This window comes from Arthrobacter sp. TE12232 (assembly GCF_054062615.1).
Genome location: NZ_JBSSFK010000001.1, coordinates 745661 through 861003, shown reverse-complemented (window position 1 = coordinate 861003; position 115343 = coordinate 745661). Strand labels below are relative to the sequence as shown.

Annotated in this window: 90 protein-coding genes (2 of these 90 running past the window's edge); 54 read left to right on the top strand and 36 right to left on the bottom strand. The window is 67.4% G+C overall.

Annotated features, from left to right (window positions below):
- Positions 1 to 139, top strand: partial view of a MerR family transcriptional regulator gene (locus ACVWZ7_RS03810; RefSeq protein ID WP_018772320.1) — the final stretch only. It extends 458 nt beyond the left edge of the window; 139 of the gene's 597 nt are visible here — the last part of the coding sequence; its start codon lies off the left edge, out of view; the stop codon is at positions 137 to 139.
- A gap of 99 nt (positions 140 to 238) precedes the next feature.
- On the opposite strand, the gene ACVWZ7_RS03805 is transcribed toward ACVWZ7_RS03810, so the two are convergent.
- Positions 239 to 1117, bottom strand: a complete 879-nt coding sequence (locus ACVWZ7_RS03805) for a ParA family protein (protein ID WP_456507033.1) — start codon at positions 1115 to 1117, stop codon at positions 239 to 241.
- A gap of 321 nt (positions 1118 to 1438) precedes the next feature.
- Here ACVWZ7_RS03805 and ACVWZ7_RS03800 point away from each other — a divergent pair, with 321 nt between their 5' ends.
- On the top strand, positions 1439 to 4834 hold the full coding sequence (locus ACVWZ7_RS03800; protein ID WP_456507032.1) for a pyruvate carboxylase: 3396 nt from the start codon (positions 1439 to 1441) through the stop codon (positions 4832 to 4834).
- 68 nt (positions 4835 to 4902) lie between these two features.
- Here ACVWZ7_RS03800 and ACVWZ7_RS03795 read toward each other — a convergent pair whose 3' ends face one another.
- Positions 4903 to 6723, bottom strand: a complete 1821-nt coding sequence (locus tag ACVWZ7_RS03795) for an AMP-dependent synthetase/ligase (RefSeq protein WP_456507031.1) — start codon at positions 6721 to 6723, stop codon at positions 4903 to 4905.
- Between the two features lie 210 nt (positions 6724 to 6933).
- Here ACVWZ7_RS03795 and ACVWZ7_RS03790 point away from each other — a divergent pair, with 210 nt between their 5' ends.
- Complete coding sequence (locus ACVWZ7_RS03790) at positions 6934 to 8025, top strand: ROK family glucokinase (RefSeq protein WP_344362235.1); 1092 nt, start codon at positions 6934 to 6936, stop codon at positions 8023 to 8025.
- Between the two features lie 81 nt (positions 8026 to 8106).
- Here ACVWZ7_RS03790 and ACVWZ7_RS03785 read toward each other — a convergent pair whose 3' ends face one another.
- Genes ACVWZ7_RS03785 through ACVWZ7_RS03775 form a run of 3 tightly spaced genes read right to left on the bottom strand, consistent with a single transcriptional unit; the run spans position 8107 to position 10506 of the window.
- Positions 8107 to 8913 carry a hypothetical protein gene (locus tag ACVWZ7_RS03785; RefSeq protein WP_456507030.1) on the bottom strand — a complete coding sequence of 269 codons (807 nt, stop codon included), beginning with the start codon at positions 8911 to 8913 and terminating at the stop codon, positions 8107 to 8109.
- Positions 8906 to 9709: an alpha/beta hydrolase gene (locus ACVWZ7_RS03780; RefSeq protein ID WP_344362230.1), complete on the bottom strand. Its 804-nt coding sequence runs from the start codon at positions 9707 to 9709 to the stop codon at positions 8906 to 8908. Before ACVWZ7_RS03780 ends, ACVWZ7_RS03785 begins: the two co-directional genes overlap by 8 nt.
- Positions 9706 to 10506: an alpha/beta hydrolase gene (locus ACVWZ7_RS03775; RefSeq protein ID WP_456507029.1), complete on the bottom strand. Its 801-nt coding sequence runs from the start codon at positions 10504 to 10506 to the stop codon at positions 9706 to 9708. The genes ACVWZ7_RS03780 and ACVWZ7_RS03775 overlap by 4 nt, the downstream gene beginning before the upstream one ends.
- A gap of 113 nt (positions 10507 to 10619) precedes the next feature.
- Here ACVWZ7_RS03775 and ACVWZ7_RS03770 point away from each other — a divergent pair, with 113 nt between their 5' ends.
- The gene (locus ACVWZ7_RS03770; RefSeq protein WP_456507028.1) at positions 10620 to 11438 is read left to right on the top strand and encodes a lysophospholipid acyltransferase family protein; all 819 of its coding nucleotides are present in this window, start codon (positions 10620 to 10622) and stop codon (positions 11436 to 11438) included.
- An 84-nt stretch (positions 11439 to 11522) separates the two neighbouring features.
- Positions 11523 to 12917, top strand: a complete 1395-nt coding sequence (locus tag ACVWZ7_RS03765; RefSeq protein WP_344362334.1) for a class II 3-deoxy-7-phosphoheptulonate synthase — start codon at positions 11523 to 11525, stop codon at positions 12915 to 12917.
- A gap of 118 nt (positions 12918 to 13035) precedes the next feature.
- Here the strand turns inward: ACVWZ7_RS03765 and ACVWZ7_RS03760 are convergent, their stop codons facing one another.
- Together ACVWZ7_RS03760 and ACVWZ7_RS03755 are read right to left on the bottom strand one after the other, a co-directional pair.
- A complete protein-coding gene (locus ACVWZ7_RS03760; protein ID WP_456507027.1) occupies positions 13036 to 15204 on the bottom strand; it encodes a protein kinase domain-containing protein in 2169 nt (722 codons plus the stop codon).
- Positions 15205 to 15309: 105 nt separating this feature from the next.
- Positions 15310 to 16713 (bottom strand): LysM peptidoglycan-binding domain-containing protein, encoded by a 1404-nt coding sequence (locus ACVWZ7_RS03755; RefSeq protein ID WP_456507026.1) that lies wholly within the window; start codon positions 16711 to 16713, stop codon positions 15310 to 15312.
- Positions 16714 to 17134: 421 nt separating this feature from the next.
- Here ACVWZ7_RS03755 and ACVWZ7_RS03750 point away from each other — a divergent pair, with 421 nt between their 5' ends.
- Entirely contained in the window at positions 17135 to 17488 is a 354-nt protein-coding gene (locus tag ACVWZ7_RS03750) for an Rv2175c family DNA-binding protein (RefSeq protein ID WP_091255100.1), read from the top strand.
- Between the two features lie 213 nt (positions 17489 to 17701).
- Here ACVWZ7_RS03750 and ACVWZ7_RS03745 read toward each other — a convergent pair whose 3' ends face one another.
- A complete protein-coding gene (locus ACVWZ7_RS03745) occupies positions 17702 to 18796 on the bottom strand; it encodes a polyprenyl synthetase family protein (RefSeq protein ID WP_344362218.1) in 1095 nt (364 codons plus the stop codon).
- Positions 18793 to 19326: a hypothetical protein gene (locus tag ACVWZ7_RS03740; protein ID WP_344362215.1), complete on the bottom strand. Its 534-nt coding sequence runs from the start codon at positions 19324 to 19326 to the stop codon at positions 18793 to 18795. The genes ACVWZ7_RS03745 and ACVWZ7_RS03740 overlap by 4 nt, the downstream gene beginning before the upstream one ends.
- A gap of 139 nt (positions 19327 to 19465) precedes the next feature.
- Between ACVWZ7_RS03740 and dinB the strand changes: the two genes are divergently transcribed.
- The 23 genes from dinB (at position 19466) to dnaE (ending at position 47549) form a co-directional block, all read left to right on the top strand.
- A complete protein-coding gene (dinB, locus tag ACVWZ7_RS03735; protein WP_344362213.1) occupies positions 19466 to 20686 on the top strand; it encodes a DNA polymerase IV in 1221 nt (406 codons plus the stop codon).
- A 292-nt stretch (positions 20687 to 20978) separates the two neighbouring features.
- Complete coding sequence (locus ACVWZ7_RS03730) at positions 20979 to 21344, top strand: DUF3040 domain-containing protein (protein WP_344362208.1); 366 nt, start codon at positions 20979 to 20981, stop codon at positions 21342 to 21344.
- A gap of 402 nt (positions 21345 to 21746) precedes the next feature.
- A complete protein-coding gene (gene mraZ / locus ACVWZ7_RS03725; RefSeq protein WP_116767521.1) occupies positions 21747 to 22175 on the top strand; it encodes a division/cell wall cluster transcriptional repressor MraZ in 429 nt (142 codons plus the stop codon).
- 209 nt (positions 22176 to 22384) lie between these two features.
- Positions 22385 to 23383, top strand: coding sequence for a 16S rRNA (cytosine(1402)-N(4))-methyltransferase RsmH (gene rsmH / locus ACVWZ7_RS03720; RefSeq protein ID WP_344362203.1), 999 nt, complete (start codon positions 22385 to 22387; stop codon positions 23381 to 23383).
- Entirely contained in the window at positions 23380 to 24090 is a 711-nt protein-coding gene (locus tag ACVWZ7_RS03715) for a hypothetical protein (RefSeq protein ID WP_116767518.1), read from the top strand. Before rsmH ends, ACVWZ7_RS03715 begins: the two co-directional genes overlap by 4 nt.
- 41 nt (positions 24091 to 24131) lie before the next feature.
- A complete protein-coding gene (locus ACVWZ7_RS03710; protein WP_116767516.1) occupies positions 24132 to 25934 on the top strand; it encodes a peptidoglycan D,D-transpeptidase FtsI family protein in 1803 nt (600 codons plus the stop codon).
- Positions 25935 to 26066: 132 nt separating this feature from the next.
- On the top strand, positions 26067 to 27752 hold the full coding sequence (locus tag ACVWZ7_RS03705; RefSeq protein ID WP_456507025.1) for a UDP-N-acetylmuramoyl-L-alanyl-D-glutamate--2,6-diaminopimelate ligase: 1686 nt from the start codon (positions 26067 to 26069) through the stop codon (positions 27750 to 27752).
- 6 nt (positions 27753 to 27758) lie between these two features.
- Positions 27759 to 29369, top strand: coding sequence for a UDP-N-acetylmuramoyl-tripeptide--D-alanyl-D-alanine ligase (locus ACVWZ7_RS03700; RefSeq protein WP_456507024.1), 1611 nt, complete (start codon positions 27759 to 27761; stop codon positions 29367 to 29369).
- The gene (gene mraY / locus ACVWZ7_RS03695) at positions 29366 to 30475 is read left to right on the top strand and encodes a phospho-N-acetylmuramoyl-pentapeptide-transferase (protein WP_116767513.1); all 1110 of its coding nucleotides are present in this window, start codon (positions 29366 to 29368) and stop codon (positions 30473 to 30475) included. Before ACVWZ7_RS03700 ends, mraY begins: the two co-directional genes overlap by 4 nt.
- The gene (murD, locus tag ACVWZ7_RS03690) at positions 30457 to 32058 is read left to right on the top strand and encodes a UDP-N-acetylmuramoyl-L-alanine--D-glutamate ligase (protein WP_116767512.1); all 1602 of its coding nucleotides are present in this window, start codon (positions 30457 to 30459) and stop codon (positions 32056 to 32058) included. The genes mraY and murD overlap by 19 nt, the downstream gene beginning before the upstream one ends.
- 2 nt (positions 32059 to 32060) lie before the next feature.
- Entirely contained in the window at positions 32061 to 33605 is a 1545-nt protein-coding gene (gene ftsW, locus ACVWZ7_RS03685; RefSeq protein WP_456507023.1) for a putative lipid II flippase FtsW, read from the top strand.
- A gap of 9 nt (positions 33606 to 33614) precedes the next feature.
- Positions 33615 to 34769: an undecaprenyldiphospho-muramoylpentapeptide beta-N-acetylglucosaminyltransferase gene (gene murG, locus ACVWZ7_RS03680; protein ID WP_456507022.1), complete on the top strand. Its 1155-nt coding sequence runs from the start codon at positions 33615 to 33617 to the stop codon at positions 34767 to 34769.
- Positions 34770 to 34773: 4 nt separating this feature from the next.
- Positions 34774 to 36174: a UDP-N-acetylmuramate--L-alanine ligase gene (gene murC / locus ACVWZ7_RS03675; RefSeq protein WP_456507021.1), complete on the top strand. Its 1401-nt coding sequence runs from the start codon at positions 34774 to 34776 to the stop codon at positions 36172 to 36174.
- Entirely contained in the window at positions 36167 to 37129 is a 963-nt protein-coding gene (locus tag ACVWZ7_RS03670; RefSeq protein ID WP_456507020.1) for a cell division protein FtsQ/DivIB, read from the top strand. Before murC ends, ACVWZ7_RS03670 begins: the two co-directional genes overlap by 8 nt.
- A gap of 222 nt (positions 37130 to 37351) precedes the next feature.
- A complete protein-coding gene (ftsZ, locus tag ACVWZ7_RS03665) occupies positions 37352 to 38569 on the top strand; it encodes a cell division protein FtsZ (RefSeq protein WP_091255129.1) in 1218 nt (405 codons plus the stop codon).
- Between the two features lie 114 nt (positions 38570 to 38683).
- Positions 38684 to 39466, top strand: a complete 783-nt coding sequence (locus tag ACVWZ7_RS03660) for a polyphenol oxidase family protein (protein ID WP_456507019.1) — start codon at positions 38684 to 38686, stop codon at positions 39464 to 39466.
- The gene (locus tag ACVWZ7_RS03655) at positions 39459 to 40259 is read left to right on the top strand and encodes a YggS family pyridoxal phosphate-dependent enzyme (protein ID WP_344362175.1); all 801 of its coding nucleotides are present in this window, start codon (positions 39459 to 39461) and stop codon (positions 40257 to 40259) included. Before ACVWZ7_RS03660 ends, ACVWZ7_RS03655 begins: the two co-directional genes overlap by 8 nt.
- 87 nt (positions 40260 to 40346) lie before the next feature.
- Complete coding sequence (locus ACVWZ7_RS03650) at positions 40347 to 40877, top strand: cell division protein SepF (RefSeq protein WP_456507018.1); 531 nt, start codon at positions 40347 to 40349, stop codon at positions 40875 to 40877.
- Between the two features lie 137 nt (positions 40878 to 41014).
- Positions 41015 to 41302 carry a YggT family protein gene (locus ACVWZ7_RS03645; protein ID WP_116767505.1) on the top strand — a complete coding sequence of 96 codons (288 nt, stop codon included), beginning with the start codon at positions 41015 to 41017 and terminating at the stop codon, positions 41300 to 41302.
- Between the two features lie 187 nt (positions 41303 to 41489).
- Entirely contained in the window at positions 41490 to 42194 is a 705-nt protein-coding gene (locus ACVWZ7_RS03640; protein WP_456507017.1) for a DivIVA domain-containing protein, read from the top strand.
- 182 nt (positions 42195 to 42376) lie between these two features.
- Entirely contained in the window at positions 42377 to 42955 is a 579-nt protein-coding gene (gene lspA, locus ACVWZ7_RS03635; RefSeq protein WP_456507016.1) for a signal peptidase II, read from the top strand.
- A gap of 7 nt (positions 42956 to 42962) precedes the next feature.
- The gene (locus tag ACVWZ7_RS03630; protein ID WP_272914151.1) at positions 42963 to 43937 is read left to right on the top strand and encodes an RluA family pseudouridine synthase; all 975 of its coding nucleotides are present in this window, start codon (positions 42963 to 42965) and stop codon (positions 43935 to 43937) included.
- Between the two features lie 54 nt (positions 43938 to 43991).
- Entirely contained in the window at positions 43992 to 47549 is a 3558-nt protein-coding gene (gene dnaE / locus ACVWZ7_RS03625; protein ID WP_116767502.1) for a DNA polymerase III subunit alpha, read from the top strand.
- Positions 47550 to 47643: 94 nt separating this feature from the next.
- Here the strand turns inward: dnaE and ACVWZ7_RS03620 are convergent, their stop codons facing one another.
- The 4 genes from ACVWZ7_RS03620 to ACVWZ7_RS03605 form a co-directional block, all read right to left on the bottom strand.
- The gene (locus tag ACVWZ7_RS03620; RefSeq protein ID WP_456507015.1) at positions 47644 to 48486 is read right to left on the bottom strand and encodes an anti-sigma factor; all 843 of its coding nucleotides are present in this window, start codon (positions 48484 to 48486) and stop codon (positions 47644 to 47646) included.
- Positions 48473 to 49045, bottom strand: coding sequence for an RNA polymerase sigma factor (locus ACVWZ7_RS03615; protein WP_456507014.1), 573 nt, complete (start codon positions 49043 to 49045; stop codon positions 48473 to 48475). The genes ACVWZ7_RS03620 and ACVWZ7_RS03615 overlap by 14 nt, the downstream gene beginning before the upstream one ends.
- 183 nt (positions 49046 to 49228) lie before the next feature.
- Positions 49229 to 49945, bottom strand: coding sequence for a DUF4397 domain-containing protein (locus ACVWZ7_RS03610; RefSeq protein ID WP_456507013.1), 717 nt, complete (start codon positions 49943 to 49945; stop codon positions 49229 to 49231).
- 126 nt (positions 49946 to 50071) lie between these two features.
- On the bottom strand, positions 50072 to 50530 hold the full coding sequence (locus ACVWZ7_RS03605; RefSeq protein ID WP_456509059.1) for a flavin reductase family protein: 459 nt from the start codon (positions 50528 to 50530) through the stop codon (positions 50072 to 50074).
- Between the two features lie 196 nt (positions 50531 to 50726).
- On the opposite strand from ACVWZ7_RS03605, the gene ACVWZ7_RS03600 reads away from it, so the two are divergent.
- The 3 genes from ACVWZ7_RS03600 to nrdR all read left to right on the top strand — a co-directional run bounded on the left by ACVWZ7_RS03600 (position 50727) and on the right by nrdR (position 53445).
- On the top strand, positions 50727 to 51308 hold the full coding sequence (locus ACVWZ7_RS03600) for a hypothetical protein (RefSeq protein WP_456507012.1): 582 nt from the start codon (positions 50727 to 50729) through the stop codon (positions 51306 to 51308).
- A 121-nt stretch (positions 51309 to 51429) separates the two neighbouring features.
- Positions 51430 to 52815, top strand: coding sequence for a histidinol dehydrogenase (hisD, locus tag ACVWZ7_RS03595; protein WP_456507011.1), 1386 nt, complete (start codon positions 51430 to 51432; stop codon positions 52813 to 52815).
- Between the two features lie 126 nt (positions 52816 to 52941).
- Positions 52942 to 53445, top strand: coding sequence for a transcriptional regulator NrdR (gene nrdR, locus ACVWZ7_RS03590; RefSeq protein WP_456507010.1), 504 nt, complete (start codon positions 52942 to 52944; stop codon positions 53443 to 53445).
- A 199-nt stretch (positions 53446 to 53644) separates the two neighbouring features.
- Here nrdR and ppgK read toward each other — a convergent pair whose 3' ends face one another.
- A complete protein-coding gene (ppgK, locus tag ACVWZ7_RS03585) occupies positions 53645 to 54448 on the bottom strand; it encodes a polyphosphate--glucose phosphotransferase (protein ID WP_116767496.1) in 804 nt (267 codons plus the stop codon).
- A 94-nt stretch (positions 54449 to 54542) separates the two neighbouring features.
- Positions 54543 to 55421, bottom strand: a complete 879-nt coding sequence (gene map, locus ACVWZ7_RS03580) for a type I methionyl aminopeptidase (protein ID WP_456507009.1) — start codon at positions 55419 to 55421, stop codon at positions 54543 to 54545.
- A 118-nt stretch (positions 55422 to 55539) separates the two neighbouring features.
- Here map and ACVWZ7_RS03575 point away from each other — a divergent pair, with 118 nt between their 5' ends.
- Together ACVWZ7_RS03575 and ACVWZ7_RS03570 are read left to right on the top strand one after the other, a co-directional pair.
- Positions 55540 to 55704 carry an SPOR domain-containing protein gene (locus ACVWZ7_RS03575; protein WP_116767494.1) on the top strand — a complete coding sequence of 55 codons (165 nt, stop codon included), beginning with the start codon at positions 55540 to 55542 and terminating at the stop codon, positions 55702 to 55704.
- A 190-nt stretch (positions 55705 to 55894) separates the two neighbouring features.
- Positions 55895 to 57928: an alkaline phosphatase family protein gene (locus ACVWZ7_RS03570; RefSeq protein WP_456507008.1), complete on the top strand. Its 2034-nt coding sequence runs from the start codon at positions 55895 to 55897 to the stop codon at positions 57926 to 57928.
- Between the two features lie 36 nt (positions 57929 to 57964).
- Here the strand turns inward: ACVWZ7_RS03570 and ACVWZ7_RS03565 are convergent, their stop codons facing one another.
- From ACVWZ7_RS03565 to panB, 3 genes are all read right to left on the bottom strand, one after another.
- Positions 57965 to 58723, bottom strand: a complete 759-nt coding sequence (locus ACVWZ7_RS03565) for an MBL fold metallo-hydrolase (RefSeq protein ID WP_456507007.1) — start codon at positions 58721 to 58723, stop codon at positions 57965 to 57967.
- A 58-nt stretch (positions 58724 to 58781) separates the two neighbouring features.
- Complete coding sequence (locus tag ACVWZ7_RS03560) at positions 58782 to 59171, bottom strand: PLDc N-terminal domain-containing protein (protein WP_456507006.1); 390 nt, start codon at positions 59169 to 59171, stop codon at positions 58782 to 58784.
- A 190-nt stretch (positions 59172 to 59361) separates the two neighbouring features.
- Positions 59362 to 60288, bottom strand: a complete 927-nt coding sequence (gene panB / locus ACVWZ7_RS03555; RefSeq protein WP_456507005.1) for a 3-methyl-2-oxobutanoate hydroxymethyltransferase — start codon at positions 60286 to 60288, stop codon at positions 59362 to 59364.
- A 263-nt stretch (positions 60289 to 60551) separates the two neighbouring features.
- Here panB and glnA (ACVWZ7_RS03550) point away from each other — a divergent pair, with 263 nt between their 5' ends.
- The 4 genes from glnA (ACVWZ7_RS03550) to ACVWZ7_RS03535 all read left to right on the top strand — a co-directional run bounded on the left by glnA (ACVWZ7_RS03550) (position 60552) and on the right by ACVWZ7_RS03535 (position 65982).
- Positions 60552 to 61892 carry a type I glutamate--ammonia ligase gene (gene glnA / locus ACVWZ7_RS03550; protein WP_018772372.1) on the top strand — a complete coding sequence of 447 codons (1341 nt, stop codon included), beginning with the start codon at positions 60552 to 60554 and terminating at the stop codon, positions 61890 to 61892.
- 9 nt (positions 61893 to 61901) lie between these two features.
- Entirely contained in the window at positions 61902 to 64913 is a 3012-nt protein-coding gene (locus tag ACVWZ7_RS03545; protein ID WP_456507004.1) for a bifunctional [glutamine synthetase] adenylyltransferase/[glutamine synthetase]-adenylyl-L-tyrosine phosphorylase, read from the top strand.
- Positions 64914 to 64988: 75 nt separating this feature from the next.
- Complete coding sequence (locus ACVWZ7_RS03540; protein ID WP_456507003.1) at positions 64989 to 65405, top strand: VOC family protein; 417 nt, start codon at positions 64989 to 64991, stop codon at positions 65403 to 65405.
- 61 nt (positions 65406 to 65466) lie between these two features.
- Positions 65467 to 65982, top strand: a complete 516-nt coding sequence (locus ACVWZ7_RS03535) for a GNAT family N-acetyltransferase (RefSeq protein WP_456507002.1) — start codon at positions 65467 to 65469, stop codon at positions 65980 to 65982.
- Positions 65983 to 66064: 82 nt separating this feature from the next.
- Here the strand turns inward: ACVWZ7_RS03535 and ACVWZ7_RS03530 are convergent, their stop codons facing one another.
- Together ACVWZ7_RS03530 and glnA (ACVWZ7_RS03525) are read right to left on the bottom strand one after the other, a co-directional pair.
- Entirely contained in the window at positions 66065 to 67105 is a 1041-nt protein-coding gene (locus tag ACVWZ7_RS03530) for a sialate O-acetylesterase (protein WP_456507001.1), read from the bottom strand.
- 345 nt (positions 67106 to 67450) lie between these two features.
- Positions 67451 to 68875 carry a type I glutamate--ammonia ligase gene (gene glnA, locus ACVWZ7_RS03525; protein ID WP_091255168.1) on the bottom strand — a complete coding sequence of 475 codons (1425 nt, stop codon included), beginning with the start codon at positions 68873 to 68875 and terminating at the stop codon, positions 67451 to 67453.
- A 283-nt stretch (positions 68876 to 69158) separates the two neighbouring features.
- Here glnA (ACVWZ7_RS03525) and ACVWZ7_RS03520 point away from each other — a divergent pair, with 283 nt between their 5' ends.
- Positions 69159 to 69596, top strand: coding sequence for an RDD family protein (locus ACVWZ7_RS03520; protein WP_456507000.1), 438 nt, complete (start codon positions 69159 to 69161; stop codon positions 69594 to 69596).
- 202 nt (positions 69597 to 69798) lie between these two features.
- On the opposite strand, the gene ACVWZ7_RS03515 is transcribed toward ACVWZ7_RS03520, so the two are convergent.
- From ACVWZ7_RS03515 to lipB, 4 genes are all read right to left on the bottom strand, one after another.
- The gene (locus ACVWZ7_RS03515; protein ID WP_456506999.1) at positions 69799 to 70161 is read right to left on the bottom strand and encodes a DUF3817 domain-containing protein; all 363 of its coding nucleotides are present in this window, start codon (positions 70159 to 70161) and stop codon (positions 69799 to 69801) included.
- Positions 70162 to 70335: 174 nt separating this feature from the next.
- Positions 70336 to 71085 carry a DUF4191 domain-containing protein gene (locus ACVWZ7_RS03510; protein ID WP_344362124.1) on the bottom strand — a complete coding sequence of 250 codons (750 nt, stop codon included), beginning with the start codon at positions 71083 to 71085 and terminating at the stop codon, positions 70336 to 70338.
- A gap of 91 nt (positions 71086 to 71176) precedes the next feature.
- The gene (gene lipA / locus ACVWZ7_RS03505; RefSeq protein WP_456506998.1) at positions 71177 to 72184 is read right to left on the bottom strand and encodes a lipoyl synthase; all 1008 of its coding nucleotides are present in this window, start codon (positions 72182 to 72184) and stop codon (positions 71177 to 71179) included.
- Complete coding sequence (lipB, locus tag ACVWZ7_RS03500) at positions 72181 to 72849, bottom strand: lipoyl(octanoyl) transferase LipB (protein ID WP_456506997.1); 669 nt, start codon at positions 72847 to 72849, stop codon at positions 72181 to 72183. The genes lipA and lipB overlap by 4 nt, the downstream gene beginning before the upstream one ends.
- Positions 72850 to 73055: 206 nt before the next feature.
- On the opposite strand from lipB, the gene ACVWZ7_RS03495 reads away from it, so the two are divergent.
- Entirely contained in the window at positions 73056 to 74771 is a 1716-nt protein-coding gene (locus tag ACVWZ7_RS03495) for a serine/threonine-protein kinase (protein ID WP_456506996.1), read from the top strand.
- Positions 74772 to 74838: 67 nt separating this feature from the next.
- On the opposite strand, the gene ACVWZ7_RS03490 is transcribed toward ACVWZ7_RS03495, so the two are convergent.
- A complete protein-coding gene (locus ACVWZ7_RS03490; protein ID WP_456506995.1) occupies positions 74839 to 75732 on the bottom strand; it encodes a TIGR01777 family oxidoreductase in 894 nt (297 codons plus the stop codon).
- 74 nt (positions 75733 to 75806) lie between these two features.
- Here ACVWZ7_RS03490 and ACVWZ7_RS03485 point away from each other — a divergent pair, with 74 nt between their 5' ends.
- Positions 75807 to 79340: a S41 family peptidase gene (locus ACVWZ7_RS03485; RefSeq protein WP_456506994.1), complete on the top strand. Its 3534-nt coding sequence runs from the start codon at positions 75807 to 75809 to the stop codon at positions 79338 to 79340.
- A 137-nt stretch (positions 79341 to 79477) separates the two neighbouring features.
- Here ACVWZ7_RS03485 and ACVWZ7_RS03480 read toward each other — a convergent pair whose 3' ends face one another.
- From ACVWZ7_RS03480 to ACVWZ7_RS03460, 5 genes are all read right to left on the bottom strand, one after another.
- Positions 79478 to 79906 carry an OsmC family protein gene (locus ACVWZ7_RS03480; RefSeq protein WP_116768210.1) on the bottom strand — a complete coding sequence of 143 codons (429 nt, stop codon included), beginning with the start codon at positions 79904 to 79906 and terminating at the stop codon, positions 79478 to 79480.
- A gap of 207 nt (positions 79907 to 80113) precedes the next feature.
- Positions 80114 to 80464, bottom strand: a complete 351-nt coding sequence (locus ACVWZ7_RS03475) for a hypothetical protein (protein WP_091256485.1) — start codon at positions 80462 to 80464, stop codon at positions 80114 to 80116.
- 99 nt (positions 80465 to 80563) lie between these two features.
- Positions 80564 to 82324 carry a 2-oxoglutarate dehydrogenase, E2 component, dihydrolipoamide succinyltransferase gene (sucB, locus tag ACVWZ7_RS03470; RefSeq protein ID WP_456506993.1) on the bottom strand — a complete coding sequence of 587 codons (1761 nt, stop codon included), beginning with the start codon at positions 82322 to 82324 and terminating at the stop codon, positions 80564 to 80566.
- 127 nt (positions 82325 to 82451) lie between these two features.
- Positions 82452 to 83837 (bottom strand): dihydrolipoyl dehydrogenase, encoded by a 1386-nt coding sequence (gene lpdA / locus ACVWZ7_RS03465; RefSeq protein WP_116768207.1) that lies wholly within the window; start codon positions 83835 to 83837, stop codon positions 82452 to 82454.
- A 293-nt stretch (positions 83838 to 84130) separates the two neighbouring features.
- Positions 84131 to 85672 carry a leucyl aminopeptidase gene (locus tag ACVWZ7_RS03460; RefSeq protein WP_344363392.1) on the bottom strand — a complete coding sequence of 514 codons (1542 nt, stop codon included), beginning with the start codon at positions 85670 to 85672 and terminating at the stop codon, positions 84131 to 84133.
- 392 nt (positions 85673 to 86064) lie between these two features.
- Between ACVWZ7_RS03460 and ACVWZ7_RS03455 the strand changes: the two genes are divergently transcribed.
- The 4 genes from ACVWZ7_RS03455 to ACVWZ7_RS03440 all read left to right on the top strand — a co-directional run bounded on the left by ACVWZ7_RS03455 (position 86065) and on the right by ACVWZ7_RS03440 (position 91462).
- Complete coding sequence (locus ACVWZ7_RS03455) at positions 86065 to 87003, top strand: proteasome assembly chaperone family protein (RefSeq protein WP_456506992.1); 939 nt, start codon at positions 86065 to 86067, stop codon at positions 87001 to 87003.
- A gap of 35 nt (positions 87004 to 87038) precedes the next feature.
- The gene (locus ACVWZ7_RS03450; protein ID WP_456506991.1) at positions 87039 to 88370 is read left to right on the top strand and encodes an MFS transporter; all 1332 of its coding nucleotides are present in this window, start codon (positions 87039 to 87041) and stop codon (positions 88368 to 88370) included.
- A gap of 103 nt (positions 88371 to 88473) precedes the next feature.
- Positions 88474 to 89853, top strand: coding sequence for a DUF4192 family protein (locus tag ACVWZ7_RS03445; RefSeq protein ID WP_456506990.1), 1380 nt, complete (start codon positions 88474 to 88476; stop codon positions 89851 to 89853).
- Positions 89854 to 90118: 265 nt separating this feature from the next.
- A complete protein-coding gene (locus tag ACVWZ7_RS03440; protein WP_116768202.1) occupies positions 90119 to 91462 on the top strand; it encodes an RNA polymerase sigma factor in 1344 nt (447 codons plus the stop codon).
- 273 nt (positions 91463 to 91735) lie between these two features.
- Here the strand turns inward: ACVWZ7_RS03440 and ACVWZ7_RS03435 are convergent, their stop codons facing one another.
- Positions 91736 to 91957, bottom strand: a complete 222-nt coding sequence (locus ACVWZ7_RS03435; protein WP_026266251.1) for a DUF7455 domain-containing protein — start codon at positions 91955 to 91957, stop codon at positions 91736 to 91738.
- Positions 91958 to 92208: 251 nt separating this feature from the next.
- Between ACVWZ7_RS03435 and ACVWZ7_RS03430 the strand changes: the two genes are divergently transcribed.
- A complete protein-coding gene (locus ACVWZ7_RS03430; protein ID WP_116768201.1) occupies positions 92209 to 94317 on the top strand; it encodes a DNA gyrase/topoisomerase IV subunit B in 2109 nt (702 codons plus the stop codon).
- Between the two features lie 14 nt (positions 94318 to 94331).
- Here the strand turns inward: ACVWZ7_RS03430 and rox are convergent, their stop codons facing one another.
- From rox to ACVWZ7_RS03415, 3 genes are all read right to left on the bottom strand, one after another.
- Positions 94332 to 95822: a rifampin monooxygenase gene (gene rox, locus ACVWZ7_RS03425; protein ID WP_456506989.1), complete on the bottom strand. Its 1491-nt coding sequence runs from the start codon at positions 95820 to 95822 to the stop codon at positions 94332 to 94334.
- 286 nt (positions 95823 to 96108) lie between these two features.
- On the bottom strand, positions 96109 to 97098 hold the full coding sequence (locus ACVWZ7_RS03420) for a M56 family metallopeptidase (RefSeq protein WP_456506988.1): 990 nt from the start codon (positions 97096 to 97098) through the stop codon (positions 96109 to 96111).
- A 6-nt stretch (positions 97099 to 97104) separates the two neighbouring features.
- Entirely contained in the window at positions 97105 to 97491 is a 387-nt protein-coding gene (locus ACVWZ7_RS03415) for a BlaI/MecI/CopY family transcriptional regulator (RefSeq protein WP_091256503.1), read from the bottom strand.
- Positions 97492 to 97903: 412 nt separating this feature from the next.
- On the opposite strand from ACVWZ7_RS03415, the gene ACVWZ7_RS03410 reads away from it, so the two are divergent.
- The 4 genes from ACVWZ7_RS03410 (at position 97904) to ACVWZ7_RS03395 (ending at position 105518) form a co-directional block, all read left to right on the top strand.
- Positions 97904 to 99505, top strand: coding sequence for a cytochrome ubiquinol oxidase subunit I (locus ACVWZ7_RS03410; RefSeq protein ID WP_344363411.1), 1602 nt, complete (start codon positions 97904 to 97906; stop codon positions 99503 to 99505).
- Between the two features lie 63 nt (positions 99506 to 99568).
- Positions 99569 to 100618 carry a cytochrome d ubiquinol oxidase subunit II gene (gene cydB, locus ACVWZ7_RS03405; protein ID WP_091256506.1) on the top strand — a complete coding sequence of 350 codons (1050 nt, stop codon included), beginning with the start codon at positions 99569 to 99571 and terminating at the stop codon, positions 100616 to 100618.
- A gap of 7 nt (positions 100619 to 100625) precedes the next feature.
- The gene (cydD, locus tag ACVWZ7_RS03400; protein ID WP_456506987.1) at positions 100626 to 104474 is read left to right on the top strand and encodes a thiol reductant ABC exporter subunit CydD; all 3849 of its coding nucleotides are present in this window, start codon (positions 100626 to 100628) and stop codon (positions 104472 to 104474) included.
- Between the two features lie 21 nt (positions 104475 to 104495).
- Complete coding sequence (locus tag ACVWZ7_RS03395) at positions 104496 to 105518, top strand: GNAT family N-acetyltransferase (protein ID WP_456506986.1); 1023 nt, start codon at positions 104496 to 104498, stop codon at positions 105516 to 105518.
- A 147-nt stretch (positions 105519 to 105665) separates the two neighbouring features.
- Here ACVWZ7_RS03395 and ACVWZ7_RS03390 read toward each other — a convergent pair whose 3' ends face one another.
- Positions 105666 to 106184, bottom strand: coding sequence for a DinB family protein (locus ACVWZ7_RS03390; protein WP_456506985.1), 519 nt, complete (start codon positions 106182 to 106184; stop codon positions 105666 to 105668).
- A 164-nt stretch (positions 106185 to 106348) separates the two neighbouring features.
- On the opposite strand from ACVWZ7_RS03390, the gene ACVWZ7_RS03385 reads away from it, so the two are divergent.
- Together ACVWZ7_RS03385 and ACVWZ7_RS03380 are read left to right on the top strand one after the other, a co-directional pair.
- Positions 106349 to 108373 (top strand): DUF222 domain-containing protein, encoded by a 2025-nt coding sequence (locus tag ACVWZ7_RS03385; RefSeq protein WP_456506984.1) that lies wholly within the window; start codon positions 106349 to 106351, stop codon positions 108371 to 108373.
- Between the two features lie 371 nt (positions 108374 to 108744).
- Positions 108745 to 109128, top strand: a complete 384-nt coding sequence (locus ACVWZ7_RS03380) for a VOC family protein (protein ID WP_116768194.1) — start codon at positions 108745 to 108747, stop codon at positions 109126 to 109128.
- A gap of 287 nt (positions 109129 to 109415) precedes the next feature.
- Here ACVWZ7_RS03380 and ACVWZ7_RS03375 read toward each other — a convergent pair whose 3' ends face one another.
- Positions 109416 to 111992 carry a DNA gyrase/topoisomerase IV subunit A gene (locus tag ACVWZ7_RS03375; RefSeq protein ID WP_456506983.1) on the bottom strand — a complete coding sequence of 859 codons (2577 nt, stop codon included), beginning with the start codon at positions 111990 to 111992 and terminating at the stop codon, positions 109416 to 109418.
- A 68-nt stretch (positions 111993 to 112060) separates the two neighbouring features.
- Here ACVWZ7_RS03375 and ACVWZ7_RS03370 point away from each other — a divergent pair, with 68 nt between their 5' ends.
- Entirely contained in the window at positions 112061 to 114772 is a 2712-nt protein-coding gene (locus ACVWZ7_RS03370; RefSeq protein WP_456506982.1) for a bifunctional acetate--CoA ligase family protein/GNAT family N-acetyltransferase, read from the top strand.
- Positions 114773 to 114852: 80 nt separating this feature from the next.
- Positions 114853 to 115343 carry the 5' portion of a DUF5998 family protein gene (locus ACVWZ7_RS03365; RefSeq protein ID WP_091255674.1) on the top strand. 253 nt of this gene lie beyond the right edge of the window, so only the first 491 of its 744 coding nucleotides appear in the window; the start codon lies at positions 114853 to 114855; the stop codon falls past the right edge of the window.

Below are 115343 nucleotides of genomic sequence, written 5' to 3'. Positions count from 1 at the left end.
GGTGTTCGGCATCGCCGTCGGCCGTGTTTGGCGCGAGGTTGAAGGCAGCCTCGCTGCCCTTCCCAGCGAACACGCCGCGGACCAATCCTTTCCCGACGACGAACTGAGCAAGCGCCGCGCGGCGCGTAAGATCGGCTAGCGAACTCTTACAGAACAGTCTGAGGCCGCCTTCCCTTGTGGGAAGGCGGCCTCAGTTCTGTCTGCTGTGGTTCTTTGTTCGGGAGCGTCGTCGCCGTGTTCAGCGCTGGCTGCGGTCGCGGACGGAGCCGGCGGTGGCCAGGCCATTGGGGTGCAGGAGGTTCTGCAACAGGGTATCGAAGAGTCCCGCCGCGTTCTTGGCCGAGTCCCCGGGCCAGTGGTGGATCGAGTGGGCGGCGCCCTGGATCTGCTGCCAGTTGGCCTGCTCCGGGATGTGCGGAGTCAGCAGCAGCTCGCCGAACATGGACTCCATCTCCGATAGCCGGAAGGCGTGCTCGGCCGAGCCGCTGCGCACCCGGTTGGCCACGATGCCGGCGGGGGACAGCTTGGGAGCGAATTCCTGCCGGAACAGTTGGATGGCGCGCATAGTGCGCTCCGTGCCGGCCACAGAAAAGAGCCCGGGTTCGGCCACCAGGGTCACCTTGTCGCTCGCTGACCACGCCATCCGGGTGAGGCCGTTCAGCGACGGCGGGCAGTCCACCAGGATGAGCTCATAGTTCTCGGCGCCGGCCAGGACAGCGGAGAGCCTGCGGAGGTCGCGGCGGCCGAGGTCGGGCCGGTCGTATATACCGGTGTAGGCCGAGCCCACGGCGACATCCAGAACGGAGGGTGAGGAGGCGGACCGTGCAGCGCCGGCCTGCAGGGCGCCGGCGGAACTGCCGTTGATTCTGGCATGTTCCACCCAGCCGCTGGGAACCACGTTGTCCGCCAGGCGCGCGCGCCGCGGAGAGCGCAGCATCCTGCCGATATCGAGCTGATCGTCCGGGCTGACGCCCAAGGCCGTGCTGGCGTCAGCGTGTGGGTCAAGGTCGACGACGAGGGTCGGGATGCCTGCGGCCAATGCCGCCGACGCCAGTCCGGTGGTCACGGATGTCTTGCCGACACCGCCTTTGAGGCTGCTGATGCTCACTACTTGCACTTGAAAAACCAATACCTAACGCCGGTTGCCGAGACGGGGTGGTGCCGGCTCCCGCGTTCTCCGGAGCCGGGGCGTGCATGCGCCACGCACCCACTCATCATATGTTGATGCTCCGACGAAACCCGTTTCATCTGGCGACGAGGACGCAGAACCCCGCAAACCGGCCGGGGTGGGAGACAAGCCAAAAGCCGCAGGCCCTGCCCAACGCCGCGTCCGTGACGGATAATGCTGTGACGGTGGCCACAATGATTTGTGTTTGCCCGCACGGGTCTTAGACACTGTGAGCACTTACCGATACGCCCGCGATGAAGCAGGAGAAGTATGTTTTCTAAGATTCTGGTGGCCAACCGCGGGGAAATCGCGATTCGCGCTTTCCGCGCGGGCTACGAGCTGGGTGCCAAGACTGTCGCCGTGTTTCCCAACGAGGACCGTAACTCGATTCACCGCCAGAAGGCCGACGAGGCGTATCTGATCGGCGAGGAGGGGCACCCGGTCCGGGCGTACCTTGACGTTGACGAGGTGGTGCGCGTAGCCAAGGAGTCCGGTGCGGACGCCATTTACCCCGGCTACGGCTTCCTCTCCGAGAACCCGCGCCTGGCCCGGGCCGCCAAGGAGGCCGGCATCACGTTCGTCGGGCCGCCGGCGGAAGTCCTGGAACTTGCAGGCAACAAGGTGGCCGCCCTCGAGGCCGCCCGCAAGGCCGGTGTCCCCGTGCTCAAGTCGAGCCAGCCCTCGAAAGACCTGGACGAACTGATCGCCGCCGCGGATGAAATCGGCTTCCCGATCTTCGCCAAGGCCGTCGCCGGCGGTGGCGGGCGCGGCATGCGCCGCGTCGACACCCGCGACGCTCTCCCGGAGGCCCTGCAGGCCGCCATGCGCGAAGCCGATGCCGCGTTCGGCGACCCCACCATGTTTCTCGAGCAGGCCGTCCTGCGCCCCCGCCACATCGAGGTCCAGATCCTGGCCGATGCCGAGGGCAACATCATGCACCTCTTCGAGCGCGACTGTTCCATCCAGCGCCGCCACCAGAAGGTGGTTGAGATCGCGCCGGCCCCGAACCTCGACGAAGGGATCCGGCAGGCGCTGTACCGCGACGCCGTGAAGTTCGCGAAGGCACTGAACTACGTCAACGCCGGCACGGTCGAATTCCTCGTCGACACCGTCGGGGAGCGCGCCGGCCAGCACGTGTTCATCGAAATGAACCCGCGCATCCAGGTCGAGCACACGGTCACGGAGGAGGTCACCGACGTCGACCTCGTTCAGGCACAGCTGCGCATCGCCGCCGGCGAGACCCTCGCGGACCTGGGCCTCTCACAGGACACCGTCCAGCTCAAGGGCGCGGCACTGCAGTGCCGCATCACCACCGAGGACCCGGCCAACGGTTTCCGGCCTGACGTCGGCAAGATCACCGGCTACCGTTCTGCCGGCGGTGCCGGTGTCCGGCTCGACGGCGGCACCGTCTACTCGGGCGCCGAGATCAGCCCGCACTTCGACTCCATGCTGGTCAAGCTGACCTGCCGTGGCCGCGACTACCCTGCCGCCGTCGCCCGCGCCCGCCGCGCCCTTGCCGAATTCCGCATCCGCGGCGTGTCCACCAACATCTCCTTCCTGCAGGCCGTCCTGGACGATCCCGACTTCGTCGCCGGGGATGTGGCCACCTCGTTCATCGACGAAAGGCCCCAGCTGCTGAAGGCGCGGGTCTCCGCAGACCGCGGCACCAAGCTGCTGACCTGGCTCGCGGACGTCACGGTCAACAAGCCCAACGGCGAACTGACGGTCCACACGAATCCGGCGGACAAGCTTCCGGCCCTCGGTGACGCCGCAGCCCGACCGGGGTCTCGCCAGCGGCTCCTGGAGCTGGGCCCGGAAGGCTTCGCCAGGTCCCTGCGCGCCCAGGACGCCGTTGCCGTCACGGACACCACCTTCCGCGACGCGCACCAGTCCCTGCTCGCCACCCGGGTGCGCACCCGCGACCTCGTCGCGGCCGGACCGGCCGTGTCCAAGCTGCTCCCGGAGCTGTTGTCGGTCGAGGCCTGGGGCGGTGCGACCTACGACGTCGCCCTGCGCTTCCTCGGCGAAGACCCGTGGGACCGGCTCGCCGCCCTGCGCAAGGCACTGCCGAACCTCTGCCTGCAGATGCTGCTCCGCGGTCGCAACACCGTGGGCTACACGCCCTACCCGGAGGAGGTCACGGTGGCGTTCGTCAACGAGGCCGCCGCCACGGGCATCGACATCTTCCGGATCTTCGACGCCCTCAACGACGTCAACCAGATGGCCCCGGCAATCCGCGCCGTCCGCGCGACCGGCACCGCCGTCGCCGAGGTCGCCCTCTGCTACACCGCGGACATGCTGGACCCGGAGGAGACCCTCTACACCCTGGACTACTACCTGGAGCTGGCGCAGAAAATCGTCGACGCCGGGGCACACATCCTCGCGATCAAGGACATGGCCGGGCTTCTGCGCCCTGCCGCCGCGGCGCGCCTTGTGACGGCCTTGCGGGAACGGTTCGACCTCCCGGTCCACCTGCACACCCACGACACCGCAGGCGGCCAGCTGGCCACGCTGCTCGCGGCCGTGGACGCCGGCGTCGACGCCGTGGACGTGGCATCGGCCTCGCTTGCCGGCACCACCAGCCAGCCCTCGGCCTCCGCCCTCGTCGCCGCACTGGCCCACACGCCGCGCGACACCGGCCTGAGCCTGGCGAACGTGTGCGCCCTGGAGCCGTACTGGGAAGCCGTCCGCCGGGTCTACGCACCGTTCGAATCCGGCCTGCCGGGCCCCACCGGCCGGGTCTACCAGCACGAGATCCCCGGCGGGCAGTTGTCCAACCTGCGCCAGCAGGCGATGGCACTGGGCCTTGGCGAGCGTTTCGAGGCGATCGAGGACATGTACACCGCGGCGGACCGCATCCTGGGCCGCCTGGTCAAGGTGACGCCGTCCTCCAAGGTGGTGGGCGACCTCGCCCTGCACCTCGTGGGCCTCAACGCCGATCCCGCGGACTTCAACGAGAACCCGCAGAAGTACGATGTCCCGGATTCCGTGATCGGCTTCCTCTCCGGCGAACTCGGCGACCCGCCCGGCGGCTGGCCGGAGCCCTTCCGCACGAAGGCCCTGCAGGGGCGCACCGTGAAGGTCCGCGACGTCGAGCTCAGCGCCGAGGATAGCGCTGCGCTGCAGGGCGACTCCAAGACCCGACAGCGCACGCTCAACCGCCTGCTCTTCGCCGGTCCCACCAAGGACTACCTGAAGAGTGTTGAGTCCTACGGCAACCTTTCGGTGCTGGATACCCGCGACTACCTCTTCGGGCTGCAGCGCGGTGCGGAACACGAAATCGAGCTCGAGAAGGGCGTCCGGCTGATCGCCTCCCTTGAGGCCGTCTCCGAGCCCGACGAAAAGGGCATGCGCACCGTCATGTGCACGCTCAACGGCCAGTCCCGGCCCGTCGTGGTCCGCGACCGTTCCGTGGTGAGCAACGTCAAGGCCGCCGAACGCGCCGACACCACGCAGCCTGGCCAGGTGGCTGCGCCGTTCGCCGGCGCCGTCACGCTGACCGTCAAGGCCGGCGACACTGTGAAAGCCGGCGACACCGTTGCCACCATCGAGGCCATGAAGATGGAAGCCTCCATCACGACGCCGGTGGGCGGCACCGTCTCGCGCCTCGCCGTCGGCGCGGTGGAGCAGGTCCAGGGCGGAGATCTGCTGCTCGTCGTCGAATAGCGGTAACAACGAAGGGTCCTTCCGGCAGGAGCTGGAAGGACCCTTCGTTTTTGTGGCGCGGGAGCTGCCTAGGCGAGGGTGGGGCGCTTGGCGTTGTACATTTCCTCGATCACGGTCTCGAAGTCCTTGAGCACCTGGGCCCGCTTGACCTTCATGGAGGGGGTCAGATGGCCGGAGGCTTCGGTGAAGTCGGCCGGCACGATCCGGAAGGACTTGATCGCCTCGGCCTGGGACACCGACTGGTTGGCGTGGTTGATGAGCTCCTGGACCGCGGCCTTGACGGCCGGGTTCTCGGCCGCGTCAGCGAGCGAGGTCGACGCCGGGAGCCCGTGGCGCCCCAGCCAGCCGGGGAGGGCTTCCTCATCGAGCGTGACCAAGGCGCCGATGAACGGGCGGTTGTCGCCCACCACCAGCACCTGGGAGACCAGGGCGTCTGCCCGGATCTGGTCCTCCAGCAGGGCCGGGACCACGTTCTTGCCGCCGGCCGTGACGATGATTTCCTTCTTGCGCCCCGTGATGGTCAGGAACCCCTGCTCATCCAACTGGCCGATGTCCCCGGTGCGGAACCAGCCGTCGTGGAAAGCGTCGGCGGACAGGTCATCGCGCTTGTAGTAGCCGCGCATGACGCACACGCCCTTGGCGAGGATCTCGCCGTCGTCCGCGATCCTGACGGCGTTCCCCGGAATAGGAGCACCCACGGTGCCGATCTTGATCAGGTCCGGGGTGTTCACGGTGACCGGCGCGGTGGTTTCGGTCAGCCCGTAGCCTTCCAGGATCTGCAGGCCGATGCCCTGGAAGAAGTGGCCCAGGCGTTCGCCGAGCGGGCCGCCGCCGGACACCGCATGCGAGACCTGGCCGCCCATGGCGTTCCGGAGCTTGGCATACACGAGCTTGTCGAACAAGGAGTGCTTGAGCTTGAGGACAAGGCCCACCTTGCCGGCCTGCCGGGCCCGGGAGTATTCGATCGCGGTGTCCGCGGCGCGGTGGAAGATGGCGCCCTTGCCGCCGTCCTCGGCCTTGGTCAGGGCTGAGTTGTAGACCTTTTCGAAGACGCGCGGGACGGCGAGGATGAAGGTCGGCTTGTAGCTCTGCAGGTCCGGCAGCAGGTTCTTGATGTCCGGTGTGTGCGCCACCGTGACGCCCGCGGCAACCGCGAGCACGGAGATGAAGCGGGCGAAGACGTGGGCCAGTGGCAGGAACATGATGGTCCTGGCCTGCTCGTGGACGATCGTGCCCAGCGACGTGGCCAGGGCGTTCTCGGACAGTTCCACGAAGTTGCCGTGGGTCAGCTCGCAGCCTTTGGGCCGGCCCGTGGTGCCGGAGGTGTAGATGATCGTGGCGACGTCGTTCAGGGACGCCTGGCGGCGCCGCTCCTCGAGCTCGGCGTCGCTGATCCCGGTACCGGCGGCACGGACCTCGTCCAGGCCGTCGCCCTCGAGCTGCCAGACGTGCTGCAGGGAGGCAAGGCCTTCGGAGGTGGCCGCCTGCCGGATGATGTCTTCGTGGTGCGCGGATTCGCCGAAAGCGGCCACGGCACCGGAGTCGCCGAGGTTCCAGGCCACCTGTGAGGGGGAAGAGGTCTCGTAGATCGGGACGGAGACGGCGCCGGCGAACCAGATGGCGAAGTCGATCAGGGCCCATTCGTAGCGGGTGCGGGACATGATGCCCACCCGGTCGCCGGCAGCCACGCCGCTGGCCATGAGGCCCTTGGCGAGGGCTGAGACGTCGGCCAGGAAATCCGTGGCGCGGACATCGCGCCACTGGCCCGCTGCGTCGAGCCGCGAGAACAGCGCAGGGTTCGAGGCCTTGGCCGCCTGGCGTACCACGAGTTCGGTGACGTTGGTGTCCGGATCGACGTTCACCAGGGGCGGGACAATGATTTCTCGCACGACAGCTCCTTTGGTATCCATAGGCCCGCAACGGGTAGGCCTAAGCCTAGTATGCGGTCCCGCGAAGGTGTGTTCTGCGACACCTACTGGCGAGTAACTTTACGGTCGGGCCCGTCATTCCGCCAGTCAGGAGCGTCGGGGAGACCGGAGCCGGGGTGGGGCGCCCGGCCTCCGAGGCTGCGCCGGCGCCGGCGAATAGAATGGGGAATCATGCAGACACCAACACCCGGCCGGCAGCCCGGCCTGCGCCGCCGGACCGCCTCCTGGCGCAGCAAGGCCCTGGCCGGAGCGGCGGCCACTGCGGCCACCCACGACTTCCGTTCGCAGCTGCGGCTGGGCCGCAAGGGCCTGGCAATCGGCGTCGACATCGGAGGCACCAAGGTTGCTGCCGGCGTCGTCGATGCCGAGGGCCGGATCCTCAGCCAGGCGAAACGCTCCACCCCGGGCAACGACCCGCGCGCGGTGGAACAGGTCATTGTCGAACTTGTCGAAGAACTCGGCGCCGGGCACCGGATCTGGTCGGTCGGAATCGGCGCCGCCGGCTGGATGGACCTCGACGGCGCGACGGTTCTCTTCAGTCCGCACCTGGCCTGGCGCAACGAACCACTGCGAGACAACCTGCAGCGGCTGCTGCGGCGTCCCGTCCTGCTGACCAACGACGCCGACGCCGCCGCCTGGGCGGAATGGCGCTTCGGCGCCGGTCAGGGGCAGAACCGGCTGGTCTGCATCACCCTGGGCACCGGGATCGGCGGTGCCATGGTGATGGACGGGCGGCTCGAACGCGGCCGGTTCGGTGTGGCGGGGGAGTTCGGCCACCAGATCATCATGCCGGGCGGCCACCGCTGCGAGTGCGGCAACCGGGGCTGCTGGGAGCAATACGCCTCAGGCAATGCGCTGGGCCGCGAGGCACGGGAGCTGGCCGCCGCGAATTCACCGGTTGCCCAGGAGTTGCTCAAGGCCGTGGACGGGGACGTCTCACGCATCACGGGCGCGATCGTCACGGAGCTGGCCAAGGCCGGCGATCCGACGTCGCGCGAACTCATCGAGGACGTCGGGGAGTGGCTGGGCCTGGGCCTGGCAAACCTTGCCGCGGCCCTGGATCCCGGAAAATTCGTGATCGGCGGAGGACTGTGCGACGCCGGTGAGCTCCTCGTCGGCCCAGCCCGGAAGGCCTTCGCACGGAACCTCACGGGCCGCGGTTTCCGACCCGCCGCGGAGATCGACCTCGCGGCCCTCGGACCCAACGCCGGCCTCATCGGCGCCGCGGACCTCTCCAGGGTCAGCAGCCGGATGCACACCTAACGCAGTGAAGGCAGCGGCAGTGAAGGCAGCGGCAGTGAAAGCATCGGCAGTGAAGGCACCGGCGATAACTGACCGCGCAGGCTAGACGCGCGCCCCGTCGTCGTGTTCGTCCTTTTCGCCCGGCAGCTTCATGATCAGGAACACCACCGAGGCCGCGAATGCGACCACCATGCCAAGGATCGCCAGCATCGGGGCCGAACGCCAGAACATCGCCGAGAGCACGAGCGCAATCGGGCCGCCCACGGCGCCAAGCCACGCCAGGACCGTCATCGGATCAGACCCGGCCAGGCTGGGCGGCTCCTCGGGGACAAACGCGCCGTCGTCGTCCTCGGGCTCATAGTCGCGGGGGCCGGACGCGGCCTCCGGCACCTCGATGCCGCCCGTCGGCTGGCCGGGGGCAGGCGCGAGCCGTTCCGCGGCGGAGAGCTCGATCGGCGCGGTGCCGGCGAGGCCCAGCGGGTCAAAATCACGGAAGGTCCTGGCCCCGGTGCCGGGGCTGCCGCCGGTGCCGTCCGTTCCGCCGGAGGACGGTCCGCCGCCGTCATGCGTGTCGCCTCCGAGGCTCTCGGGCCCGCCTTCCCCGACCCCTTCAAGCCGGGCGACGAGGTCCAGCCACACGGCGTCGTCGTCGGCGGACAGTGCGCCTGCGGCGGGGGAGCCCGGCGACTCTGGGGGCTGGGACACATGGGCATCGGACCCGTGCGGCGGCAGGGGACCGGCGGAATGGGCGCCCGCGGGGTCACGTTCGCCCGCTGCACCACTTGAACCCGATACACCGCCTTCCTTCGAAGCTCGACCGCCGGGGGAACCGGGGTCTGCAGGGTCCGGAGCAGGGGTCTCGGGGTCTGGGGTCTCCGGGTCCGGCATACCGGGGTCCGGTTTAGTCATTGGCCGTGTCCTTCCGGCTGGCGCGGGCGGCGTCCGGACCGGCCGGGGGTGTCACGGACCGGACGAACTCGGCCGTGCCACGGAAGATCTCGGGCGCGTCGTTGTCCATGGTGGCCACGTGGTAGCTGTTTTCCAGCCGGATAACCTCAAGCTGGGCGTTGGTCAGTCCATGGCGCAGGGCGGCCATGCTGGATTCGGACACCACATGGTCCACCGTGGAACGGTAAACCCGGACGGGAGCGGTGATGCGCGGCAGCAGTCGCACGGTGTCCTTGAACATCTTGTTGAGCTCGTGCGCGGCGGCCACCGGCGTCCGCGGGTACGCGCCTTCATCGGTGTCCGGTTTGAGGATGTCGTTGGCGATTGCCGGGGTGCTCTTGAGGACGTATTTCAAGACGCCGGCCAGCGGGGCTCGCGGGTCATCGATGACCAGGCCGGGATTGACTGCTACAACTCCTGCCACGGGGCGTGTGGCGGCAATCCGCAGCGCCAGCGCGCCACCCATGGACAGTCCCGCCACGACCACGACGTCGCATTCCTCCGCCAGCTCGAGGTAGGCGGCGTCCAGGGCCGCGTGCCAGTCCTGCCAACGGGTCCGGGCCAGCTCCTGCCAGCTCGTTCCGTGCCCCGGCAGCAGCGGCATCCGGACTGCGAATCCGGCACCTGCCAAAGACAGCGCCCACTCCCGCACGCTGTGCGGGCTGCCGGTGAAGCCGTGGGACACCACGACGCCGGTCCGGGGGCCGGCTCCAGTGAACGGGCTGCTGAACGGCGAGTGGTCCGGGAGGATGCTCATGGGGTCTCCGAGGGGGCGGTGGGCGGCGTGGTGGAACGGGCGTGCAGAAGAAAGAATCGGACTGATTCTTCAAAGATTAGCGGCGCATCGGCGTCCAGGGTCGCAACATGCCCGCTGTGCGGGAGGCGGACGACCCTGAGGTCCCGGGACCCCAGGCGCCTGCGCAGCAGTTCCAAGGACGACGGCGGGACGACGGCGTCGGTGTCGGACTTGAAGACCAAGGTCGGTGCCTGGACGGACGGCAAGTCCCGGAACGTCGCGGAGAAAAGCCGGCGGAGTTGGTGGACCGCCGCCAGCGGCGTCAGGGAGTAGTCGCCGTCGTCGGTGGTGGATGCCGTGGGATTCTCCTCCTGGATCGGCGTCGTGGTCCGCTGGAAGTACTTGAGCAGTCCGACAATCCTGACCCTGCGGTCGTAGAAGCTCAGGCCGGGGTTGACCGCCGCCACACCGGCGACGCTGTGGCGGGCCGCCGTGCGCAGGGCGATGGTGCCGCCCATGGACAGCCCGGCGACGTAGCAGTCACCGGTTCGGGCGGCCAGGTCCAGGTAGGCGGTTTCGAAGCTCGTGTACCAGTCCTGCCAGCCCTTCCGGGCGAGGTCCCGCCAGTGGGTGCCGTGGCCAGGCAGCAGCGGGACCGAGACCGCGAACCCCTGGGCGGCGAGGTGCCGGGCCCAAGGCAAGACGCTGAGGGGGCTTCCGGTGAACCCATGGCAGATGGCCACGCCGATCCGGGCGTTGGGGCCGTGGCCGGGGTAGCTGAAAGCGGCTGGCGCCGTGGACGTGCTGCTTTCGCTCATGAGCCCATCGTGTCACCCTTGGCGACAAAACTCACTAGAGTAAGGTGTCCATTGAAGTCCTGGCCGAACCGGATTCGGGAGGCCCGCCAGACGCCTTCCGGAGAGGTTACCGAGTGTTTTATTGGTTCATGAAGACGTTTGTCCTGGGACCGGTGTTGAAGCTGCTGTTCCGGCCCTGGGTCAAGGGCCTCGACAACGTCCCGGCCGAGGGCGCCGCGATCCTGGCCTCGAACCACCTCTCGTTCTCCGACTCCATCTTCATGCCGGTCATGGTGCCGCGGCCGGTAGTGTTCCTCGCGAAATCCGAATACTTCACCGGCACCGGGATCAAGGGCAGGCTCACCGCGGCCTTCTTCCGGCTCACCAACCAGCTCCCTATGGACCGGTCCGGGGGCGTCGCATCCGCGCAGTCCCTGGATGCCGGCATGGACGTGCTCAAGAACGGCTCGCTCCTGGGCATCTATCCCGAGGGGACGCGGAGCCCCGACGCGCGGCTGTACCGCGGCAAAGTGGGCGTTGCCCGCCTCGCGCTGCAAGCCCGGGTCCCGGTAATTCCGGTGGCGATGATCGGAACAGACAAAGTCCAGCCGATCGGCAAGCGCGTGCCCAACATCCGCCGTATCGGCATGATCTTCGGCGAACCGCTCGACTTCAGCCGCTACTACGGGATGGAAGATGACCGGCTGATCCAGCGCTCGGTGACCGACGAGATCATGTATGAACTCATGCGGCTGTCCGGCCAGGAATACGTGGACGAGTACGCCGCCGTCGTGAAACTCCGTATGGCGGGCAAAGCGCACGACGTGGTCCCGGACCCAGCGCCAGGCAAGGGCCAGGCGGCAGCCTCAGAATCAGTGCAGGAATCATCCCCTGACGACGTCGAGCCGACGGTGGCAGGCGAGGACGGTCCGGAGGTTCCCGGGGGTTCCTGAATCCCCTCCGGTTGCCATATGACGGAAACCGGGCTGTCAATGACAGGCGGGACCGCCGAACAGCCACGGGACAACTATCCTTAGATAGTGACCGAGCTATCTGAGAAACCAGTTTCCCCGCTGACCAGCACCGCCCAGAGCGGAGCCGCCAACTATCCCGGACTGGACAACTGGCGGGAACTCCCGGCCTCGCAACAGCCCACGTGGTCGGACCCGGCTGTCTTCGAAGCGTCCGTCAAGGAACTTTCCGTCCTCCCGCCCCTCGTGTTCGCGGGCGAAGTGGACATCCTTCGCGAACGCCTCGCTGCCGCCGCGCAGGGCAAGGCGTTCCTGCTCCAGGGCGGCGACTGCGCCGAGACCTTCGAAGCGGCGACGGCGGACAAGATCAGTGCCCGCGTCCGGACCATCCTCCAGATGGCCGTTGTCCTCACGTACGGTGCGGCCATGCCGGTCATCAAGATGGGCCGCATGGCGGGCCAGTTCGCCAAGCCCCGCTCCTCCAACGACGAAACACGCGACGGCGTCACCCTGCCGGCCTACCGTGGCGACATCGTCAACGGCTACGACTTCACCCCTGAGTCCCGCGCGCATGATGCCAGCCGGATGCTCAAGGCGTACCACACCTCCGCCTCCACCCTGAACCTGATCCGTGCGTTCACGCAGGGCGGCTTCGCGGACCTGCGCCTGGTGCACCAGTGGAACAAGGGCTTCACCGAAAATCCGGCGCACGCCCGTTACGAGTCGCTGGCCCGGGACATCGACCGTGCCATCAAGTTCATGGCCTCCTGCGGCGCCGACTTCGAGGCACTCAAGCGCGTGGAGTTCTACGCGAGCCACGAGGCCCTCCTGCTGGACTACGAGCGCGCCCTGACCCGCATCGATTCGCGTACCGGGCTGCCCTACGACACCTCGGCGCACTTCCTGTGGATCGGGGAGCGCACCCGCGAACTGGACCACGCGCACGTCGACTTCCTCTCCCGCGTCCGCAACCCCATCGGTGTGAAGCTCGGCCCGTCGACCACCGGCGACGATGCCCTGCGCCTGATCGACAAGCTGGACCCGGAGCGGGAGCCTGGCCGGCTCACCTTCATCACCCGCATGGGCGCCGGCAACATCCGCGAGAAACTGCCGCCGATCGTCGAGCGCGTCACCGCGTCCGGCGCACAGGTCCTGTGGGTCACCGACCCCATGCACGGCAACACGGTCACCTCGCCCAACGGCTACAAGACCCGCAATTTCGACGACGTCATCGACGAAGTCCGCGGATTCTTCGAGGTCCACCACGCGCTCGGCACCGTTCCCGGCGGCCTGCACGTGGAGATGACGGGCGACGACGTCGCCGAATGCCTTGGCGGGGCCGACCCGATCGACCAGGAAGCCTTCCTGGACCGCTACGAATCGGTCTGCGATCCGCGCCTGAACCACATGCAGTCGCTCGAAATGGCGTTCCTCGTGGCCGGTGCGCTCTCCAAGCGCTGACCCGCTGCACTGTCTGAAGTCCTGACAAAGAACTGAAGTCCTGTCACAAAAGCTCCGCCCGGCTGGTCCAGCCGGGCGGAGCTTTTTTGTGTGTGGGGCGGCGCTAGTCTCCGCCGAGCTAAGTTACGGTGATCGTGATGAGTGAGCCTTCTGGCTGCTGGCCGGTCTTGTCCTGGCCCGCGACCAGCCCCAGTACCGATGCGCCGAAGGCGTACGTGACTTTCACGTCGAATCCCGCATCCTTGAGAGCTTGGACTGCCTCGGCTTCAGGCTTGCGGAAGACACTCGGTACCTGGACGAGCTTCGGTCCCTTGGAAATCGTCAGCGTCACGGATCCGCCCTTGGTCAGGTTGCCGGAGGCAGGGTCCTGGGCCACCACCGCCCCCTTCGGGACGGTCCGGTCATTGACCGGATCCGGGGCCACGACGGCCTTCAGCCCGGCGGCTTCGAGGGCCTTCACAGCGGCACCCTGCTCCTGGCCGCGGACATCCGGAACCGGAATGGGCTGCGGTCCCTTGGAGACCGTCAGGCCCACCTGAGTCCCGTGCCTGACGGGATTGCCGCTGCGCGGCGCCTGGGCCAGGACAGTCCCGGCCGGCGCCGTCTCATCGAACGTCTCGGTGATCGGACCCAAGGCCATTTCGGCGCCGTTGAGGGCGGTCTTGGCGTCGTCCAGGGTCTTCCCCGTGAGGTCCGGCAGCGGGAACAGCTCCGGGCCCTTGGACACGGCAAGTGACACTGGCTGGAATTTCCGGATGACCTCGCCTGCCTTCGGCTCGGAGCCGACCACCAGGCCCGGCGAGACGTTGTCGTCGAACACGTCCTTGACGGTGGATTGGAACCCGGCCGTGCGGAGCAGGTCCTGGGCCTCCGCCACAGTCTTGTTGGCCACCGGGGGAATCGTTCCGGGCGATCCGGGGCCCATGCCGAAGAACCAGCCGGCGACGGCGGCGAGGAGCGCCGCGACCACAAGGAGGACAATCCAGACCAGCCCGCGGCGTCGCCGGTTTCCCTCATGCAGGGTCTTGGTGGGCGTGGCCGCGGCGCGCTGGCGCGCCTTTTCCTCGTCCCGGTCCAGTTTGCGCTGGGCGCGCTTGCTGGTGGCGGTGCCGACGTCGCCGGGTTCGTCGTACCCTGCGGCGCCCTGATAAGCCCCGTCTTCCGGAGTGGACGAGTCTTCCGGGGTGGACAACGGCCCGTAGGCGGGACGCCTCGGTCCGTTCGTCATCACGGTGGTCGGGTTGCCGCCGCGGGAGATCATCTCCGTGGGCTGCTGGAGGCCGCCGTACACCTCGGTGGGCATGTCGTTGGGGGGCCTCACGTAGGCAGTGTCCTGCACGGCCGACGCCGGTACGGCACCGGCTGGCGGGCGGCTCGGCGGGGCGGCGACGGCCGGCAGCGGGCGGTGGACGGCCGCCGGCGGTTGGAGGTCGAGTTCGGCGTCGCTGAGGTTGGTCCTAATGTGCCGGAGTTCGGACAACAGCGCGTTCCCGTCGACGGGGCGCTTGTCCGGGTCCCGGTCCGTGCACCACTGGACGAGTTCGTCGATCTCTGCGGCCAGCCCCGGCACCTGAACGGACGGTGCCTCCACGGTGGAATTGACGTGCTGGTAGGCGACCTGGATGGGCACCTCGCCGTCGAACGGCTGCCGGCCGGTGACCATTTCGTAGAGCATGATCCCGACGGAGTAGATATCGCTGCGGGCGTCCGCCTGCTTGCCCAGCACGAGCTCGGGGGAGAGGTAGGCGACAGTCCCGATCAAGGCGCCGGTGCTGGTGGACGTCGAAATGGCGCGTGCCAGGCCGAAGTCGCCGAGCTTGATCCGCCCGTCGTCGGCGATCAGGACGTTTTCCGGCTTGATGTCGCGGTGGATCATGCCGGCGGCGTGCGCCGCGCCCAGCCCCTCGACCACAGGGTCGATCAGCGCCAGGGCCAGCCGCGGTGAGAGGGCGCCCTTCTCGTTGAGGACGTCCCGCAGGGTGTGGCCCTTGATGTACTCCATGACGAGGTAGGCAAGGGGGCCGTCTTCGCCCTGGTCCAGGACGCCCACCACGTGGGGATGGGAGAGCCGGGCTGCGGCTTTGGCTTCGCGTCCCAGCCGATCCAGGAACTGCGGATCGTCGGCCAGGTGGGGATGGAGCACCTTCAGGGCGACATCGCGCTCGAGGCGCTGGTCCGTGGCGAGGTACACGGTGGACATCCCGCCGCGGGCAAGCTTGGATTGAACCCGGTAGCGATTGTCCACCAGGTTCCCGACGAGAGCGTCCGACACGTATTCCTGCACCATACAATCCTAGTCGGTGGACAGAAACGGGCCCGGACCAACATGCGATCCGGGCCCGTAGCGAAGAGGTCCGCCGTGCGGGAGCCTGTATTTAGCGGAACCCTGTATTTAGCTGAACAGCGTCCGGTTGGCGTTGATGGCGGCGACATAGGCCTTGGTGTCCTCGTACATGCCGTTCTGGCTGACCGAGTACTGGCCCTGGTAGTAACCGGCGATCGCATTGTCCAGATCAGAGCTGGTGCGCACCAGCTGACGGATGATCGCAACGCCTGCCGTGGCGTTGTCGTACGGATCCAGCAGGTTCAGCTTGCGGCCCACCAGCTCCGAGGCCCACTCGCCCGAGGACGGGATGACCTGCATGGTGCCGATCGCGTTGGCCGGGGACACTGCGCGCTGGTTGAAGCCTGATTCCTGGTACGCAAAGGCGAGGGCCAGGCTGGCGTCGACGCCCATACGCCGTGCCGTGTCCGCCACGATCGACTTCATCTGTTCGCGGGTGGGGACGGGGGAAGCGTTGAGCAGCGCCTTGTTCTGGTTGGCCGAGCTGACCACCGCAGCCGGGTAGGTGAACCCGAGGAACGTGCTGGGCACGAGCGGCGTCGTTGCGGCAGGCTGGGTCGCGGCAGGCGTCGTCGAGGCCGGGGAGAGGGTGGACGCGCCCGGGATGACAAGCTTCTGGCCCGGGTAGATAATGCTCGACATCGTCAGCCGGTTGGCGGACAGGACGTCGGAGAGCCGGACGCCGTTGCGAGCCGCGATGCCGGAGAGGGTGTCGCCGGACTTGATGGTGTAGGAACCGGAGCTGGCCGGCGCCGTTGCGGGCTTCGACGGGGCTGCCGGGGCCGGTGCCGCGGGAGCGGACGGCGCCTGCGTGCTGGAACCGCCGCCAACCTTGACCTTCTGGCCGGGATAGATGACGGAGCCCATACCGAGCCCGTTCCACTTGAAGACCTCGGACAGCCCAACGCCGTGGCGGGCGGCGATGGCGCTCAGGGTGTCGCCGGACTTCACGACGTAGACGCTGGCCTGGGCCGACGTCACTGAGGCGGAAGCGGCCGGCTTTGAAGCGGTCGGTGTGGCTGCCGTGGACCCCGTGAGCTTGATCTTCTGCCCGGGGTAAATGATGGTGTTGGCCTGCAGATTGTTCAGCTTGAGCACGGCGTAGGTGTCCAGGCCGTAGCGGCCGGCAACGGCGCTGATGGTGTCGCCGCGGGCGATCGTGTACTGGGCGGGAACCGCCGACTGCGCCGGCCGCAGGGCGCTGGGCAGCGTGACCGGCACGGAAGCGGCGGGAATCACTGCCGCCTTGAGGGACGTGGCCACCTCAGCTTTCGCCTGTGCACGCATGGCGGCCGCGAGGGTTGCCGGGACCGCACGCGCACGGGGTTCGGCAGCCGCAGGCTGGGCGATCGCCAGGGAGGAAAGCACGACGGCGGGAAGCGCCGCCGTCGTCGCCGCGATCAGCGGCAGGCTGGGCCTCGGGTGGTGCTGTGGCGCACGTGAGGTTGTCATTGGAAAGATCCTCTTCTCAGCGGCAACGCTGCGGTCAGGCCGGTACAACTGGTGTTACCAGTGTGACAAAAGTTATTTCTGTTACAAATGTGATCTATGTGAATGTCTCATGAATTGGCAATTAGCACAAGAACTGTTTGATATTCCGCAAAGCGATTTTCGCCGTGTCGGCACGTCGGCCTCCGCACGCAGTTGCGTCGGACACCCAGGGGAGCCCCTTGTCAGTCCCTTATACGGATCCTGTTGGTGCTGCGGGAGCGCCCGGGCAGTCCGGCGGAGTTCCGGAGAGTCCCGGAGAGTCCCGGCGGGACTTCGGGTGGAGCGGAGCAGCATTCCCGGCGTGGCCGGTTGGCTATGACGGGCTGGCATTTACCCGGACCCCGACTAGGCGGCGGGGCCCCCGCCGTGGCAATCTTTATCCGTGAGTAATGTAGAAAGCCTCGTGGGCGAATGGCTGCCCCTGCCCGATGTCGCACAGCTTCTGAACGTATCTATTACCAAGGTCCATGCACTTCTGGACGAGCGTGCGCTGGCGGCCGTGAGAATCGGCGACCGGCGCATCCGGTCCGTACCGGCGGCTTTCATCCAGGACGGCCACGCAGTGGAGAGCCTGAAGGGCACCATCGTTGTCCTCTCGGACGCCGGATACTCGGACGAGGAACTGATCAGCTGGCTCTTCACTCCGGACGAATCCCTGCGGGGCCGGCCGATCGATGCCCTCCGTGAAGGCCGCAAGACAGAAATCCGCCGCCGGGCACAGTCCCTGGCCTGGTAGGAGCACCCTGGCAGTCATGAACTGATCGCACCGGCAGCCTCAACGAGGTCCGGTCGTCTTCATCACTGCCAGTCCTGTTTAACACGCATCTAATACGTCTTAACACGTATCGAACACGTGGCGTTTTGGCAGTTGCGGGCCGTGTACAGCGCATGTCGCTGTGCACGGCCCGTTTCGCGTCTTCCCGGCCCGGGGTCCGGGGCCGGGCCCGGGTCAGGCGGCGCGGCTGACCGTGGCTTCCGCCAGTTTGCGGAGCGCGGTCTTGGGCAGCTCCTCCAGCGGCAGGAGATCCAGGGCGGCAAAGGCCGCCTTCCCGAACTCCTCAATGAGTACTTCCGTGGCCTGGAGCGCCCCGCAGTCCACGATGATCCGCCGGATCTCCGCAATGTCGGCATCGCTGAGCTCGGGGTTGCCGAGCTTGGCATCGATGAACTCCGATTCGGCCGGCGAGGCCTGGTCCAGGGCGAACGCGACCAGGACCGTGCGCTTGCCCTCGCGCAGATCGTCACCGGCAGGTTTGCCGGTGGTGACAGGGTCGCCGAAGACGCCAAGGACGTCGTCGCGCAACTGGAACGCTTCGCCGAGCGGCAGGGCAAAAGCTGAATAGCCGCGCAGCAGCTCGTCGCCGGCACCGGCAAGGGCGCCCCCCAGCGCGAGCGGGTGCTCCGTGGAGTACTTGGCCGACTTGAACCGAATGATGGACTGGGCCCGGCTGACCGCACCGGCGCGGTCCCGCCGCGGCCCGGCGACCTCTTCGAGGATGTCCAGATACTGCCCGGCCATCACTTCGGCGCGCATGAGGTTGAAGATCAGCCGCGCGGGGCTACCGGACGCGGCGCGGTGTCCGATTTCCGTGAACGATTCCTCGCTGAAGGACAGGCAGAGATCGCCGGTCAGGATGGCGGCGGCATGGCCGAACCGCTCACTGTCCAGCGCCCAGCCCTGGGTCTCGTGCAGTTCGCTGAATCGGCGGTGGACGCTGGGGCCGCCACGCCGGGTATCGGAGCGGTCAATGATGTCATCGTGGATCAGGGCCGCGGCCTGGAACAACTCCAGGGCCGAGCCCGCCGTCACCACCTCGGCCGCGCCGGCCTCCCCGCCGGCGCCGCGCCAACCCCAATAACACATGAGGGCCCGGAGGCGCTTGCCGCCGGTGACCAGGTTGGAGATCGAGCCCATGAGCGGATCGATGTCCTGCGAGATCGAGGACATGACCGCCTGGCGGCTGGTCAGGAAATCCGTGAGCTTGCCGGCGACGGCGGCCACGAAGGCCGTCTGCTCGAGTCGCAGCTGTTCGGCGAGGGTCACTTGACGGACTCGGCAGCGACGTTCGCGCCAATGGTGAACGTGGACACGCCACCGGTTTCCATGACGGAGATGTTCACGGTCTCGTTGTCGCCGCGAAGGAAGTCCTTGGAAGGCAGCGTGCCCACGGTTTCACCGGGAACGGCCTTGAAGCCCTGCGCCTCCAGCCCCTTGGTGTAGAAGGCCAAGACGTCGGCGGCCGGCGCCGTAATGCTTCCGACGAGTGCCACGGTGGCCGGCACGGTGGTCTTGTCGAAGCTGCTGGACACCACCTTGGCTGCGGGCATGAGCGGCAGGAGCGTCTGCGGGAAGCCGGGAACCAGCGCGCCGACGGTGGCTGAGGTGCCAGGCTCCGCGGAGGGGCTGGGCGGAGCCGTAGTGGAGGATTGCGGCGATGCCGCAGAGCTCGACGTTGACGTCGACGACGCCGCCGGAGTCCCGGTGCTGGCCGGCGTGCATGCGGCCAAGGCCAGTAACGTGCCCGCCGCCGCGATGGCCGCCGTGGCACGTTTGCGCTGTCCAAATACCTTCACAGGGACTTTCCTCCTGGTGTCGACGCGGAATCAGCCTCCAGTTTAGTCAGTCCCCGGGCATAGGATTGAAGACGTGGGGCCGGACGCAGACAAACACCAGGGAGCAAGGGGCGGAGTGCAGCCAACTGTGCACGCCAATATGCAGCCCCAGGCGCGTCTTAGCGACGAATCACTGCGCGACCTCCGGCGCACCAGCATCCTGCACGTTGACATGGACGCATTCTTCGTCTCGGTGGAGCTGCGCAGCCGTCCCGGGCTGAAGGGAAAGCCCGTGATTGTCGGCTATCCGGCGGACCGGTCCGTGGTGCTCTCCGCCTCCTATGAAGCCCGGGCGTTCGGCGTCAGGTCAGCGATGCCCATGGCGGTTGCGGCACGCATGTGCCCCTCGGCGGTCATCATCGAGCCCCGCCACAAGCTCTACTACGAGGTGTCCGGCCAGATCATGGCCATCTTCGGTTCCATCACCGACCTCGTGGAGCCGCTCAGCGTGGACGAGGCGTTCCTGGACGTCGGGGGAGCCATCCGTCGTCTCGGCCCGCCGCGGGAGATCGGCGAACTGATCCGCGCCCGTGTGTCCCGGGAATTGGGAATCACGGCCTCGGTGGGCATCGCCGCCAGCAAGTTTGTGGCCAAAATCGCGTCCACCCGCTGCAAACCGGACGGGCTGCTGCTGATCAGGCCCGAAGACACCGTCCCGTACCTGCACAGCCTTCCGGTCAGTGCGCTCTGGGGAGTCGGCGGCAAGACCGTCGAGGTCCTTGCCCGGAAGGGTATCCGGACCGTGGCCGACGTCGCGGCGGCACCCCTGCCCACGCTGCGGAAACTGCTGGGAGCCTCGGGGGAGCACGTTTACCGGCTCTCCTGGGGCATCGATCCTCGGCCCGTGACACCGGTCCGGCTGGAAAAGAGCATCGGGGCTGAAGAGACGTTCGTCACGGACACCGCCGACGACGTCCTGCTCCACCGCGAACTGCTGCGGCTTTCGCACCGGACGGCGGAACGCCTCCGTGGCGCCGGCATGCACGCCCGCACCGTGGCCCTGAAGCTGCGCTACGCGGATTTTTCCACCATTACCCGCAGCCGCACCGTGAACACCCCGATCGACAGCGCCCAGCTGCTCTACGCCGTGGCGGTGCAGCTCCTGCAATCGGTAGGCGAGCGGCCCATGACAGTCCGGCTCATCGGCATCCGGGCGGAACAGCTGGAAGAGGCCGCCCACGCGCCCCTCCAGCTCAGCCTGGACCGCCGCGACGACAACTGGCGCGCCGCCGAACAAGCCCTCGACGCGGTCACCCGCAAATTCGGGAATAAGTCGGTTCTACCCGCGCGGCTCCTTGATCCCGGGGGCTCGACCGAATGAGCCATCCGGCCCGTCGCGGCACCAACGCCCATGGCCTTGAGAGCGCAGACAGGGCCTTAAGACTGTCTTTCAGAACGGGCCGCAACAATCTATCCTTATTAATACCTAGGGTTTAGGACGACTGGATCGATCGTTGGGGTGACGACCTCGCCGCCTGAGGCCGGCACGGGACTTTTGAGTCGCCCCTTTCACCAATGGCGGTGAACGGGAACCACTTCGGAATCCCGGGCGTTAGGGGTTTAGGGCAATGGCCACGTCAAGTCCCGACGTTGGCAGACTTGAGGAGGTCGTGATGCCGCTCTCGGAGCACGAACAGAAGTTGCTTGAGCAACTTGAGAAGCAGCTGAATGAGGACGATCCCAAATTCGCCAGTTCGATGGGATCAGTCTCCGGCCGCTCTTGGTCCACCCGTCACCTCGTCATCGGAGTGCTCGCGACTCTCGCGGGCGTCCTGTTGTTGCTGACGGGAGTCTGGACGCAAATCATCCTCGTCGGCGTAGTGGGGTTTGTGGTCATGGGCGCCGGTGTGTACTACGCCACGATGCGCAGTACGGGTGTTGGCAAGGGCAGGGGCGCCGGTAAGCAGGGCAAACCCAGGAGTTCGTTCATGAGCAATCTCGAACAGCGCTGGGACGAACGGCACCGGGGGGAATCCTGAACTGCTCCGTGAGGGCTGCGTAAGCCCTCCACTTTCCGCCACCGGTCTGCGGGCGGACGGCGAAAGACCCGCTTCGGCGGGTCTTTCGCCATTTAAAGCGGCAATTTCCCTGTGGCCGGGATGCAAAACGGGCTCCCCGGAATTGTTTCGGGCCGGAGCCAGGCCTGTGGCCTTAATCTCCAACGCCGCCTGAGGTACTCCAAGCAAAATCCCTCCACTTTCACCCACCAATCTTGTTTCCCTGCAAATGCTGGGAAGAAAGGGGATAAACATCCGCATATTTGCGTAAACATCCCGGGCGTGTCGTTGACTGTGGAGCGATGTGGAGTAATGTGGAGGACGTAAGAGGGTAGTGGCAGCACAGGGGACGTTGGGCTTCCTAGAACAGACAGGCGGTGGGCCGTGTTTCTCGGCACACATTCGCCACGTCTGGACGAAAAAGGTCGAATTATCCTCCCCGCGAAGTTCCGTGAGGAACTTGCCGGCGGGCTGGTTCTCACAAGGGGCCAGGAACGTTGCATCTACGTCTTCAGTGAGGCGGAATTCGGCCGGGTTCACGAGCAGATGCGGGAGGCTCCAATTTCCTCCAAGCAGGCACGTGACTACATCCGTGTTTTCCTCTCTGGAGCCTCGGACGAGGTACCTGACAAGCAGGGGCGCGTGACGATTCCGCCGGCGCTCCGGGAGTATGCAGGTCTTGGCCGGGAACTCGCCGTCATCGGCGCAGGATCCCGTGCGGAGATCTGGGACGCCCAGGCATGGAGTGAGTACCTGGCCGAAAAGGAAACCGCCTTCTCGGAAACCGACGACGCCATCCCGGGGATTCTCTGAACCCCCAATAGACCTACAGTTCACAACGTTCCTTGATCGAGATCTCCAGCCGCCCATCCGGTTGTTGTCCTGGCTCACTTCCCCGGAGCCAGGCCGGCGCAGGGTAGGCGCGGATGGGGATCTGGACCAAGGAACGTTGCGTAAGAGCCGCAATTGGCAACGAGCAACCAGCAACGCGCAACCAAGAAGGTCAACGAAAGGACGAAGGTATGACTGATCCCGACCAGGCGAAGCCTACGTCCGAACGCCATGTGCCGGTCCTCAAGGACCGGTGCATCAATTTGTTGGCCCCCGGCATCGAAGCTGCCCGGAGCCGCGGCGAGACCCCTGTGGTGATCGATGCGACTCTTGGCATGGGCGGCCACTCCGAGGCCCTCCTGCAGCGCTTCCCGGACCTCCACCTGATCGGCATTGACCGTGACGAGGAAGCCCTGGCCTTGGCGGGGGAGCGCTTGGCGCCCTTCGCGGACCGGACCGACCTCGTTCACGCCGTCTACGACGAAATCCCTGACGTCCTTGAGGATCTGGGCTTCGACGAGGTCCACGGCGTGCTCATGGACCTGGGCGTCTCTTCCCTGCAACTGGACGAGCGGGAGCGGGGTTTCGCCTACTCGTTCGACGCACCCCTGGACATGCGGATGGACACCAGCCGCGGCCAGACCGCCGCTGACGTCGTCAACAACTACAGCGAAGAAGACCTCGTCCGGATCATCCGGAAATGGGGCGAAGAAAAGTTTGCCGGCCGCATCGCGAACAGGATCGTGGCCGCACGCGCCGAGAAGCCCTTCACCACCACCGGTGAACTCGTCGAGCAGATCCGGTCCGTGGTGCCTTCCGGTGCCGCCAAGACCGGAGGCCACCCCGCAAAGCGCACCTTCCAGGCGCTCCGGATCGAGGTCAACGAGGAACTGGATGTCCTGGAGCGCGCCATCCCGGCTGCCATCAACGCCATCGCCCTGGGTGGCAGGGTCGTCGTCATGTCCTACCACTCGCTGGAGGACAAGATCGTCAAGGGGTTCTTCCAATCCGGTTCGAAGTCCTCTGCCCCGCTTGGGTTCCCGGTTGAGCTCGAAGAGCACAAAGCCGAACTAAAGACCCTCACGAAGGGCACCGAGGTGCCCACCCCCGCTGAAATCGCTGAAAACCCACGCGCAGCTTCCGCCCGGTTGCGCGCCGTCGAACGCATCAAAGCCAGGAGAGCAGCATGAGCAACGCCGCCGTCAACAGCTACCCCGTTGCCCAGGGCGCCACCGCCCGCGCCCTGCCGGGCCTCCGACCCGGCCAAGACCAGACCCGGAAGTCGCGCACTCCGCTGTCGGTGGTCCGCTCCTCCCCCCGCAAGCGCCGCGCGCCGTTCGTGGTCCTCTGCTTCGGCTTCCTGGCGATTGCCCTCATGGCCGTGCTGGTCCTGAACATCTCCGTCTCCTCCGCCCAGTACCAGCTGGTCCAGCTCCGCGGTGAGCAGACCACCCTGACGAAGCAGAACCAGGACCTGACGCAGCAGGTGCAGAACTTCGACGCCCCGCAAAACCTCGCGGCCAAAGCCACCGAGCTGGGCATGGTTGCTTCCCTTGCGAAGGGCCAGATCGACCTCTCTACCCTCAGCGTCACCGGCAAGGCCAAGCCGGCCGTCAAGGGCGATGCCACCGGCGCCGTCATCGCCGCGCCGGCTGTCGCCGGGCAGCTCACGGTCGTTCCGCCGGTCTCGGACAAGGAACCGCTCGCCCAGCGCAAACCGGCCGACACCAAAACGACGGACGGAGTCCCGGCTGACACCAAGACGGCCGATGGAGTCCCGGCTGGCACAGCTCAGGCACCGGCGGCCGGGGCGGCCGCACCCGCCGCACCGGCTCCGGCCGCGGAACTCCACGGAGGTTCGGTTCCGGCCCCCGCGCAGAAGGTTCCCGGACAGTAACGTTCACTGACCACCAGCAAGGCAAGCAGCAAGGATTCAACGTGGCGCAGAACTCCGGCAAGGCAAGCAAGGCGAAAGCCCCAAACGCCACCCGGCGGCTCCGCGTGGGACTCGGCATCATGCTGACGCTGCTGCTGGTGGTCGGCGGGAAGCTGTTCATGGTCCAGGGGCTGGACGTCGGGGGCATGGCAGAGGCTGCCCTCAATAACCGGCTCACCTCCGTTGAGCTGCCCGCCGAGCGCGGCAGCATCCTCGATTCGTCCGGCACAGTCCTGGCCAGTAGCGTCATCCGCTACAACATCGTGGTGGACCAGACCGTGAACACCAAGACCGATTCCTTCCGCCGGCTCCAAACGGTCAACGGCAAGGACGAACTCGTTACAGTCACCCGGGATCAGGGCATCTCCGAACTCGCGTCCGTGCTCGGCATGGACCGCGATGCCCTGCGCGATGCCCTCACCGGCACCAAGCGCTACTACATCGTGGCCAAGGACTTGAAACCCGATGTCGAAGACAAGATATCGAAGCTGCAGATTCCCGGCATTGTCACCGAAGGCACCAGCAAGCGGGTCTACCCCAACGGCTCCGTGGCCGGCGGGATCGTCGGGTTTCTCCAGGACGGCACCACCGGACAGGCCGGGCTCGAGCAGACCCAGGACGACATCCTCAAAGGCACGCCCGGCAAGCGCGTCTTCGAAATAGGGGCGGACGGCCTGCGTATCCCCGTCGGCGTGGACCAGTTGACGCCCGCGGTCAACGGCAAGGACATCAAGCTCACGCTGAACTCGGACCTGCAGTACTTCTCCCAGCAGGCGATCCAAAGCCAGAAGGACAAACTCGGCGCCGAGTGGGGCGTCATCGTTGTCTCCGACGTCAAGACCGGCAACATCATTGCCATGGCGGACACCGACGCCCCGGATCCCAACGACCCCGGCAAGGTCGGCCCCCAGGACCGCGGCGTCCGGGCCGTCACCGCCGCGTACGAGCCCGGTTCCGTGGAGAAGATGATCACCGCCGCGGCCGTGATACAGGAAGGCAAGTCCAGCCCGCTGGATACCTTCACGATTCCGCCGACCTACACCGTGGACGGGCAAACCTTCAGCGACGCGTTCGAGCACGGCACCGAGCAACGCACACTGGCAGGAATCGTGGGATATTCCATGAATACCGGCACCGTCATGGTGGGCCAGCGCCTGAGCAAGGACCAGCGCTATGACTGGCTGCGGAAGTTCGGTATCGGAGAGGCGCCGGACATCGGCCTGCCGGCGGAGTCCAAGGGCATCCTGACCCCGGCCGACCAGTGGGACGGCCGCCAGGAGTACACCGTCCTCTTCGGCCAGGGCGTCGCCCAATCCACCCTCCAGACCGTCCGGGCCTATCAAAGCATCGCCAACGACGGCGTGATGCTCCAGCCGAGGCTGATCGACAGCTACATCGACCCGGACGGGACCGAAGAAAAAGTCCCTGCCAAGGACCCGCAGCAGGTCGTCTCGAAGGACACCGCAAAGCAGGTCCGCGACATCCTGGAAAGCGCCGTGACCGAAGGCGAGATCAAGGAAGCCGCCATCGACGGGTACCGGGTGGGCGCCAAAACGGGTACGTCTGAATCGCCCTGCGACGACGGCAAATCGGGCTTTTGCGGCTTCACCGCCTCCATCATCGGAATGGCGCCCATGGACGATCCGCGGTTTATTGTGGAGGTGGTCCTGCAACGGCCCAAGGGAAGCATCTACGGAATCACCAACGGACCGGTGTTCCGTTCGGTGATGAGCCAGACGCTGCGCACGTTCAACGTCCAGCCCTCCACCGGCGAACCCGCCCGGCTGCCGCAGTACGCCAAGTAGCCCCTGTTCCACCCGGCACCCGGACGTCCCCGTCCGGCGCCACACCCCAGTGCCTGCGGGCCGGAGTTCGTCTCCGTGCGCAGCGCCGGATCCAAAAGCGCCCGATCCACTAGCACCACAACGGAGATCCACTTGTCTGAGCTCACCGCCCCCGACGCTTCCGCGCCGTCCGGCCACGACGCCACCCCGGGCTTCCGGCCCGCTGCTGTTGCCGCAGTGCCGCTGGCAGCCATCGGTGAGTCGATCGGCGTCGTCGTTCCCGGGGCATCCAGCGCCGTCCCGGTCACCGGGATCTCCCTGAACTCCCGGGCGGTCCGCCCCGGCGACCTGTACGTGGCCCTGCCAGGCGCCACGCGGCACGGCGCCGACTTTGTGGCCGACGCCGTCGACGCCGGTGCCGTGGCGGTGCTGACGGACGACGCCGGGGCGCGCCTGCTGGCGCTCGCCAACGACATCCCCGTTCCCGTGCTGCTCGTTGCCGAGCCGCGCAACGTGGTCGGCCGGCTGTCGGCGCTGATCTACCGGAGCCGGCCCGACGGCGCCGGCGCTCCGGCCCTCTTCGGGGTGACGGGCACAAACGGCAAGACCACCACGACGTACTTCATCAATGCCCTCCTGCGGGCACTGGGCAAGCGGACCGGACTGATCGGGACGATCGAGATCCTGGCTGGCGGCGAGCCGATCCCGAGCCTGCTCACCACCCCGGAATCCACGGATGTGCACGCCCTGCTCGCCCTGATGCGTGAGCGCGGGCTCGATGCCGCGTCCATGGAAGTGTCCTCGCACGCGATCTCCTTCCACCGCGTGGACGCCGTGGTCTTCGACGTCGCCGGGTTCACCAACCTCACCCAGGACCATCTGGACCTGCACGGAACCATGGAGGAGTACTTCCAGACCAAGGCCCAGCTGTTCACCCCGGAACGCGCCCGCGCCGCCGTCGTGACCGTGGACGATGACTGGGGCCGCAGGCTTGCTGCCGCCGCAGGCATCCCCGTGACGACCCTCGCCACCAGCACTGCCCCGACCGGCGGCACGACCGGCGGTACTGCCAGCGGTCCCGCGGACACGGGCTGGACCGCCGATTGGACCGTGGTCCGGACCACGCCGCGGGGACTCGGCTCCGACTTCATCCTCCGCCACCGCGACGGCGCCGAGCTGCGCGTCCACACCGGCCTGCCGGGAAGCTTCAACGTCGCCAACGCAGCCCTGGCCACCGTCATGGTGCTCGCGGGCGGCCACGAGCCCGCCGCCGTGCAGGCCGCCCTCGACGCCGGCGATCCCTTCACGGTGGCCGTTCCCGGCCGGATGCAGCTCGTGTCCACGGCCCCGGCAGCCGTGGTGGACTTCGCCCACAACCCCGACGCCCTGGAACGCGCCCTTGAGGCCGTCCGCTCCCCGGAACCCGGGTCCAAAGTGATCATCGTCTTCGGCGCCACCGGGCAGCGCGACCAAAGCAAGCGGCCCGCCATGGGGGCCATCGCGGCCCGGCTGGCCGACACCGTGATTGTCAGCGACGACGACCCCCACGACGAGGACGCGGCGGCCATCCGCCAGGACGTCCTCGCCGGCGCCCTGGCGGCCAAGGACAGCGAAGGCCTGGACTGCACCGTCCTGGAGGTTTTCCCGCGCGACGCCGCCATCCTGAAGGCCGTGGAGCTCGCCGGAGCCGGCGACACCATCCTCGTCGCCGGCCGGGGCCACGAGGTCTGGCAAGAGGTCAAGGGCGTCAACCTGGCCCTGGATGACCGGGTGGAGCTCCGGAACGCCTTGACAGCACGGGGATTCACCGTTCTTGAAGACCACCGGATAGAGTCCTAAACCGAGATGATTGCACTTACAGCGGCGGAAATCGCCGACATAACCAACGGCCGGCTGGCCGCGGAACCGGGCCTTACCCCCGCCTCCGTGGTGACCGACTCCCGCGAGGCCACGGCGGGTTCCCTCTATGTGGCCAAGCCCGGGGAGAGCGCAGACGGGCACGACTTTGTCGGCGCCGCCTTTGACCGGGGCGCCGTCCTTGCGCTCGTGGAGCGCGAGGTCGCCGACGCCGCCGGGGCAATGTACCCGGCAGTCGTCGTCGAGGACGCTGTCCTTGCGATGGGCGCCCTGGCTGCTGAATCCGTCCGCCGGATCCGCGCTCACCGCGCGGCCGCCGGTGCCGCGTTCACCGTGATTGGCATCACGGGATCGGCCGGCAAGACCACCACGAAGGACCTGCTGGCCGGCATCTTCGCCGCGTCGGATGCCGACGGCGCCACCGTTGCGCCGCAGGGGTCCTACAACGGCGAAGTGGGCGTGCCCCTGACCGTTTTCAAGGCCGATTTCGGCACCCGCTACCTCGTCATCGAGATGGGCGCCACAGGCATCGGCCACATCCGGTACCTCGCGGACATGGTCCGGCCGGAGATCGGTGTGGTCCTCGGCGTCGGCTCCGCGCACGCCGGAGAATTCGGTGGCATCGACAACATCGCCGTCGCCAAGGGCGAACTCGTGGAGGCGCTCCCTGCCGAAGGCACAGCCGTGCTGAACCTCGACGACGCCCGCGTCGCCGCGATGGCCGCCCGGACCCGGGCCCGTGTGCTCGGCTACACTTCCCGCCCGGCCGACATAGGCCAGGACAACGGCAGCCAGCCGGACGCGGCCCCATCCGATGTGGTCAGGGCCGAGGGCATCGAACTGAATGCCGAAGGCCACCCAGAGTTTGAGCTCTACCTGCCCGGCGACAGCGCCCCGCAAGGAACAGCAGAGCAGGAACCAGCACAGCAGGGCACAACAGGGCAGGGGATCACCTGGTACCACGTCAGCGCCAAGCTGATTGGTGCCCATCACATCGCCAACCTCCTCGCGGCCGCGGCCGCGGCGCACGCCGCCGGCATTCCCGGCGCGCAGATCGCCGCCTCACTCAGCGCCCAGACGGCCGCCAGCCGGTGGCGGATGGAACGCACGGAGCGCCCCGATGGCGTGACCGTCATCAACGACGCCTACAACGCGAACCCGGAGTCCATGCGCGCGGCGCTGCGGACGCTGGCCGAACTGGGCCGCGGCCGCCGCACCTGGGCGGTCCTCGGCGCCATGCTGGAGCTTGGCCCGGACTCCATCCGCGAGCACATGACGGTCGGCACCCAGGTGGTGCGGCTCAACATCTCCCGTCTCGTGGTGGTGGGCCGGGAGGCCCGCTCGCTCTATGTCTCTGCCGTCAACGAAGGCTCCTGGGGCGATGAATGCGTTTTCGCCGAGACAGTGGACGAGGCCTACGACCTTCTCCAGGCCGAGCTCCAACCGGGTGACCTGGTCCTGTTCAAGTCCTCGAACGGCATCGGGCTGCGCCACCTGGGGGATCGGATAGCATTACCTCCACAAGCCCCCAAGACCTCTCCCGAGCGAACTGCTGAGGGACCTGCCGCAACCGCCACCGAAGGGAGGGCACAGCTGTGATTGCACTGCTGATGGGCGCTGGAATGGCGCTGCTCCTCGCGTTCGCGGGCACCCCGCTGTTTATCCGGTTCCTGGTCCGCAAGGGCTACGGACAATTCATCCGGGACGACGGACCCACCTCGCACCACACCAAGCGCGGCACGCCCACCATGGGCGGCGCCGTCGTGGTCCTGGCGGTCCTCGTCAGCTACGGGCTGACGCACCTGGTTATGTGGATGATGAACCCGCACTCCCCGGGGCCGAGTGCTTCCGGGCTGCTGCTGCTGTTCCTCATGGTGGGCATGGGCCTGGTCGGGTTCCTGGATGACTTCATCAAGATCACCAAGCAGCGCAGCCTCGGGCTGAATGCCAAGGCCAAGCTGATCCTCCAGGCGGCGGTCGGCATTATTTTTGCCATCCTGGCGCTGAACTTCCCGAATGCCGCCGGCCTGACGCCGGCTTCCACCCAGATCTCGCTGGTGCGCGACATCCCGTGGCTCAACCTGGCCTTCGCCGGAACCGTGCTCGGCGCCATCCTCTTCGTCCTGTGGTCCAACCTGATCGTCACCGCTGCGACCAACGGCGTGAACCTCACCGACGGCCTCGACGGCCTGGCCGCCGGCGCCTCGGTGATGGTGTTCGGGGCATACACGCTCATGGGCATCTGGCAGAGCAACCAGGCCTGCGGCTCCCCGCGGCAGGCCGGCGGCGGCTGCTACTCGGTCCGCGACCCCATGGACCTGGCCCTGCTGGCAGCCATCCTCAGCGCGGCAATGGTCGGATTCCTCTGGTGGAACACCTCCCCGGCGAAGATCTTCATGGGCGACACCGGATCCCTGGCCATCGGCGGCGCCGTCGCAGCCTTCGCCATCCTGTCCCGGACCGAGCTGCTGCTGGCCTTCATCGGCGGGCTCTTCGTGCTCATCACCCTCTCGGTCATCATCCAGGTGGGCTACTTCAAACTCACCAAGGGCAAACGCTTCTTCAAGATGGCACCGCTGCAGCACCACTTCGAACTCAAGGGCTGGGCCGAAGTCACCGTGGTGGTCCGGTTCTGGATCCTGTGCGGCCTGTTCGTCGCCGCCGGCCTTGGCATCTTCTACGCTGAATGGGTGGTGCTCCTGTGACCAGTCCTATCCCCGTCCCGCTCACCACTTCACCCCGGCTGCAGGAGCTCACCACCTGGGACTCCGACTGGGCCGGCCTGCGCGTCGTGGTCACCGGGATCGGCGTCTCCGGCTTCGCGGCCGCCGACACCCTGATCGAGCTCGGCGCCCGGGTGGTGGTGGTTGACGCCGCCACGAGCCCCAAGGCGCTGGCACAGGCTGACACCCTGCGGATTGTCGGCGCGGCCGACGTCCTGCTGGGCGAGGAGGCAGTGGAGTCCGTTCCGAAGATCGACGGGCAGAAGCCGGACCTGGTGGTCACCTCGCCAGGCTGGCGCCCGGACCAGGCCTTGCTCGCCGCCGCGGCGCGCGCCCACATCCCGGTGTGGGGCGACGTCGAACTCGCCTGGCGGCTCCGCGAACGCAAGGGCCGCAAGACGGCCGACTGGCTGACCATCACCGGCACCAACGGCAAGACGACGACGGTCGGCCTGACCGAGTCCATGCTCCAGGCTGCCGGGCTCAAGGCGATCGCCGTCGGCAACGTCGGGACCCCCATCCTGGACGCGCTCCGCGACCCCGTGGACTACGACGTCTTTGCTGTCGAACTCTCCAGCTTCCAGCTGCACTGGAGCCACTCGGTGTCGCCGGTGGCCAGCGTGTGCCTCAACGTCGCCGAAGACCACGTGGACTGGCACGGTTCCTACGCCTCCTACCTGGCGGACAAAGCCAAGGTCTACGAGAACACGCAGAAGGCCTGCATCTACAACGCCGAGCAGATCGAGACCGAACGCATGGTCGAGGACGCCGATGTTGTGGAGGGCTGCCGGGCCGTGGGCTTCACCACGCTGACGCCGGCCGTCAGCATGCTCGGCGTCGTCGAGGGGCTCCTGGTGGACCGCGCGTTCATCGCCGAACGCAAGGACAGCGCAGCCGAACTTGCCTCCACCGCCGACCTCGGCCCGGTGGCTCCGCGCCACATGGTGGCCAACGCGCTGGCGGCGGCAGCCCTGGTTCGCGCCTACGGGGTGGAGCCGCAGGCGGTCCGCAAGGGCCTGCTGAACTACCTCCCCGGAGACCACCGGATCCAGCTCGTGGCCCGCCACGAGGGTGTGCTCTGGATCAATGACTCCAAGGCCACCAACCCGCACGCCGCCGCCGCGTCGCTGTCCGCATTCCACAACGTGGTGTGGATCGCGGGAGGCCTTTCCAAGGGCGTGAACTACGACTCCCTGATCCAGGAGCACGCCAACCGGCTCAAAGCCGTGGTCCTGATCGGTGCGGACTCCAGCGATCTGCAGTCCGCCCTGAAGCGACACGCGCCGGATGTCCCCGTGATCGGGCCGACGAAGGGTGAGACTGAAGACGTGCAGACTGCCGGAACGGCCAAAGCCGACGCAGGCCCTTCGCCGATTTTCAGCGAGACTGTGATGGCCCAGGCCGTTGCCTCGGCGGCGCAGCTGGCCGCCTCCGGTGACACTGTGCTGCTGGCCCCGGCGGCTGCCTCCATGGATCAGTTCTCTTCCTATGCTCACCGTGGCGATGCCTTCATCGAAGCTGTCCGCGAGCTCGTGGAAGGGCAGGCTCAGACCAGCGAGGAGTAACAATGGTCAGCACGCCCACACGTACGACGGCGGCCCGGCCCGCCGCGGGCGGGGCCACCAGCGGCAAGTCCGCCGGCACCGGCACCCTCCCGGTGCCCGCCGGGACACCGTCCCGCAAGCCCGCAGGCACTCCCGCAGCGAGGGTGCGGGCCTGGTACCGCCGATTCTGGTCCGCGCTGGAAGGCAACGGCAAGTCCCGCAACGGATCCACGTACTACCTGATCCTCGGCTCCACCCTGGCCCTGACGGCGATCGGCATCATGATGGTCCTCTCCGCCTCCAGCGTCGAAGCCATCGCGGCGGGGGAGTCACCCTACTCCGCCGCGCTCAAGCAGGGCGGATTCGCCGCGTTCGGCGTCTTTGCGATGTTTGTCCTCTCGCGCGTCAACGTCGTCTGGCTCAGGCGCTTCGCGTGGCCGGCCATGTTCCTGGCCGTTGCCCTGCTGGGCCTGGTCCTCCTGGTAGGCCGCAGCGCCCTGGGCAACCAGAACTGGATCGACGTCGGCCCGTTCACCTTCCAGCCCTCCGAAGCAGCCAAACTCGCGCTGGCGCTCTGGATGGCCACGGTGCTGGACCGCAAAGCCAAGCTCCTCCACGAGTGGCGCCATGCGCTCATTCCCGTCGCGGTTCCGGGGGCTGCGGTAGTCCTGGGGCTCATCCTCGCCGGAAACGACCTCGGCACGGCGATGATCGTGATGATCATCGTGGCGGCCGCGCTGTTCTTCGCCGGCGTCCGGCTCTACCTCTTCGCGATTGCCGGTGCGGCGCTGGCCGTTTTCACGACGATCCTTGCCGTCACCAACCCGAACCGCATGTGCCGCATCCTGTCATGGACCGGCCAGACCTGCGCCGACGGCTCGGACTTGAACTACCAGTCGACCAACGGACTGTACGGGCTTGCCTCCGGCGGCTGGTTCGGCGTCGGACTCGGCCAGAGCCGGCAGAAGTACAGCTGGATTCCCGAAGCCCACAACGACTTCATCTTCGCGATCATCGGCGAGGAACTCGGACTGGTCGGGACACTCGTCGTCCTGGTCCTCTTCGCCATCCTCGGCACCGCCATCTACCGCGTGGTCGTCGCACAGCACGATATTTTCCACCGCGTCCTGGCCGGCGCGATCATGGTCTGGCTCCTCGGCCAGGCGAGCGTCAACATGGCCGTGGTCACGGGGCTGGCGCCGGTGATCGGCGTCCCGTTGCCGTTCATCTCCTACGGCGGCTCGGCCCTGCTGATGTCGCTGTGCGCCATCGGCGTCGTCCTGTCCCTGGCCCGGGCCCAGATGGACCCGGGCATGCAGCCCAAGAAGATGCTCAGGTTCGGCCCGGCCGCCTTCGCAAATTCGGTGCGGCGCGCCCGCGCTGCCCGGGCGGCCACCAAGGCATCCAGCCAGGGCGCCGCGCGTCCGGCCGCGAAGGCCGCCGGAAAATCACCCGCGAACGCCAAGCCGAACAGCACCAGGAGCCCGGCGCGGAGTGCACCCCGGAACCCTTCTCCCAAGAACCCGGCCCCCAAGACACCCGCCCCCAAGAACCGCACGAAAGCGTAACAGCCCTTCATGAACACCGAGTCGCCTTTGTCCGTGGTCCTTGCCGGCGGCGGAACCGCCGGTCACATCAGCCCGCTGCTGGCCATCGCCGGCGCCCTCCGCCAGTCCCGGCCGGGGGTGCAGCTCCTGGCCGTCGGCACCCCCGGCGGGATGGAAGCACGGCTGGTCCCGGCAGCCGGGCTGGATCTGGTCACGATCAGCCGGGTCCCGCTCCCGCGCAGGCCCTCCGTGGACCTGCTCCGGCTTCCCGGCCGGATGGCCGGCGCCGTGAAGCAGGCGGGCACCATCCTGGACGAGGCGGGGGCCGACGTCCTAGTAGGCGTCGGCGGCTACGTGTGCACGCCGATGTACCTCGCGGCCCGGCGCCGGAAGATCCCGATCGTGGTCCATGAGGCGAACACCCGCCCCGGCCTGGCGAACCGGGTCGGCGCCCGCCTTGGAGGCCACGTGGCGGTTGCCTTCGCCGCGACCAAACTCGGCCGCGCCCGCCACGTGGGCATGCCGATGCGTCCGGAGATCTCGGGCCTGGACCGCGCTGCTGCGCGGGCCGGGGCGCGGCAGGCGCTCGGACTGGACCCGGACAAACCGACGCTGATCGTCACGGGCGGCTCCTCGGGCGCCCAGAGCATCAACCGGTCCCTCGCCGCGGCGGTCGGGGCCCTCGCCGAGGCCGGCGTGCAGACCCTGCACATCACCGGCCGCGGCAAGTCCGTGCACGACGCCGACGGCAAACCGCTCGAGGCCGCCGGCTACCGGCAGGTCGAATACGTGGACGGCATGGAAACCGTGTACGCGGCGGCGGACCTGCTGCTGGCCCGGGCCGGCGCCGCCACGGTAAGCGAGGTCGCCGCCGTGGGAGTTCCCGCCGTCTTCGTCCCGTTGCCCATCGGCAACGGCGAGCAGGCACTGAACGCCGCGGGCCTCGTCGCCGCCGGAGGCGCCTTGATCGTGGACGACAAAGCATTCTCCGCTGACTGGATCCGCGACAACATCATCCCCCTGCTGCTGGACAAGGACAGGCTGGCCGGGATGGCCGCCAGCTCCGAAAGCCTCGGCATACGGGATGCGGACCGGCGCATGGCCGATCTCGTCCTCGAGGTCGCGACGTCGAACCAGCACAGCAAGAACCAGCACGGCATGAACCAGCACAGCAGGAAGCGGTAAAGCTATGACCCAGCCCCAACACGGCACGCCTTCCCTGGCATCGCTCGGCCGCGTGCACTTCATCGGCATCGGCGGCGTCGGCATGTCCGCCGTCGCCCGCATCATGGTGGCCCGCCGAATCCCGGTGAGCGGCTCCGACGCGAAGGCGCTCCCGGTCATGACCGACCTCGCAGCCGCCGGTGCCCGGATCGCCGTCGGCTACGCGCCCGGCAACCTTGGCGACGCCCAGACAGTGGTGGCCGGCTCCGCGATCCGGCCCGACAACCCCGAACTCGTCGCCGCCCGAGCCGCCGGGCTCCCCGTGCTGCACCGCTCCGAGGCCCTGGCCGCCACCATGGCGGACGACACCGTGGTTGCGGTCGCCGGAACCCACGGAAAGTCCACCACGACCTCCATGATCACCGTGCTGCTGCAGGGTGCGGGACTCGACCCGTCCTTCGCCATTGGCGCGAACGTCCCGGCCCTCGGCGTCAACGCGGCAAACGGCGCCTCCGGGATCTTCGTGGCCGAGGCGGACGAGTCGGACGGCTCCTTCCTGAACTACCGCCCGGCGATCGCCGTGGTGACCAACGTCGAGCCGGACCACCTGGACTTCTACGGCACCGCGGACGCCGTCTATGCCTCCTTCGACAGCTTCACGGCCCTGCTCCCCGCTGACGGCGTGCTGGTGGCCTGCGCGGATGATCCCGGCGCCAGGGCCCTCGCCGAACGCACCGCGGCCCGCGGCAACACCCGTGTGGTCCTGTACGGGACGCGGGCGGACGCCGCTGTCCGGCTGCACGACACCGGACCGGGGCGGATCGGAATTACGACGGCGGCGGGCACCTTCGACGTCGAACTCCAAGTTCCGGGCAGGCACAATGCGCTCAACGCCGCCGCAGCGTTCGCGGTCGCGATCGAACTCGGCGTCGCACCGGAAACCGCTGCCGGGGCACTCGCGCACTTTTCCGGCGCCTCGCGCCGCTTCGAGTTCAAAGGGGAGGGGCGCGGCATCCGCGTCTACGACGACTACGCCCATCACCCGACGGAAGTCCGCGCCGCCTTGTCCGCCGCACGCTCCGTGGCCGGGCAGCACAAAGTCCACGTGCTCTTCCAGCCCCACTTGTTTTCCCGGACCCGCGAATTCGCCCGCGAATTCGCCGAGGCGCTCAACACGGCGGACACGGCCTTGGTCCTGGACATCTACCCGGCCCGGGAAGATCCCATTCCCGGCGTCACCAGCGGGCTGATCGCCGAACACCTGGGCTCCGGCGGCAGCCTCGTCGGTCCCGGCGCGGAAGCGGTGCAGGCGGTGCTGGCGGCCGCCGCGCCGGGAGACATCGTGCTCACGGCCGGCGCGGGCGACGTCACGGCCTACGGGCCGCAGATCGTCGATGCCCTGACGGTCGAGGCCGCCGGTGGCTAGCACGCGGCGCCCCACCTACCGGGGCGGGACCAATGCCTCCGGGCCGAATGCCTCCGGATCCGGTTCCCGGCCGCCGTCCGGCGGGGCCGGCACGGACGTCATTTCGGCGTCCAAGAGCGCCGGCGACACGGCGGGCGGATACGCACCGAAGCCGCAGACCCCCCAGAATTCCCGGAATCCTCAGAACCCACAGTCCCCCCAGAGCCCGCAGGGCATGCCGGACATCGGCGCAGGCAAGGTGCTTTCCTTCCCGGAACCCAAGGGCAAACGGCGCAAACGCATCCTGCTCAGCACCATTGGCATCATCGCCGTGCTCATCGCCGGGATCGTCGCGGCCGCCATCTATTCGCCCGTGCTTGCCCTGCGGACGGTCACCGTCGAGGGCACCAGGCTGTTGGGCGCGGATCAGGTCCAGACCGCCCTGGCGCCGCTCCAGGGCAAGCCGCTGCCGCAGATCAGTGAGGACGACGTCGTCGCACTCCTGAAGCCGCTGGTCCAGATCAAGGACGTCAGTGTGAAGGCCTTGCCGCCCTCCACCCTGCAGGTGCACGTCACCGAACGCATTCCGGTGGCCCTGGTCAAGCAGGGCGACACCTTCCAGCTGGTGGACGTGGACGGCGTCCAGCTCAGCACCACCAAGGATCCAACCTCGGTCTCGCTCCCGGTGATCGACGGCGGCAGCGGCACCCTGCCCAAGGACCTGTTCCAGGCCATCACCGCGGTGCTGGGAGCGCTGCCGGCGGATGTGCTCGCACGGCTCTCCAACGCCACCGCCCCCTCCGCCGACGCGGTCGAGCTCAGACTCGTCGACGGGCAGACGATTGTCTGGGGCAACGCGGGGGAGAAGGAGCTGAAGGCACGGGTCCTTGCAGCCCTCCTGAAGGTCCCGGCAGACCCGGCGAACCCCGTGAAGGTCTACGACGTCAGCGTCCCCCGGCACCCCGTCACGCGATAGCCAGCCATCGCTTCCACCCGGCAGGACTACATACAGGGGCTATTTGCCCGGTATTACCGCGACACGCGGCCCCGGTTATTGAATGTCCCCGGCATAGGAAATACCGTCACAGACATGAGTTACTTGACATAACTATAACCTTCAACTCGAAGGTTAAGGTTCAAAGCTTCAAGCACCGCTCGATCAGTTTTCGCATTAGTACACGAACAAGGGACACGTAACGTGGCAGCTCCGCAGAATTACTTGGCCGTCATCAAGGTCGTCGGCATCGGCGGCGGTGGCGTGAACGCAGTCAACCGCATGATCGAGGTCGGTCTTCGCGGCGTCGAATTCATCGCCATCAACACCGATGCCCAGGCATTGTTGATGAGCGATGCCGACGTCAAACTCGACGTCGGGCGTGAACTGACCCGTGGACTCGGTGCTGGCGCGAACCCTGAGGTGGGCCGGCAGGCCGCGGAGGACCACGCCGATGAGATCGAAGAGGTCATCCGGGGCGCAGACATGGTCTTCGTCACCGCCGGCGAGGGCGGCGGCACCGGCACCGGCGGCGCGCCCGTCGTAGCCCGGATTGCCCGTTCCCTGGGCGCCCTGACCATCGGCGTCGTGACGCGTCCCTTCACCTTCGAAGGCCGCCGCCGGGCCGGCTCGGCGGAAGCCGGGATCGACGCCCTGCGCGACGAAGTCGACACCCTGATCGTGATCCCGAACGACCGTCTGCTGTCCATCAGCGACCGCAACGTCTCCGTCCTGGACGCGTTCCGCTCCGCCGACCAGGTCCTGCTCTCCGGTGTCCAGGGCATCACCGACCTCATCACCACCCCGGGCCTGATCAACCTCGACTTCGCCGACGTCAAGTCCGTCATGCAGGGCGCCGGTTCCGCGCTCATGGGCATCGGTTCGGCCCGCGGCGAAGACCGGGCCGTCAAGGCCGCGGAGCTCGCCATCGCCTCCCCGCTGCTCGAAGCATCGATCGACGGTGCGCACGGCGTCCTGCTGTCCATCCAGGGCGGCTCGGACCTTGGCCTCTTCGAAATCAACGAAGCAGCCCGCCTGGTCCAGGAAGTCGCCCACCCCGAGGCCAACATCATCTTCGGCGCCGTGATCGATGACGCCCTCGGCGACGAGGCACGCGTCACCGTCATCGCTGCCGGCTTCGACGACGTCAAGGCCACCTCGCCGTCCATGGACCAGTCCCTGCCGGCCGCGCCGCAGCGACCCACGTCCGCGGCCCCGGCTCCGGCGCAGGCACCCGCCTCCGCCCAGGTCCAGCCGCTGCACGCCACCGTGGGCGCTTCCGGCTACGGCGGCTGGGGCCAGCAGCGTCCCTCCGCGGTACCGGCCGACTCAGGCTTCGACGTCGACCTCCCGGCCGTCGTAGAGCCGGACCTGTCCGGCCGCCACTCCGATGACCTGGACGTCCCCGACTTCCTCAAGTAAATCGTTCGGCTTCAGCATGGCACCGCCGTCCGGCGGTGCCATGCTGCTTTTCGCCGGGTTACGGTGGAACGTATGAACGCAAGAATTCCGGACACGTTGACGGCGGTGGTGTGATTGTTTTCCTGGCAGGCTGAAGTCCGGCCCGGCGTCTGGGTGGCCTTCACCGACGCCCGAGCCGGGAACCTGGCACTTCACGTTGGTGACGACCCCCGCGCGGTCCGCCGCCGGCGCAAGGAGCTCGAAGCGGCCGCGGGACTCGGCGGGCGCGTCTTCCGGTACATGAACCAGGTCCACGGCGCTGACGTCGCCACCATCAGCGGCACCGCGACGGGCGATGCCCGCCCCGCGGCAGCGGACAGCAGATCGGACACCGCAGCGGACAAACCGGCCGCCCCCACCGCCGACGCGATGGTCTCCCTGACCGAGCCGCTGGCGGTCATGGTGGCGGACTGCGTGCCGGTGGTACTGGTCGGCGACGGTCCGGCCGGCGCCCCCGTCCTCGGGGTAGTCCACGCCGGGCGCCCCGGTGTGGCCGCCGGAGTGGTGCCGGCCGCCGTCGCACGCCTGCGTGAGCTCGGCGCGGACAGTATCAGCGCGTGGATCGGCCCGTCCGTGTGCGGCCGCTGTTACGAGGTCCCCGACGGTCTGCGCTCCGACGTTGCCGCGGCCGTCCCCGCCACGTGGTGCACCACCTCCACCGGCACGCCGGGCTTGGACCTGCCGGCAGGCGTCCGGAGCCAGCTGGAGGCGGCGGACGTCGCGGTGGAATACTCCGGGGGCTGCACCCTCGAGGACGGGAACCTGTTTTCCTACCGCCGAGACCCCCGCACCGGCCGCTTCGCAGGGCTGGTGTGGACGGACACGACACACGGAAAGAGAGCGCAGGGCCATGACTGAGCCGGTTGAGGGCCGTCCCACAGGGCTGGCTGGTCCTCCGGGGGAAATATCGGGGGAGAACCGTGAGGACGCGCTGGAAGGTCCCCGGCTGGTTCAGCTTGAGGCAAACCTCTCTGCCGTCCGCCGCAGGATCGACGCCGCCGTTGCGGCCGCGGGCCGCCAGTCGACGCCGCCCCGTCTGATTGTCGTCACCAAATTCCACCCGGCGCAGGACGTCCGGCGGCTGGCGTCGCTGGGGGTCACAGACGTCGGGGAAAACCGGGACCAGGAAGCCGCCGGGAAGGCAGCGCAACTGGAAGACCTCAGCCTGAACTGGCACTTCATCGGCCAACTGCAAAGCAACAAGGCCAAATCCGTGGTGAGATACGCCGGGGCCGTGCACTCCGTGGACCGGGCCGGCCTCGCCACGGCCCTGGCCAAGGCGATGGCGGTCGAAAGCGATCGCACAGGGCGGCCGCCCCTGGATTGCTTCATCCAGGTCAGTCTTGAGGACGACGCCGGCGTGCACCGCGGCGGCGCAGCCCCCGACGACGTTCCCGCACTGGCCGAACAACTGGCCGGAGCCGCTGGGCTCCGGCTCGCGGGCGTCATGGCCGTGGCCCCGCTCGGTGCGGACCCGGCCGCCGCCTTCGAGAAACTGGCCGGCATTTCCGGGCGGCTGAGAGAACAATTTCCGGAGGCCGCGGGAATTTCCGCCGGCATGAGCCAGGACCTCGAGCAGGCGATCCGGTTCGGGGCGACACACCTGCGCATTGGCTCCGATATTCTCGGTCCGCGTCCGGGCCTGCGGTAAGTTCGACGTATTGGAAGGTATCGGCGGGGATTCCAAGGCTGTCTAGTCATTAAGCGGCCCGCTTACGGACAAGATTAGGAGTCGAGCATGGCTGGCGCTCTGCGCAAGACAATGATCTATCTTGGGCTCGCCGACGGCGAAGAACACTACGAGTCTGAGCACCCCACACCGCACAAGGATGAGGACGAATCCATGGAGCAGGACCGCGAGGAACGACGTGCCCCCGCGCCCGTCCGCGAGGTCCCCCGGGAAGAGCCCTACGCCGCTGAAGAGGAATATCGCGCACCTGTGACACCCATCAAGCGTGCGGCATCGAGCCGCGAAGAGACCACCGGCCTCCGGCAGATCACCACGATCCATCCGCGGTCTTACAACGACGCCAAGCTCATCGGCGAAAGCTTCCGCGACGGCATCCCCGTCATCATGAATGTCACCGACATGGGCGAGGCCGATGCCAAGCGCCTCGTGGACTTCTCCGCCGGCCTTGTTTTCGGTCTGCGCGGCAGCATCGAACGGGTGACGAACAAGGTCTTCCTGCTCTCGCCGTCGTACATCGAAGTCATTGGCGATGACAAGAAGGTCAGCGAGACGAAGGCCAGTTTCTTCAACCAAAGCTAGAGACGATAATTCCGCACGGATGCCAGGCGGGGACACCCGCCTGGCATCCGTGCGGAATTATTCGTGTTGAAATAGAAGCGGTACTTTCCTTAGGACACTGCGGTATCCGGAATGAACATGGAGATATGAGTTAGCTCATGGGAATTGTTTTCGGGCTCGTCTATATCGCACTGTTGCTTTTCTTCGTGGCCCTGATCATCCGCCTGGTTTACGACTGGGTACAGATGTTTGCCCGGAACTGGCGGCCGCGCGGTGTGGCGCTCGTCGCTGCCCATGCCGTGTATTCGGTCACGGACAAGCCCCTCGGGCTCCTTCGCCGGCTCATCCCGCCACTCCGGCTGGGCGGCGTTTCGCTCGACATCGGGTTCCTGCTGCTGTTCGTTGTCGTGAGCCTGGCGATGGGGATCGTGAAGAGCCTGGTGTAGGCCCGGCCGACCGCAGCATAAGCAGCCGCCGCGGCCACGCAGGCGACTGACCCGGGCCAAGGCCCGAACTGCTAGAAACTCCGGTTTGACACTGCGGTGTTGAATTAGAGGAACCAGACCATATTTAGGTACCGTAGTTTTGACGGCCGGAAGGCCTACTGACTAACTAGACCAACGAGGTGACCAGATGGCTTTGACGCCAGAAGACGTTGTCAACAAGCGCTTTCAGCCGACCAAGTTCCGCGAAGGCTACGACCAGGACGAGGTAGATGACTTCCTGGACGAGATCGTCGTCGAACTCCGGCGCCTGAACCAGGAGAACGACGAGCTCCGCAAGAAGCTCGCCGAACTCGGCGCCGGCACGCCTGCCAGCTCCGCAGCCCCCGCCCCCGTGGTGGAAAAGGTCCCGGCGCCCGTCAAGGCCGAAAAGGAAGACGCCGCCAAGGCTGAGGCTGAGGCCAAGGCAAAGGCGGCCGCTGAAGCCGCCAAGAAGAAGGAAGCCGAGCAGGCCGCCAAGGCCGCCCAGGCAGCCCAGGCAGTCGAACCGGCCCGCACCGCGGTCACCCCGGCTTCCGAGTCGGCCGCCGGCCTGCTCGCCATGGCGCAGCAGATGCACGACAAGCACATCGCCGACGGCGAGCAGCAGCGGGACAAGATCATCGCTGAAGCGCAGATCGAGGCCAGCAGCCTCGTCAACGATGCTCAGGAAAAGTCCCGCAAGATCCTTGGTGCCCTCGAGCAGCAGCGCTCCGTGCTGGAACGCAAGGTCGAGCAGCTGCGCGGCTTCGAGCGTGACTACCGCTCACGCCTGAAGGCCTACATCGAAGGCCAGCTGCGTGACCTCGATGCCCGCGGCTCCGTTGCCGCCGCTGAGGTTGGCGAAGCCAACTAAGGCAAAAAGCCAAGTATTCTGAAAGTCGGTGGCTGGGGACTCCTCGGCCGCCGGCTTTTCCTTTTTCCCGCACTGTTTCATTCCTGCACGGTTCATTCCCGCACGGTGCCGCCACCGGTTCCGGTGCCGGCGTGCCGGGCACCACACCCCGGTCTCCGTACTGGCTCCCGAACGAAAGCCCTATGACTGACGCACCATCACCAGACGCCACACAGCCTGCCGCGGCCGTACCGCCCGTGCCTACCCGGCGGCGCCGGGCGAAGCTGTTTGTCCTGTTCGCTTCCTTCGCGGTGTTCGCGTACGTGTTTGACCAGCTGACCAAGCTCTGGGTCACCACCACCATGACAGAGGGCGAGCGGATCCCCGTGTTTCCGCCGCTGCTGCACTGGTTCTACATCCGCAACTCCGGGGCGGCGTTCTCGATCGGCGAAAACGTCACCTGGGTGTTCACGATCATCATGGCGGCCGTGTCCGTCGCGATCCTGATGCAGCTTCGCAAGCTTGGCTCGCTGTGGTGGGCGCTGGCGCTCGGGCTGCTGCTCGGCGGTGCACTCGGCAACCTGACGGACCGGCTTTTCCGCGAGCCGTCTTTCGCGATGGGCCATGTGGTGGACTTCATCCAGCTGCCGAACTTCGCGATCTTCAACATCGCCGACTCCGCCGTCGTTTCCGCCGTCGTGATCATCTGCCTGCTCACGCTGCGCGGGATCTCGCTGGACGGTTCGCGCCACACGAAGGAAGCGGTGGCCAAGGATGTCTGACCCCGAGATGTCTAACCCCGAGGACCCGGCCGGGGAGTCCGGTTCTGCACCTGCAGGGCACCGGCAATTCACCGTCCCGGAGGACCTCGCAGGCGCCCGGGTGGACGCCGGCTTGTCCAAAATGATGGACATCTCCCGCTCCCAGGCTGCTGTCCTCATCGCCGAAGGCCATGTCAGCAGCAACGCCAAGAGGGTCGGGAAATCCCTCAAGCTCACCGCCGGCACCGTGCTCGACGTCGTGGTGCCGGACCGCCGGGACCCCCTGGAAATCGTGGAGGAAGTAGTGGACGGCCTAAAGATCCTGCTGGACGATGACGAGTTCGTTGTCATTGACAAACCGGTCGGCGTGGCAGCCCACCCGTCGCCCGGTTGGGTAGGTCCCACGGTAGTGGGAGGCCTCGCCGGACTCGGCTACCGGATTTCGACGTCGGGCGCCCCCGAACGCGCCGGGATCGTCCACCGGCTCGACGTCGGCACCTCCGGCGTCATGGTGGTGGCCAAGACCGAAAACGCGTACACCGTCCTCAAACGGGCCTTCAAAGAACGAACCGTGGACAAGGTGTACCACGCCGTCGTCCAAGGCCTGCCGGACCCGCTGGCGGGCACCATTGACGCCCCCATCGGCCGCCACCCGGGCCACGACTGGCGGTTCGCCGTGATTGAGGACGGCCGTGACTCCGTTACCCACTACGAGGTCCTGGAAGCCTTCGGGAAGGCCTCGCTCGTGGAGGTGCACCTCGAAACGGGCCGCACCCATCAGATCCGCGTGCACTTCTCCGCGCTGCGCCACCCCTGCGCCGGTGACCTCACCTACGGCGCGGACCCGCGGCTGGCCGCCACCCTGGGGCTGACCCGACAATGGCTGCACGCCCGGTCACTGTCCTTCGATCACCCGCGGACGGGGGAGCGGGTCACCGTGACCAGCGAGTACCCGCAGGATCTGAAGTATGCCCTCGAGGTCCTGGAATCCGGGCAGGCCTGAGCCCCGCCGTCGCGGCTGCACGCCGCTGCCGCGGCACGGCACTAGAATGGTGCGGTGACTTCCAGCAACGACTCGTTTGTCCATCTCCACAACCACACCGAGTACTCGATGCTGGACGGCGCCGCCCGGCTCGGTGAACTGTTCGACGAAACCGAGCGGCTCGGCATGCCGGCCCTCGCCACGACGGACCACGGCTACCTGTTCGGCGCCTTCGACTTCTGGAAGCGGGCAACGGACAAGGGCATCAGGCCGATTATCGGCGTCGAGGCGTATGTGACTCCCGGGACCGCCCGCACGGACAAGAGCCGCGTGCGGTGGGGCGAGGAGCACCAGCGCAAGGACGACATTTCCGGCGGCGGCTCGTACACGCACATGACCCTGCTCAGCTACAACAACGTGGGCATGCGGAACCTCTTCCGGGCCTCCTCGATCGCTTCCCTGGACTCGGTCTTCGGCAAGTGGCCGCGGCTGGACCGGGAACTGCTGAACACGTACTCCGAAGGCCTGATCGCCACCACCGGCTGCCCGTCCGGCGAAGTCCAGACGAGGCTCCGGCTGGGGCAGTACCGGGAAGCCGTGGAGGCCGCGGCCGAGTTCCGCGACATCTTCGGCGCTGAGAACTACTTCTGCGAGCTCATGGACCACGGCCTGGACATCGAGCGGCGGGTCACTGGCGATCTGCTGCGCCTGGCCAAGGAACTGAACCTGCCGCTCGTGGCCACGAACGACCTCCACTACACGCACGAGCACGACGCGAAGGCGCACGAGGCCCTGCTGGCGATCCAGTCCGGTTCCACGCTCCTGGAGCCGACCTATGACAACGGCGGTTCCCGCTTTGCCTTCTCCGGCAGCGGCTACTACCTGAAGTCCCCGCAGGAAATGCGGGAGCTGTTCCGCGACCACCCGGAGGCGTGCGACAACACGCTTCTGATCGCCGAGCGCTGCGAAGTGTCGTTCAACACCGGCGCCAACTACATGCCACGCTTCCCCTGCCCCGAGGGCGAGGACGAAACGTCCTGGCTGGTCAAGGAAGTCGACAAGGGACTGCAGTACCGCTATCCCCAGGGCATCCCGGACAAGGTCCGCAAGCAGGCCGACTATGAGCTGGAAGTCATCACTTCCATGGGCTTCCCGGGCTACTTCCTCGTGGTGGCTGACTTCATCAACTGGGCCAAGAACAACGGCATCCGGGTGGGTCCCGGACGTGGCTCCGGCGCAGGTTCCATGGTGGCGTATGCCATGCGCATCACCGACCTCGATCCGCTGCACCATGGCCTGATCTTCGAACGCTTCCTGAACCCTGACCGCGTTTCCATGCCTGACTTCGACGTCGACTTCGATGACCGGCGCCGTTCCGAAGTGATCGACTACGTCACGCGGAAATACGGCGACGAACGCGTGGCGATGATCGTCACCTACGGCACCATCAAGACCAAGCAGGCCCTCAAGGACTCCTCGCGCGTGCTGGGCTACCCGTTCAGCATGGGCGAGCAGCTGACCAAGGCACTGCCCCCGGCTGTGATGGCCAAAGACATTCCGCTGGCCGACATTCAGAACCCCGAGGCCAAGCGTTACAGCGAAGCCGGCGACTTCCGGCAGCTGATCAGCACCGACCCCGAAGCCGCCAAGGTTTTCGAGACGGCACTGGGCATTGAGGGACTGAAGCGGCAATGGGGCGTGCACGCCGCCGGTGTCATCATGTCCTCGGACCCCATCATCGACGTGATTCCGATCATGCGCCGCTTCCAGGACGGCCAGGTCATCACCCAGTTCGACTATCCGACGTCTGAGGGCCTCGGCCTGATCAAGATGGACTTCCTGGGCCTGCGGAACCTGACGATCATTTCCGACGCCCTGGAAAACATCAAGATGAACCGGGGCATCGATCTCGACCTCGAAACCCTGGCGTTGGACGACACGGAGTCCTACGAACTGCTGGCCCGAGGCGACACGCTGGGCGTCTTCCAGCTCGACGGCGGACCCATGCGGTCCCTGCTCAAACTGATGAAGCCTGACAACTTCGAAGACATCTCCGCGGTGCTGGCCCTCTACCGGCCCGGTCCCATGGGCGCGAACGCGCACACCGACTACGCGTTGCGCAAGAACAAGATCCAGGAAGTCATTCCGATCCACCCGGAGCTCGAGGAGCCGCTCTCCGAAATCCTCGGCGGCACGTACGGCCTGATCGTGTACCAGGAGCAGGTCATGGCCGTGGCGCAAAAGCTCGCCGGCTACACCCTCGGCCAAGCCGACATCCTGCGCCGCGCCATGGGCAAGAAGAAGAAATCCGAGCTGGACAAGCAGTTCGCCGGTTTCTCCCAGGGCATGCAGGACAACGGCTATTCCATGGCCGCGGTCAAGACCCTCTGGGACATCCTGCTGCCGTTCTCCGACTACGCCTTCAACAAGGCGCACTCGGCCGCCTACGGCGTCATTTCGTACTGGACCGCGTACCTGAAGGCGCACTACGCGCCGGAGTACATGGCCGCCCTGCTCACGTCCGTGGGCGACGACAAGGACAAGTCGGCGATCTACCTCAACGAATGCCGCCGCATGGGCATCACCGTGCTACCGCCGGACGTCAACGAGTCGGCGCTCAACTTCACCCCGGTCGGCAACGACATCCGCTTCGGCATGGGCGCCATCCGCAACGTCGGCGTGAACGCCGTCGAGGCCATGGTGGCGGCGCGCGAGAAGGAAGGCGCGTATACGTCCTTCAAGGACTACCTCATGAAGGTCCCCGCGGTGGTCTGCAACAAGCGCACCATTGAATCCCTGATCAAAGCAGGTGCCTTCGACTCGCTGGGCCACCATCGCCGCGCCCTGGCCATGATCCACGAAGAAGCGATCGACTCCGTCATCACCCTCAAGCGCAACGAGGCGATCGGCCAGTTCGACCTCTTCGCCGGTTTTGAGGACCAGGAGCCGGAGGCCTCACTCAGCACGGAAATCCCCGATCTTCCCGAATGGGAGAAAAAGGACAAACTGGCCTTCGAACGGGACATGCTCGGCCTGTATGTCTCCGACCACCCGCTGCAGGGGCTCGAAGGGCTCCTGAGCCAGCACGCGGACCGGTCGATCACCTCGATCATCGCCGAAGACGGCCCGCAGGACGGCGCGATCGTGACCATCGCGGGCATGATCACCTCGCTCAGCCGCCGGATCGCCAAGGCCAGCGGCAACGCCTACGCCCGCGCCGAAATCGAGGACCTCGCCGGTTCCATGGAGGTCATGTTCTTCGGGCAGGTCTACGGCCCCATCGCCTCGGTGCTGGCGGAGGACCTGATCGTGGTGGTCAAGGGCCGCCTGCAACGGCGCGACGACGGCGCCGTCACCTTGAACTGCATGGAACTGTCCGTGCCGGACCTCAGCGACAGCCAGAACGGGCCGGTGGTGATCACCATGGCCACGCACAAGGCCACCGAGGCCGTCGTCACTGAACTTGGCGACGTCCTGCGCACCCACCGCGGAAACTCCGAGGTCCGGCTGCACCTGCAAGGTGACACCCGGGTGGAGGTCATGGGCCTGCCGGTGCACCTGCGCGTGAACCCAAGTCCGTCCCTGTTTGGCGACCTTAAGGTGCTGCTCGGCCCGACGTGCCTGGATAACTGAAATGCAGGTGCGGGTAGCCACTAGGCAAGGCTGAGAGGTCCAGGACACCCTGGGGCCGCTCGCCACCCCAGAGTTCACGCATGGTATCCGAGGATTAGTTTTGCGGGTTGAGGGTTCCCCGGGCGATGCTGTCGGCGGAATGGGCCGGGTTCCCGTTGTACGGCTGGTTGGACACGTCGACGATGGGGTATTGGGCAAGGTCGACGCCGGCGGGGATGGTAAAGGTGCCGGATTCATCGTCGAGGACACCCAGGCTGACCATCCTGGATAGGTCGGCAGAGCCGACCCACACTCCCCGGAATCCGGTGATGTGGTCGTTGGAGAGCCGGATGATCAGGTGCCGGGTTCCATCGGGGAGTTGCTCCACCTGGGCATCTCCGCTCCCGGTGTGCGCGGGCAGCGGAGTCAGGGACGTTTGGGCGACGACTGTCGATGTCGGACCCGACTGGGTGGAGGTGGGCGCATTAGTGCCGTTGTGTCCGAGAACTCCGGCGGCGGTCCATCCGGCGGCCGTGCCGAGAACGATTCCGGCGGCAACCGCGGTAATCCAGAGACCGGGACGGGCGTGCCTGTCTTTGGCGCTGGGCCGCAGTGGTGTCGGTGCCGACTCTGTGCCGCTGCCGTGGTTCAGGGGCGCTTCCGCCGTGGCTGGCTTCTTCGGTGGGACAGGGGGGCCAGCGCTGGGCTGGGTCAGGGGATCCGTCGCGAGGGTCGGCGACAGGCCGAGGGCCTGATGGATGGCGGCCCAATTCTGGCTGCCGGGTTTCTCGAGTTCGATGCCTGCGGTGTCGAGGGTGGCAATGTGCACCGCATGTTGCAGGCCTCGGAGGGTTTCGCTGCACACGGGGCAGCTGGCGAGGTGGTCGGCGTCGGTGTCTGTGCCGAGGGACTCGCCAAGGGCCAGCAGACTGAGAAGTTCGGCGTCAAGGTGTTCCATGCTCCACCTCCAGGCGGGTGCGTAAGCGGGTGAGGCTGCGCCGGATGTGGCTTTTGACGGTCCCGAGCGGCAGGTTAAGACGGGACGAAATCTGGTCGTGAGTCAGATCTTCATAGAACGCCAGCCGCATTATTGTCTGCTGTGGATCCCCTAAGTGCTCCAGTTCTTCGTCCAACGTCAGGCGGTCGGCGACCTCTTCGACGTCCCCAGCATCTGGGCGGGAAACGGGGGCAACCGCCAGGAGAATGGCCGCTTGTTCGAGATGGCGCTGGCGGGAGCGGGCGGACAAAGCGTCGGAGACTGCGTTGCGGGCAATCCCGATCAGCCACGCCGGCAGCCGCGCCGCCTCGGGGCGAAAAGTGGTCCGTGATTTCCAGGCCCTAATGAAAACCTCCTGGGTGACGTCGTCGGCAGCGGCACGCTCTCCCAGGGATCTCAGCGCCAGCGTGTAAACCAGCGGACTAAACCGTCGGTAGACCTCGGCAAGGATGCGTTCGTGGCCGCCGGCAAATGCGTGATCGAGATGGGCGTCCCAATCATGCGATGCGGCAGCCTCCATCAGGTGCTCCTTTGAGCGGCAATGGGCCTTGTTGAACCACATTATGCCGCTCCGGCGGGGGACTCCGCCATGGTCGAACGGGGTCAGCTCTCCGGGATGTCACGGTGCGCGTGCCGGTGGGGCCACGGTCGATGTGACCCCACCGGTCGACAGAACAGGAGGTCTGCTGGAGCTCCGGATGGCTTACTCGTGGTGGCCTTTGTGTCCACGCGATGAGGAGTCCACTACCTGTACGGCGACCCCAAGGTTGTTGTCCGCGAGGCTTCCCCAGGCGTAGACGATGGTGTTTTTTCCCTCGGTGACCTTGACGTCGGCGGGGCCGATCAGCGGGTCAGTGGTTCCCTCTGCTGCGACCGACGCGGAGACGTTTCCGGCCTTGAGGGTGAGGATCTTTTGATGCCGGTTGGTAAGTCCCTCAATGACCGCGGTCCCACCGGCCAGGACATCTACGGCGGGGGCCGCAGCGACGTGCCGGACGGTCAGCTTGCCCTTTCCATCCGGGCTGGTGGAGGTGTCATTGGTGAAAAGGGTGGCCGTGGGGGTCCCGTCAGCGGCCAGATGAGCGACCGCTGTATAGTCCCGACCTGCTTCGAGGTCCACTGTGACCGGGCCTATCACGGGGTTGTCGGCGCTGGTGGCGTCGGCACCGGTGATCGCAATCTTGTGGTCTCCGTCCGGGACGTTCAACGGCCCGGCCAATGTGCCCGGTGTGAAGTTATCCAGGGTGAGCTTGCCGTCGACCCAGACGTCGACGGTAAGGCCCGGAACGCCGTGGAGGACGGACAGTCTTGCTGTTCCATCGTCGCGGTGGTGCCAGGTCGCGGCCTGGGCCGGGGCGGCCAGGGCCAGTGCTGCCAGTAGCGTCATTGCTCCGGTGGCTGCAGAAAGTGTCTTGCGCATTTCCAACTCCTCATCGAGGCCCACATGGGGCGGTGGTTGTGCTTACACCCTTACTACCGGCCAAAGGCCGTATCCGGATGCACCACCAGGGAAGTTTTAATGTGCCGTGGCCCGTCGCGGCCTCTGTCAGATCTCGTAGTCGAGCGGAACCGGCTGGCTGTAGGCCCCGGAGTGATAAAGCAGGGGAGCGCCGTCTTCGCCGACCTGACCTTCCACCACTTCGACCACCACCACGGCGTTGTTCTCGAACGACAACCGCATCTGGACCTGCCCGATCAACCAGCCCGTGACGCCCTTCAGCACGGGCACTTCGTGGGGTCCTAGCTCCCAGTGGTCCCCGTCGAACCGGTTGCCGGCCCGGGCGAAGCGGTCTGCGAGCTTCTGGTTCTCCAGCCCGAGCATGTGGACCCCGATGTAGCTCGTGTTCGCCACGGCCGGCCACGAACTTGACGTCCTGGCCATGTTGAACGTGAAGCGCGGCGGCTTGGCAGACAGGGAAGCCACGGAGGTCGCGGTGAATCCGAAGGGGACGCCGTTGTAGTTGGCGGTGATAATCGCCACGCCGGCCGCGTGCCGGCGGAACATTTCCTTGAATGTCCCCTCGAAGATTCCGTCATCTGTGGCCACTGCGATCCAACTCCCTGCTGCACGTATGTGTCATGGTTCCTACTGCCAGCGTATTCCGCCTCCGATCAAGTGGGAGATTTGTTTACCCCCGTCGTCATGTGCTGCCACGCGGCGTCATGTGCCGGGCCGGGGAATCCTTGTTACCGTTTGTTGCATGACACAGCCCGCAGTAGACGGCCCCGTTCAGCACACCGGGGAGCCCGCGCACCCGGACCGGCCCCTGCCCTTGCCCGCCGAGATGAAAGCCGTGCAGCAGCCCGGACACGCCGGAACCCCGTGGCGGAAAGCGGCGGTCATCGCCGCGGCCGGCATTCCGGTGGGGCTGCTTTGGTGGCTTCTGGCGCCGTCGGGACTGAACCTGCTGACCCGGAACCCGGACCTTGCCGCCGGCACCAATACGGCAACCTGGCTGCCCCGGGACCTCGTGCTGGCAGGGCTGTGCCTGCTCGCCGGCTGCATTGCCGGGTCGTTCGTCGCAGGCTCCAAACATGCACAGCCGGCGCCCGGCACCGTAATCCTGGTGGTCCTGGCCGGCGCTGCCGGCTCGTTCCTCGCGTGGGGAACCGGTCTGCTCAGCGCCCAGTGGTGGGGAGCCCCGGCCGATATCTCGGCCAGCGTCAGCGTCGCCTTTTCTCTGCGCTCCTACGCGGTCCTCGCCATCTGGCCGGCGGCGATCGCCCTGGCCATCTTCCTGAACAGCCTCTTTCCGGGCTCCGGCGGCAAAGCCCGCTCCTAAACCCCACGCCTGGCGCCTGGTGCCCGGCGGCTGGCGCCCGGCCGGGCTTCAGGCCGGCGGCCGCGCGCCCGGGCCGCGTCACAGCGTCGGAGTGCCCCGGCGGGGCACGTAAAATGATCGGGTGAGCCTAACTCCTGACAGCCCTGTGACCCCGATTCCCGCCGCCCTCAACTTCCGCACGGTGGACGTGCGCGGCCAGCACCTGTCCCTCGCCGGGCTGCGCGCTGCCGTACCGCGGGCACAGTCCGGCACCATGGCAGATGCCGAGGACAAGGTCCAGGACATCATCTCCGCCGTCCGCACGCGGGGCTTCGCCGCACTGCGGGAGCTCGCACGCTCGTTCGATGGCGTCGAGCAGACGCACCCCCGTGTCCCGGCCGAGGCGCTGCGCGCGGCCCTGGCGGACCTCGATCCCGCTGTGCGATCGGCACTCGAGGAATCCATCCGGCGGGCCCGCAGCTTCGCGGATGCCCAGCGCCCGGCGAACGTCGACGTCGAACTCGGCGAAGGCGCCGTCGTCAGCCAGAACTGGGTGCCGGTGGCGCGCGTGGGGCTCTATGTCCCCGGCGGACTGGCGGTCTACCCGTCTTCGGTGATCATGAACGTCGTCCCGGCCCTGGCAGCGGGCGTCGAATCCATTGCGCTGGCCTCGCCGCCGCAAAAGAACTTCGGCGGCCTCCCGCACCCCACGATCCTGGCGGCCGCCTGCCTGCTGGGCATCGAGGAGGTCTACGCGATCGGCGGGGCGCAGGCCATCGCCACCTTCGCCTATGGCATCCCCGCCGGGGCCTCCGACGCCGGTGACCTTCCCGGGATCGATCCCGTGGACGTCGTGACCGGTCCGGGCAACATTTTCGTGGCCACCGCCAAACGGCTGGTGAAGGGGGTCGTGGGGATCGATTCCGAGGCCGGCACCACCGAGATCGCGATCCTCGCCGACTCGACCGCCAGTCCGGCCCTCGTGGCGGCGGACCTCATCAGTCAGGCCGAACACGACCCCAAGGCGGCATCGGTCCTGTTCACCGACTCCGAGGCCCTTGCGGCCGAAGTCCGCGTGGAACTCGAACGCCAGGCCGCTGCCACCAAGCACTCCAGCCGCGTCCTCGAGGCCCTCTCCGGCCCGCAGTCCGGCGTCGTCCTGGTGGAGGACCTGGAGCAGGGCATTGCCGCCTGCGACGCGTACGCCGCGGAACACCTCGAAATCATGACCGCGGATGCCGCCCGCGTGGCGGCCCGGATCCGCAGCGCCGGGGCGATTTTCGTGGGGGACTACAGCCCCGTCAGCCTTGGGGACTACTGCGCGGGATCCAACCACGTGCTGCCGACCAGCGGCACGGCGGCGTTCTCCTCCGGCCTGAACGTAACCACCTTCCTGCGGGCCATCCAGGTGATCAACTACTCCCGCTCCGCGCTGGAGCAGGTCAGCGGGCACATCGTCAGCCTCTCCGGCGCGGAAGACCTGCCGGCCCACGGCGAGGCAGTCACGGCGCGCTTCGCCGCCCGGTAACCACCCGCCCAGACCACTACATGTAGTAATTACAGGCTTGTTATTCAGCTATATCTAGTCGTAAACTGATCGCGGGGGCACACGGCGCTGTGCACCGTTCAGGCTTGCGACCGGGGAGGAATCGACATGTATTGCCCGTTCTGCCGTAACCCTGATTCGCGCGTGGTGGACAGCCGGATCGCCGACGACGGCTCCGCCATCCGTCGCCGCCGGCAGTGCCCCGAATGCGGCCGCCGCTTCACCACGGTGGAAACCACCAGCCTTACCGTCATCAAACGCTCCGGCGTCGGCGAGCCCTTCAGCCGCAGCAAGGTCATCAACGGCGTCCGCAAAGCCTGCCAGGGGCGTCCGGTCACCGAAGACGACCTCGCCATGCTGGCGCAGGAGGTCGAGGAGGCAATCCGCGGCTCCGGCGCCGCCGAAATCGAAGCCCACGAAGTCGGGCTGGCAATCCTGGAACCGCTGCAGCGCCTGGACGAGGTTGCCTACCTGCGGTTCGCCAGCGTCTACCAGGCCTTCGAATCGCTGGAGGATTTCGAATCCGCGATTTCCCTGCTTCGCCATGAGGCCGAGTCCAAGGGCAGGGACGGCAAGAACCCGAAGAAGAGCCCGCTCCAAGCGCCGTCGTAAATTTGTCGTCGTAAATTCTTGGCCCGGTGTTGGCGTCCCCCTCACCAGGTCCTATAACCCGCCACAGACTCCGGTGGTGGCAGCGGAGGGGAAGCCGCAGCCACCACCGGCTCCACCAAAAATGAGCTATCACTACGGGTCGTTCCCAGCGTTCAGAACGACCCGGAGTGATAGCTCATTTTGGCTATCCGGCGATGTGCTACTTGGCGAGCTTGTGCTTCAGCGCAATCTCGATGGCTGCGCCCACGATGCCCGCGTCATTCTTCAACTCGGCCGGGACGATCGGCGTGCGCAGCTTCATGTGCGGCAGATACTCGTCGGCACGCTTGGAGATGCCGCCGCCGACGATGAAGAGCTCGGGGGAGAACAAGAACTCCACGTGGGAGAAGTAGCGCTGCAGCAGCACGCTGTACTGTTCCCAGCTGAGGCCGTCACGCTCACGGGCCACGGCGGATGCCTTGGTCTCGGCGTCAAAGCCGTCGATCTCCAGGTGACCGAGTTCGGCGTTGGGAACCAGCTTGCCGTCGAAGATGAAGGCCGAACCGATGCCGGTGCCCAGAGTGATCACCAGCACGGTGCCGGCGACCCCTTCGCCGGCACCGAAGCGGGCCTCGGCGAGGCCGGCGGCGTCGGCGTCGTTGATGACCTCGACGGGGCGCCCGAGACGCGCCGTGAGCATGGCGTCGATGTCGGCCTCCAGCCACGACTTGTCCACATTCGCGGCCGAGTGAACCACACCGTGCTGGATGATGCCCGGGAAGGTGACGCCCACGGGGCTGCTGGCGTCGGGCGCGTCGGGACGGGCGGTGAGCTCCGCGACGACCTGCGCGACGACTTCGGCCACGGACTCGGGGGTGGAGGGCTGCGGCGTGGGGAAGCGCACGCGGTCGCCGATCAGTTTGCCCTTCTTCAGGTCCACGATCCCGCCCTTGATACCGGTCCCGCCGATGTCAATGCCGATCAGGGGGGCGTTCTTCTTCGACTTCTCGTCCTTCTTGGCCAATATCATTCCGTTCGTGGCAGGGGCGGGCTAGGGGACCGGCCAGGGCCGGCGGGTGAAGATGTGGATCTTCCGGGAAGTGCCGTGTGGAGCAGGGTCAGGGCAATGTGAGGATCTCGGCGCCGGACTCCGTGACGAGCAGGGTGTGCTCGAACTGTGCGGTGCGCTTGTGGTCGCGGGTCACAACAGTCCAGTCGTCGGCCCACATGTCCCAGTCAACGGTGCCCAGGGTCAGCATCGGCTCGATCGTGAACACCATACCCGTTTCCATGACGGTGTTGTATGCGGGGGCGGCATCGTAGTGCGGAATGATCAGCCCCGTGTGGAAAGCCTCGCCGACGCCGTGTCCGGTGAAGTCGCGGACCACGCCGTAGCCGAAGCGTTTTGCGTAGGACTCGATGGTCCGGCCGATCACGTTGATTTCGCGTCCCGGGGCTACTGCCCGGATAGCGCGGTTCAGCGATTCCTGGGTGCGCTCGACGAGGAGGCGGGATTCCTCGTCGACATCGCCGACCACGAAGGTGTAGTTGGTGTCGCCGTGCACACCGCCGATGAACGCCGTGATGTCGATATTCAGGATGTCGCCGTCCTGGACCACCGTGCTGTCGGGGATCCCGTGGCAGATGACCTCATTGAGCGAGGAGCATAGTGACTTCGGAAAGCCCCGGTAGCCGAGGGTGGAGGGATACGCCTTGTGGTCCAGGAGGAACTCGTGGCCCACCCGGTCGAGCTGGTCGGTGGTGACGCCGGGGGCGATGTGTTTGCCGACCTCCACGATGGCCTGTGCCGCGATTTTGGCGGCGATCCGGATCTTCTCGATGGTCTCCTGCGACTTGACCTCGGATCCCGTGAACTTTGCAGGAGCCGGTTTGCCCACATACTCCGGACGCGGGATGGACGGCGGTACTGGAAGTTGCGGGCTCACTGTCCCCGGGACAAGCGTGCCGATGGGTGCAGTTGAGGCTAGAGAAGGCATAGATTGATCATATAAGCCGTCGGGCGAAGCCCGGAAAACATGCCCTGAAAATAGAGCCCCAAACATAGGGCCCGCAAAGCGCGACCCGGACACTCTCCGGGGGCACGAAGGAGCACCAATGCCCGAATACTGGTACAACGTCAACACTCACGAGATCGAGGAAGACGCGATGTCCGACTGGAGCCAGTTGATCGGACCGTACAAGACCCGTGAGGAAGCCGAACACGCGCTCGAAAAGGTCAAAGCGCGCAACGAGGCGTGGGACAAAGGCGAGGACGACTAGCCCGTCCCGGCGAGTGCGCGGCAGCCGAGCACTGCCGTCTCCGCGGCCGCCTCCCGTCGTGTCGTGTCGCCGGGAGCCTCCTGCGGCAATCGCTGGCCGGACGACTCGGCTGGCGGACTGATCTTTCTCACCGTCATTCTCACCCTGTGAGGGTGAGTGCCGGACAGGCCCGTCCGGCGATACTGGGACAATGCCGACGCGCGACATCCGCGCCCGCGGCGTCCGAATCGCCGACCTGGCGAGGCTGGCCGTCGCCTGGGGCGGTTCGACTGTAGCCTTGATCGTCACCGGCGCGCTGCTGCCGGGGTTCTCTGCAAGCAGTTGGTGGGCCTATGCCGCCGTGGCAGCAGTGGCCGGCATCGTCGGCCTGGTGCTCCGCCCAGCCTTGGTGGAGATCTCCGCCCGGGTGGGCTGGCTGGCGGTGCTGCTTACCGCGCTGGTCGGCCAGGCCCTGATCATGTACGTCGCTATCCGACTGGTTCCCGGCATCGAGTCGACCGCATGGACCGCCCTGGCCGCAACGTGGATCAGCGCGGCGGTGGGCACGATCATCTCGTGGGCTACCACGGCCGGTACTGACGACGGCCTGATCAGCTCGTTGGCCGGCAGAGCACGCCGGCAGGAAACCGTCCCCGATCCGGAGGTTGACGGCATCTTGTTCGTGCAACTCGACGGTGTTCCCTTCCCGGTGCTCCAGTGGGCGGTCCAGTCCGGGGCGGTGCCCAATATCCGGCGCTGGCTGGCGACGGGGGATTACCAGCTCCGCGAATGGACGCCCCAGCTGCCGTGCACTACGCCGGCCAGCCAGCTGGGAATTCTGCACGGCACCGTGGAGGGGATCCCCGCCTTCCGGTGGTACGACCGTGAGCTTAACCGGGTCTTGGTGGCCAACCGCCCGGCAGACGCCCGGGTGATCGAGGAGAGGCACAGCACCGGCAAGGGCCTGCTCTATGACGACGGCGTCTCCATTTCGAACCTGTTCACCGGGGACGCCCCCCGATCGTTATTGACGATGAGCCGGGTAGAGGTCGGACGCGGCTCCACCCAGACCCGCCGGGCGTTCGCCTGGTTTTTCGCCTCGCCGAGCGGGTTCATGCGCAGCTTCACACGGACTGTCGGGGAGATTCTCAAGGAGCGTTGGCAGGCCCGGCGACAGGTCAAGCGTGACCTTGACCCGCGAGTGCATCGGGACTGGACCTTCGCCCTGCTGCGGGCAGTCACCAACGGTCTGTTGCGTGACCTGAACACGGCGTTGGTGGCAGAGGAGCTGCGGAGGGGCACGAGGAGCATCTATGTCGACTACGTCGACTACGACGAGATCGCCCACCACGCCGGCATGTTCCGGCCCGAATCGCTCGCCGCCCTGGATGGGTTGGACCGCACGCTGGGATGGTTGGCCCAGCTCGCCGGGTCCGCTCCCCGCCACTACCGGCTGGTCGTGCTCTCGGACCACGGCCAGTCCCAGGGCACCCCGTTCGCCGACCGTTACGGCCAGTCACTCGGTGATCTGTGTGCGGACCTCATTCACGCCCACGTCCAGAACGTGGACGCTTCGGTCGAAGGGCTGGGGCGAGCGGACTCCATCGCCGGCGACATCGGGGCCGGGGGGATGACCGGGAAGCTCGCCGGCCGCGCCGACGAGGTTCTGACCAAGGCACAGCAGACTTCGGCGCCGGGCGACGCTGCAGAGGAGCCGGTTGTGGTGTTGGGCTCGGGAAATCTGGGCCTGGTCTACGTCCGGGGTGAAAGGCGATGGACTCTCGAGGCCCTCGAGAGTCGGTGGCCGGCCCTAATCCCCGGCCTGGCGGGCCATCCCGGCGTCGGGTTCGTCGCCGGCGTCGATGAAGACGGCCGGTCATGGGCGATCGGTAGCGGCGGGCGCCTCAACCTGGCCGGCGGCGTGGTGCAGGGCACCGATCCGCTGACCGCCTTCCGGCCGCACGCGGCGCGGGTGCTCCGACGTGCGTTGTTGCATCCCGAGGCACCGGATCTCTACGTCAACAGCACGATCAGCCCCGTGACCGACGACGTCTCGGCGTTCGAAGGACTCGTCGGATCCCACGGGGGCCTCGGCGGTTGGCAGGACCGGGCCGTGCTGCTCGGCCCGGCCGATCTCATGGCGGCGTTGCCGGAGCGGATAGAGGGTGCCGATGAACTCCATCGGTTGCTGGTGGCGATGCTCGAGTCCTGTGGTCAGCGTGCCACGACGGCGTCCCGCGATTGAGGGGCCGGGTTGAGGGACCGGTTCAAGGCGCTGGGCTCACGCGGGCGCCACCCAGGACTGGCCGGGGGCGAGGACCACTGCTGTGCAGGCGGGAGCCTGTTCCGCCACGGCGGCCGCAAACCGGATCCCGGGCTGCTCGAGCCAGTTCCGGGCAAAGTGTGCGATCAACGGAGCGTGCAGCGTTCCCCAGTGCACCGGTACGGCGTATCGCGCGCCGCACATCGCGACGGCCCGGGCGGCAGTCTCCGGAGACAGGTGTCCCGCCGAGAGTCTCGGTCCCCACCCCCAGACCGGCACCAAGGCGACGTCGATCGGCCCTCCCGCCATGGCAGACATTGCGGCCATCTCCGGATACAGCCCGGTGTCACCGGCAATCCAGACAGCGCCCGATGGGCCTCGAACCAGGTGGCCGTTGGCGTCGTTGGGCCGATGCGGCATGGGACGACTGCGGTGCTCGGCGGGCACTTGGCGAATCTGGACCCCGCCGCCTGCCGGGGTCCAGCCGTCCCCCAGGGGAGCGGTGCCCAGCAGCCCGCGGCGACGCAGCCAGGCGACATTCGCCGGGGCGCTCATCAACGTTGCCCCGCGCAGCATGCGGAGGGAGCGCAGTTCCGCGTGGTCGTGGTGCAGGTGCGAGACCAGCACCACGTCCGGGTGACTCCATGACGCCGGGTCCGGCCGCGGTGCCAGGCGTCGTAACAACCCGGCATGAGGGCGGAGTAACGGATCGGTCAGGACCCGAACTCCGTCGAGATCCAGAACCACCGAGGAGTGACCAAGCCAGGTGATTCTCACACGGATCGGCCCCCACCCCGGTGTAGCGCGTTCTCAGGTCAGGCGAGGTCAGGTCGCCTCAGGCCATGGCTTTTGCCTTGAGCGAATCAAACTCGGTCTGGCTGATGGCTCCGGAATCGAGCAGCGCCTTGGCGTCGGCGATCTGAGCGGCCGGAGTGGATGTCGTGCCTGCGGCCTGCTTGATGTACTCCTGTTGGGCGGCCTGCTGCTGGGCCACTCGGGCCATCTGCCGCTCGGCCATGCTGCGGCCCCGGGCGATCAGGTAAATGAAGGCGCCGAGCCAGGGCAAGAAGATCATCAATAGCGCCCAGCCGGCCTTGGCCCAGCCACTGAGCGTGTGGTCGCTGAACATGTCAAACAAGCAGCGGAAATACACCGTCAATGCGGCGATCCAGATGAAGAACCAGAAACTCCACACCAAGATGTCCCAGAAGCTAGTGGTGCCCATCGATACTCCTCCCATCGTGTCCGCCACAGCCTGACTCAGCGCTTCCAGCACGAATACGGCTGGAACGGCGGAACATCCACTGAGGTCTGATGCAGACCTCAATGGTCAGCCTGCCCGGAGTGGGGACGCGACACATCACCTGCGAAGGATGAGGTGTCGCCTGCAGCCCCCTAGAAGGGCCTGCAGCTGCCTAGAAGGAGTGCTCCGGGCCGGGGAAATGGCCGGAGCGCACGTCCTCGCCGTACGCCTTGGCGGCGTTGGTGAGCGAGGTCCGCAGGTCGGCGTACTGCTTGACGAATTTCGCCATCTTTCCGCCGCGCAGGCCCGCCATGTCCTGCCAGACCAAAACCTGTCCCGTGGTGGCGTTGCCGGCCCCGATGCCGACCGTGGGGACGTCGACGGCGGCGTCGACGGCGGCCGCCGTGGCGGCGGGGACCATTTCCATGAGCACGCAGAACGCGCCGGCGTCGGCCAGCGCGACGGCGTCCTCGATCAGGCGTGCGGCGTCATCGCCGCGGCCCTGGACCCGGTAGCCGCCGAGGGCGTGCTCGCTCTGCGGGGTGAAGCCGATATGGGCCATGACCGGGATGCCGGCCTGAACCATGGCGCGGACGGTGTCGGCGTAGAACTTCCCGCCTTCGATCTTGACGGCATGGGCCAGTCCCTCCTTAAGGAACCGCACGCCGGTGGCGACGGCCTGCTGGGCGGAGACCTCGTAGCTGCCGAAGGGCAGGTCTGCGACCACCAGGGCGCGCCGCGCGGAGCGGGCCACGGCCCGGCACAGCGGCAGGAGCTCGTCCACCGTCACGGGCAGGCTGGTCTCGTTGCCGAAGACGTTGTTGGAGGCCGAATCGCCCACCAGCAGGACCTCGATGCCCGCCTGGTCAAAGATCTCCGCGGTGTACTGGTCGTAGGCGGTGAGCATGGCGAAGTGCTCACCCCTGGCCTTGGCCTCGTGCAGATGGTGGGTGCGGATCCGTGCCACCGGCTTCCGGGAAACCTCCGGTGCTCCGGTAACGCCGGCCGCGGCGCCTGCGGAAGCCGCCGTCGGCCCGTTGCCGTAAGGGGCGGGAAGTTCGGCGGGCGTGCTGGAATCGGAGCTGTTGCTGGTGGCCATGCCACGAGCGTAATGGGATACCGGGCACCACAGCTACCGGGGAGCTGGCCGGCGCCGGTGAATCACGTCACACGGGCTGCCCCCGCGGCTGCGCACTCCCGCCGGGAGGCGCGAAATTCTCCGACTTTGTGTTAACGGTGTGTTACGCGGAGGGCCGGCTTCAGCAATCGGTGCCAATGCTTAGTAAAGTGAACCGTGAGCAGCCGCGGGGCCCATGAAAGGCGGGCCTGGGGCACGGATGGAAGAACCGGAAAGAGGCCAGTATGGACCGCCAGCAAGAGTTTGTCCTGCGGACGATCGAAGAGCGCGATGTGCGGTTTGTGCGTCTGTGGTTTACCGACGTCGTGGGATCGCTCAAGTCCGTGGCTCTTGCCCCGGCCGAGGTGGAAGGCGCCTTCGAAGAAGGACTCGGCTTTGACGGGTCCTCGATCGAGGGCCTGGCCCGCGTCTTTGAATCGGACATGCTCGCCCAGCCTGATCCGGCCACGTTCCAGATCCTGCCCTGGCGCGGTGAGACGGAGGCGACCTCGCGGATGTTCTGCGACATCCTGACGCCCGACGGCGAGCCCTCCGCCGCGGATCCGCGCAACGTCCTCAAGCGCACCCTCGCCAAGGCCGCGGACATGGGCTTCACCTGCTACACCCACCCCGAAATCGAGTTCTACCTGCTCAAGTCCCAGGAACCGGGCCCCGATGGCTCTCCCGTCCCGGTGGATGAGGGCGGGTACTTCGACCATGTCCCGGGCGGCGTCGCCCAGGACTTCCGCCGGACCGCCGTGACCATGCTCGAATCCGTGGGCATCTCGGTGGAATTCAGCCATCACGAGGCCGGCCCGGGCCAGAACGAGATCGACCTCCGCTACGCGGACGCCCTGCAGACCGCGGACAACATCATGACGTTCCGGACGGTAATCAAGGAAGTCGCGTTGCAGCAGGGCACCTATGCCACCTTCATGCCCAAGCCATTCACGGCCCACCCGGGCTCCGGCATGCACACACACTTCTCGCTCTTCGAAGGCGACACGAACGCCTTTTACGAGGCCGGTTCCGAGTTCCAGCTCTCCGAGACCGCGCGCCAGTTCATTGCCGGCATCCTCAAGCACGCGCCCGAATTCACGGCCGTCACCAACCAGTTCGTGAACTCCTACAAGCGGCTGTGGGGCGGGGGTGAGGCGCCGAGCTACCTGAGCTGGGGCCACAACAACCGCTCCGCGCTGGTCCGCGTCCCGTTGTACAAGCCCGGCAAGGGCCAGTCCGCGCGGATCGAATACCGTGGCATCGACTCCGCCGCCAACCCCTACCTGGCCTACGCCGTGCTCCTCGGCGCCGGCCTCAAGGGCATCGAAGAGGGCTACCAGCTCCCCGCCGCGGCGGAGGACGACATCTGGTCGCTGAGCTCGGCCGAGCGCCGCGCCATGGGGCACGATCCGCTGCCGGCGAGCCTGCACGACGCCATCCGGACCATGGAAGACTCCGAACTCATGCCGCAGATCCTCGGCGAGCAGGTCTTCGAGCACTTCCTGCGCAACAAGCGTGCGGAATGGCAGGACTACCGCCTCCAGGTCACGCCCTACGAGCTGCAGCGCAATCTCGGCATTCTGTAGGCGGCCCCGGTGAGCCTGGCACGACGCCTCATAGCCGCCGGCTTCAGTGATCTCGACAAGGGGGAACGGTTCCTGGCAGCCCGGGAACTGGAGGGGCTCGACCAGGACGCCCTCTTTGCCGGGCTGCAGCTGGCGGCTAACCCGGACACGGCCCTGCAGTCCCTGGTCCGGCTGATCGAGAAGCACCCGCAGCTGCGCAAGCTCGCCGTCGCGGATCCGGAAGCCAGCGAACCGCTGTACCGGGTGTTGGGTGCCTCCGAGGCGCTGGGCGAATTCCTCATCCGCCACCCCGAGCACCTTGACGCCTTCGCCGCCCGTGTCAGCCCGGAACCGCTGGCCGCGGACCCGGCAGCCCTCCGGGCCCGGCTGCTGCAGTCAGTGCGGGCGGATCCGAAGTCTGCCCGGCCGGTGGCGGCCCTCAGCGGGCAGGAAGCCTACGCCGCCCTGCGGACGGCATACCGGCGCGGGCTCGTGGAACTCGCCATCAAGGACCTGTGCGCGGCCGATCCCCTCGATTTCATGCCGGCTGCCGGTGCGGAACTCGCGGACCTTGCCGGCGCCGCCCTGGAGGCGGCCCTCGCCGTGTCCCGGGCCGAGGCGGCGGAGAAGTTCGACGCCAAGGAGGTCGCCGACGTCGGGCTTGCCGTGATCGGCATGGGCAAGTGCGGCGCCCGCGAACTGAACTATATTTCCGACGTCGACGTCATCTACGTGATCGATTCCGGCACTTTGGAGGACGTCCGGGCAACCATGATCGGCACGGCCCTCGCCTCGGGTATTTCGCGGGCGATCATGTCCACGAGCCGCGAACCAGGGCTGTGGGAAGTGGACGCGAACCTGCGGCCGGAGGGCAAGTCCGGCCCACTGGTCCGGACCCTGGCCTCGCACGAGAGCTACTATGCGCGCTGGGCCGAGAGCTGGGAATTCCAGGCCCTGCTGAAGGCCCGGACCATCGCCGGCGACGCCGCGCTGGGGGCACGCTATGAGGCCGCCGTGACGCCGTTGATCTGGTCCTCGGCCGGCCGGGAAGGCTTTGTCGAATCCGTCCGTGCCATGCGCCGCCGCGTCACCGAGCACATCCCGGCCGATGAAGAACAGCGGCAGATCAAGCTGGGCCGCGGGGGACTGCGCGACGTCGAATTCACCGTGCAGCTTCTGCAGCTTGTGCACGGCAAGTCCGATGAATCGTTGCGCTGCCGGGACACCACGTCCGCCATCGCCGCCCTGTCCGCCGGCGGGTACATCGGCCGCTCGGACGCCGCGGAATTCGACCGCGACTACCGCTACTTGCGGCTCCTCGAGCACCGGATCCAGCTCTTCCAGCTGCGCCGGACCCACCTCATGCCGGTCAATGAAGCGTCGCTGCGCTCCCTTGCCAAGGCCGTGTTGGGTCCGTTCTCCACCGAGCGGCCCAAACCGGACGCCCTCGTAGGCGCGTGGCGAAAGACCAAGCGCTCCGTCCGCGAACTCCACGAACGCATCTTCTACCGCCCCCTGCTCAACACGGTTGCGACGCTGAGCAGCGAAGAGGCCCGCCTCACTCCGGAAGCCGCCCAAGGCCGGCTCGCGGCCCTGGGCTACCTCGATCCCCGCGGCGCCATGCGGCACATCGAGGCCCTCACCGCCGGGGTCAGCCGCCGCGCGGCGCTCCAGCGCCAACTGCTGCCGATCCTGCTGGACTGGCTCGCCGACGGCGTGGATCCCGACGGCGGTCTGCTCGCCTTCCGGCGCGTCAGCGAGGCGCTCGGCACGACGCACTGGTACCTGGGCATGCTCCGCGATTCGACGGCGGCGGCAGAGCGGCTCTGCCATGTGCTCGCCAACTCCCGGTTGATCGCGGACCTGCTGGAGGTCTCGCCGGAGTCTGTGGCGTGGCTCGGTACCGACAAAGAGCTTGTCCCGTTTAGCTTCGAATCCCAGTGGCTCGAGATCGCCTCGAAGATGTCCCGGCACGCGGACCCGGAGAGCGCCATGCGGCTGATCCGGCTGATCCGGCGCCGCGAAATCCTCCGCATCGCCATCGCGGACAGTGCCGGACTGCTGGATCAGGACCAGGTGGGCGAAGCCCTCGCCGACACCGACCGGGCAGCCGTCCTGGGGGCGCTGCGCGTGGCGGAGACGATCATCACTGCCGAGGAACCGCTCAAGACGCACGTGCTGGTGGTGGCGATGGGCCGGCAAGGGGGCCGGGAGATCGGCTACGGCTCAGACGCCGACGTCATGTACGTACACCGGGGATTGCCCGGCGTCCCCGAAGAGGAAGCGCAGGCGCAGGCCTCGCAGATCGTGGGCAAGCTCTCAAGCTTGCTGACCCAGCCGCTCAAACCGGCGATCTTGGCCGAACGCGTGCTGTCCGTCGACGCGGACCTGCGCCCGGAGGGCAAGAGCGGGCCCATGGTGCGTTCCCTGGAGTCCTATGCCGAGTACTACCGCCGGTGGTCTCTCGTCTGGGAGGCCCAGGCGTTGCTGCGGGCGCGCCCGATGGCCGGCGACGACGCCCTGGCGGAGGACTTCATCGCCCTGATCGATCCGATCCGCTACCCGGAGTCGTTGTCGGACCAGGACGTGCGGGAGGTCCGGCGGGTCAAGGCCAGGGTCGAGGCGGAGCGCCTGCCGCGCGGCGCCGACCCGGCCCGGCACCTGAAGCTGGGCCGCGGCGGCCTGAGCGACGTCGAATGGCTGGCCCAGCTGCTCCAGCTTCGGCACGCCGGCAAGCACCCGGAGCTGCGGACCACCTCCACCGTGGAGGCCCTTGAAGCGGCCGCGGCGCTGGACCTGATCGACGCCGGCGACGTCGTGATTTTGCTCCGGGCGTGGCGGCTGGCGAGTCGGATCCGTTCGGCCAATGTCATCTGGACCGGCCGGACCTCGGACCTGCTGCCCTCCTCCCGCCGCGACCTCGAAGCCGTGGCACGGTGGTGCGGCTATGGGCAAGGCAACGCCGCGGAGCTCGAAGAGGATTACCTGCGGCTGAGCCGGCGTGCACGGTCGGTTTTCGAACGGACCTTCTATGGTCAGTAGCGCCGATCGGCGGCCTGCCGGTCACTGACACACGCCGTACTGACACATGCCGCCGCCCGGTGCTACCTTGGGCGGATGGCCAGGCAACTGTTTGTGAACCTCCCCGTCCGGAATCTCGATACGACCGTTGAGTTCTTCACCGCACTGGGTTTCTCCTTCAACCCGGACTTCACCGATGAGAACGCCACCTGCATGATCGTCAACGACGGCGCGTACGTGATGTTGCTCGTCGAGTCCTACTTCAAGACCTTCACCTCCAAGTCGGTGGCCCCCACGGCGGACGCCGCCGAGGTCATCATGTCCTTCTCCTTGGAGAGCCGTGAGGCCGTGGATGCGGTCATCCGGACGGCGCTGACCTCCGGAGGCAAGGCATCGGAGGAGGCCCAGGACTACGGCTTCATGTACACGCACAGCTTCCAGGACCCGGACGGCCACCTCTGGGAGGTCTTCTGGATGGATCCGACCGGCCCGCCGAAGGACGCCGCACTGTAGCTGACTTCAGCCGCAAGCCGCTCGAGGCGGCAGGCGCTGCCGGCATGGGTACGCTGGCTACATGGCTGAACACGTGTGGCTGCTGCCCATCAAGAACCTCGATGACGACGCCCGGGCCGTCAAGCTGGGGGAGATCGCGCTGCTGGAACTCGGCGAAGGCCAGCGAAAATTTGTTGGCGACCCGTTGCGGATGATGCTGATTGCACTGGAAGAAGAGTCCCGGTACCCGTTCGCCGTGGACGTCAACGGAACGGCCGTGGGCGTGCTCACGCTCCAGCGGGGCGCCGCGACCCTGGCGGGCTGGCCCGACGACGACTCTGTCTGGCTCCTGCGGGGCTTCCTGATTAGCCGGCAACATCAGGGCCGGGGGCTGGGCACCCTCGCAGCCGATGCCGCCGTGCGGGAGGCAGCCAAACTGACGGCCGGCCTCGGAACCGGCCAGGCCGGCGTCGTGCTCTCCGTCAACGAAGGGAACCCCGGCGGCCTCGCCGCCTACCGCAAGGCCGGCTTCGAGGACCGCGGCCGCTACGACGGCGGCGACGCCGGCCCGCAACGCATCATGTACCGGGCGTTCTGACCGGAAGCGCACCTTGACCGGTACGCCGGGTGCGTCAGTTGATCGAAAGCGCTGATTTGGGGAGTGCGCACCCCGCACGATGCTACTGCGCCCCCTTGGTGCCGGCGGAGGTCCTGGAGGTCGTGGTGTAGCCGGTCTTGGCGCCGGTGACCTTGACGGTGATGGTCCGTCCCAGATCGCCGGAGGGGACCACATAGGTGGCAGCCGTGGCGCCAACGACCGCAGTCCCGGAGTGGTACCACTGGTAGCTCAGGGTAACCGGGGACACGGCCCAAGCGCCGGGCACGGCGGTGAGGGTGGAACCCACCTTCGCGGTACCGGTGATGATCGGTACCGGGCCGTAGGTGATTTTGGCTGCCCGCCAAAAGGCGGTGAGGTACGTTCTCCCCAGGAACTCGTCGCCGGTCCGGGAGAAATGGAACGCGTCACCGTCGTTCACACCCCCGGCCATGGACGGTGCGAACGCGGTGTAAGCGACGCGTGAGGGGGTTCCCTTGTGTGACTTGTCAACGTTGGCCAAACCCGGTTGGGCCGCGATTCCCTCCGGCGCCAGGCCCCCCACCACAAAGGGCAGTTGAGGGGCGGCCAGTTGGGATCGGAAGTACCCTATGAGCTCGTCAAGCTTCGCACTGTATGCCGAGGTCGACATCCACCAGTTGCCTTCGCCTTGGTGCCAGAGGATGCCCTTGAGCTTCACGGTGTAGCCCGCCGCCACGGCCGCCGCGATCCCTTCGCGGGTCTGTGTAACTGCCAGCGCGGGGAGGTCGAATTCCGGGGCGGAGGCGGTGCCTACATTCCAGGTCGGGGTTCCCACGCTGTTGGTAAACGCAGTGGCGCCGCGCGCCGCGGGGATGATGAGAACTCCGACGTTGGCGGGCTGGTTTTTCACGTACCCGCGGGCAAAGGTCGTTGCGGGGGAGATGCCTTTGGCGACGTCGAGCATGTCCAAGGGGATAGTGGCATTCCGGAATGTGCGTAGCTTCGCGCCGTACTGGAATATCCTCGGGTCCGCCGGATCATCTGTGGTGCCGCTGGGGAGGCCGCGGCCGGACATGTTTGACTGCCCGACAGCTAAGAACACATCCAGGACGGTGACCTTGGTCGCTGCCTGTGCAGGCGTCACGCCCGCGAGCATAAGGGCAGAAACTGTGAGGCCGACCAGTAGTCCTTGAATCCAGGTTGTAAGTCTTTTCACGGATCTCACTTCCCACGCTAGGCAGGGACGGCCAGCACCGACAACTAGCCACCGTTCGGCAACAGCGACGCGACCCGGGCCAGCCGGGAAGGCCATTGTGGCCCAAGAACCTTCGGCTTTCCTTGAACCTCCCGGCAACGCCGACTGTGGACCGCCGCAGAACTCACGCAACAAAAGGCCGGCCCCAGGTGGTGAACCTGGTGCCGGCCTTTGATGTGTCCAGGGTCTTGCGGACCCCTTGCGGGCTAAACGCTGTCTAGCCCTGTGATCTGGCTAGACGCCGTAGTAGAGCTCGAACTCGTACGGGTTCGGGCGCAGCGAGAGCGGACGGATCTCGTTCTCATACTTGTACTCGATCCAGGTGTCGATCAGGTCCTGGGTGAAGACGCCGCCGGCCTGCAGGAACTCGTTGTCCTCGGCCAGTGCCTCCAGGGCTTCCTCGAGGGTGCCCGGAGCCTTGGGGATGTCCTTGGCTTCTTCGGCGGGGAGCTCGTAGAGGTCCTTGTCGATCGGAGCCGGGGGTTCGATCCGGTTGCGGATGCCGTCAATGCCGGCCATCAGCTGGGCAGCGAATGCCAGGTACGGGTTGGAGGAGGGGTCCGGAGCGCGGAACTCGATGCGCTTGGCCTTCGGGTTGGAGCCCGTGATCGGGATGCGGATACCGGCGGAGCGGTTGCCCTGCGAGTAGACCATGTTGACCGGGGCTTCGAAGCCCTTGACCAGGCGGCGGTAGGAGTTAACCGTCGGGTTGGTGAAGGCGAGCACTGCGGAGGAGTGCTTCAGCAGGCCACCGATGTACCAGCGGGCGGTGTCGGACAGGCCGGCGTAGCCCTTCTCGTCGTAGAAGAGCGGCTCGCCGCCGGTCCACAGCGACTGGTGGCAGTGCATGCCCGAGCCGTTGTCACCGAAGACCGGCTTGGGCATGAAGGTCACGGACTTGCCCCAGGCGTCGGCAGTGTTCTTGATGACGTACTTGAACTTCTGCAGGTCATCAGCCGCGTGGGTCAGGGTGGTGAACTTGTAGTTGATTTCAGCCTGGCCGGCGGAACCGACCTCGTGGTGGCTGCGCTCGACCTCAAGGCCGGCCTCGTCCAGCGCAACACACATGGCGTCGCGGAGGTCGGCCTGCTTGTCGGTGGGGGAGACGGGGAAGTAGCCGCCCTTGACCGGGGTCTTGTAGCCGAGGTTGCCGCCCTCTTCCTCACGGCCGGTGTTCCAGTGGGCTTCCTCGGAGTCGATCTTGTAGAAGCTGCCCTGCGGGGAGGACTGGTACTGGACGTTGTCGAACACGAAGAACTCGGCCTCGGGGGCGAAGAAGGCGGTGTCGGCGATGCCGGTGGAGGCGAGGTAGGCTTCGGCCTTCTCGGCCACGCCGCGGGGGTCGCGGTGGTACGGATCGCCAGTGCGGGGGTTCACGATCGAGAAGTTCAGCGCAAGGGTCTTTTCCATGCGGAACGTGTCGAGGAATGCCGTGGTCACGTCCGGGATGAGCTGCATGTCAGACTCGGCGATGCCCTGGAAGCCGCGGATCGAAGACCCGTCGAAGAGCTGGCCATTGACGAAGAAGTCGGCATCAACGCTCTTGGCGGGCACGTTGAAGTGCTGCTGAACGCCAGGAAGATCGGTGAAGCGGATGTCGACGAATTTGATGTCTTCGTCTTTGATGAACTTGAGGACTTCGTCCGCAGTCTTGAACATTATGCTCCTTACGCATATGAAAGATCTGGCCGTCAGGCACATTGGTCCAGGGCAGTCCAACAGCGGGAAGGCAAAAAAGCATCCCCGCTTCTGAACCGCTAGCAACTGTTACCACCCTAAGGACATGGGGTTTCCCCGCAGTGTCCGTATTGTTTCGGGGAGGTTACAGAACGCCCTGACAGGTAAACGCTAGTCGCCGGTCCACAGTGTGACCTATCCAGTTCCATAGTGTGACACAGGGCCGCCCACACTGTGGACGGCCCTGACCCGATAAGCTTGGACGGTGGTAGATCGCAAAGACATCGGTTCATGGCTCAGCGGGCCGGACACATCCGGCATCTCCAAGTACCCGGGGGAACGGCTTGGACTGCCCGAGGCCGGGCCAGGCTCGATCGCCCGTGCGGGCCGCCGCATTTTGGCGATCTGCATCGACTGGGGCATCGCGCTGCTGATCAGCAATTTCGCCTTCGCTGGCGACTCCTGGGCCACGCTGGCCGTGTTTGCCGTCGAACAGATCCTCCTCGTCGGCACCCTCGGCTACAGCATCGGCCACCGGATCGTAAGCATCCACGTGCTGCGCTTGGGCGGCGGCCCGGCGGGCCCGCTCGCGGCCTTGGTGCGCACACTTCTGCTGTGCCTCGTCATTCCGGCCGTCATCTTCGACCCGGACCAGCGCGGACTGCAGGACAAAGCCATGAATACCGTGCTCGTCCGGATGTAGCTCCTGCCCGCGTCCGACGGCGGTCCCAGGCTGTCAGTGCGGGGCGTTCCCTCGTCGTTTGCGACGTATGGCCGGTCGGCCGCTACCTCTTGGCTGCGGTTCTCCACGAATGGCCGTCAAACTTCCCGGGATAGCGGCCATATGCGTCAGATGGGCGCAGCGGTGTTGCCAGGGCGCACAGAACCCGAGGTCCCGGGCGGAACTAGACGCCCGCCGTCTCCTGGGCCGGCGTCCGCGCAGCCTGGCCGACCTGCTCACCCAGGTGGCCGCGGCGCCCGGCCCAGCGTTCAAACCAGACCGTCGCGAACGGGAAGACGGCGGAGACGCCCGCGAGCACGGCAACCTTGAACGGCCAGCGAAGCATCGCCCACAGACTCAACACCGCGATGGCATAGCCGATGAAGAACGCCCCGTGGATCGGACCAGCAACCTCCACGCCCAGTTCCGTCGTCCGCGTCACCCACTTGAGGACCATGCCCGTCAGCAGTGCGGCCCAGCTGAACGCTTCGGCAATCGCCAGCCACCGGAAAACGCGGATCATGGCGGCGGTCGATGGAAGTTTCATGCGGGTCTCCTGGATCCTGAAGTTCTTGGTGCTGACGGTCGTGTTGCGGGCGTCGTGGCCGGTCGCCGTCGGGCGGTCATGGAAAAGCCCCGGCTGGCAGCCTGAAGGGGGCGCGAACCGGGGCGATCCTGTACAGCCGGCGTGCAGTGCTGCCTATGAGGCTGCGGGCAGGGCCTAGCGTCCGCGGGTCGGGCGGGCCTTGTAGGGATCGATGCCCTTCGGGATGGGGAGGCGACCGCCGAGCGAGGAAATACGCTTGGACACGGCACTGATCTCGGTCTTTGTCAGTTCGCCCTTGAGCTTGTTCATCTTCTTGGCGAGCTGGCTGAGCGGCACCTGGCCCTCGCCGCGGCCACTTTCGATCACGTGGATTGTGACGTTGGGCAGGATGCGTGAGAGCCGCTTGCGTTCGGCGTCGACCAGCGGCTTGACCCGGTTGCTGGGACCTTCACTGACAAGCACGACGCCGGGACGGCCGATGGCGCGGAAGACGGCGTCCTGTGTGCGGGGGTTGACAGCAACGGGCTGATCCTCGGTGATCCAGCCGCGCTTGAGCGTGCCCAGCGCGGCACCTGAGGCGCCCGGCTGGCCCTCGATCTGCGCGAACGCGGCGCGCTCGGCGCGGCGGGACAGGATCAAGGTTGCGGCAATGGCGCCCAGCGCGATGCCGATGATCAGGCCGGTGATCCAGTTATCGAGCAGGAAGCCGACCAGGAGGCTGGCGGCGACAACGCCCAGGAACGCCAGCAGCATGAGCCACGGAACCATGGGATCGTGGCGGCGCGTCATCTGGAAGACCTCGCCGATCTGCTTCAGCCGGCTCGGCTTCTTGGCCTTTGCTTCCTTGGGCTTGCGGGAGAAAAGACCGCGCTTCGGAGCATCGGAAGCCGGGCTGGAGCTGCTGGAGTCAGGGGAATTCGCCATAGTGCCTTAATTCTACGTGATTCATGGCTAAGGGCCGGACGCCGGAATCATCCGGTGCCGGCCCCTAAGTGGAAGGGTTCTAGAACAGGATTCAGGAATGCGCGGCGAGGATGGAGCTGGCTTCCTGGCGGGTGCTGCCGGAGCTTTCGATGTGGGCGAGTTGGGCCGGGATTTCCCAGCCTTTCTTGCGCATCGCGGTGGCCCAGAGCCGGCCGGCGCGGTAGGAGGAGCGCACCAGGGGTCCGGACATGACGCCCAGGAAGCCGATCTCGTCCGCTTCCTGCTGCAGGTCCACGAATTCCTGCGGCTTGACCCAGCGGTCCACCGGCAGGTGCCGTTCGGACGGGCGCAGGTACTGGGTGATCGTGATGAGGTCGCAGCCGGCCTCGTGCAGGTCCCGCAGGGCCTCGGAAATCTCGTCGCGGGTCTCGCCCATGCCCAGGATCAGGTTGGACTTGGTCACCATGCCCAGCTTGCGGCCCTGGGTGATGACGTCCAGGGACCGCTCGTAGCGGAACGCGGGACGGATCCGCTTGAAGATCCGCGGCACGGTTTCGACGTTGTGGGCGAAGACCTCGGGCTTGGAGTCGCAGATCGCCGCGATGTGCTCGGGCTTGCCGGAGAAGTCCGGGATCAGCAGTTCGACGCCGGTGCCCGGGTTCAGCTCGTGGATCTTGCGGACCGTCTCGGCGTAGAGCCAGACGCCCTCGTCGGCGAGGTCATCGCGGGCCACCCCGGTCACGGTGGCATAGCGCAGGGCCATGGACTGCACCGAGCGGGCCACCTTGGTGGGCTCGAAGACGTCCACCGGGGAGGGCTTGCCGGTGTCGATCTGGCAGAAGTCGCAGCGGCGCGTGCATTCGGAGCCGCCGATCAGGAAGGTGGCTTCCTTGTCTTCCCAGCATTCGAAGATGTTGGGGCAGCCGGCCTCTTCACACACCGTGTGGAGGCCTTCCTTCTTGACGAGGTTCTTGAGCTGGACGAACTCGGGGCCCATCTGGACCTTGGCCTTGATCCATTCCGGCTTACGCTCCACCGGTGTGGCCGCATTGCGCTGCTCAATGCGCAGCATCTTCCGGCCTTCTGGTGCCAGTGTCACAGTAGAGCTCCTTCTGGGGTTGCAACTAGGGCTTCTTCATTGTTGCGCAGTTCTTCGATGATCCGCGACACGAGGTCCGCCGGGGTGACGTCCCTGCCGGTTTCCTGGGCGACCGTGGTGACTCCGGCGTCGGTGATGCCACAGGCGATGATCTGGCCGTAGGGCGCGAGATCGTTATTGCAGTTGATCGCGAAGCCGTGCATGGTGACGCCCTCGGAGACGCGGATGCCGATGGCTGCGATTTTGCGGTCCGGGCCCTTCGCGTCCTGCTCGATCCAGACACCGGCGCGGCCCTTGATGCGAACGGCCTCGATGCCGTAGTCCGCCAGGACTGCAATGATCACCGCTTCCAAGCGCTCCACGTAGTCGCGGATGCCGGCCTTGTTCTTCAGCTTGATGATCGGGTAGCCCACCAGCTGGCCCGGGCCATGCCAAGTAAGCTTGCCGCCGCGGTCCACCGCCACAACGGGAGTCCCGTCAAAGGGCCGTTCATGGTCTTCGGTGCGCTTGCCGGCGGTATAAACGGCCGAGTGTTCGAGCAGCAGTACGGTGCTGGGAGCGGTGCCGGCGAGGACTTTTTCGTGCAGTTCGCGCTGGATCTCCCAGCCGCGGGTGTAATCGATGAAGTCCGGGGCGAGACCCAGCTGGTTGAACTCAAGAGTCATGGCATCAAGCTTAGACCCCGCCCGGCGTCGTTCCCGATTGTGTGCTTAAGCTCTCATGCCTGTGGATAACTTCTGCGGCATTCCGCCGGATCGGCTATTCCTTGGGTATGGAAGATTCCGCAATGGCCGGAAGTCCGGCCCCCATAGTGAGAGGCTACGACGTCGGCCGTTGCCTGGGCGTCGGCGGCAGCGCTACGGTCTGGCTCGTGACCGAACAGTCCACCCGCCGCGACTTCGCCCTCAAATGCTTTGACACCGGCGCCGGCACCGCGGCGGAGGACGCGGAAACGGAAGCGGCGATCCGGCGTGAAGTCCGTATCCTGTCCGCACTGGAGCATGACCACCTGGTCCGCGCCCACGCAGTGGTTCGCCTGCGGCGGCCTCATGAGGCGGGAGAGGGCGGCCTCGGGCTGGCGCTCGACTACGCTCCCGGCGGCTCGCTGGCGGCGCTCGTCGCGGGCCGGGGACGCCTGGGGCCCGGCGAGACGGTGACAGTCCTGACGCCGATCGCTCAGGCCCTGGCGTACCTTCACGGCCAAGGGTTCACCCATGGCGATGTGGCCCCCGGCAACGTGCTGTTCACCGCCTCCGGCAAACCCCTGCTCGCCGATCTGGGGGTCGCACGAATGGTGGCCGACGCCACCTCGACCGTGGAAGTCGGCACCGATGGATTCCGTGATCCGGCCCCGGCGGACGCGGTGCGGGCCGGCCTTCAGCCGGAACGGGACGTTTACTCGCTCGCGGCCCTGGGCTGGTACTGCCTGACCGGACGGGCTCCAGAGCCCGGTGCGCAGCGGCCGCCCCTCCGCCTCCTCGTCCCTGAGGTTCCGGCCGCGTTGGTGGCAGCCCTCGAAGCCGGACTCAACGAGGACCGGAGGCAGCGTCCCTCGGCCGCAGACCTGGCCGCCGCGGTCTACCGCAGCAGCACGGCAGAGCCTGTGGACCTCTCTATCACCGTCCATCCGACGGTCATTCCACAATTGCTCACCCGCCGGGATATGCAGCCCGGGCCGCGCAGGCGCCGGCCGGGGACGCTCCGGCCGGGGAGGCGCCGGCCGGGGAGGCGCCGGCCGGGGACGCTCCGGCGGCACGGGCGCGGGTTGGCACCCGCCGGGGGCTTCCTGCGCAGGAAGCAGCCGGGTTCAGCACCGGAACAGTCATGGCGATCCCGCTCTGGAACGCCCGGTCCGTGGCGGCGCCCGGGCGCCACCGGGGCGGCCGGAGCCCACCGAGGCTTCCGAAGGACCCCCGCACGACGGGCGGTTTCGCTCAGTCTCGTGGCTCTCGTTCTGCTGGCCGGCACGTGGCTGCTGGCCGGCGGTGCGCCGGCACGCGACGCCGTCGCTGGACTATTTTCCGCGCTCGGGGCCGACGGCGGTGCGGGCCCCGGCTCGCCGGTGCCGGCGGAACCTACCGGCGCTGCAGGGACGGCGGCTGAGCCGTCGCCCGGCCCGGCAGACGAGACGCCGACGGCCGGCGGCGGGGAAAGCCCTGTACGCCCGGATCTGGAGGCACTGCTGGCCTCGACGGACCCCGCAGAGGCCGTCCGCGGTCTCGCCCGGCTCCGCTCGCTCGCGTTCACCTCCGGGGACTTCGGCCTGCTCGACGCCGTCAATGCTCCGGCGTCGGCCGCCGCTGTTGCCGACGAGAGGATCAGGACGCAGCTCAGCGCGGCCGGCCATGTCCTGGCCGGATTCTCGACCGCCTTGACCAGGATCGAAACGGCCGCGGACAGCAGCCCCGACCGGGCCGTGGTGGCAATCACGACGGAGTCCTCCGGGTACAAGGAGCTTGACGGCGGCGGGAACGTGGTGGGACAGGTTCCCCCCGCCGCCGCACAGCAGCTTGAGCTTGTCCTCGTGCCGGTCGACGGACGCTGGCGGATTGCCGAGATCCTCCCCGGGGATCCTGACGCCGGCTAACCGGAGGAGGCGTGCTGCCTCCGGTTAGCTCCGTCCGATGAGCCGTGTCCGGCCGGCAGGGTTGAGGTCAGTCCCGGCCGGCCACCCACGCCGTGGCCTTGGCGAGTGAGGGGTGCTGCCATTCGAAGCCGTTCCCGGCCAGGACAGCCGGCTCCAGCCGCTGGCTCGCCAGCAGCAATTCCTCGGCCAGCTGGCCCATCACCAGCCGCAGCACCGGGGCGGGAACCCGCAGCACCGCAGGGCGGTGCAGCGCCTCCGCCAGTTGCGAGATCAGGGAGTTCACATCGGCGGTTTCGGGGGCGCTGACGTTCACCGGCCCGGACACCGGGGATGTGAGCAGGAAGGACAGGGCGCCCGCCACGTCCGGCAAGGTCACCCACGGCCAGTACTGCCTGCCGTTGCCGAGCGGGCCACCGACGCCGAGGCGCAGCAGCGGCATGAGCCGGCCCAGCGCGCCCCCGGAGCGGCTGAGGACGACGCCGGTTCGGGGCGTGACCACGCGGATGCCCGGGGGAGCCTCATGTGCCGCGGCCTCCCAGTCGACGCAGATCCGCGCGAGCGTGCCCGTGCCGGCAGGCGCGGTCTCGCGCAGCACCACGGACCCTGCGTTGCCGTAGTAGCCGGATGCCGACTGGCTGAGGAAGACTGCCGGAGGCATGTCCTGCCGGGCCATCGCCGTCGTCAAAGTTTGCGTCGCGCCCAACCGGGAGCTGCGAAGCTCCTCAATCCGTGCCCGCGTCCAGGGCCGGTCGCCTATACCGGCGCCGGAGAGGTTGACCACCGCGTCCGCGCCCTTCAACGCGGTGTCATCGATCCGGCCGGCGGCCGGATCCCACTGGAACTCGGCCGGCGAGGTGGGGGGACGCCTGACCAGGGCGACGACGTCGTGCCCTTCGCTGCGCAGTGCGTTGGAAAGGGCGGTTCCGATCAGCCCGGAGGCTCCGGCAACAAGGATTCGCATGATCCATCTCACCACGCCCGGCACGGCGGCGAAACCTTCCGGGCCGTACGGGCCGTTGTAGCTATGATCGAACGATGACCCCCTCGAGTTACTTCCGTTTCCCGCATCTCCACGGCGATCTGGTCACCTTCGTGGCCGAGGACGACGTCTGGATTGCACCCGTGGGCGGGGGCCGTGCCTGGCGCGTCTCCTCCCTGCAATTGCCGGCCCGCAACCCCCGTTTCAGCCCCGACGGCAAGCGCCTGGTGTGGACTGTCGTCCAGGGGACTGCCCCGGAAGTCGTCATTGCCGACGTCGACGGCGGCGGCTACCGCCAGCTGAGTTACTTCGGCCACAGCTCCACCCGGGTCAAGGGCTTCACGCCCGACGGCGACGTCCTGGTCACCAGCGCGTTCCGCCAGTCCGACAGCCGCCACACCCATGCCTACAGCCTCCCCGTCGCAGGCGGCTGGGCGGATGAACTTCCGTTCGGCCCGGTGGAATCGGTGGCATTCGGCCCCGTCGTCGGCGACGAACGTCCCGTGGTGCTTGCCAGCGTGTTGTCGCGTGAGCCGGCATGGTGGAAGCGCTACCGTGGCGGCGCCGCGGGCAAGCTGTGGATCGACGCCGACGGAAACGGCGAATTCGAGCGGCTCGCCGCCGGGCTGGACGGCAATCTCACAGACCCCCTGTGGGTCAAGGGCCGGATCGCCTTCCTGTCCGACCACGAGGGCTACGGAAACCTCTATTCAGTACTTCCCAACGGCAGTGACCTGCGGCGCCATACGGACCACGAGGACTTCTACGTGCGCCACGCCTCCACCGACGGCGAACGCGTCATTTTCGAATCTGCCGGGGAACTCTGGCTGCTGCCGAGCCTGGACGCGGAGGCGGTCAAACTCGACATTTCGCTGGGCTCCGCCTCGCAAGCCCGCCGTCCCGCCCCGCTGAAGCCCTCACGGCACCTCGGCGACGTCATTCCGGACCGCACCGGCGCCTCCAGCGCCGTCGAATCCCACGGAACCCTCCACTGGCTGCGGCACAAGGACGGCCCCTCCCGCGTCCTTGAGGCCACCCCGGGCGTCCGGGCACGGCTTCCCCGGCCCTTCGGCGAGGGCCGGATCGCCTATGTCGCCGACCACGACGGCGTCGAGGCCCTGTACCTCAAGTCCATCGCGGCGCCCCTGCCCGGCGGACTCGCTGCGGCCCCGAAGGCGCCGCAGCCTCCTCAGTCAGTCCAGTCTGAAGAATCCGGGTCCGGCATCCCGCTGCCGAAGCCGGTGTCCGCGGCCGCGCTGACGGGCACGGGAACTACGCCAGCGGTGGCAGTCGGCTCTGTGTCCAGCCCCGCCGCGGCCGCCGCGACTCACGCATCCGGCACCGGCACATCTGGCACCGCCGGGACCGAGACGCCGACATCCGGCGGTCTCACGCGGATCGACTTCCCCAAGCCCAGCCGGGCCAGCGCTATCGAAGCCAGCCCCGACGGGCGCTGGCTCGCCGTGGGCACCGCCTTCGGTGACATCTACCTTGCCGATACGCGCACGCGCACCATGTCCCTGCTCAGCAGCATCGGGGAGGGCAGCATCGAAGGATTCACCTGGTCCCCGGACTCCGCCTGGCTCGGCTGGTCCGAGCCGGTCACGTCCTTCGGATCCCGCAGCCGGCTCCGGATCGCCAGGACCGACGGCGGCACGCAGACTGCGATCATTGACGTCACCGACGGCCGGTTCCGCGACGAATCGCCGTCGTTCACCCCGGACGGCAAATACCTCGCCTTCCTTTCCAACCGCAGCTTCGATCCGGTCTACGACGGACACTCCTTCGATCTGTCCTTCCCGAGCCCGATCAAGCCCTACCTTGTGGCCCTCGCCGCGGACACCCCGTCCCCGTTCGGCCCGAGCGTCGACCTGCAGATCGATGCGGACACGGACGCAGACGCGGACGGTGCCGCGGTGACCGGTGCCGGACCTGCGGCGTCGCCCGCAGCGAAGCAGGTGCCGGCCGTGCGGGTCGACGCCGAAGGCCTGGCCCACCGCGTCATCGGTGTCCCCGTGCCGCAAGGCAACTACTCCACACTGACCGCCGCTTCCGGCGCCCTGCTCTGGCTGGACAATGAACTCTCCGGCACCACGGGCGAAGGCCGGGCCAGCCTTGAGGACAAGGGCGCCGCACCCAGCCTGGTCCGCTACGACCTCGCCAAGCGACGCACCTCCACCATCGTGGAGGCACTGGACAGCTACCGGATCTCCGGCGACGGGGAAAAGATCGTGTTCATCCAGGACAAACAGATCCGGGTCGCTCCCGCGGGCGCCAAGGCCGACGAGGAGTCCGGCCAGCTCGTCAAGGTGGACCTCGGGCGCATCCGCGTGCAGATGGACCCGCTCAGCGTATGGGGCCAGGCCTTCGACGAGGCGTGGCGGCTCCAGCGCGACTTCTTCTGGACCGAAGACATGGCCGGCCAGGATTGGGAATCCATCCACGCCCGCTACCGTCCCGTGGTGGAGCGTCTCGGCTCGCACGATGACCTCGTGGACCTGTTGTGGGAGCTGCACGGCGAACTGGGCACGTCCCACGCCTATGTCCGCCCGATGGCTGTCTCCGAGAACGGCAGCAGCCCCCAGGGCCGGCTCGGTGCGGACCTTGAGTTCACCGGCGAGGGCTGGGAAATCACCCGCATCCTGGCGGGGGAGTCCTCGGATCCGCTCGCTACTTCTCCGCTGACCCGGCCCGGCGCCGACGTCAAGCCCGGCGACGTCCTGCTGGCGATCGACGGCGTCGTACTTACCGAATCGCTGACCCCGGCCATGCAGCTCGTCGGCGCGGCCGGCCGCGCCGTCGAACTCACCCTGCGCAACGGTGCCGGCCACGGCGAAGCCGCGGGCGGCCAGCGCCGCGTGGCCGTGGTCCCGGTCAAGGACGAGGAACGCCTGCGGTACCAGGAATGGGTCGCCAGCAACCGGCGGACCGTCCGCGAAGCCTCCAACGGAACGTTCGGCTACCTCCACATCCCGGACATGATGGCCAATGGCTGGGCCCAGCTGCATCGCGACCTCGACACCGAAACCGCCCTCGACGGGCTGATCGTCGATGTCCGCCGCAACCGCGGCGGCCACACCTCCCAGCTCGTGGCCGAACTCATCGGACGCAAGGTCACCGGCTGGAGCATGCCGCGCGGGGAGAAACCGCGGACCTACCCGCACCACGCACCGCGCGGACCGGTCATCATCCTGACGGACGAGTTCGCCGGATCCGACGGCGACATCATCACCCAGGTCTCCAAGCTGCGGGGGATCGGACCCGTCATTGGCACCCGCACGTGGGGCGGCGTCGTCGGAATCGACAACCGCTTCGCGCTGGCCGACGGCACGGGCGTGACCCAGCCGCGCTACGCCACCTGGTTCGCCGGCGGCGTCGGCTGGGGCGTGGAGAACTTCGGCGTCACCCCGGACATCGAAGTGACCTTCCCGCCGCACGCCTACGCCGCCGGCACTGACCCGCAGCTGGAATACGGCATCGGGGCGTTGAAGGAAATGATCCAGGAACTGCCCACGGACCGTCCCCCGCTGCGCGAGGGCTACCGCCGTGTCCGGCCCGCCCCGTTGCCTGCACGCCGGCAGGGCAGCTAGGCCTAGGCAGCCCCGCGGGTCCGCGCTTCCGCGGGGGGACCTGCCGCGAAACCCCTCGCGAAAAGACCCAAAGCAAAGGCCCCCGCTGCCCTGGAAAATCCAGGGTGGCGGGGGCCTTCGCTTTGCTGCCTGAAGAACTAGGAAGCCAGGGTCGCATCCAGGGTGATCTTGATGCCGGTGAGGGCGGCCGAGACGGGGCAGCCCACCTTGGCTTCCTCAGCGATGCGCTGGAATTCGTCCTCCGTGATCCCCGGGATCCGCGCGCTCACGGTCAGGTGGCTGTCCGTGATGCCGGTGCCGGGCACGAAGGTGACATCCGCCTTGGTGTTGACTTGCTCGGGCGTGTGGCCGGCCTGGGCGACAGCGAGGCTGAATGCCATGGAGAAGCAGGCCGAGTGGGCCGCGGCGATGAGCTCTTCGGGGCTGGTCTTGCCCTCGGATGCCTCGGCGCGCGCCTTCCAGGTGACATCGAAGTTACCCAGTCCGGAGCTGTCCAGCGTCGTGTTGCCGGCGCCCGTCATCAGGTCGCCATTCCATACAGTGTGCGCGGTGCGTGTTGCTGCCATGTCCACTCCTCAAGATCGTTGTCATCCCACAGATCCGGCGATCCGCCGGATCATCCGTGTCCATCCTAGGGATTCGGCGCCGCCTGCGCACGGGGGTTCCGCTGTCAGTGGATTATGACCGGGTCTGGCGGGTACTGCTTAACGACGGCGGCGCCACACCCCTGCCTAGGGGTGCGGCGCCGTCGCTGTCGTTGACGTCGGGGACTGCTAGTTCCAGAGCGTGGCGACGGCAATGTTGATCAGCGCCATGCCGCCGACGGCGTGCGCCAGACCCTTGGGGACCTCAGCCCCGGAAGCAGCCTTCCGGTACCCGATGATGGCGGCCACCAGCACAACGATGGCGATCACCAATTTGACGGTGATCTTGAAGTAGTTGACCGGTTCGTGGGTGGCCCCCAGGATCCCTACGAGCGCCAGCCCCGTGACCAGCTGGGCAATTGCGCCGTACAGCTGCACCGGCAGGACGGTGGGCTTCTTGAAGGTGGCGAACCAGCCGCCGACGATCGCGGCGGCGCCCAAGACGTGCAGGAAGATCAGAATGTATTTAAGAATGTCCATGGCACCAGCTTAGCGACAATCTGTCGGCAAACGACGGAGGGCACCTTCCGTCATGGAAGGTGCCCCCGGTTCACCGTGTTTCAGGCGGGCTGTGGCTCGTTAGAGGCCCAGGTCCGCTTCGAACGCGCCTTCTTCGAGGCGTGCCTTCAGCGTCTGCAGGAAGCGTCCTGCATCCGCGCCGTCCACCAGGCGGTGGTCGTACGTCAGGGAGAGGTACATCATGGAGCGGATGGCCAGCGAGTCGTCGCCGTTCTCGTCCGAGACCACCACGGCGCGCTTGACGATCGCGCCGGTGCCCAGGATGGCGACCTGCGGCTGGTTGATGATCGGGGTGTCGAAGAGAGCGCCCACGGAACCGATGTTGGTGATGCTGAAGGTTCCGCCGGAGAGCTCGTCCGGGCCGATCTTGCCGTTGCGGGTGCGGTCCGCGACGTCGGCGATCTTGCCGGCCAAGCCGGCGAGGTTCAGGTTGCCGGCGTCGGCGATAACCGGCACCAGCAGGCCCTTGTCGGTGTCCACCGCAATCGCCAGGTGTTCGGCGTTGTGGTAGGTGATCTCCTGCTTGTCCTCGTCGTAGGAGGCGTTGATCTTCGGGTGCTGCTTCAGGGCCTCGGCGACAGCCTTGGCGATGAAGGGCAGGAAGGTCAGCTTGGAGCCGTTCTGGGCCTGGAAGGAGTTCTTGGCCTTGGCGCGCAGCTTGGCTACCTTGGTCATGTCAACCTCGTGGACCTGCGTCAGCTGGGTCGAGATGTCCAGGGACTCGCGCATGCGGCGGGCGATGACCTGGCGGATGCGCGGGGCCTTCTGCACGGTGCCGCGCAGGGAGGACACTGCGGCGGCCGGAGCGGCAGACGGGGCTGCGGCAGCAGCTCCCGCTGCAGCGGGGGCTGCCGGTGCGGCCTTCGCCTCGGCGGCGGCCAGCACATCCTGCTTGCGGATGCGGCCGCCGACGCCGGTGCCGGTCAGGGACGCGATGTCGACGCCTTGCTGGTTGGCCAGCTTGCGGACGAGGGGAGTGACATAGCCGGACTCTGCCGGCGCGGCAGCTTCTGCCTTAGCCGGAGCGGCGGGAGCTGCAGCGGCGGGCGCCGCGGCCGGTGCGGGGGCGGCTGCCGGAGCCGCCGGTGCGGGAGCCGGAGCTGCTGCGGGAGCGGCTGCCGGAGCCGGGGCTGCTGCCGGAGCCGGGGCTGCTGCCGGAGCCGGGGCGGCTGCGGGAGCCGGTGCGGCGGGGGCTGCTGCGCCGGAACCGATGACGGCCAGGACGGAGCCGACCTCGGCGGTTTCGTCCTCGTTGACTCGGATTTCCAGGAGGGTTCCGGCGACGGGGGACGGAATTTCGGTGTCAACCTTGTCGGTGGAAACCTCGAGCAGCGGCTCGTCGACCTCCACGGTGTCGCCGACGCTCTTCAGCCAGCGGGTGACGGTGCCTTCGGTGACGCTCTCGCCCAGGGCCGGAAGCGTGACGTCGTGTCCTTCACCGGCGGGAGCAGAAACCGGGGCAGCGGCGGCAGCGGCAGGCGCCTCGGCCTCGGGGGCCGGAGCCTCCGCGGCCGACGGGGATGCTGCGGGGGCCTCTTCGGCGGGGGCTGCGGCCGGAGCTTCTGCGGCGGCCGGGGCGGCGTCGCCGGAGCCGATGCGGACCAGCGGGGCGCCGACTTCTGCGGTCTCGTCTTCGGCGACGAGGATTTCCTCAATCACGCCGGCAATCGGAGAGGGGATTTCGGTGTCTACTTTGTCGGTGGAAACCTCGAGCAGCGGCTCGTCCACCTCTACCCGGTCACCGACCTGCTTGAGCCAGCGGGTGACGGTTCCTTCGGTGACGCTCTCACCGAGGGCGGGCAAGTTAACGGATTCAGACATGTCGTCCCCGTTCTCCTTATTGATCTTTAGTGCGGATGATTGCTGCCTTGTTCGAGCTTAGTGCACCCGGCATTTTGGGCCGGGCGCACTAAGCACGGAGTTCTTGCGGTGGTGCGGGCGGAGATGCCTAGCCGTGGAGGGGTTTGCCCGCCAGCGCCAGGTGCGCCTCGCCCAGGGATTCGTTCTGGGTCGGGTGGGCGTGGACCAGCTGGGCCACGTCCTCGGGGTAGGCTTCCCAGTTCACGATCAGCTGGGCCTCGCCGATCTGTTCGCCCATGCGGGAGCCGATCATGTGGACGCCGACGACGGGGCCGTCCTTCTGGCGGACCAGCTTCACGATGCCGCTAGTGCCCAGGATGGAGCTCTTGCCGTTGCCGGCGAGGTTGTATTCCTGGGTTTCGACCTGGTCGTCACCGAACTTGGCCTTGGCGGCTGCCTCGGTGTAGCCGACCGTCGCGATTTCGGGCTCGGCGTAGGTGACCTTGGGGATGTTGACGTCTTCGACGACCACCGGCTTCAGGCCCGCGATTTCTTCGGCGACGAAGATGCCCTGCTGGTAGCCGCGGTGGGCCAGCTGGACGCCCGGGACGATGTCGCCGACGGCGTAGATGTTGCCAACACCGGTGTGCAGGCGCTCGTTGGTGATGACGAAGCCGCGGTCGATGGTGACGCCGGCCTCTTCGTAGCCGAGGTTGGCCGTGACGGGGCCGCGGCCCACGGCCACGAGCAGGAGATCGGCCTCGAAGGTCTTGCCGTCGACGAGGGTGACCTTGACGCCGTCGGCGTTCTGCTCCACGCCCTGGAAGAACACGCCGGTGGAGAACTTGATGCCGCGCTTCTTGAAGGCGCGCTCAAAGTTCTTGACGATGGCGGCGTCCTCGTTCGGGACGAGGGAGGGCAGGCCTTCGACGATGGTGACGTCGACGCCGAAGGACTTCCAGACGGAAGCGAACTCGACGCCGATCACGCCGCCGCCCAGGATGATCGCGCTCTGGGGGATGTAATCCATGGTGAGGGCTTCGTCGGACGTGATGACCTTGCCGCCGATTTCCAGGCCCGGCAGGGTGCGGGAGTAGGAGCCGGTGGCGAGGACGATGTTCTTGCCCTTGTAGGCGGTGCCGTTCACGACGATGGTGTCGGCGCCCTGGAGCTTGCCCTCACCCTCGATGACGGTGATGCCCTTCTTGGACTTGATCAGTCCCTGCAGGCCCTTGAACTTGCCGGCAATGATGCCGTCCTTGTAGGCGTTGACGGCCGTGATGTCGATGCTGTCGAGGGTCACGTTCACGCCGTACTTTGAGGAGTCACGGGCGTGGTCTGCCAGCTCCGCGGAGTGCAGGAGCGCCTTGGTCGGGATGCAGCCGTTGTGCAGGCAGGTGCCGCCGAGTTTGGCCTTTTCGATGAGGCCGACGGTGAGGCCAAGCTGGACGGCACGCAGAGCGGTGGCGTAGCCGCCGCTGCCGCCGCCGAGTACCAGGATGTCGAATTCTTGCGCAGTTGCCTGATCGGCCACTAAAACGCTCCCTCGCGTGAACGATGACGCGAGAGTACGCATCATCTGGTCTTGAAACTTGCCTGCCGTGATTATGCCAGCAGGCCCGTTCCCTTTCATTTGTGACTACTTCTTGGGGTCTATCGTCGTTCACCTTAGCGAACCACTTATACATGCTCCACCTTGTCGCGGTGTTTGTGGAGCGCTTGTGTCCAGTGTCACGCGGCTTTGTGGCCGAGGCATCAGGGCCCCGGCCACAGAGCGGCGTGGGTGCGGACCGCCGTGGCGTCAGGCGGTGCTGTTGGACGTTGCTGTTAGGCGGAAGCCTTCAGCAGGTCTTCGACGTACGCCACAAGAGTGCGGACGGTGCAGCCGGTGCCCTGCTTGTGGTTGTAACCGTAGGGGCTGCCGTTATTGAACGACGGTCCGGCGATGTCGATGTGGGCCCAGGGGATCTGTTCGCCGTCCTTGCCCTTGCCGACGAATTCGCGCAGGAACACGGCCGCGGTCATCATGCCGCCGTGGCGTTCGCCGATGTTGGCGATGTCCGCGACCTGCGAGTCGAGGCTGGGGCGCAGTTCTTCGGGCAGGGGCATGGGCCAGACGAGCTCGCCCGCACGGTCCGCGGCGGCTTTGATGGCGCCGGTGACGGAGTCGGAGCCCATGACGCCGGCGGTGCGGTCTCCCAGGGCGATCAGCTGCGCGCCGGTAAGGGTGGCGACGTCAATGATCGCGTCCGGGAACTCCTGGCTCGCTGCAACGATGCCGTCGGCCATGACCAGGCGGCCCTCGGCGTCGGTGTTCAGGACCTCGACGGTCTTGCCGCCGAACATCGTGAGGACGTCGGCGGGACGCTGGGCAGCGCCGGAGGGCATGTTCTCCGCAATGCACAGCCAGGCCGTCGCCTTGACCGGCAGGCCGAGGCCTGCGATGGCCAGCACGGTGTTAAGGACGACGGCGGCCCCGGCCATGTCGCTCTTCATGTCACCCATGCCGAGGGCAGGCTTGATGGAAATGCCCCCGGTGTCAAAGGTGATGCCCTTGCCCACGAGGGCGATCTTGGCCGTGGCCTTGGCCGGGGCGTACTCCACCTTCACGAGGCGCGGCTGGCGGGTGGAGCCCTTGCCGACACCGAGGATGCCGCCGAAGCCCTCCTTCTCGAGGCGCTTCTCGTCCCAGACGGTCACCTTGACGGGCAAGCCCTTGGACAGCTCCTTGGCGGCGTCGGCGAAGGACTCGGGGTAGAGGTGGCTCGGCGGCTGGTTGACCAGGGTGCGGGTCGCGTTCACGGCCGTGCCGATCAGGGACGCCCGGTCCAGGACCGGCTGCAGTGCCTTGTCCGCGGCGAAGTCGGTCAGGATGGCGACGTTCTTCACCGGGTCCTTGAGCCCGTTCTGGGAGGACCGGAACTCCGTGTAGGAGTAGGCGCCCATTGCCGCGCCCTCGGCGACGGCGGCGACCTCGGCGAGGGTCGTCGTCGGAAGTGCCAGGGTGACGGTGGTGACGCCGGCCAGCTGGCGGACCGCCGAGCCGGCGGCGCGGCGCAGCGCCTCCTCGCTGAGCGGCTGCTTCGCTGAACCCTTGTTCGCGGGCAGCTTGCCGACGCCGGCGAGCAGCAGAATGGTGGCCCCCGCCTCGGGCAGGCCGGGCAGGCGGTGGGCCTGGTCAGCCGCGCCGGTGATGCCAAGAACGCTCAGTGATTCCGCCAGGGCCTCAGCGGCCTTGGCCGTCAGCGGATTGTCGAGCAATACCGGGCCGTCCGGACCCTGCCCGACGCCGATGACGAGGGCATCGCTGGGGGACTTCTTTAGGTCCCCTGCGACTGCACTAAGTTTGACTTCACTATTCTTGACCACGAGGACAGTCCTCAATTCTCTGTGATGTTTCTCGGTGATTTTCGGCAGGAACTGCATGTTCGGCGCCCTGCCGCGGATCCCGGGCCGCCGTCGTTCTGGGACGCAACCCGGTGTCTGCAAGCTAGCCCTAGGGCCAGTTCCGATCGTAGTCTCTCCCGACTCCGGACTTTCAATCGAATGAGAGCTGGAGCACACCCGGGGCAGGAATTAGCCCGGACGCCGGGGCGTTGTACTGTTAGCGGCGCTGCCGTGCGGTGAGTGCCCTGTGGACTGGCCGTCGGGTTCTGCATGATTCCGCGGGCTCTGCCTGATCGTCCGGAACCTGCGTGGCTGTCCGGACGACGGACCGCGACCCGCAACTCCTGCCGCCGCCATCGTGAAAGGAACACGCCGTGATTGAACGGATTTCCGGCTCTCTGCTGGACCCCCAGTCGCTCTATATCCGTGATGACGCGCTGTTCTCCAGCCCCGAACTGCACGGACTCAACCTCGTCATGGGGTTCACCGGCTTCGCTGACGCCGGCCACGTGGTCCGGCAGATCACCGCCGAGCTGTTGGACACGCTCGATTCCGAGATGATCGCCCAGTTCGACGCCGACCAGCTGATGGACTACCGGTCCCGGCGTCCGCAAGTTAGCTTCGTCGAGGACCACCTGCAGGATTACCAGGCCCCGAGCCTGGCGCTCTACCGCCTGGTCGACGGGCTGGGCAGCCCCTTCCTGTTCCTTGCCGGGTTCGAGCCGGACCTGCAATGGGAGCGCTTCGCACGCGCCGTCGTCGGCATCGTCGAGGAACTCGACGTCAACCTCGTCGCCTGGATCCATTCGATCCCGATGCCCGTGCCCCACACCCGGCCGGTCGGTGTGACCGTGCACGGCAACCGGCCGGAACTGATCGAGGGAATCTCCGTGTGGAAGCCCACCGTGGAGGTTCCTGCCGCCGTGGGCCACATCCTGGAGCTGCGTCTGACGGAGGCCGGTCGGAACATCGCCGGCTATGTCATCCATGTGCCGCATTACCTGGCCGAAGCCGAATACCCCACGGCCGCCGTTGCCGGACTCGAGTACCTGGGCGCGGCCACCTCCCTCATGCTGCCGACGGACCGTCTGCGCGAGGCCGGACGTGAGGTGGGCCGGCAGATCGCCGAGCAGATTGAGGCGTCCGAAGAGGTCCAGCAGGTGGTCTCCCGGCTGGAGTCCCGGTATGACGAAAAGGCCGAGGGGACTGTCCGGCGGTCGCTGCTGGCCGACGAGAACGACCAAATCCCCAACGCCGATGCCCTGGGGGCCGCCGTCGAGGCGTACTTGGCCCGTAAAGAACCCGGCGAATAAATACTATTTATCAACAAGCCGGGCATAATAGGGGAGTGACCTCCCCCCGCGCCTGGCTGATTTGGATCATCGGGATCTTTGCGTATCTCGTGGCGGTCAGCCAGCGCACCTCGTTCGGGGTCGTCGGCCTGGAGGCCACGGAACGCTTCCATGCCAGCGCGGCCGAAATTTCCTTCTTCACTGTGCTGCAGCTCCTGGTCTACGCCGCGCTACAGATTCCGGTGGGCATCCTCGTGGATCGGTACGGCTCCCGCGCCATGCTGGCAGGCGGCGGCATCCTGATGGGGCTCGGCCAGCTGCAGCTCGCGTTTGCCGACAACATCCCCGGCGGTGTTCTGGGACGTGTCCTGGTGGGTGCCGGCGACGCCATGACGTTCATCTCCGTCATCCGGCTTATTCCGCTCTGGTTTGCGCCGGGGCGCGTGCCGCTACTGACGCAGCTGACGGGCATGTCCGGACAGCTGGGCCAGCTGTTCAGCGTGGTGCCGTTCGCCATGATCCTGCACTCCGCGGGGTGGACGCCTGCCTTCCTGACGCTCGCCGGGATGTCCGGCATCGCCGTCGTGCTGGTCCTGCTGTTGCTTCAGGACCTCCCGCCCGGGCACCCGGCCCCGCCGCCGTCCCAGGGCCTGCGCGCCACCGGAATTTCGCTGGGGCACGCCTGGCGGCAGCCCGGGACCCGGCTGGGGCTGTGGAGCCACTTCACCGTCCAGTTCAGCGGCACGGTGTTTGCCATGACCTGGGGCTACCCCTTCCTGATTTCCGCCCAGGGGCTGGACCGGGGAACCGTCTCCGGCCTCATGTCCCTCTACGTGGCCGCCGCCATTGCCGCCGGCCCCCTCATGGGCAGGTTCGTTGCCCGACATCCGCTGCGCCGTTCCACGATGGTGCTCCTGATTTCCGGCTGCACCGCTGCGGCATGGGCGGCCGTCCTGCTGCTGCCGGGACGATCTCCGCTCTGGCTCCTGGCTGTCCTTGTGGTGACGCTGGCCGTCGGCGGCCCCGGTTCGATGATCGGCTTCGACTTCGCCCGAACCTTCAACCCGGCGCACCGGCTCGGGACCGCCACCGGAATTGTCAACGTGGGCGGCTTCATTGCCGCCCTGGTGTCCATCTACCTCATTGGGCTGGTCCTCGACGTCCTTTACGCCAGCGGCTTCTCCCGCGGCGAGCTCTACGGCCTGGATCCCTTCCGCGTCGCCCTCAGCGTCCAGTTCCTCCTGCTGGCCGGGGGAGCCTGCGCCATCATCGTTACCCGGCGGAAGGTCCGGCGCCAGATGGCGGCCCAAGGGGTCACTGTTCCGCCGCTGCTGAAATCCCTCGCCAAGCAACGCAAGCTCGTCGCGGAGCGCCGCCGCACGCCCTGAGTAGCGGTTTGGTGTGTTGGCTGCCCGGCGCAACGCCCTGAAGTTATCCACATAGCGCAGAACGGGACTCCCGCAGCGATCCGGCCGTCGCGAAGCTTGGCTTATGACAGCTCCCGATCATTTGAGAATTTCCGGCCCTGAAGACATCCTTGGCTTCATCCCTCACTCCCTGGGCTACTGGCCCGAGAACAGCCTCGTGGCCATGACCATGGAAGGCAAACGGCTCGGAGCCACCTTGCGGGTCGACCTCCCCGCGCTAGGCGGTAGCGTCGTCGGCGGCCGCAGCGGCGGAGGAGGGGGCAATACAGCGGCCCCGGGACGCGGTGGCGCCGGGTCCAGACGGCGTTCCGGCTCAGGCCGGAGCGACGCGCTGGCCGGCTTTGCGCGAAATGTCGTGTCCTACTTGCAGGCGGACGACGCCGCCGATGGTTCGCTGCTGGCCTTCTTCACTGATACGGATACCAACAGCGACGACGGCCGCCCTGGGTTGGCGGTCCTGCTCAAAGAACTCGAACTTGCCCTGGAGGCGGCCGGAATGCCCGTGAGGGACGCGTGGGTTATTGGCGCGGAGTTCTGGCGCAACGCCTACTGCAGCGATCCGGACTGCTGTGTGCCGCCCGGCCGGCCGATCGAGCAGATCACGAACAGCAAACTCAATGCCGAGATGGTTTTCCGCGGCAGCAGTGTAGGCGAGGCCCCCGGAGCGCAGGACACCAGGCCGGCGCCGCGGCCCGTGGACCCTGCGGTCCGTACGGCCGAGTCCGGCTGGGCTGCGCAATTCTCCTCGCGACGGCGGGACCGGGCCCAATTCGCCCAGGTGCTTGATGTCTGGACGATGGTGATGCAGGCGGCCGGCCAGTCGCCTGACCTGACACCGGAACTGACCGGTTACCTACGGGCCAGCCTTTGCATCCCGTCTTGGCGGGACGCAGTTCTCGTGATGGCGGCCGCCGGGCGGCCGGCGGCCGAACGCGGCGCTGAAGACTTCGGCATGTTCGACCCGGAAGCCGGATCCGCCTTCCGGCCCGGAACGAACTCTTCTCCACGGCCCGGACCAACGCCCAGTCCCATTCCAGGACCGACGCCTTCCGACGGCCAGCCGGCCGGTGGCGCCGACGCTGGCCCAGTCCCGGATGCCGGCCCGGGCGCCGACACGCTTCCCGGCTACGGGGAGGTCCTGCTCGGGCTGGCCCCGTCGGTCCCGGACTGGGCCCTGATGGTCGGGCTTGAGCGGGTCCTGCAACTGCTGGGAAGTCTCGGCGGCGGTGAGTCGACCGCAGCCGCCGTGACGGCAAGGGGCTGGATTGAATGGTGCCGCGGACGGGGTTCCTACGCCGACGCCTTGTATCGGCAGGCACTGCAGGACTATCCGGGATACAGATTGGCGGAACTGCTGGCAGAACTTGGCCGGCGCGGCACCCTTTGCGGCTGGGCAGCCAGACGGGAGGCAGCATGGCAGAAGTTTGCGCCGGACGCGGCGTGAGGAGTCGCCGCAATATTGTGGACCCGGCGCCCCGGAAGGCACCTCAGGAGAAAACCGTGAGACAATAGTTGCCGAGACCCGGTTGGGTCCGTGTATCAAGTGCCCGCAATGAACCTTGGAAACAGGGAACATTCCGGCCGCCCCAGCAGTTCTACTTAGTGGCTCTGCTGGTCGTGGTTGCATCTGATGTTGAACACGGACTTGACAGGGTCATAGTGGTGTTGCCCGTATGGCGATCCGCAGACCGCAGCTAGAAAGGTTTTCAGTGACCCCGTCTTCCGCGAAGAAGGAACCCGCCGACCAGGCCGAAATGTCCCCCGACGAGAAGAAGGCGGCGACCAACGCCAAGCGCGCCGCCACGCGTGCAGCCAACAAGGCTGTCAAAGACGCCGCTTCCGCCGAGGGCGGCGACACCGTAACCGGAGTCGCCAAGCCTGAGCCCAAGAAGCGCGGGCCCAAGCCCGGCGCCAAAGCCGCGGCAGAGGCCGCCGGCAAATCAGCCAGTGAGCACGGCGACGACGATGACGTCGACGTCGAAGAGGACCTCGACGACATCACGCCCGATGCTGCCGAACTCGGCGACGAGGTAGAAGGCGAAGAGGCGCCCGGCAAGGCTGCAGCGGCCACCGGCTCCGGCTTCGTCTACTCCGATGCCGATGACGACGACGCCCCGGTGCAGCAGGTCATGTCCGCCGGCGCCACCGCCGACCCCGTCAAGGACTACCTGAAGCAGATCGGCAAGGTCGCGCTGCTGAACGCTGAGCAGGAAGTGGACCTGGCCCTGCGGATCGAGGCCGGCCTCTTCGCCGAGGAAAAGATCGCCGCCGACGACGGCACGATGGATCCGAAGCTCAAGCGTGAGCTTGAATTCGTCATCCACGACGGCAAGCGTGCCAAGAACCACCTGCTGGAAGCCAACCTCCGCCTCGTGGTCTCGCTGGCCAAGCGCTACACCGGCCGCGGCATGCTGTTCCTGGACCTGATCCAGGAAGGCAACCTGGGCCTGATCCGTGCGGTCGAGAAGTTCGACTACACGAAGGGCTTCAAGTTCTCCACCTACGCCACGTGGTGGATCCGCCAGGCGATCACCCGCGCCATGGCCGACCAGGCCCGCACCATCCGCATCCCGGTGCACATGGTGGAAGTCATCAACAAGCTGGCCCGCGTCCAGCGCCAGATGCTGCAGGATCTCGGCCGCGAACCCACGCCGGAGGAGTTGGCCCTCGAACTGGACATGACCCCGGAAAAGGTCGTCGAGGTCCAGAAATACGGCCGCGAGCCCATATCCCTGCACACTCCGCTTGGCGAGGACGGCGACTCCGAATTCGGTGACCTCATCGAGGACTCCGAAGCCGTGGTTCCCGCGGATGCCGTGAGCTTCACCCTGCTGCAGGAACAGCTGCACTCGGTGCTGGACACGTTGTCAGAGCGCGAAGCCGGTGTGGTCGCCATGCGCTTCGGCCTCACCGACGGGCAGCCGAAGACTTTAGACGAAATCGGCAAGGTCTACGGTGTGACGCGCGAGCGCATCCGCCAGATCGAATCCAAGACCATGTCCAAGCTGCGGCACCCGTCGCGCTCACAGGTCCTGCGCGACTACCTGGACTAACGGCCGCACACCAGCCGCAGGCTGGGAGCAGTCCACACCAACGCGGGGTCACATCCGGCCCGCCGCCTGGCGGGCCGGATGTGACCCCGCGTTGGTGTTTTGCCTGAGTGGTTTTGCAGGATCAGGCGTCCCTTCGCACTAACTCGCGTTTAACGAACAAGGACCCCTCCGAATCGGAGAGGTCCTTGTTCACTAGTTGTTCAGTAGTCCCAGAGTTCAGTAATCTCAGGTCGCTGAAGACCCGGCCAGACGCCGAGCCGGAAACCGGGGGGTCTAGTCGACCGGAACCGGGGCCTTCTGGTGAAGGCGGTCTGTCTCGTCGTGCCAGTCTGAGCTGAGCGGCTTGAGTGTCGGCTCTACGGCGCGTGCGTGGTGGCCGCAGAAAAGAAGCTCACCGCCGGAGGCTCCGAGAACAACCCGGACATATGCCTGTGCTCCGCAACGATCGCACCGGTCTGCGGCGGTCAGTGTGCGGTCCGCAACTGCTGTTGTCATGTTCGGCCTCCTTAGTAGATCGGTATATCTATATAACCAGTATTCGTGGCCAAACCATCGCCGGGATGGCCCACTTTCGCTGTCCGCGTATCACGTCTCAGTAACGGGGAAGCCCCGCACGGTCCTTCCGGGGAGTGGCAGATCGGCGAGGACCCTGACTCCGACTAACCTAGGAAGAGCGTTAAACACTGTGACCGCCGGCCTGCGCACGCTGCAGGGGCCGTCCCCGTCTTGTAAGGAGTTCACGACCCGTGGCACCCAGTTCTGATTACACCGCCCGGCACCTTTCCGTGCTGGAGGGCCTCGAGGCCGTCCGCAAGCGCCCGGGCATGTACATCGGCTCCACGGATTCCCGCGGACTCATGCACTGCCTCTGGGAGATCATCGACAACTCCGTCGACGAGGCCCTCGCCGGCTTCGGCCACGACATCAAGATCATCCTGCACGCGGACAACTCGGTGGAGATCCACGACGACGGCCGTGGCATCCCCGTGGACGTCGAACCGAAAACCGGGCTGACCGGCGTCGAAGTGGTTTTCACCAAACTGCACGCCGGCGGAAAGTTCGGCGGCGGCTCCTACACGGCTTCGGGCGGCCTGCACGGCGTGGGCGCCTCCGTCGTCAACGCCCTGTCGGCACGCCTCGACGTCGAGGTGGACCGTGGCGGCAAGATCTACAAGATGTCCTTCCGCCGCGGCGAGCCGGGCCGCTTCAAGGACCCGGGCACCAAGCCGGATCCGGCCTCGGTCTTCGAACCGTTCGTTGACGGCTCCGTGCTCGACGTCGTCGGCAAGGCCAAGCGCGGAATGACGGGAACGCGGATCCGTTACTGGGCCGACCGGCAGATCTTCACGCCCGACGCCAAATTCTCCTACGAGGACCTCGCCGCGCGGGCCCGCCAGACCTCGTTCCTGGTCCCCGGGCTGAAGCTTACGGTCCGGGACGAACGCAGGCTTGCCGGCACCCCGGGCGAAGCGGGCCCGCATGAGGAAGTCTTCCACCACGACGGCGGCATCGCCGAGTTTGTCGACTTCCTCGCCGCTGACCCGGCCATCACCGACATCTGGCGTCTGCACGGCGCCGGCAAATTCAAGGAAACAGTGCCCGTTCTTGACGAGCGGGGGCACAGCCAGCTCGCGGAGGTGGAACGGGACTGCGAAGTCGACGTCGCCCTGCGCTGGGGGATCGGCTACGACAGCACGGTCCGCACCTTCGTCAACATCATCTCCACGCCGAAGGGCGGCACCCACCAGTCCGGCTTCGAGCAGGCCCTGCTGAAGACCTTCCGCAAGGCGATCGAGACCAATGCCCGCAAACTCAAAGCAGGCAACGACAAGATCGAAAAGGACGACATCTTCGCCGGCCTGACGGCAGTCCTGACCGTCCGGCTGGCCGAGCCGCAGTTCGAGGGCCAGACCAAGGAAATCCTGGGCACGTCGGCCGTGCGGGCCATCGTGGCCAAGGTGGTGGAGCAGGAGATCACCGCACGGCTGACCTCCTCAAACCGCAACGACAAAGCCCAGTCGGCGCTGCTGCTGGAAAAGGTCGTCAGCGAGATGAAGTCCCGCATCTCGGCGCGCGTCCACAAGGAAACCCAGCGCCGCAAGAATGCACTGGAAACCTCCTCCATGCCGACCAAGCTTGCCGACTGCCGCACGGACGACGTCGCGCGGTCCGAACTGTTCATCGTCGAGGGTGACTCCGCACTCGGCACTGCCAAACTGGCAAGGTCCTCAGATTTCCAGGCCCTCCTGCCGATCCGCGGCAAGATCCTCAACGTCCAGAAGGCGTCCGTCGGGGACATGCTCTCCAACGCCGAGTGCGCGGCCCTGATCCAGGTGGTGGGGGCAGGCTCGGGCCGGACGTTCGACATCAGTGCGGCCCGGTACGGCAAGGTGATCCTCATGACCGACGCCGATGTCGACGGCGCCCACATCCGGACGCTGCTGCTGACGCTCTTCTTCCGCTACATGCGGCCCATGATCGATGAGGGCCGCGTCTTTGCCGCCGTCCCGCCGCTGCACCGGGTGGAGGTCATCAACGCCGGCCAGAAGGCCAACGAGATGATCTACACCTACTCCGAGGCCGAGCTCCACGTCTTGCTGGCGAGGCTCGCCAAGGAGGGCAAGCGCTACAAGGAGCCGATCCAGCGCTACAAGGGCCTGGGCGAGATGGACGCCGAGCAGCTGGCAGAAACCACCATGGACCCGCGCCACCGGACGCTCCGCAAGGTCGGGATCGACAACGCCAAGCAGGCCGAAGAAGTCTTCGACCTCCTCATGGGCTCCGACGTGGCACCGCGCAAGGACTTCATCATTGCCGGCGCCGCAAGCCTGGACCGGGAGCGCATCGACGCCTGACCGGACCCGGGACACTAAGACCCCGTTCGTCGTCGATCATCACGCCAGCCATGGCGATCGTGAACGCCTCCGACGTCCGCGGAGGTGGCTCCGAACCATGTCGGCAGGTGGTGGAGCAGGTCTTTTTGGTCATCGCCGATCCATGCGACGTGGCCGTCTGGCCGGAGCAGGACCGCGGGCGCGTCCAGTTCCCCGCTGACGTCCACGACGTGGTCGATCCGATCCTGCCATCCTGCCACGGAGAGTTCGCCGGTCTGGTCCAGCAGGAGCCCGCGGCCTTCGCGGGTGAGCTCATACAGGCGGCAGCGCGAGAGAGGGATGTCGCGCAGTCGCCTGCCGAGAAGCTCAGGTCCTTCGCCGAAGTCGTAGCGGACCCCGATCGCGGTGACCTTCTCCGCCAGGAAACGGCGGACGTCCTCAAAGTCCATCAGCGCAGTCAGCAGCCGGCGCACGGCCTGCGGGCCCGGCTCGGGGGAGAGCAGTTCGCTCTGGGCGCGGGTGATGGTGAGCACGTCCTCGGCGACCGGGTGACGCTCGGCGTAATAGGTGTCCAGCAGCCCGCCCGGTGCCCACCCGTTGACCTCGGCGGCGAGCTTCCAGCCGAGGTTGAAGGCGTCCTGGATGCCGAGGTTCAAACCCTGCCCTCCCAGCGGCGGGTGGATGTGCGCCGCGTCGCCGGCGAGAAGTACCCGGTCCACTCGGTATCGATCGGCAATCCGGGTGGCGTCGCTGAAACGGGATAGCGAGCGTGGTGAGTGGACGCCGAAGTCGGTGCCCGCGTACGCCCGCAGCTGCGTCCGGAACTCCGCCAGGGTCGGCGGGACCGAGCGATCCTCGGCCACGGTCGCCGCGGGTACGACGGCGCGGTACAGGCCGTTTCCGGCGGGGCCGATGCCGAACCCCTTGTGGGTCTTGCGCACCTCGTCCGCCACTTCAGCCAGCTCGTCCGGCGGCGCGGTCACCTCGACCTCGCCGAGGAGCCACTCCGTGTTGGCGGGCTCGCCGGGGAAGCCAACGCCGAGCAGCCTGCGCACCAGGCTGCGTCCCCCGTCGCAGCCGACCAGCCATCGGGAGCGCAGCCGTGTGCCGTCGGCGAGCCCGACGCTCACCCCGTCCCCGTCCTGCTCTACACCCGTCACCTCGGAGCCGCGGCGGATCTGCGCGCCGAGCTCGACGGCGCGCTCGGCCAGCAGGCGATCGGTGACCGGCTGGGGGATGCCGAGGACGTAGCCGTGTGCGGTGTCCAAATTCGCCGGCCGGGGTTTATCGATCGCGGCGAAGCGGCCTACGCCGCCGGGATACTGCTGCCCGTGTGCGAGGAAACGGTCCAGCAGCCCGCGTTGGTCCATGATCTCAATGCTGCGCGGGTGCAGGCCAAGCGAGCGGACAGTCTCGCTCGGCTCCGCGTCCTTCTCCAGCACGAGCACGTCCACGTCGTGCAGCCGCAACTCGCTGGCCAGCATCATCCCCGTCGGCCCGCCGCCGCTAATGATCACGTCGAACATGTGAAACCCCAATCCAAGAAATCACCTTCCGGCCTGCGGCCCCGAATCGCGGAATCGCCCGGAGCAGTCCCCATTTCCTCGGGTATTTTGGCCGCGACTCACTATTCTGGCCGTTGGCAGGGGCCTTGCGGCAAGTCCCCTGGCGAGCTATAACCTGAAAAGGGCAAGGAGATTAATTCTCCTTGCCCTTCGCATGTGCGGGAGCGGTGTTGCGAGGACGCTGCTCATCGCCCGCATGCCTGCCACGACGCCTTCCGTGCAGACGCCTTCCGAAAATGACAGAGCTTCAGCCGAGCAGGCCGGGGACCAATAACAGAGCCGTCGGCAGGGCCAGCAGCAGTACGCAGGCTGCCAGGACGGCCGCGCGCAGGGCATCCGGAAGCGGGGGCTGGGGCGAGAGCAGGCGGCTGACGCGGGACGCCGTCGTGCCTGCCGAGCCGGTGCCCCCGGTGGCGCCGGGCTGGCTTGGGTCGGCGTCGGGCAGGCCGGGTTCGCCGAATGCCAGGCGCGTCGCCGGGGCCGTCGGGGAGCCGCTGGCCACGATCGCGATTGCCTTGATGAGAGTGGCTTTGCTCTCGGTCTTGAGGGCGACGTCGTCGGCCAGCATTTCGATCAGGGAGTTGACCGAATCCTGGGCCAGCCGAGTGGTGGGGAGCCACGGCAGGGCCTGGCGCCACGCGGCGAAGGCCCACAGCAGGAGATGGTGGCGCTGGCTCAAATGCGCGTTCTCATGGATCAGGACCGCACGGAGCTCAGCGGGTTCCAGCGCGGCCATGAGCCCGTCGGAGAGAACAGTCACGGAGCGTGCGCCGCCGGGCAGGCAGTAGGCCACGGGGGAGTCCACGTTGAGGACCACCGTTCGCGGCCCGTCGGCGGACGGCGAGGCGAGCAGGTCCAGCAGTTCCCGGTGGCGCCGGCGCTGGCGCTGGATCTTGTAGTAGGTCAGCAGCAGCGTGAAAACGAGATGCGCCGTCAGCAGGGCCGCGGCGGAGAGCGCAAAGATGTGCCAGAAGCCCAGATCCGTGGTGGGGGCATTGTTGAACACCATCCCCGCCAGTGCGCGCAGGCCGGAAAGCAGGTTGTCCCCGACCGGCTCAAGCCCGTAGACGAGCATCGCGCCGATCATGGACAGGCCACCGGCAAGGGCGATCGCCTGCCACAGCAGCATCGCCGTGAAGGGGGAGCGTGCCGGCCACTGGGCACGCGAGAGGAGGATAGGCACCGGCCAGGCCAGTGCTATCGCCAGGACCGCCAGAAAATATGAGGTCCAGAACATCGGGCGCTAGCTGCGGCCCAGCAGCTTGCGCAGGGTTTCTGCCTCGTTGTCCGTGACGGAACCAATGAACCGGGCCAGGACGGCCTCGCGGTCCGGGGCCGAGCCGAGGACCTCGTGCATGAGTTCCGCGGTGTGGTCCGCGCGGCTGGAAACGGCCTGGTAGCGGTGCGGTCGGGTGCCGCGTTCGCGCTCCACGAGGCCCTTCCGCTCGAGGCGGGAGAGCACGGTCAGCACCGTGGTGACCGCTAGGTCCTTGCCCTCGTGGCCGGCGGTGCCGTCCTGGGGGTGGGTGCTCTGCGCGAGGAGATCCCGCAGGGTATTGGCTGTCGCAGCTTCTTGACCTGCCCAGAGCAGGTCCATCACTGCCCGTTCCAGTTCACCGAGACTTGCCATTCCGTACATCCTTCTATGCCTGCCGCACCGGCGTCGTGCTGGGGAAAAGCTGGTGCCTGCCGGGGCGGTGTATGTGAATACGTTGTTATAAATTTACCGTGTTTTGCACATTCTTTCTACATGAAGTAGAACACGGCCGTCCGGCGTGTCGGGTGGCGCGCCCGGCAGCACCGACGGCGGCGGTCCAACGGCGGCTTGCGGCCTCGGATGTCGGCCGCCGGTGGCGGCCCCCAACGGCGGACCGAGGGTGCCGGGCCCGCCGCCGGAGCGGGGGCTGTCCGGCCCATTGCGGGCCATGACGCCCCGTGGGAGTCTGGTTTACGACGAAGTGCCGATGTGTTCTACACTCTGTAGAAGTATCACTTCTACAGAGTGTAGAAGTTGCTCGAGCCTAGCTAAAGTAGGGACTGCCTTGGACGCCTTGGAAATCGCACGCTGGCAATTCGGAATCACCACGGTCTACCACTTCATGATGGTGCCGCTCACGATCGGCCTTGGCCTGGTGGTGGCTGTGATCCAGACGCTCTGGTACCGCACCGGCAAGCCGGAGTATCTCCGCATGACCAAGTTCTGGGGCAAGCTCTTCCTGATCAACTTCATCATGGGCGTCGCCACGGGAATCGTGCAGGAATTCCAGTTCGGCATGGCCTGGAGCGAGTACAGCCGCTTTGTCGGCGACGTGTTCGGCGCCCCGCTGGCCATGGAAGCGCTCTTGGCCTTCTTCGTCGAGTCGACATTCCTGGGCCTGTGGATCTTCGGCTGGAAGCAACTCAAGCCCGGCCTCCACCTGGCCTGCCTCTGGATCGCCGTGATCGGTTCTGTCTTCTCGGCGTACTTCATCATCGTGGCCAACAGCTGGATGCAGCACCCGGTCGGCGTACAAATGGTCAATGGCCGGCCCGTCATGACCGATGCCTGGGCCGTCTTCACGAACAACACCGCCCTTGTTGCCGTGCCCCACACCCTCTTCGGTGCCCTCGCCGTCGCCGGAGCCTTCCTCCTCGGCATCGCCTGGTACCACCTGTGGCGCCGCCGCCACGACGGGATCGACACCATCGGGACCGACGGCAAAGTGATTCCCGGCGAAGCCCCCGGAATCCCCGGACGGGACCGCAACGACCACACTGTGTGGATCCGCTCGCTGCGCATCGGAGCCGTCGTCGCCATGATTTCCTTTGCGGGCACCGCTGTCACCGGGGATCTGCAGGGCAAGCTCATGTTCGAACAGCAGCCCATGAAGATGGCCGCCGCCGAGGCAGCCTGCCACGACGGCACCGGGTTCTCGGTCCTCAGCGTCGGCAACCTCGGTTCCAAGAACTGCAACGACATCGTCGCTGTGATCGAGGTTCCCGGCATCCTGTCCTTCCTGGCCAAGGGCGACTTCAGCACCGAGGTCAAGGGCGTCAACAGCCTGCTGGACGAGTACAAGGCCAAGTACGGCACCACCCTGCCGGACAACCCCATCTACGGGGACCGCGCGGGCCAGCCCATCCAGTACGTTCCGGTCATGGAAGTCACCTACTGGGGCTTCCGCATGATGATCGGCTTTGGTGGCATCGCCGCCCTCGCGGCCCTCGTGGCCCTCTGGGCCACCCGCAAGGGAACCGTGCCGGCCTCCCGGGGCCTCATGCGCCTGGCGGTGTTCGGCATCCTCGCACCATTCGGCGCCAATGCCGCTGGCTGGATCTTCACCGAGATGGGCCGCCAGCCGTTCGTCGTCGCCCCGAACCCTGACCCCAGCGGCATCGATCAGGTCTTCATGTTCACCGCCGCCGCTGTCTCACCGGGTGTGTCCGCCGGCGAGATCCTGACCTCCCTCGTCGTGCTGACCACCATCTATGCCGTGCTGCTGGTGGTCGAGGTCAAGCTCCTGGTCAAATACATCCGCGGCGGTGTGGCCGCGGCTATGCCGGAACTCGCACACGCCCCGGCGGACGAGTCGGAGGGCGGCACGCCCCCGGGCGGCACACCGGGCACGCCCGAGGGCGACGACGTCCTGGCGTTCGCCTACTAAGCGCCCGCTCAGCAACCCACCTATTCAGCAACCCCACACGAAGAAGCGCAGAGGATTCTCAGCATGGAACTGCTACCCACCATCTGGTTCATTGCCATCGCGGTGCTGTGGACGGGCTATCTCTTTCTCGAGGGCTTCGACCTCGGCGTCGGCATGCTGATGAAGGGTTTCGCCCGGAACAACACTGAGCGCCGCGTCCTGATCAATACGATCGGCCCGGTCTGGGACGGCAACGAGGTCTGGCTCCTGACCGCCGGGGGTGCCACCTTCGCGGCCTTCCCGCTGTGGTACGCCTCGCTGTTCTCCGCGCTGTACCTGCCGCTCCTGCTGGTCCTCGTGGCGCTCATCTTCCGTGCGGTCGCCTTCGAATACCGCGGCAAGGTGGACAACCCGAAGTGGCGCGCCCGCTGGGACTGGGCCATCTCGGCCGGTTCCTTCGTCGCGGCCTTCGGTGTCGGCGCCGCGCTGGCGCTGACCACCACTGGGCTGCCGATTGATGCCAACGGCGACCGCGTGGGCGGACCGTTCGCCTGGTTCAGCGGTTATGCCGTGCTTGGCGGTCTCGCCGTCGTCGGGTTCTCCCTCCTGCACGGGCTCGGGTTCCTGGCGCTGAAGACCGACGGCGAGGTCCGTCACCGGGCGCGGGCGTGGTTCGTCCGGCTCCTGCCCGTACTGCTGCTGCCCATCGCCGGCTGGGCCGTGAGCCTGCAGCTGCTCAGCGGCGAGGCCTGGACCATGGCCGCCGTCGTCGCAGCCGTCGTGGCAGCAGTACTCGCCTGGAACTTCGCCCGCAAGGGTGCCGAGGGCCGTGCCTTCATGTCGCTCGGGGCGTTCCTCCTGCTCGGCAGCGCATCCATCTTCGGTGCCGCGTTCCCCGTGGTGATGCCGTCCACCCTGGATCCCGCATTCAACCTGACAGTCACCAACGCCTCGTCCTCGGACTACACCCTGGGCCTGATGAGCATCGTGGCCTGCATCGGGCTGCCACTCGTCCTGGCATACCAGGCCTGGACGTACTGGGTGTTCCGGCGCCGGGTAAGCGCCGCACACATCCCCGAGGCCCACAGCTTCCTGCCCGCGATTGCCGCCAAAGCGCTCGCACCGAAGGACTAGCTGCCTGATGAAACCGTTCCCCGCCGGCCCCGCAACCCGTTCCGCGCTCTACCTGCTGGGCCTGCTGGCCGCACTGAAGGCCCTATCGCTCGTGCTGATGGCGCAGGCTGTCGCATCGATGCTCGCCGGTCTCGCGGCGCATGATCCGGCCTGGGCCGACCAGCTCGTCCTCGGGGTGGCCGGAGCCGTGCTGCGCTCACTGACCGTGTGGGCCCAGTCGGTGGCCTCGCGCCGGGCGGCGCTGGGGGTGAAGGAGGAGCTCCGCTCGCAACTTCTGGAGCGGGCGCTGAGGAGCGGGACACGGTCGGCGGGCCCGGCCGACGGCGGCCTCGCTGTCCTCGCCACCCGGGGGCTGGATGCCCTGGACAACTACTACACCCAGTTTCTGCCCGCGCTGGTGAACTGCGCGGCCATCCCGCTGCTGCTGGGGGCGCGCATCCTGTTCGCCGATTGGATCAGCGCAGTGGTGATCGTGTTGACGGTGCCGTTGGTGCCCCTGTTTATGGTGCTGATTGGACGGTACACCGAGGACCGGGTCCGGGAAGCCCAGTCGGCGCTGGCCCGGCTCTCCGGCCACATGCTCGAACTCGCCAAGGGCCTGCCCGTCCTGGTTGGCCTGGGCCGGGCCACGGCCCAGCGCAAGGCACTCGAGGATATGTCCGAGGAATACCGTTCCCGGACCATGGGGACTTTGCGTACGGCCTTCCTCTCCGCCCTGGCCTTGGAGCTCATCGCGACGATTTCCGTGGCAGTGGTTGCCGTGTTTATCGGCGTCCGACTGGTGCACGGCGACATGGCGCTGGAGGCCGGACTGCTGGCGCTCATCCTGGCCCCCGACTGCTACCTGCCGCTCCGGGAACTCGGCACTGCACACCACGCGAGCGACGAAGGCCGGGCCGCGCTCGCCGAAACCACCGCGGTCCTCGCGGATCCGGGAGCCTCGCCGCTGATGCCGACTCCGGCCGCTGGAGCCGCCGCAGGAGCTGAGGGACAGTCCGCTGACCTGACCGCGGCTGGCGTCCCGGCCGGAGGGCCGCCTGCCGTCGCCGTGGACGGGCTGACGGTCCGTTTCGGCGGACGCACGGAAGCCGCCGTCGGGCCGCTGAGCCTCACCGCAGATGCCGGCCGTATCACGGCCCTTGACGGGCCCAGCGGCGCCGGAAAGAGTACGGTGCTCGGTGTCCTCGCGGGTACTGTCGGGACGGGCGCAAGCACCGTCGTGTCGGGGCACATCGGAGGATTCACGACGGCGGAGGTCGCCTGGGTGCCACAGCACCCTGTCATGGTGGCACCCACCGTACTGGACGAGGTCCGCCTGTACCTCGGCATTCCCGCCTACGGACCCGACGCCGCCGCGGCCGGCACTCCGGGCAGTGCTGCTACGGCCAGAATGTCCGTGAGGACTCCGGCGGGTACTTCTGCCAATCCTCCGGCTGGGTCGGAGGGCGATGCGGCGGCACTGCGGTGCCTTGCCGCCGTGGCCGCGGAGCATCTGGCGGCCAAACACCCGGCCGAGTTGAGCCCGGGGGAGCTGCGGCGGGTGGCGCTGGCGCGCGGGCTGGCGCGGATCGAAGCCGGCGCCACCGTACTACTCCTGGACGAGCCGACCGCCCACCTGGACCGGAGTTCCGCCACAGTGGTTACCGGGGCCCTCGCCGGGCTCCGGGGACGGGTCACCGTGCTGCTCGTCGCGCACGACCGGCAGACCCGGGAGCTGGCCGACAGGCTCGTCGCGGTTGCTCCACACGGCGGAGGACACCGCGGCATTGAGCATACGGACCGCGTGGCGCTGACGGCATCCGCGGGGGGAGACACGGACGTGCACGCTGCAGCAATCGTGCCGCCGTCGACCGTCCGTGCTGCGGCGGCAGCGCCTGTTGCGGTATCGGCGTCGACTGCGGCGACTGTGCCGGACCGGAGGACCGTGCCGGCCGCAGCAACTAGCGTCGGACGGGCCCCCGTCGCTGAACCGGACCCGATGCGGACCGGAGCGGCGCCCGGGACGCCGGCCGCCCCATCAGCCGAGTCAGCCCCGCACGCCGGCTCGGTCGTGGCCCGGCTGGGCCGGCTGCTGGCACCGGTGGCGGGCCGGTTTGCCGCCGCCGGAGCCGTGGGCACGCTGGCGGCCCTCTTCGCCGTCGCCCTCGCCGGCCTGTCCGGCTGGCTGATCATCCGTGCCAGCGAACAGCCACCCATTCTCTACCTGCTGACGGCGATCGTCGGCGTGCGGTTCTTCGGAGTCGGCCGGGCGGGCCTGCGGTACGCCGAACGGCTGCTCCTGCACGATGCCGTCTTCGCCGCCCTAACCAGGCTCCGGGGCCGGCTTTGGGAATCGCTGAGCCGCCGCGCCCTGTCCTTGCGCCGGCTTCTGCAGGGCGGCAACGTCCTGGGCACGGTGGTGGACGACGTCGATACCCTCCGTGATCTCCTTCCCCGCGTCGTCCTGCCGCCCGTCACCGCTGTCGCTGTCGCCGTGACCGCAGTGGTCGGCATCGGCTTCCTGCTCCCGGCGGCGCTTCCGGCCGTGGCCGCAGCGGCGCTGCTGAGCATTATCGTGGCCCCCGCCCTTGCATTGGCGGCCGACCGCATGTCCGCCGGCACCGAACAGCAGCTCCGCTCCGGCGTGCTCCGAGACGTCGCCGCCGCCCTGGACGCCCGCGCAGAACTTCACGCCAACGGAGTGACCGCTCCCGTGCTGGGTGCCATCAGCAGGGCCGACCGGTCGGCGACAGCGGCCTCGCAGCGGTCGGCCTGGGCGGAAGGCCTCGGCCAGTCGCTGACCGTCCTGGCCTGTGCCGGCGCAGCGTTGGCCAGCGCCGTACTGGCCGCCCCGCTGGCTCTTAGCGGCGCGGTCGAACCGGCGACGGTCGCCGTCGTCGTGCTCGTGCAACTCGCTTTGGTGGACCCCTACGCGGCCATCACAACGGGCGTGCGGCAGTTCCCGGCGCTGCGCGCCGTGTTGCGGCGCATCAGCAACGCAGGAGTCCTGGACGCGGGGGCTGACAGCGGACCGGAAGGCGGCGAAGTCGCCGACGGCGGGCTGGTTCCTAGGGCGGCACGGCCCGACGGGGAGCCCGGGATCGAGCTGGTTGACCTCGCCGCCGGGTGGCCTGGCGGCGGCAACGTCTTTACCGGGCTCACGGCCGCGGCCGGCCCGGGACGCTGGCTTGCCGTCACTGGCGCATCCGGATCAGGCAAGTCCACGCTGCTCGCTGTGGCCCTGGGTTTCCTCCCGGCAACCAGTGGCCACCTGTTTTTGACCGGCCGCGCGGCCTGGTGCCCGCAGGAGGCCCATCTGTTCGACTCCACCATCCGAGGCAACCTTCTGTTGGCGCGGCCAGGGGCGGCTGTGGAGACAGAGTCCGGCCGCGGCAACACGTCTGGAGATGCCGCGCGGGCCCGAGATGCCGCGCGGGGCCGGGAAGCCGCCGCGCCCTCAGGAGGCGCCGCGGCCGCCGGCGGCGGAGCGCCAGCCGGAAGTGACGAGCAGATGCGGGCTGCGCTCGACGCCGTGGGGCTCGGCCCGGTGCTGGCCCGGCTTGAGGACGGCCTGGACACCCGGATCGGACCGGGCGGGGCGTTCCTCAGCGGCGGGGAGCGCCAGCGCCTGGCCGTCGCACGGACGCTCATGACCGGGGCCGATGTCATCCTGCTCGATGAACCGACGGCGCACCTCGACGCGGAGGCCGGACGGCTCATGCTGGCCGAGTTGCGGGACGGCCTGAAGGACCGCACGGTGGTCCTCGTAACGCACAACCCGGACGATATCGACGTCGCTGATATCTGTCTGGACCTCGACGCCGCGGCTGCCCTTGGCACGAATCCGGCTGCGGCGGCGGTGCTGGCGCGGGGGTAGGGTGCCCGTTAGCCTGTTGCCATGAACCGACAAGGCGATACCCTGCACCCGCTGGATTCCCGGCTGGTTTGGCGGGCGGCAGAACAGCAGGACCTCGATGAGTGGGCCGGACTGATCGCCCGGACCGCCGCCGTGGAGCAGCCCGTCTGGTTCGAGCGCCGCGCCGATCTGGAGCAGATCCTGGAGTCGAAGAACAACCCGGTGGCGGCGAACACCATCCTCGGGTTCGATCCGCAAGGCATTGCCCGGGCGTACGCCAGGGTCACCAAGAACCGCGACGGGGATAAGGCGACAGGGTCCGGTTGCGTGGATCCTGCGTGGCAGGGGAGTGGAATCGGCACCGGGCTGTTGGGCTGGATGGAACAGCGGACCAGGGAGCGCTTCGTGGAGGATGCTGCAGCGGCAGGCGGCGTGGCGGAGGCCGGAGCGGTGGAGCCGCATCCGAGGCTGCGGCTCTACATGGAGGAGAAACATCAACACCAGGCGGCTTTGTTCGCGGGCTCCGGCTACAGCATTGTCCGCTACTACAACGAGATGCACCGGCCACTGAACCAGGCGTTGCCCGATGGTGTCCTAGACCCCGGACTGGAGCTCGTGACCTTCGGGCCAGCGCTCCACGAGCCCGTGCGGCTGGCGCACAATGACGCATTTCGGGACCACTGGGGCAGCGAGCCCCGGGACGAAGAGGGATGGGGTTTTGTGGTGAACGATCCGCAGGCCCGGCCGGACCTCAGCGGCGTCGTGCTTGAGCGTTCCACGGGAACGGTGGCGGGCTACCAGTTGGCCACCTACGACGCCGAGGGCGCCTTGGCCCGTGGCTACCGCGAGGGGTACACAGAGCTGCTGGGAGTGCGGCGGGATTTCCGCGGCCGTGGCATCGCGCAGGTCCTCCTGGCGGATGCCATGCGCCGATTTGCCGCCGCCGGAATGGACGTGGCCTCCTTGGACGTCGATTCAGAAAACCCCACCGGAGCCCTCGCGCTGTACATCAAGATGGGCTATTCGGCAGTCAACCGCAGCATGGCGTGGGACAAGGATCTGTAGTCGGCTGTGGGTTAGGGGGCGTCTGCTCGGGGGACTGCACTTGGGGCCGCTAGCTAGCGGACCGGGGGATGAAGGACTGCAGGCTACCGGGCCCGCAGCCTGCAGTCCACGTAGGGGACCGCGGTCCCAGCGCTAACCGTCGAGGGGCTAACCGTCCACATCGTGGAGGTGATGGATGACATCGTGCAGGAAGTACTGCGCAAAGGTCAGGACCGTGAATACTGAGCCGTTGCTCCGGGTCCCCTTGCGGTCCCAGTCCTCCTCCGTGACGCGGGCGAAGGACGCAGCAATCTGCTCGCCCTCGGCGGTCAGTTCGGCGCCGACTTCGGCAGGATCGGCGTTGGCGTAGTCCTGTTCGATGGCTGTCCGGTCCTGGTCCCAGTCATCGAACCGGGCGTCGTCCTCGCTCAGCATGAGCGCCAAACGGTGATCGAAGAGTGTGAAGACGTCCCGGACGTGGCAGCCGTACTCGAGAACGGACCAGGTGGCCTCATCGGGCCGCTCCGCCGCGTGCGGCCGGCGGAGGGCGGCGCGCCACCGCGGGAGCATGGTGGTGATGATCCCGGGCACGGTGGCCGGGGTCGCAACGGAGGCATCGAAACCGCACTCGGGGCAGGGCCGCGACAGGACCCAAGTCCAGTCCTTGTTATCCGGGATGATAGGCATTCCAGCAGTGTAAGTGCATTTGTGCCGTCGGGCATCCCTGTCACGTGCGGCATCCCGAAGCCTTGCAGCCTCCGGGGCAAAGCTCGGAAGAATCGCGACCCACTCGCGGGGTTGGAATTTGGGTTCGCGCTAAGAATGTCAGACCCCCGGAGGAGACTGGTTTCATGGAAGCCGCCAGGGGTTTCATTCCTCTCGGGGACGACGGGCAGGGCACGGATCGGTGCACCGGTCGCGCTGCAGGCTGCGGCGCGGATCCCGGCACACGCCTCGACGCAGGCGGTGGTACGGGTCCGGCCGGGCGGTCGGGTGTGGATGTTGCGCTGGCCGCGTTGGAGGCTGTGGGGTCGACGGCGGTTCAGGATGCGGCGTTGTGGGATTTCCGGGCCGCGGCGGACTTCGCCGGGCGGGTGGAGGAGCTCTCGCGCCGGGTGGAGTTTTTGCAGCTGGTGGCGGCCGGTGCAGTGGACCGGACCAGGACGCAGGCCGCCGCGGCAGCCGGGGCGGGGGCCGGCATGTCGTGGACGACGGGCTGGCGCGACGACGCCCCCGGAACCGCGGCCGCCAGTGGCGCACCATCCGGCACGGTGAGCGCCGGGATCGACGGTGGAATCGACGGCGGAATCAATGGTGGGACCGACGGTGTGCCCGGTTCTGCCGCTTCACCCGACGCGCTGGCCGGGGAGGGTGTGCCGTCGGATGCGGCCGGTGACGCGGCGTTGGTGGAGGACGGGTATCGGAACACGGCGGAGTTCCTGCGGGCGCGGCTGCGGATCAGCGCCCCGGAGGCCAAGCGCCGGCTCGCCCTCGCCGGGGGCCTGCTGCCCCGCCGGGGACTCACCGGCCAGCCCGTCCCGGCCGTGCACGCGGAACTCGGTGCGGCGGTCGCGGCCGGGCAGGTCGCGTCCCGGGCTGCGACGATCATCACGGCGGCGCTGGAGAAGGTCCGGCACGTCTGTGACGCCGGGTCCCTGGGGCGGATGGAGAACGCCCTGACGCGCACGGCCGCGGAAAACGACGCGGACTTCCTGGCCCGTGTCGCCCGGGGCTGGGCCGATGCGCTGGATCAGGACGGTGCCGAGCCCTCCGAGGAGCTGCTGCGCCGGCTGCAGGGCGCCTTCATCCGGCGCCGGCGCCACGGCCTGCACCATCTTGAGATTTTCGCGACCACCGAACAGTTCGAATACCTCCTCACCGTCATGAACATCGGCACCAACCCCCGCACCGGCACCACAAACACCGCCGCCGCCGGGCCCACGAAAGCCGCCGCCTCTGAGGTATCGGCCGCCGAGCCTGCCGGCACGGCTTTCGCCGTGGGGTGGGCTCCCAGTGCGCCCGCCGGCGAGTGGCCGGTCACGGATGCGGGGGCCGGCGTGCCGACCTGTGATGCCCGGGCCGGCGGCGAGTCGACTCACGCGGATGCCCAGGCTCCCGCCCCAGTGACTCATGCCGTTCCGGATGACGCCCCCGCAGCAGCGGGGCAGCCGGTGTGCGAGGAGGATCCGGGGGCGGCGGGGCTGGATCATCGGTCCCGGCCCCAGCGGCTGCTCGACGGCCTGGTCGGTGCCTGCGGGATCGCCCTCGCCACCGGGGGCCTGCCCGCCGCGGGCGGGCTCCGGCCCCAGGTCATGGTCACCATCGATTACCGGGACCTGCTGACCCGGCTCGGCACCACCCCCGACGCCCAGACCGGCCCGACAGAAGCTCAGGAAACGGCCGGTGGGGCGTTCCGGCCCGCGGGGGCGGTGCGGGAAACGGGATCGCTGCTGTTCACCGGACCCGTCACCGCCTCCACCATCCGGAAGATCGCCTGCGACGCCGACATCATCCCCGTCCTGCTCGGGGGTGAGGGACGGATCCTGGACATCGGCCGGGCGTCCCGGATCTTCCCGCCCCACCTCCGCAAAGCCCTCATCGCCCGGGACCTCGGCTGCGCCTTCCCGGGCTGCACCATCCCCGCGCCCTGGTGCGAAGCGCACCACATCACGTACTGGTCCCGCGGCGGGACCACGGGCACGGAGAACGGGGCCCTGCTGTGCTCCCATCACCACCACCTGATCCACAAGGAGGCGTGGACCATCCGGCTGCGGAGCGGGGTTCCCTGGTTCATCCCGCCACCCCACATCGACCCCGGCCAAAAACCCCGCCGCAACCACTACTTCACACCCGCCCGACCCGCCCGGGCAGCATGACCGCGGCCCGGACAGAGACGGCATGATCGCGGCGATGATGCCGGCCGTGTGATCACGGACCCGGCAGCGACGGCAGTGACGGCAGCGCCCGCTGCCGTTCGCGGTGGCCACGGCCCCATGACGGCGACCCGGTTGGCGACGGCGGCTCCTCATGACGCCCGCACCACCGAGTCCCGCCCGGTTGCCAGGGATCCTCACCACGGCCGCATGACGGCGGCTCGAGCAGTTTAATGAAACGGCCCCCGGGCGCGCTCGGTGGACGGGGCGAGCCGCTGGCAGTCACCGGAAATCCTGCTTCAGTTTCACGGGTACGCGCGGCGCCCGGAGGAGTAAAATTCCTTCCGGGGGGCGGGCCTGGAAAGAGAATAGCCATGCTCAAGGATCAGCAAGTCGGCGCTGTGCTACCGGCGGCGGATATCGCCCGTGCACGGGGTTTCTACCGCGACAAGCTCGGGCTTGAACCCGACAACCCGGATGCCGAGGACAACCTGCAGTACACGTGCGGCGGCGGAACCCGGTTCCTCCTGTACCAAACGCCTAACGCCGGCACCGCCAAGAACACGCAGATCGGCTGGATGGTCGACGACCTGCCGGCTGCCGTTGCGGAACTCCGGGCCAATGGAATCGTCTTCGAGGAATACGACTTCCCGGGCCTGAAAACCGAGGACGGAATTGCCACCACTCCGGACGGGAGTTCGGCCGCATGGTTCCTGGACACCGAGGGCAACATCTTGAGCCTCAACCACATGGCGTAGCCCCTACTCCACGGAACCTTGGAATGGCGCCTGCGGAAAGAGAGATTGCCGGACGCCAATCCTTCAGGTCAATCCTTCACGCCGGGTCCGGCGACGGCGCCCGAGCTTATGGATCGGACGTAAAGCCCGATTGTAAGGAGTGAGCACAAAGCCCGGTCGGGCCGCGAAAACGCGGCCCGACGGGGCTTTGTGTGGTCAGACGGCTACACATCTGTCCCGGACTGCTGACATGCGGACTACGAAACCACGGCCCTCGGAAACTGTGCGCACCTTGCGAACCAAGACGGCTACGCGTCCGTCCCGGCCGGGGTCCCGGCGGAGGCCGCAGGCGCGGCCCCGGCCTCCGGTTCCTCGGACCACGCCATGCTGGGGCCAATGGCGTCGATGGCCTGGGACAGGGGGATCCCGGAACCGTCGCGGCGGCCGTGCTCGCCCGGGAGGGATCGCGCCACGCCCGCCGAAGAGGAAGCCTTGGCGGGACCGTGGCCGGCCCAGCCGAGGAGCAGCGTGTCCTCGCCCTTGAGGAAGCGGTGGGCCCGCACTCCGGCCGTGGCCCGGCCCTTGGCCGGGTATTCGGCCAGCGCGGTGACCTTGGCAGCCCCGGGGGCGGTGCCCGGCAGGGCCCCTTCGGTCCCAGCGATCGTCACGACTACGGCGGCGGCGTCGGCGGCGTTGGCGGTCCCGAAGAACAGAACCCGGTCCCCGGCGGCCATCTTGATTCCGGTCATGCCGCCTGCGGTCCGGCCCTGCGGGCGGACCGCGGAAGCACTGAAGCGCAGCAGTTGGGCCTGGCGCGTGATGAAGACGAGATCGTCGTCGTCGGACCCGGCGGACGTAACACCCACCACGGTGTCCTTGTCCTTGAGCGCGATCACTTCCCAGTCCTCGCGATTCAGCGGATAGTCCGGCTGCACCCGCTTGACTACGCCCTGGGCGGTTCCGATTGCGAGGATCTGGTCCAGGGGAACGAAAGCCACAAGCGACTCGCCCTTGAGGAGGGTGATGAAGTCCTTGGCCGGCACGCCGCCAGCCATGTTCGGAGTGCCCGACGTCGGCGGGAGCACGGGCATGTCCATGACCTGAAGGCGCAGCATGCGTCCCTGCGACGTCACGGCCGCGATCTCGCCGCGGGCTGATGTCTTGACCACGGAGGAGAAAACGTCATGCCGGGTCCGGGGGCCTGCCTCGGCCAGGCTTTCCTGGTTGGAAGTGCGCGCGATCTGACCGGACGCCGTGAGGATGGCCCAGCAGGGATCGTCCGCGATCTCGAGCGCCAGCGGCGCCGCCTTGCCCTTGGCCCCGGTGACGGCGCCCGCGGCGGCCGCGACGGTGGGGGAGACGGCCTCGGATTCCAGCAGCACTGTCCGCCGCGGGGTGCCGTACTTCTCCGCGATCTCGCCGAGTTCGTCTGAGACGAGGCCACGCAGCAGCGCGGGGGAGCCCAGGATGGCCTCGAGCTCGGCGATTTCCCGGCGGAGCTCCTCCTGCTCCTTCTCCAGTTCGATCCGCGAGTACTTGGTCAGCTGCCGCAGCCGCAGTTCCAGGATGTAGTTGGCCTGGATCTCGGTGAGGTCGTAGATGGACATCAGCCGGGTCCGGGCCGCGGCAACCTCGTCGGAGGACCGGATGATCTGGATGACCTCGTCAATGTCAACGATCGCGATCAGGAGGCCCTCGACCAGGTGCAGGCGGTCCTTCTTCTTGCCCAGCCGGAAGGCCGTGCGGCGGCGTACAACGTTGATCCGGTGGTCCACATAGACCGAGAGCAGCTGCAGCAGCCCGAGGGTCTGGGGCTGCCCGTCCACGAGCGTGACGTTGTTGATGCCGAAGGAGTCTTCCATCGGGGTGTAGCGGTAGAGCTGCTGGAGTACCGCATTGGGATTGAAGCCGTTCTTGAGCTCAATGACCAGGCGCAGGCCGTGCTTGCGATCCGTGAGGTCCACGATGTCGCTGATGCCGGTGAGCTTCTTGCCGTTGACGGCGTCCTTGATCTTCTCGATCACCTTCTCCGGCCCCACCATGTAGGGCAGTTCCGTGACCACCAGGCCGGTGCGGCGGGCCGAGAGTTGCTCGATCTCCACCTTGGCTCGGGTCTTGAAGGAGCCTCGGCCCGTGGCGTAGGCGTCGCGGATGCCGTCCAGGCCAACGATCCGGCCGCCCGTGGGCAGGTCCGGGCCGGGGACGAACTTCATGATGTCCTCGAGCGTGGCGTCCGGGTTTTCGATCAGGTGCCGCGCGGCGGCGATGACCTCCACGAGGTTGTGCGGGGCCATGTTCGTGGCCATGCCGACGGCGATGCCCGTGGCGCCGTTGACCAGCAGGTTGGGGAACGCGGCCGGGAGTACGTCCGGCTGGGTCAGCTGGTTGTCGTAGTTCGGAACGAAATCGACGACGTCCTCGTCGAGGTGGTCCGTGAGGGTCAGAGCCGCAGCCGCCAGCCGGGCCTCCGTGTAGCGGGGCGCGGCCGGCCCGTCGTCGAGCGAGCCGAAGTTGCCATGTCCGTCGATCAGCGGCAGCCGCAGGGAGAAGTCCTGCGCCATGCGGACCATGGCGTCGTAGATCGCCGCGTCGCCGTGGGGGTGCAGCTTGCCCATGACCTCGCCCACGACGCGGGCGCTCTTGACGTGGCCCCGGTCCGGGCGCAGCCCCATGTCGCTCATCATGTACAGGATGCGGCGCTGCACGGGCTTCAAGCCGTCGCGGGCGTCCGGGAGGGCCCGCGAGTAGATCACCGAATAGGCGTATTCGAGGAACGAGCCTTCCATCTCGGACGTGACATCAATATCGACGATGTTCTCTACGAATGTTCCTGCGGAATCTTGGCTGGCGTCCCCTGCCGGGGGCGTGGTTTGGCGGCGTGCCATGGGGCTGGTGGGTCCTTCTGAGGGGGTGCTGAACGGGTACTGCGTAAGTTTATGACTAGGCTAAGCCTATGGTGGATCAGCCCTCGGACGGCGTATATCCGGAATATTGGGAAGCCGATGTTGTCCTGCGCGACGGCGGCACAGCACATTTGCGCCCCATCCACCCCTCCGATGCGGACGCGGTCCAGGCCTTCCACGTGGGCCAGTCCCAGAAGTCCATCTATATGCGCTTCTTCGCCTTCAAGTCCCGGCTGACCGGCAAGGAACTCAAGCGCTTCACCGAGGTGGACTATAAGGACCGGGTTGCCCTGGTGATCACCATCGGCGGCGAGATCCTGGGCATCGGCCGTTACGACCGGCTCAACGACCCGGAAGAGGCCGAGGTCGCCTTCAACATCGCCGACGCCCACCAGGGCCGCGGGATCGGCTCGATCCTGCTGGAACACCTCGCGGCCGCCGCCCGCGAAAACGGGATCCGCAAGTTCAGCGCCGAAGTGCTCCCGGAAAACCGCAAGATGCTCATGGTGTTCTCCGACGCCGGCTATGACGTCAAACGGCACTTTGACGACGGCGTGGTCAGCCTCGAGTTCAACATCGATCCCACGGACAAATCCCGGGCCGTGATGGAATCCCGCGAGCACCGCGCCGAGGCCCGCAGCATCCAGGAACTGCTGGCCCCGTCCTCCGTGGCCGTGATCGGGGCGAGCCGCAAATGGGGAACCGTGGGCTACCAGTTGCTTGAGCACATCATCGAAGGCGGGTTCCACGGCCCGGTGTATGCCATCAACCCGGAGGCCCTGGAACTGGCCGGCATGCTCTCCTTCGCCCGGCTCTCTGAGGTCCCGGGTCCGGTCAAGCTCGCCGTCATCGCGGTCCCGTATGACGAAGTCCCCAAGGTCGTCGAGGAATGCGGCGCCGCCGGCGTGAAGGGAATCGTGGTCGCCACCGCCGGGTACGCGGACGACGGCGAACGCGGACTGGCCCGCCAGCGCGAACTCGTGCGGCAGGCCCGCGCCAACGGCATGCGCGTGATCGGGCCAGCCTCGCTGGGCATCGTCAATACCAACCCGGCCGTGTCCCTCAACGCCTCTATGGCGCCCACGCTGGCCCGCCGCGGCGGCCTGGGGCTCTTCAGCCAGTCGGCCGCCATCGGCGTAGCCCTTTACGCCGCCTCCAGCCGCCGCAGGGTGGGCATCTCGACCTTCCTCTCCGCCGGCAACCGCGCCGACGTCTCCGGCAACGACCTGATGCAGTACTGGGAGGACGACGCCGACACCACGGCGGTGGGGCTGTATCTGGAATCGATCGGCAACCCGCGCAAGTTTTCCCGGCTGGCGCGACGCCTGGCCCGGATCAAGCCCGTTATTGTGGCCAAGTCCGACGCCATGGGCCTGAACTTGCCGCCCGGGCACGCCGTCCGCACCACGCAGGCGCCCCCTGAAGCCCTGGACGCCATGATGCGGCAGGCCGGCGTGATCCGGGTCGAGACCATCGAAGAACTCATGGACGTCGCCCAGATCGTGTCCAGCCAGCCGCTGCCCAAGGGCCCCGGCATCGCCGTCTTCAGCAATTCGCGTGCCCTCGGCAAGGTGGTGGCGGACAGCGCCGCCGGGCAGGGTCTCGGCGTGGACCGGATCGTCGCCGACGTCGACCTCGACGCCGGCATGTCCCGCGCCCTGCCGGCCCTGCGGCGGAGCCTGCAGGAAACGCTGACGTCGGACTCGGTGCACGCTGTGGTGGTGGCGCTGCTTCCGGCGCGCGGCCTCACTGTCGAAAAAATCGCCGGCGTGCTGGCGGAATGTTCCGCGGCTGCCGGCAAGCCCGTGGTTGCCGCGTTTAGCGGAATCCTTGATCCTTCCATTTACGTGGAGGGCATGGTCGGGGCCGAGCCGGAGCAGCCACAGCAGGCTCTGCTCACTCCGCCGGTACCCTGCTACTCCAACCCCGGCACGGCGGTGGCGGCACTGGCCGCCGTCGTGCGCTATGCCCAGTGGCTGGACCGGGACCAAGGCCTGTTCGTGGAACCCGAAGGCTGCCACCCGGACGCCGCCCGCGAAGAGCTGGAACAGCTGCTGCACAACGTGGGCGGGGAGCAGCTGGTCCGGCTGGACCAGGACACGGCCGCGCGGCTGCTGGGCCACTACGGCATCCGGGTGGTCCCGTCTGTCGGGTTCGAAACGGTGGAGGAGGCCGTGGCGGCGGCCGAGCGTCTCGGCTGGCCGGTGGTGCTGAAGACCACGGATCCGGCCCTGCGGCACCGGCTGGACCTTGGAGGCGTGCGGCTGGACATCCATGACGCCGATTCGATGCGGCGCAACGTGCTGGAGATGCGGAAATCGCTGGAACGGTACGGCTCGCCGTCCCTGGAAGTGCAGACGATGGTGCCGGTGGGGCAGGCCTGCACCTTCCGTGCCATCGAGGATCCGTTGCTGGGGCCGGTGATCTCCTTCGGCCTGGCCGGCGACGCCGTGAACCTGCTCGACGACTGGGCCCACCGTGTGCCGCCGCTTTCCGGCTCCGACGTCCACGACTTCGTCCGGGCGCCCCGGGCCTCGAGGAAACTGTTCGGGTACCAGGGCCTTCCGGCCGTCGACGTTGCGGCGCTGGAGGATCTTGCCGCCCGGCTTACACGGCTCAAGGACAACCATCCGGAGGTCGCGCTGGTGCACTTCAACCCCGTCCTCGCCGGGCCCGACGGCGCGTCCATCCTGGCTGCCGACGTCAGGATCGCCAACGCCGCCCAGCGGACGGACACCGCGCGCCGCGCAATGCGCAGTTAGGCCCCCGCCCCCATCCCCGAAGCCCCTGTTCCGGACCGCGCAGTTAGCAAGTCCCCAGCCGATCTGTGAAAATGGAGACCATGAGCTCCCAGCCTCCAACACCCAAACCCCTGGCGACTGCCCCCGGACGCCAGACCGCGCACCACCATGGCCTCCATGACCACAGCGCGCAGGGCCAGAGCCTGGAAGGGTCCCTCCAGCAGGCCGGGTTCTACCCGCGCCTCGTGGCGGACGTTGTCGCCGATGCCCTGGACGGCCGCGATTGCGTGGCACACCTGGTGCACCTCGAGACGCACTTCGACCGTGCCGAGGTCCGCCGCCACATCACAGTCCTGGTGTTGACGGAGGACATGCTGGTCATCACCCATGTTGACGACCAGCAGCTTGACGAAGCCGGCGAGCAGACCGTCGCCCAGGTCTCCACCGAGTCCGTCCCGGTGACGCAGATCCGCTCGGTGGTCCTCAGCTACGTCTACGCCCAGCCGCAGGACTACAAGCCCTCTGACCCGGTCCGTGAGCTGACGCTGTCCATTGCCTGGTCCGGCGGCCAGCGCCTGGACATGGGGCCGGC

Excerpts from the sequence above, each read along its gene's own strand:
- ACVWZ7_RS03490 (WP_456506995.1), bottom strand. The coding sequence starts at position 75,732 with ATGCGAATCCTTGTTGCCGGAGCCTCCGGGCTGATCGGAACCGCCCTT.
- ACVWZ7_RS03760 (WP_456507027.1), bottom strand. The coding sequence starts at position 15,204 with ATGGTGCAGGAATACGTGTCGGACGCTCTCGTCGGGAACCTGGTGGAC.
- lipB (WP_456506997.1), bottom strand. The coding sequence starts at position 72,849 with ATGACTCTTGAGTTCAACCAGCTGGGTCTCGCCCCGGACTTCATCGAT.
- ACVWZ7_RS03515 (WP_456506999.1), bottom strand. The coding sequence starts at position 70,161 with ATGAAACTTCCATCGACCGCCGCCATGATCCGCGTTTTCCGGTGGCTG.
- cydB (WP_091256506.1), top strand. The coding sequence starts at position 99,569 with ATGGAACTGCTACCCACCATCTGGTTCATTGCCATCGCGGTGCTGTGG.
- ACVWZ7_RS03575 (WP_116767494.1), top strand. The coding sequence starts at position 55,540 with ATGCCCGAATACTGGTACAACGTCAACACTCACGAGATCGAGGAAGAC.
- ACVWZ7_RS03435 (WP_026266251.1), bottom strand. The coding sequence starts at position 91,957 with ATGACAACAGCAGTTGCGGACCGCACACTGACCGCCGCAGACCGGTGC.
- ACVWZ7_RS03610 (WP_456507013.1), bottom strand. The coding sequence starts at position 49,945 with ATGCGCAAGACACTTTCTGCAGCCACCGGAGCAATGACGCTACTGGCA.
- ACVWZ7_RS03755 (WP_456507026.1), bottom strand. The coding sequence starts at position 16,713 with ATGACAACCTCACGTGCGCCACAGCACCACCCGAGGCCCAGCCTGCCG.
- rsmH (WP_344362203.1), top strand. The coding sequence starts at position 22,385 with ATGACTGATCCCGACCAGGCGAAGCCTACGTCCGAACGCCATGTGCCG.
- ACVWZ7_RS03475 (WP_091256485.1), bottom strand. The coding sequence starts at position 80,464 with ATGGACATTCTTAAATACATTCTGATCTTCCTGCACGTCTTGGGCGCC.
- ACVWZ7_RS03730 (WP_344362208.1), top strand. The coding sequence starts at position 20,979 with ATGCCGCTCTCGGAGCACGAACAGAAGTTGCTTGAGCAACTTGAGAAG.
- ACVWZ7_RS03485 (WP_456506994.1), top strand. The coding sequence starts at position 75,807 with ATGACCCCCTCGAGTTACTTCCGTTTCCCGCATCTCCACGGCGATCTG.
- ACVWZ7_RS03790 (WP_344362235.1), top strand. The coding sequence starts at position 6,934 with ATGCAGACACCAACACCCGGCCGGCAGCCCGGCCTGCGCCGCCGGACC.
- map (WP_456507009.1), bottom strand. The coding sequence starts at position 55,421 with ATGCCTTCTCTAGCCTCAACTGCACCCATCGGCACGCTTGTCCCGGGG.
- glnA (WP_091255168.1), bottom strand. The coding sequence starts at position 68,875 with ATGTTCAAGACTGCGGACGAAGTCCTCAAGTTCATCAAAGACGAAGAC.
- ACVWZ7_RS03605 (WP_456509059.1), bottom strand. The coding sequence starts at position 50,530 with ATGTTCCGCCGGCACGCGGCCGGCGTGGCGATTATCACCGCCAACTAC.
- murD (WP_116767512.1), top strand. The coding sequence starts at position 30,457 with ATGGGTGGTGCTCCTGTGACCAGTCCTATCCCCGTCCCGCTCACCACT.
- ACVWZ7_RS03390 (WP_456506985.1), bottom strand. The coding sequence starts at position 106,184 with ATGCCTATCATCCCGGATAACAAGGACTGGACTTGGGTCCTGTCGCGG.
- ACVWZ7_RS03700 (WP_456507024.1), top strand. The coding sequence starts at position 27,759 with ATGATTGCACTTACAGCGGCGGAAATCGCCGACATAACCAACGGCCGG.
- sucB (WP_456506993.1), bottom strand. The coding sequence starts at position 82,324 with ATGTCTGAATCCGTTAACTTGCCCGCCCTCGGTGAGAGCGTCACCGAA.
- ACVWZ7_RS03510 (WP_344362124.1), bottom strand. The coding sequence starts at position 71,085 with ATGGCGAATTCCCCTGACTCCAGCAGCTCCAGCCCGGCTTCCGATGCT.
- ACVWZ7_RS03620 (WP_456507015.1), bottom strand. The coding sequence starts at position 48,486 with ATGGAACACCTTGACGCCGAACTTCTCAGTCTGCTGGCCCTTGGCGAG.
- ACVWZ7_RS03560 (WP_456507006.1), bottom strand. The coding sequence starts at position 59,171 with ATGGGCACCACTAGCTTCTGGGACATCTTGGTGTGGAGTTTCTGGTTC.
- rox (WP_456506989.1), bottom strand. The coding sequence starts at position 95,822 with ATGTTCGACGTGATCATTAGCGGCGGCGGGCCGACGGGGATGATGCTG.
- lspA (WP_456507016.1), top strand. The coding sequence starts at position 42,377 with ATGACTGACGCACCATCACCAGACGCCACACAGCCTGCCGCGGCCGTA.
- ACVWZ7_RS03615 (WP_456507014.1), bottom strand. The coding sequence starts at position 49,045 with ATGGAGGCTGCCGCATCGCATGATTGGGACGCCCATCTCGATCACGCA.
- dinB (WP_344362213.1), top strand. The coding sequence starts at position 19,466 with ATGCAGCCCCAGGCGCGTCTTAGCGACGAATCACTGCGCGACCTCCGG.
- cydD (WP_456506987.1), top strand. The coding sequence starts at position 100,626 with ATGAAACCGTTCCCCGCCGGCCCCGCAACCCGTTCCGCGCTCTACCTG.
- ACVWZ7_RS03775 (WP_456507029.1), bottom strand. The coding sequence starts at position 10,506 with ATGAGCGAAAGCAGCACGTCCACGGCGCCAGCCGCTTTCAGCTACCCC.
- ACVWZ7_RS03420 (WP_456506988.1), bottom strand. The coding sequence starts at position 97,098 with ATGTTCTGGACCTCATATTTTCTGGCGGTCCTGGCGATAGCACTGGCC.
- ACVWZ7_RS03655 (WP_344362175.1), top strand. The coding sequence starts at position 39,459 with ATGACTGAGCCGGTTGAGGGCCGTCCCACAGGGCTGGCTGGTCCTCCG.
- ACVWZ7_RS03540 (WP_456507003.1), top strand. The coding sequence starts at position 64,989 with ATGGCCAGGCAACTGTTTGTGAACCTCCCCGTCCGGAATCTCGATACG.
- ACVWZ7_RS03480 (WP_116768210.1), bottom strand. The coding sequence starts at position 79,906 with ATGGCAGCAACACGCACCGCGCACACTGTATGGAATGGCGACCTGATG.
- ACVWZ7_RS03395 (WP_456506986.1), top strand. The coding sequence starts at position 104,496 with ATGAACCGACAAGGCGATACCCTGCACCCGCTGGATTCCCGGCTGGTT.
- glnA (WP_018772372.1), top strand. The coding sequence starts at position 60,552 with ATGGACCGCCAGCAAGAGTTTGTCCTGCGGACGATCGAAGAGCGCGAT.
- ACVWZ7_RS03630 (WP_272914151.1), top strand. The coding sequence starts at position 42,963 with ATGTCTAACCCCGAGGACCCGGCCGGGGAGTCCGGTTCTGCACCTGCA.
- murG (WP_456507022.1), top strand. The coding sequence starts at position 33,615 with ATGAACACCGAGTCGCCTTTGTCCGTGGTCCTTGCCGGCGGCGGAACC.
- ACVWZ7_RS03535 (WP_456507002.1), top strand. The coding sequence starts at position 65,467 with ATGGCTGAACACGTGTGGCTGCTGCCCATCAAGAACCTCGATGACGAC.
- ACVWZ7_RS03600 (WP_456507012.1), top strand. The coding sequence starts at position 50,727 with ATGACACAGCCCGCAGTAGACGGCCCCGTTCAGCACACCGGGGAGCCC.
- ftsW (WP_456507023.1), top strand. The coding sequence starts at position 32,061 with ATGGTCAGCACGCCCACACGTACGACGGCGGCCCGGCCCGCCGCGGGC.
- ACVWZ7_RS03650 (WP_456507018.1), top strand. The coding sequence starts at position 40,347 with ATGGCTGGCGCTCTGCGCAAGACAATGATCTATCTTGGGCTCGCCGAC.
- ACVWZ7_RS03445 (WP_456506990.1), top strand. The coding sequence starts at position 88,474 with ATGACAGCTCCCGATCATTTGAGAATTTCCGGCCCTGAAGACATCCTT.
- ACVWZ7_RS03645 (WP_116767505.1), top strand. The coding sequence starts at position 41,015 with ATGGGAATTGTTTTCGGGCTCGTCTATATCGCACTGTTGCTTTTCTTC.
- panB (WP_456507005.1), bottom strand. The coding sequence starts at position 60,288 with ATGGCCACCAGCAACAGCTCCGATTCCAGCACGCCCGCCGAACTTCCC.
- nrdR (WP_456507010.1), top strand. The coding sequence starts at position 52,942 with ATGTATTGCCCGTTCTGCCGTAACCCTGATTCGCGCGTGGTGGACAGC.
- ACVWZ7_RS03715 (WP_116767518.1), top strand. The coding sequence starts at position 23,380 with ATGAGCAACGCCGCCGTCAACAGCTACCCCGTTGCCCAGGGCGCCACC.
- ACVWZ7_RS03380 (WP_116768194.1), top strand. The coding sequence starts at position 108,745 with ATGCTCAAGGATCAGCAAGTCGGCGCTGTGCTACCGGCGGCGGATATC.
- ACVWZ7_RS03785 (WP_456507030.1), bottom strand. The coding sequence starts at position 8,913 with ATGACTAAACCGGACCCCGGTATGCCGGACCCGGAGACCCCAGACCCC.
- ACVWZ7_RS03370 (WP_456506982.1), top strand. The coding sequence starts at position 112,061 with ATGGTGGATCAGCCCTCGGACGGCGTATATCCGGAATATTGGGAAGCC.
- ACVWZ7_RS03570 (WP_456507008.1), top strand. The coding sequence starts at position 55,895 with ATGCCGACGCGCGACATCCGCGCCCGCGGCGTCCGAATCGCCGACCTG.
- ACVWZ7_RS03780 (WP_344362230.1), bottom strand. The coding sequence starts at position 9,709 with ATGAGCATCCTCCCGGACCACTCGCCGTTCAGCAGCCCGTTCACTGGA.
- ACVWZ7_RS03375 (WP_456506983.1), bottom strand. The coding sequence starts at position 111,992 with ATGGCACGCCGCCAAACCACGCCCCCGGCAGGGGACGCCAGCCAAGAT.
- ACVWZ7_RS03415 (WP_091256503.1), bottom strand. The coding sequence starts at position 97,491 with ATGGCAAGTCTCGGTGAACTGGAACGGGCAGTGATGGACCTGCTCTGG.
- ACVWZ7_RS03800 (WP_456507032.1), top strand. The coding sequence starts at position 1,439 with ATGTTTTCTAAGATTCTGGTGGCCAACCGCGGGGAAATCGCGATTCGC.
- ACVWZ7_RS03385 (WP_456506984.1), top strand. The coding sequence starts at position 106,349 with ATGGAAGCCGCCAGGGGTTTCATTCCTCTCGGGGACGACGGGCAGGGC.
- ACVWZ7_RS03640 (WP_456507017.1), top strand. The coding sequence starts at position 41,490 with ATGGCTTTGACGCCAGAAGACGTTGTCAACAAGCGCTTTCAGCCGACC.
- murC (WP_456507021.1), top strand. The coding sequence starts at position 34,774 with ATGACCCAGCCCCAACACGGCACGCCTTCCCTGGCATCGCTCGGCCGC.